Source organism: Oceaniserpentilla sp. 4NH20-0058 (genome assembly GCF_040371755.1).
Classification (GTDB): Bacteria; Pseudomonadota; Gammaproteobacteria; order Pseudomonadales; family Oceanobacteraceae; genus Bermanella.
The window spans coordinates 1-115,343 of the sequence record NZ_BAABWE010000004.1 but is presented as its reverse complement, the minus strand read 5'-3'; the positions used below and the strand labels follow the sequence as shown (position 1 = coordinate 115,343).

At 42.4% G+C, this 115,343-nt stretch carries 112 protein-coding genes, 1 tRNA gene and 1 pseudogene (1 of these 114 running past the window's edge); 65 read left to right on the top strand and 49 right to left on the bottom strand.

Going from position 1 to position 115,343, the window contains the following annotated elements; translation table 11 throughout:
* The 7 genes from hemC to ABWV45_RS07160 all read left to right on the top strand — a co-directional run.
* Window positions 1–290 carry the 3' end of a hydroxymethylbilane synthase gene (gene hemC, locus ABWV45_RS07190; protein ID WP_353350134.1) on the top strand. 649 nt of this gene lie to the left of the window's left edge, so the window shows 290 of its 939 coding nt (coding positions 650–939); its start codon lies beyond the left edge, outside the window; its stop codon occupies window positions 288–290.
* A gap of 3 nt (window positions 291–293) precedes the next feature.
* Window positions 294–1,055 carry a uroporphyrinogen-III synthase gene (locus tag ABWV45_RS07185; RefSeq protein ID WP_353350132.1) on the top strand — a complete coding sequence of 254 codons (762 nt, stop codon included), beginning with the start codon at window positions 294–296 and terminating at the stop codon, window positions 1,053–1,055.
* A 57-nt stretch (window positions 1,056–1,112) separates the two neighbouring features.
* Window positions 1,113–2,183 (top strand): uroporphyrinogen-III C-methyltransferase, encoded by a 1,071-nt coding sequence (locus ABWV45_RS07180; RefSeq protein ID WP_353350130.1) that lies wholly within the window; start codon window positions 1,113–1,115, stop codon window positions 2,181–2,183.
* Window positions 2,183–3,406 (top strand): heme biosynthesis HemY N-terminal domain-containing protein, encoded by a 1,224-nt coding sequence (locus ABWV45_RS07175; RefSeq protein ID WP_353350128.1) that lies wholly within the window; start codon window positions 2,183–2,185, stop codon window positions 3,404–3,406. Before ABWV45_RS07180 ends, ABWV45_RS07175 begins: the two co-directional genes overlap by 1 nt.
* A gap of 13 nt (window positions 3,407–3,419) precedes the next feature.
* On the top strand, window positions 3,420–4,139 hold the full coding sequence (locus ABWV45_RS07170) for a BRO-N domain-containing protein (protein WP_353350126.1): 720 nt from the start codon (window positions 3,420–3,422) through the stop codon (window positions 4,137–4,139).
* Between the two features lie 12 nt (window positions 4,140–4,151).
* A complete protein-coding gene (locus ABWV45_RS07165) occupies window positions 4,152–5,012 on the top strand; it encodes a TraB/GumN family protein (protein WP_353350124.1) in 861 nt (286 codons plus the stop codon).
* Between the two features lie 134 nt (window positions 5,013–5,146).
* Window positions 5,147–5,599: an REP-associated tyrosine transposase gene (locus tag ABWV45_RS07160; protein WP_353350122.1), complete on the top strand. Its 453-nt coding sequence runs from the start codon at window positions 5,147–5,149 to the stop codon at window positions 5,597–5,599.
* Window positions 5,600–5,826: 227 nt separating this feature from the next.
* On the opposite strand, the gene ABWV45_RS07155 is transcribed toward ABWV45_RS07160, so the two are convergent.
* Window positions 5,827–5,997, bottom strand: coding sequence for a hypothetical protein (locus ABWV45_RS07155; protein WP_353350120.1), 171 nt, complete (start codon window positions 5,995–5,997; stop codon window positions 5,827–5,829).
* A gap of 177 nt (window positions 5,998–6,174) precedes the next feature.
* Here ABWV45_RS07155 and ABWV45_RS07150 point away from each other — a divergent pair, with 177 nt between their 5' ends.
* Entirely contained in the window at window positions 6,175–6,684 is a 510-nt protein-coding gene (locus tag ABWV45_RS07150; protein ID WP_353350118.1) for a VF530 family protein, read from the top strand.
* Window positions 6,672–7,079: a hypothetical protein gene (locus ABWV45_RS07145; RefSeq protein WP_353350116.1), complete on the top strand. Its 408-nt coding sequence runs from the start codon at window positions 6,672–6,674 to the stop codon at window positions 7,077–7,079. The genes ABWV45_RS07150 and ABWV45_RS07145 overlap by 13 nt, the downstream gene beginning before the upstream one ends.
* Here the strand turns inward: ABWV45_RS07145 and ABWV45_RS07140 are convergent.
* Window positions 7,076–7,537 (bottom strand): thioesterase family protein, encoded by a 462-nt coding sequence (locus ABWV45_RS07140; RefSeq protein WP_353350114.1) that lies wholly within the window; start codon window positions 7,535–7,537, stop codon window positions 7,076–7,078. The two genes, ABWV45_RS07145 and ABWV45_RS07140, sit on opposite strands and share 4 nt — an antisense overlap.
* Window positions 7,538–7,803: 266 nt before the next feature.
* Window positions 7,804–9,930 carry a dihydrolipoyl dehydrogenase family protein gene (locus ABWV45_RS07135; RefSeq protein ID WP_353350112.1) on the bottom strand — a complete coding sequence of 709 codons (2,127 nt, stop codon included), beginning with the start codon at window positions 9,928–9,930 and terminating at the stop codon, window positions 7,804–7,806.
* A 217-nt stretch (window positions 9,931–10,147) separates the two neighbouring features.
* Here ABWV45_RS07135 and hemB point away from each other — a divergent pair, with 217 nt between their 5' ends.
* The 3 genes from hemB to ABWV45_RS07120 all read left to right on the top strand — a co-directional run bounded on the left by hemB (window position 10,148) and on the right by ABWV45_RS07120 (window position 14,246).
* A complete protein-coding gene (gene hemB / locus ABWV45_RS07130; RefSeq protein ID WP_353350110.1) occupies window positions 10,148–11,158 on the top strand; it encodes a porphobilinogen synthase in 1,011 nt (336 codons plus the stop codon).
* 23 nt (window positions 11,159–11,181) lie between these two features.
* Window positions 11,182–13,269: a polyphosphate kinase 1 gene (gene ppk1 / locus ABWV45_RS07125; protein ID WP_353350108.1), complete on the top strand. Its 2,088-nt coding sequence runs from the start codon at window positions 11,182–11,184 to the stop codon at window positions 13,267–13,269.
* Between the two features lie 215 nt (window positions 13,270–13,484).
* On the top strand, window positions 13,485–14,246 hold the full coding sequence (locus tag ABWV45_RS07120) for an ATP-grasp domain-containing protein (RefSeq protein WP_353350106.1): 762 nt from the start codon (window positions 13,485–13,487) through the stop codon (window positions 14,244–14,246).
* Window positions 14,247–14,249: 3 nt separating this feature from the next.
* On the opposite strand, the gene ABWV45_RS07115 is transcribed toward ABWV45_RS07120, so the two are convergent.
* Window positions 14,250–15,752, bottom strand: a complete 1,503-nt coding sequence (locus ABWV45_RS07115) for a Ppx/GppA phosphatase family protein (RefSeq protein ID WP_353350104.1) — start codon at window positions 15,750–15,752, stop codon at window positions 14,250–14,252.
* 259 nt (window positions 15,753–16,011) lie between these two features.
* Between ABWV45_RS07115 and trxA the strand changes: the two genes are divergently transcribed.
* The 4 genes from trxA (at window position 16,012) to ABWV45_RS07095 (ending at window position 20,691) form a co-directional block, all read left to right on the top strand.
* On the top strand, window positions 16,012–16,338 hold the full coding sequence (gene trxA, locus ABWV45_RS07110; protein WP_353350102.1) for a thioredoxin TrxA: 327 nt from the start codon (window positions 16,012–16,014) through the stop codon (window positions 16,336–16,338).
* A gap of 184 nt (window positions 16,339–16,522) precedes the next feature.
* Complete coding sequence (gene rho / locus ABWV45_RS07105; RefSeq protein WP_353350100.1) at window positions 16,523–17,779, top strand: transcription termination factor Rho; 1,257 nt, start codon at window positions 16,523–16,525, stop codon at window positions 17,777–17,779.
* 259 nt (window positions 17,780–18,038) lie between these two features.
* The gene (gene ubiD, locus ABWV45_RS07100) at window positions 18,039–19,517 is read left to right on the top strand and encodes a 4-hydroxy-3-polyprenylbenzoate decarboxylase (protein ID WP_353350098.1); all 1,479 of its coding nucleotides are present in this window, start codon (window positions 18,039–18,041) and stop codon (window positions 19,515–19,517) included.
* Between the two features lie 196 nt (window positions 19,518–19,713).
* Window positions 19,714–20,691 carry a 2Fe-2S iron-sulfur cluster-binding protein gene (locus ABWV45_RS07095; protein WP_353350096.1) on the top strand — a complete coding sequence of 326 codons (978 nt, stop codon included), beginning with the start codon at window positions 19,714–19,716 and terminating at the stop codon, window positions 20,689–20,691.
* 58 nt (window positions 20,692–20,749) lie between these two features.
* Here ABWV45_RS07095 and ABWV45_RS07090 read toward each other — a convergent pair whose 3' ends face one another.
* Window positions 20,750–21,535 carry an SDR family oxidoreductase gene (locus ABWV45_RS07090; protein WP_353350094.1) on the bottom strand — a complete coding sequence of 262 codons (786 nt, stop codon included), beginning with the start codon at window positions 21,533–21,535 and terminating at the stop codon, window positions 20,750–20,752.
* Between the two features lie 280 nt (window positions 21,536–21,815).
* Between ABWV45_RS07090 and ABWV45_RS07085 the strand changes: the two genes are divergently transcribed.
* Window positions 21,816–21,962: a hypothetical protein gene (locus ABWV45_RS07085; RefSeq protein WP_353350092.1), complete on the top strand. Its 147-nt coding sequence runs from the start codon at window positions 21,816–21,818 to the stop codon at window positions 21,960–21,962.
* A 357-nt stretch (window positions 21,963–22,319) separates the two neighbouring features.
* Here ABWV45_RS07085 and ABWV45_RS07080 read toward each other — a convergent pair.
* From ABWV45_RS07080 to ABWV45_RS07050, 7 genes are all read right to left on the bottom strand, one after another.
* Window positions 22,320–22,395 (bottom strand) — tRNA-Phe (locus tag ABWV45_RS07080).
* Window positions 22,396–22,499: 104 nt separating this feature from the next.
* Window positions 22,500–22,775: an oxidative damage protection protein gene (locus tag ABWV45_RS07075; protein ID WP_353350090.1), complete on the bottom strand. Its 276-nt coding sequence runs from the start codon at window positions 22,773–22,775 to the stop codon at window positions 22,500–22,502.
* Window positions 22,772–23,806: an A/G-specific adenine glycosylase gene (gene mutY / locus ABWV45_RS07070; protein ID WP_353350088.1), complete on the bottom strand. Its 1,035-nt coding sequence runs from the start codon at window positions 23,804–23,806 to the stop codon at window positions 22,772–22,774. Before mutY ends, ABWV45_RS07075 begins: the two co-directional genes overlap by 4 nt.
* A gap of 15 nt (window positions 23,807–23,821) precedes the next feature.
* Window positions 23,822–26,227, bottom strand: a complete 2,406-nt coding sequence (locus tag ABWV45_RS07065; RefSeq protein WP_353350086.1) for an EAL domain-containing protein — start codon at window positions 26,225–26,227, stop codon at window positions 23,822–23,824.
* Entirely contained in the window at window positions 26,224–26,769 is a 546-nt protein-coding gene (locus tag ABWV45_RS07060; RefSeq protein ID WP_353350084.1) for a YfiR family protein, read from the bottom strand. The genes ABWV45_RS07065 and ABWV45_RS07060 overlap by 4 nt, the downstream gene beginning before the upstream one ends.
* Window positions 26,770–26,905: 136 nt before the next feature.
* Entirely contained in the window at window positions 26,906–27,502 is a 597-nt protein-coding gene (locus ABWV45_RS07055) for an MlaC/ttg2D family ABC transporter substrate-binding protein (RefSeq protein ID WP_353350082.1), read from the bottom strand.
* A 97-nt stretch (window positions 27,503–27,599) separates the two neighbouring features.
* A complete protein-coding gene (locus ABWV45_RS07050; protein ID WP_353350080.1) occupies window positions 27,600–28,037 on the bottom strand; it encodes an acetyl-CoA sensor PanZ family protein in 438 nt (145 codons plus the stop codon).
* 159 nt (window positions 28,038–28,196) lie between these two features.
* Here ABWV45_RS07050 and hisB point away from each other — a divergent pair, with 159 nt between their 5' ends.
* The 3 genes from hisB to hisF all read left to right on the top strand — a co-directional run bounded on the left by hisB (window position 28,197) and on the right by hisF (window position 30,937).
* Entirely contained in the window at window positions 28,197–28,790 is a 594-nt protein-coding gene (hisB, locus tag ABWV45_RS07045; RefSeq protein WP_353350078.1) for an imidazoleglycerol-phosphate dehydratase HisB, read from the top strand.
* Between the two features lie 356 nt (window positions 28,791–29,146).
* Window positions 29,147–29,806, top strand: a complete 660-nt coding sequence (hisH, locus tag ABWV45_RS07040; protein WP_353350076.1) for an imidazole glycerol phosphate synthase subunit HisH — start codon at window positions 29,147–29,149, stop codon at window positions 29,804–29,806.
* Between the two features lie 357 nt (window positions 29,807–30,163).
* Window positions 30,164–30,937, top strand: a complete 774-nt coding sequence (gene hisF, locus ABWV45_RS07035; RefSeq protein WP_353350074.1) for an imidazole glycerol phosphate synthase subunit HisF — start codon at window positions 30,164–30,166, stop codon at window positions 30,935–30,937.
* Between the two features lie 273 nt (window positions 30,938–31,210).
* Here the strand turns inward: hisF and ABWV45_RS07030 are convergent, their stop codons facing one another.
* Together ABWV45_RS07030 and ABWV45_RS07025 are read right to left on the bottom strand one after the other, a co-directional pair.
* Window positions 31,211–31,933: a LytR/AlgR family response regulator transcription factor gene (locus ABWV45_RS07030; protein WP_353350072.1), complete on the bottom strand. Its 723-nt coding sequence runs from the start codon at window positions 31,931–31,933 to the stop codon at window positions 31,211–31,213.
* Window positions 31,930–32,982 carry a sensor histidine kinase gene (locus tag ABWV45_RS07025; protein WP_353350070.1) on the bottom strand — a complete coding sequence of 351 codons (1,053 nt, stop codon included), beginning with the start codon at window positions 32,980–32,982 and terminating at the stop codon, window positions 31,930–31,932. The genes ABWV45_RS07030 and ABWV45_RS07025 overlap by 4 nt, the downstream gene beginning before the upstream one ends.
* Before the next feature lie 197 nt (window positions 32,983–33,179).
* Between ABWV45_RS07025 and argH the strand changes: the two genes are divergently transcribed.
* A complete protein-coding gene (argH, locus tag ABWV45_RS07020) occupies window positions 33,180–34,571 on the top strand; it encodes an argininosuccinate lyase (protein ID WP_353350068.1) in 1,392 nt (463 codons plus the stop codon).
* Between the two features lie 144 nt (window positions 34,572–34,715).
* A complete protein-coding gene (locus tag ABWV45_RS07015; protein ID WP_353350066.1) occupies window positions 34,716–35,249 on the top strand; it encodes an NMCC_0638 family (lipo)protein in 534 nt (177 codons plus the stop codon).
* A gap of 139 nt (window positions 35,250–35,388) precedes the next feature.
* Here ABWV45_RS07015 and ridA read toward each other — a convergent pair whose 3' ends face one another.
* From ridA to ABWV45_RS06990, 5 genes are all read right to left on the bottom strand, one after another.
* Complete coding sequence (gene ridA, locus ABWV45_RS07010; protein ID WP_353350064.1) at window positions 35,389–35,769, bottom strand: deaminase RidA; 381 nt, start codon at window positions 35,767–35,769, stop codon at window positions 35,389–35,391.
* A gap of 171 nt (window positions 35,770–35,940) precedes the next feature.
* The gene (locus tag ABWV45_RS07005) at window positions 35,941–38,070 is read right to left on the bottom strand and encodes a RelA/SpoT family protein (protein WP_353350062.1); all 2,130 of its coding nucleotides are present in this window, start codon (window positions 38,068–38,070) and stop codon (window positions 35,941–35,943) included.
* A gap of 46 nt (window positions 38,071–38,116) precedes the next feature.
* Window positions 38,117–38,350, bottom strand: a complete 234-nt coding sequence (gene rpoZ, locus ABWV45_RS07000) for a DNA-directed RNA polymerase subunit omega (RefSeq protein ID WP_353350060.1) — start codon at window positions 38,348–38,350, stop codon at window positions 38,117–38,119.
* 157 nt (window positions 38,351–38,507) lie between these two features.
* Window positions 38,508–39,122 carry a guanylate kinase gene (gene gmk / locus ABWV45_RS06995; RefSeq protein ID WP_502914668.1) on the bottom strand — a complete coding sequence of 205 codons (615 nt, stop codon included), beginning with the start codon at window positions 39,120–39,122 and terminating at the stop codon, window positions 38,508–38,510.
* A gap of 166 nt (window positions 39,123–39,288) precedes the next feature.
* Window positions 39,289–40,149 (bottom strand): YicC/YloC family endoribonuclease, encoded by an 861-nt coding sequence (locus ABWV45_RS06990; RefSeq protein ID WP_353350058.1) that lies wholly within the window; start codon window positions 40,147–40,149, stop codon window positions 39,289–39,291.
* A 191-nt stretch (window positions 40,150–40,340) separates the two neighbouring features.
* Here ABWV45_RS06990 and rph point away from each other — a divergent pair, with 191 nt between their 5' ends.
* From rph to hemW, 7 genes are all read left to right on the top strand, one after another.
* On the top strand, window positions 40,341–41,057 hold the full coding sequence (gene rph / locus ABWV45_RS06985) for a ribonuclease PH (protein WP_353350438.1): 717 nt from the start codon (window positions 40,341–40,343) through the stop codon (window positions 41,055–41,057).
* A gap of 36 nt (window positions 41,058–41,093) precedes the next feature.
* Complete coding sequence (locus tag ABWV45_RS06980; protein ID WP_353350056.1) at window positions 41,094–41,678, top strand: YggT family protein; 585 nt, start codon at window positions 41,094–41,096, stop codon at window positions 41,676–41,678.
* A 74-nt stretch (window positions 41,679–41,752) separates the two neighbouring features.
* Window positions 41,753–42,901, top strand: a complete 1,149-nt coding sequence (gene metX, locus ABWV45_RS06975) for a homoserine O-succinyltransferase MetX (protein ID WP_353350054.1) — start codon at window positions 41,753–41,755, stop codon at window positions 42,899–42,901.
* On the top strand, window positions 42,898–43,506 hold the full coding sequence (gene metW / locus ABWV45_RS06970; RefSeq protein WP_353350052.1) for a methionine biosynthesis protein MetW: 609 nt from the start codon (window positions 42,898–42,900) through the stop codon (window positions 43,504–43,506). Before metX ends, metW begins: the two co-directional genes overlap by 4 nt.
* 10 nt (window positions 43,507–43,516) lie before the next feature.
* Window positions 43,517–43,951, top strand: coding sequence for a DUF4426 domain-containing protein (locus tag ABWV45_RS06965; RefSeq protein ID WP_353350050.1), 435 nt, complete (start codon window positions 43,517–43,519; stop codon window positions 43,949–43,951).
* Window positions 43,952–44,049: 98 nt separating this feature from the next.
* Window positions 44,050–44,661, top strand: a complete 612-nt coding sequence (gene rdgB / locus ABWV45_RS06960) for an RdgB/HAM1 family non-canonical purine NTP pyrophosphatase (RefSeq protein WP_353350048.1) — start codon at window positions 44,050–44,052, stop codon at window positions 44,659–44,661.
* Window positions 44,661–45,854, top strand: coding sequence for a radical SAM family heme chaperone HemW (hemW, locus tag ABWV45_RS06955; protein ID WP_353350046.1), 1,194 nt, complete (start codon window positions 44,661–44,663; stop codon window positions 45,852–45,854). The genes rdgB and hemW overlap by 1 nt, the downstream gene beginning before the upstream one ends.
* Before the next feature lie 50 nt (window positions 45,855–45,904).
* Here hemW and ABWV45_RS06950 read toward each other — a convergent pair whose 3' ends face one another.
* The 7 genes from ABWV45_RS06950 to ftsY all read right to left on the bottom strand — a co-directional run bounded on the left by ABWV45_RS06950 (window position 45,905) and on the right by ftsY (window position 51,371).
* On the bottom strand, window positions 45,905–46,201 hold the full coding sequence (locus ABWV45_RS06950) for a PA4642 family protein (protein ID WP_353350044.1): 297 nt from the start codon (window positions 46,199–46,201) through the stop codon (window positions 45,905–45,907).
* Window positions 46,202–46,235: 34 nt separating this feature from the next.
* Complete coding sequence (gene trmB, locus ABWV45_RS06945; RefSeq protein WP_353350042.1) at window positions 46,236–46,988, bottom strand: tRNA (guanosine(46)-N7)-methyltransferase TrmB; 753 nt, start codon at window positions 46,986–46,988, stop codon at window positions 46,236–46,238.
* Between the two features lie 7 nt (window positions 46,989–46,995).
* Window positions 46,996–47,391 carry a DUF423 domain-containing protein gene (locus ABWV45_RS06940; RefSeq protein ID WP_353350040.1) on the bottom strand — a complete coding sequence of 132 codons (396 nt, stop codon included), beginning with the start codon at window positions 47,389–47,391 and terminating at the stop codon, window positions 46,996–46,998.
* A gap of 95 nt (window positions 47,392–47,486) precedes the next feature.
* Window positions 47,487–48,350: an RNA polymerase sigma factor RpoH gene (gene rpoH / locus ABWV45_RS06935; protein WP_353350038.1), complete on the bottom strand. Its 864-nt coding sequence runs from the start codon at window positions 48,348–48,350 to the stop codon at window positions 47,487–47,489.
* A 173-nt stretch (window positions 48,351–48,523) separates the two neighbouring features.
* Window positions 48,524–49,495 carry a permease-like cell division protein FtsX gene (ftsX, locus tag ABWV45_RS06930; RefSeq protein ID WP_353350036.1) on the bottom strand — a complete coding sequence of 324 codons (972 nt, stop codon included), beginning with the start codon at window positions 49,493–49,495 and terminating at the stop codon, window positions 48,524–48,526.
* Window positions 49,488–50,180, bottom strand: a complete 693-nt coding sequence (ftsE, locus tag ABWV45_RS06925) for a cell division ATP-binding protein FtsE (protein ID WP_353350034.1) — start codon at window positions 50,178–50,180, stop codon at window positions 49,488–49,490. The genes ftsX and ftsE overlap by 8 nt, the downstream gene beginning before the upstream one ends.
* A 24-nt stretch (window positions 50,181–50,204) precedes the next feature.
* Window positions 50,205–51,371, bottom strand: a complete 1,167-nt coding sequence (ftsY, locus tag ABWV45_RS06920; RefSeq protein WP_353350032.1) for a signal recognition particle-docking protein FtsY — start codon at window positions 51,369–51,371, stop codon at window positions 50,205–50,207.
* Between the two features lie 136 nt (window positions 51,372–51,507).
* On the opposite strand from ftsY, the gene ABWV45_RS06915 reads away from it, so the two are divergent.
* The 8 genes from ABWV45_RS06915 to ABWV45_RS06880 all read left to right on the top strand — a co-directional run bounded on the left by ABWV45_RS06915 (window position 51,508) and on the right by ABWV45_RS06880 (window position 61,979).
* On the top strand, window positions 51,508–52,668 hold the full coding sequence (locus tag ABWV45_RS06915; RefSeq protein ID WP_353350030.1) for a peptidase M16 family protein: 1,161 nt from the start codon (window positions 51,508–51,510) through the stop codon (window positions 52,666–52,668).
* Window positions 52,669–52,688: 20 nt separating this feature from the next.
* Window positions 52,689–53,264, top strand: coding sequence for a 16S rRNA (guanine(966)-N(2))-methyltransferase RsmD (gene rsmD / locus ABWV45_RS06910; RefSeq protein WP_353350028.1), 576 nt, complete (start codon window positions 52,689–52,691; stop codon window positions 53,262–53,264).
* Between the two features lie 18 nt (window positions 53,265–53,282).
* Complete coding sequence (locus ABWV45_RS06905; RefSeq protein WP_353350026.1) at window positions 53,283–54,611, top strand: SLC13 family permease; 1,329 nt, start codon at window positions 53,283–53,285, stop codon at window positions 54,609–54,611.
* Window positions 54,612–54,676: 65 nt separating this feature from the next.
* Complete coding sequence (locus ABWV45_RS06900) at window positions 54,677–57,451, top strand: LuxR C-terminal-related transcriptional regulator (protein ID WP_353350024.1); 2,775 nt, start codon at window positions 54,677–54,679, stop codon at window positions 57,449–57,451.
* 193 nt (window positions 57,452–57,644) lie between these two features.
* Complete coding sequence (locus ABWV45_RS06895) at window positions 57,645–59,408, top strand: CotH kinase family protein (RefSeq protein WP_353350022.1); 1,764 nt, start codon at window positions 57,645–57,647, stop codon at window positions 59,406–59,408.
* On the top strand, window positions 59,408–60,217 hold the full coding sequence (locus ABWV45_RS06890) for a polyphosphate polymerase domain-containing protein (RefSeq protein WP_353350020.1): 810 nt from the start codon (window positions 59,408–59,410) through the stop codon (window positions 60,215–60,217). Before ABWV45_RS06895 ends, ABWV45_RS06890 begins: the two co-directional genes overlap by 1 nt.
* Window positions 60,218–60,226: 9 nt before the next feature.
* Window positions 60,227–60,847 (top strand): DUF4956 domain-containing protein, encoded by a 621-nt coding sequence (locus ABWV45_RS06885; protein ID WP_353350018.1) that lies wholly within the window; start codon window positions 60,227–60,229, stop codon window positions 60,845–60,847.
* A gap of 4 nt (window positions 60,848–60,851) precedes the next feature.
* Window positions 60,852–61,979: a porin gene (locus ABWV45_RS06880; RefSeq protein ID WP_353350016.1), complete on the top strand. Its 1,128-nt coding sequence runs from the start codon at window positions 60,852–60,854 to the stop codon at window positions 61,977–61,979.
* 3 nt (window positions 61,980–61,982) lie between these two features.
* On the opposite strand, the gene ABWV45_RS06875 is transcribed toward ABWV45_RS06880, so the two are convergent.
* Window positions 61,983–63,599 (bottom strand): methyl-accepting chemotaxis protein, encoded by a 1,617-nt coding sequence (locus ABWV45_RS06875; RefSeq protein ID WP_353350014.1) that lies wholly within the window; start codon window positions 63,597–63,599, stop codon window positions 61,983–61,985.
* Between the two features lie 755 nt (window positions 63,600–64,354).
* Here ABWV45_RS06875 and ABWV45_RS06870 point away from each other — a divergent pair.
* Together ABWV45_RS06870 and ABWV45_RS06865 are read left to right on the top strand one after the other, a co-directional pair.
* Complete coding sequence (locus ABWV45_RS06870; protein ID WP_353350012.1) at window positions 64,355–67,378, top strand: CRTAC1 family protein; 3,024 nt, start codon at window positions 64,355–64,357, stop codon at window positions 67,376–67,378.
* On the top strand, window positions 67,375–69,390 hold the full coding sequence (locus ABWV45_RS06865; RefSeq protein ID WP_353350010.1) for a thioredoxin domain-containing protein: 2,016 nt from the start codon (window positions 67,375–67,377) through the stop codon (window positions 69,388–69,390). Before ABWV45_RS06870 ends, ABWV45_RS06865 begins: the two co-directional genes overlap by 4 nt.
* Before the next feature lie 371 nt (window positions 69,391–69,761).
* On the opposite strand, the gene ABWV45_RS06860 is transcribed toward ABWV45_RS06865, so the two are convergent.
* The gene (locus ABWV45_RS06860; RefSeq protein ID WP_353350008.1) at window positions 69,762–70,427 is read right to left on the bottom strand and encodes a TetR/AcrR family transcriptional regulator; all 666 of its coding nucleotides are present in this window, start codon (window positions 70,425–70,427) and stop codon (window positions 69,762–69,764) included.
* A gap of 225 nt (window positions 70,428–70,652) precedes the next feature.
* Here ABWV45_RS06860 and ABWV45_RS06855 point away from each other — a divergent pair, with 225 nt between their 5' ends.
* From ABWV45_RS06855 to ABWV45_RS06835, 5 genes are all read left to right on the top strand, one after another.
* Window positions 70,653–72,095, top strand: coding sequence for a coniferyl aldehyde dehydrogenase (locus tag ABWV45_RS06855; protein WP_353350006.1), 1,443 nt, complete (start codon window positions 70,653–70,655; stop codon window positions 72,093–72,095).
* A gap of 23 nt (window positions 72,096–72,118) precedes the next feature.
* Window positions 72,119–72,676, top strand: a complete 558-nt coding sequence (locus ABWV45_RS06850; protein ID WP_353350004.1) for a twin-arginine translocation signal domain-containing protein — start codon at window positions 72,119–72,121, stop codon at window positions 72,674–72,676.
* Between the two features lies 1 nt (window position 72,677).
* Window positions 72,678–74,270, top strand: a complete 1,593-nt coding sequence (locus tag ABWV45_RS06845) for a GMC family oxidoreductase (protein WP_353350002.1) — start codon at window positions 72,678–72,680, stop codon at window positions 74,268–74,270.
* Window positions 74,271–74,358: 88 nt separating this feature from the next.
* A complete protein-coding gene (coaD, locus tag ABWV45_RS06840) occupies window positions 74,359–74,838 on the top strand; it encodes a pantetheine-phosphate adenylyltransferase (protein ID WP_353350000.1) in 480 nt (159 codons plus the stop codon).
* Between the two features lie 43 nt (window positions 74,839–74,881).
* Window positions 74,882–75,127 (top strand): YfhL family 4Fe-4S dicluster ferredoxin, encoded by a 246-nt coding sequence (locus tag ABWV45_RS06835; protein WP_353349998.1) that lies wholly within the window; start codon window positions 74,882–74,884, stop codon window positions 75,125–75,127.
* Between the two features lie 756 nt (window positions 75,128–75,883).
* Here ABWV45_RS06835 and ABWV45_RS06830 read toward each other — a convergent pair.
* On the bottom strand, window positions 75,884–76,861 hold the full coding sequence (locus ABWV45_RS06830; RefSeq protein WP_353349996.1) for a hypothetical protein: 978 nt from the start codon (window positions 76,859–76,861) through the stop codon (window positions 75,884–75,886).
* Window positions 76,862–77,093: 232 nt separating this feature from the next.
* Between ABWV45_RS06830 and ABWV45_RS06825 the strand changes: the two genes are divergently transcribed.
* Entirely contained in the window at window positions 77,094–78,089 is a 996-nt protein-coding gene (locus ABWV45_RS06825; protein ID WP_353349994.1) for an alpha-amylase family glycosyl hydrolase, read from the top strand.
* A 184-nt stretch (window positions 78,090–78,273) separates the two neighbouring features.
* Here the strand turns inward: ABWV45_RS06825 and ABWV45_RS06820 are convergent.
* Window positions 78,274–79,359 (bottom strand): annotated as a pseudogene (locus tag ABWV45_RS06820) (transposase); the annotation flags it as partial.
* 180 nt (window positions 79,360–79,539) lie between these two features.
* Window positions 79,540–79,968 (bottom strand): hypothetical protein, encoded by a 429-nt coding sequence (locus ABWV45_RS06815; RefSeq protein WP_353349990.1) that lies wholly within the window; start codon window positions 79,966–79,968, stop codon window positions 79,540–79,542.
* A 414-nt stretch (window positions 79,969–80,382) separates the two neighbouring features.
* Between ABWV45_RS06815 and ABWV45_RS15520 the strand changes: the two genes are divergently transcribed.
* The 4 genes from ABWV45_RS15520 (at window position 80,383) to elyC (ending at window position 83,830) form a co-directional block, all read left to right on the top strand.
* The gene (locus ABWV45_RS15520; protein WP_502914667.1) at window positions 80,383–80,631 is read left to right on the top strand and encodes a hypothetical protein; all 249 of its coding nucleotides are present in this window, start codon (window positions 80,383–80,385) and stop codon (window positions 80,629–80,631) included.
* 236 nt (window positions 80,632–80,867) lie between these two features.
* Window positions 80,868–81,233: an MmcQ/YjbR family DNA-binding protein gene (locus tag ABWV45_RS06805; protein ID WP_353349988.1), complete on the top strand. Its 366-nt coding sequence runs from the start codon at window positions 80,868–80,870 to the stop codon at window positions 81,231–81,233.
* A gap of 146 nt (window positions 81,234–81,379) precedes the next feature.
* On the top strand, window positions 81,380–83,077 hold the full coding sequence (ggt, locus tag ABWV45_RS06800; RefSeq protein ID WP_353349986.1) for a gamma-glutamyltransferase: 1,698 nt from the start codon (window positions 81,380–81,382) through the stop codon (window positions 83,075–83,077).
* A 3-nt stretch (window positions 83,078–83,080) separates the two neighbouring features.
* Complete coding sequence (gene elyC, locus ABWV45_RS06795) at window positions 83,081–83,830, top strand: envelope biogenesis factor ElyC (protein WP_353349984.1); 750 nt, start codon at window positions 83,081–83,083, stop codon at window positions 83,828–83,830.
* On the opposite strand, the gene ABWV45_RS06790 is transcribed toward elyC, so the two are convergent.
* Window positions 83,819–85,171, bottom strand: coding sequence for a sensor histidine kinase (locus ABWV45_RS06790; protein ID WP_353349982.1), 1,353 nt, complete (start codon window positions 85,169–85,171; stop codon window positions 83,819–83,821). The genes elyC and ABWV45_RS06790 overlap by 12 nt on opposite strands.
* Window positions 85,172–85,382: 211 nt before the next feature.
* Here ABWV45_RS06790 and ABWV45_RS06785 point away from each other — a divergent pair, with 211 nt between their 5' ends.
* Window positions 85,383–85,547 carry a hypothetical protein gene (locus ABWV45_RS06785; protein ID WP_353349980.1) on the top strand — a complete coding sequence of 55 codons (165 nt, stop codon included), beginning with the start codon at window positions 85,383–85,385 and terminating at the stop codon, window positions 85,545–85,547.
* Here ABWV45_RS06785 and ABWV45_RS06780 read toward each other — a convergent pair.
* The 6 genes from ABWV45_RS06780 to ABWV45_RS06755 all read right to left on the bottom strand — a co-directional run bounded on the left by ABWV45_RS06780 (window position 85,544) and on the right by ABWV45_RS06755 (window position 92,323).
* Window positions 85,544–86,209, bottom strand: coding sequence for an HAD family hydrolase (locus ABWV45_RS06780; RefSeq protein WP_353349978.1), 666 nt, complete (start codon window positions 86,207–86,209; stop codon window positions 85,544–85,546). The genes ABWV45_RS06785 and ABWV45_RS06780 overlap by 4 nt on opposite strands.
* Window positions 86,210–86,245: 36 nt before the next feature.
* Entirely contained in the window at window positions 86,246–86,905 is a 660-nt protein-coding gene (locus ABWV45_RS06775; protein WP_353349976.1) for a DUF484 family protein, read from the bottom strand.
* Between the two features lie 235 nt (window positions 86,906–87,140).
* Window positions 87,141–87,980 (bottom strand): diaminopimelate epimerase, encoded by an 840-nt coding sequence (dapF, locus tag ABWV45_RS06770; RefSeq protein ID WP_353349974.1) that lies wholly within the window; start codon window positions 87,978–87,980, stop codon window positions 87,141–87,143.
* A gap of 10 nt (window positions 87,981–87,990) precedes the next feature.
* Window positions 87,991–89,244 (bottom strand): diaminopimelate decarboxylase, encoded by a 1,254-nt coding sequence (lysA, locus tag ABWV45_RS06765; RefSeq protein ID WP_353349972.1) that lies wholly within the window; start codon window positions 89,242–89,244, stop codon window positions 87,991–87,993.
* Window positions 89,245–89,252: 8 nt separating this feature from the next.
* Window positions 89,253–89,390, bottom strand: coding sequence for an LPS translocon maturation chaperone LptM (lptM, locus tag ABWV45_RS06760; protein ID WP_353349970.1), 138 nt, complete (start codon window positions 89,388–89,390; stop codon window positions 89,253–89,255).
* Between the two features lie 68 nt (window positions 89,391–89,458).
* Window positions 89,459–92,323, bottom strand: a complete 2,865-nt coding sequence (locus tag ABWV45_RS06755) for a class I adenylate cyclase domain-containing protein (RefSeq protein ID WP_353349969.1) — start codon at window positions 92,321–92,323, stop codon at window positions 89,459–89,461.
* A gap of 330 nt (window positions 92,324–92,653) precedes the next feature.
* On the opposite strand from ABWV45_RS06755, the gene rpmB reads away from it, so the two are divergent.
* The 7 genes from rpmB (at window position 92,654) to ABWV45_RS06720 (ending at window position 97,215) form a co-directional block, all read left to right on the top strand.
* Window positions 92,654–92,890, top strand: coding sequence for a 50S ribosomal protein L28 (gene rpmB / locus ABWV45_RS06750; RefSeq protein ID WP_353349967.1), 237 nt, complete (start codon window positions 92,654–92,656; stop codon window positions 92,888–92,890).
* 11 nt (window positions 92,891–92,901) lie between these two features.
* Window positions 92,902–93,066, top strand: a complete 165-nt coding sequence (gene rpmG / locus ABWV45_RS06745) for a 50S ribosomal protein L33 (RefSeq protein ID WP_283788709.1) — start codon at window positions 92,902–92,904, stop codon at window positions 93,064–93,066.
* 724 nt (window positions 93,067–93,790) lie between these two features.
* Entirely contained in the window at window positions 93,791–94,921 is a 1,131-nt protein-coding gene (locus tag ABWV45_RS06740; protein WP_353349965.1) for an acyltransferase family protein, read from the top strand.
* Window positions 94,922–94,955: 34 nt separating this feature from the next.
* The gene (locus ABWV45_RS06735) at window positions 94,956–95,531 is read left to right on the top strand and encodes a YdeI/OmpD-associated family protein (protein WP_353349963.1); all 576 of its coding nucleotides are present in this window, start codon (window positions 94,956–94,958) and stop codon (window positions 95,529–95,531) included.
* A gap of 156 nt (window positions 95,532–95,687) precedes the next feature.
* On the top strand, window positions 95,688–95,891 hold the full coding sequence (locus ABWV45_RS06730) for a hypothetical protein (RefSeq protein ID WP_353349961.1): 204 nt from the start codon (window positions 95,688–95,690) through the stop codon (window positions 95,889–95,891).
* A gap of 80 nt (window positions 95,892–95,971) precedes the next feature.
* Entirely contained in the window at window positions 95,972–96,802 is an 831-nt protein-coding gene (gene mutM / locus ABWV45_RS06725; RefSeq protein ID WP_353349959.1) for a bifunctional DNA-formamidopyrimidine glycosylase/DNA-(apurinic or apyrimidinic site) lyase, read from the top strand.
* Window positions 96,803–96,882: 80 nt separating this feature from the next.
* Window positions 96,883–97,215 carry a hypothetical protein gene (locus ABWV45_RS06720; protein ID WP_353349958.1) on the top strand — a complete coding sequence of 111 codons (333 nt, stop codon included), beginning with the start codon at window positions 96,883–96,885 and terminating at the stop codon, window positions 97,213–97,215.
* Window positions 97,216–97,274: 59 nt separating this feature from the next.
* Here ABWV45_RS06720 and ABWV45_RS06715 read toward each other — a convergent pair whose 3' ends face one another.
* Complete coding sequence (locus ABWV45_RS06715; protein ID WP_353349956.1) at window positions 97,275–98,132, bottom strand: SDR family oxidoreductase; 858 nt, start codon at window positions 98,130–98,132, stop codon at window positions 97,275–97,277.
* A gap of 95 nt (window positions 98,133–98,227) precedes the next feature.
* Between ABWV45_RS06715 and ABWV45_RS06710 the strand changes: the two genes are divergently transcribed.
* From ABWV45_RS06710 to ABWV45_RS06700, 3 genes are all read left to right on the top strand, one after another.
* A complete protein-coding gene (locus ABWV45_RS06710; RefSeq protein WP_353349954.1) occupies window positions 98,228–99,130 on the top strand; it encodes a hydrogen peroxide-inducible genes activator in 903 nt (300 codons plus the stop codon).
* A complete protein-coding gene (gene recG / locus ABWV45_RS06705; RefSeq protein WP_353349952.1) occupies window positions 99,115–101,205 on the top strand; it encodes an ATP-dependent DNA helicase RecG in 2,091 nt (696 codons plus the stop codon). Before ABWV45_RS06710 ends, recG begins: the two co-directional genes overlap by 16 nt.
* Window positions 101,206–101,310: 105 nt before the next feature.
* Entirely contained in the window at window positions 101,311–102,705 is a 1,395-nt protein-coding gene (locus tag ABWV45_RS06700) for an aminoacyl-tRNA deacylase and HDOD domain-containing protein (protein WP_353349950.1), read from the top strand.
* On the opposite strand, the gene ABWV45_RS06695 is transcribed toward ABWV45_RS06700, so the two are convergent.
* The 6 genes from ABWV45_RS06695 to ABWV45_RS06670 form a co-directional block, all read right to left on the bottom strand.
* Entirely contained in the window at window positions 102,623–103,432 is an 810-nt protein-coding gene (locus ABWV45_RS06695) for a hypothetical protein (RefSeq protein ID WP_353349948.1), read from the bottom strand. The genes ABWV45_RS06700 and ABWV45_RS06695 overlap by 83 nt on opposite strands.
* A gap of 1 nt (window position 103,433) precedes the next feature.
* Window positions 103,434–104,741 (bottom strand): dicarboxylate/amino acid:cation symporter, encoded by a 1,308-nt coding sequence (locus ABWV45_RS06690; RefSeq protein ID WP_353349946.1) that lies wholly within the window; start codon window positions 104,739–104,741, stop codon window positions 103,434–103,436.
* A 4-nt stretch (window positions 104,742–104,745) separates the two neighbouring features.
* Window positions 104,746–105,114, bottom strand: a complete 369-nt coding sequence (locus tag ABWV45_RS06685) for a helicase (RefSeq protein WP_353349944.1) — start codon at window positions 105,112–105,114, stop codon at window positions 104,746–104,748.
* A 142-nt stretch (window positions 105,115–105,256) separates the two neighbouring features.
* Window positions 105,257–105,532 carry an HU family DNA-binding protein gene (locus tag ABWV45_RS06680; protein ID WP_353349942.1) on the bottom strand — a complete coding sequence of 92 codons (276 nt, stop codon included), beginning with the start codon at window positions 105,530–105,532 and terminating at the stop codon, window positions 105,257–105,259.
* Between the two features lie 29 nt (window positions 105,533–105,561).
* The gene (locus ABWV45_RS06675) at window positions 105,562–106,704 is read right to left on the bottom strand and encodes an FAD-dependent oxidoreductase (RefSeq protein ID WP_353349940.1); all 1,143 of its coding nucleotides are present in this window, start codon (window positions 106,702–106,704) and stop codon (window positions 105,562–105,564) included.
* 232 nt (window positions 106,705–106,936) lie between these two features.
* A complete protein-coding gene (locus tag ABWV45_RS06670) occupies window positions 106,937–107,113 on the bottom strand; it encodes a rubredoxin (protein ID WP_353349938.1) in 177 nt (58 codons plus the stop codon).
* 163 nt (window positions 107,114–107,276) lie between these two features.
* On the opposite strand from ABWV45_RS06670, the gene ABWV45_RS06665 reads away from it, so the two are divergent.
* The 4 genes from ABWV45_RS06665 (at window position 107,277) to phoR (ending at window position 110,861) form a co-directional block, all read left to right on the top strand.
* Window positions 107,277–107,810, top strand: coding sequence for a chorismate--pyruvate lyase family protein (locus ABWV45_RS06665; protein ID WP_353349936.1), 534 nt, complete (start codon window positions 107,277–107,279; stop codon window positions 107,808–107,810).
* A 36-nt stretch (window positions 107,811–107,846) separates the two neighbouring features.
* Window positions 107,847–108,716, top strand: a complete 870-nt coding sequence (gene ubiA, locus ABWV45_RS06660; RefSeq protein ID WP_353349934.1) for a 4-hydroxybenzoate octaprenyltransferase — start codon at window positions 107,847–107,849, stop codon at window positions 108,714–108,716.
* A gap of 105 nt (window positions 108,717–108,821) precedes the next feature.
* A complete protein-coding gene (gene phoB / locus ABWV45_RS06655) occupies window positions 108,822–109,520 on the top strand; it encodes a phosphate regulon transcriptional regulator PhoB (protein WP_353349932.1) in 699 nt (232 codons plus the stop codon).
* Window positions 109,521–109,553: 33 nt separating this feature from the next.
* A complete protein-coding gene (gene phoR / locus ABWV45_RS06650; RefSeq protein ID WP_353349930.1) occupies window positions 109,554–110,861 on the top strand; it encodes a phosphate regulon sensor histidine kinase PhoR in 1,308 nt (435 codons plus the stop codon).
* Here the strand turns inward: phoR and ABWV45_RS06645 are convergent.
* The 4 genes from ABWV45_RS06645 to ABWV45_RS06630 all read right to left on the bottom strand — a co-directional run bounded on the left by ABWV45_RS06645 (window position 110,858) and on the right by ABWV45_RS06630 (window position 114,485).
* Window positions 110,858–111,742 carry a response regulator gene (locus ABWV45_RS06645; protein ID WP_353349928.1) on the bottom strand — a complete coding sequence of 295 codons (885 nt, stop codon included), beginning with the start codon at window positions 111,740–111,742 and terminating at the stop codon, window positions 110,858–110,860. The two genes, phoR and ABWV45_RS06645, sit on opposite strands and share 4 nt — an antisense overlap.
* Before the next feature lie 66 nt (window positions 111,743–111,808).
* On the bottom strand, window positions 111,809–112,621 hold the full coding sequence (locus tag ABWV45_RS06640) for a hypothetical protein (protein WP_353349926.1): 813 nt from the start codon (window positions 112,619–112,621) through the stop codon (window positions 111,809–111,811).
* 709 nt (window positions 112,622–113,330) lie between these two features.
* Entirely contained in the window at window positions 113,331–114,086 is a 756-nt protein-coding gene (locus ABWV45_RS06635; protein WP_353349924.1) for a S1/P1 nuclease, read from the bottom strand.
* 183 nt (window positions 114,087–114,269) lie between these two features.
* Window positions 114,270–114,485 carry a DUF3392 family protein gene (locus tag ABWV45_RS06630; protein ID WP_353349922.1) on the bottom strand — a complete coding sequence of 72 codons (216 nt, stop codon included), beginning with the start codon at window positions 114,483–114,485 and terminating at the stop codon, window positions 114,270–114,272.
* 303 nt (window positions 114,486–114,788) lie between these two features.
* Here ABWV45_RS06630 and ABWV45_RS06625 point away from each other — a divergent pair, with 303 nt between their 5' ends.
* Window positions 114,789–115,295, top strand: coding sequence for a cyclic di-GMP-binding domain-containing protein, MshE-related (locus tag ABWV45_RS06625; RefSeq protein WP_353349920.1), 507 nt, complete (start codon window positions 114,789–114,791; stop codon window positions 115,293–115,295).
* The last annotated feature ends 48 nt before the right edge of the window (window positions 115,296–115,343 follow it).

The window sequence follows — 115,343 nt, the reverse complement described above, 5'->3', positions numbered from 1 at the left end:
CACCATTACACCATCAAGCCACAGCGTATCGTGTGTATGCCGAACGTGCCTTAAACCGTCGTCTTGAAGGGGGCTGCCAAGTACCCATCGCGTGTTACGCCACTCTCGATCAAGATCAGTTATTTCTTCGTGGCTTAGTAGGCAGTGAAGACGGTCAAACCATCATTCGCGCTGAAATTTCAGGCCATGTAAACGATGCCGAACAATTAGGCATTCAAGCTGCTGAAGACTTACTGGCCAAGGGCGCTGGTAAAATCCTTACCGACATTTACGGGCACGAGGTTAAGTAAACCGTGGAAGGTGCCCTATTAATTACCCGCCCACAAGGACAAGGCTTAGATCTCATTAACGATTTAAGCCAAGCGGGTTGGCATTGTGTGCATCAGCCGTTATTACGCATTGAGCCATTCACTCAAGATCACGGCAAACCATTTCACACCATGAAACAACACATTATGGATTTAGATATTTATGATGTGGTGATCAGTGTCAGTGGCAATGCCTCGAGCTTAGCGGTGAATTGGATTGATCAATACTGGCCACAACCCCCTGTAGGCATTGATTGGTACGCAGTAGGGCCAAGTTCAGCCAAGGCATTTCAATCCCTGCACATAGATATGCGCGTGCCTACCCATAACCATAGTGAAGGCCTGCTTGAACTGGATGGTTTACAAGACCTAACTCACAAAAAAGTATTGATTTTCCGTGGCGTAGGAGGCCGTGAGCATCTTGCCGACACCCTCGCCGCCCGTGGTGCTCAAGTTCACTATTGCGAGCTTTACCGCCGTGCCCCCATTACCTTTAATAAAGGGGAATTGGCAACACTGCTTAGCCAAGAACACATACACTACGCCCTGCTGACCAGTGGCGAGATGCTGCAACAACTTGCTAACGAACTCGACTATGAAGAATTAAACTCGTTGCATATTATCGTTCCAAGTCAACGAATTGCCCTTATGGCAGCAAAACTGAATATCCAACACATATATGTATGTGACAAAATAAATAGCCAAGGCATACTAGAGTGCTTAAAACGCATCAAGCACTCCCATTAACCTTGGCATCGGCCAAACATCCGCCGACCCGTATCGCTTTATGAAAGGATCGATCTAGTGAGTGATCAAAAGCCAACACAAGACACACCAAAACTTGCTAATACTAAACATCAAAAAGACAAATCATTCTCGCAAGTTTGGTTTTTTTTGGTGGCGTTATTAATCATAGCTGCACTCGTGTTTGGCCAGTATCGAATCGAAACCCTACTACTCAAGCAAAGCGCCCTTGAACAACAGCTGCAAAGCTTAGCTAGTCAAAGCCAACAACACTCTATTGAGCGCGGCAAACAAGCTACTCACCTAGAGCAAAGCCAGCAAGCGTTAAAAGAAATGCAAGGGCGACTGGCATTCATGCAACAAACCCTCGATCAAATTCCTGGGGCTCGCGTTGATGATTGGAAATTAGCCGAAATTGAATATCTATTACGTCTAGCGAACCAGCGTGTATATTTGCAACATGAACTCACTGCAGCCCATGGTTTATTTGATGCTGCCAATCAAATACTAGCCAACCTAGATAACCCTGCGTTACTGGTTGTACGCGAACAAATTGCCAAGGAAATGCTGCTACTAGGCCAACACTCACAACTGGACCGTCAGGGGATTTACACCCAGCTCCAAGCAATCAAGCAATTAATACACGATGGCATTCAGCCTCCTCAAACATTTAAACAAACAAAAACAGAAGTCATGCCATCCGCAGATGAAAAAACCTTATGGCAGCAACTGATAGCCCTTGTCAGTATTCGTCATCGCGACGACGCTTTTAACGCCCCTTTAACCAACAGCCAATATCAATTACTTGAACACAACCTGAATCTAATGTTGGAGCAAGCACAGTGGGCGTTATTAAAAGCCGACAGCCGCTTATATCAAGACAGCCTAAATCATGCACAACAATGGCTGACAGATAACCTAAGGCATTCTGGGGCGCAAACCATTGCAGCAAAACTGCAAGCGTTAGCCGCCATTGATGTACAACAAACCACGCCTAATGTTAGTGAATCGTTACGCCTGTTACGTCAAATTCTGCAAGAGCGCACGTTTAATCCTAGTGACGTAAAACCAAAACAAAATAAAACACCTTCAACAAACAAAAAAATAAATAACCAACAGGAGCAAGCTTAATGAGCAAACGCTTGATTCTGATTGTTCTTCTATTACTGGCGGGTAGCCTCATTGGCCACTACATGTTGCAAGGCAGCGGCTATGTTCTAATCAGCTTTCAACAATGGGTAGTAGAAACCAGCTTATGGGTCTTTTTGATTTTACTTATTAGCGGTGTACTTAGCGTATATGCCGCTATCCACTTAATCACGACCTTATTAACTACGCACCATCTTTTCAGTAGCTGGCGCGAAAAACGCGGCATGAACTCAGCCGTAAGTAAAACCGTAAAAGGTTTAATTTATTTGGCGGAGGGTAATTTCAAACAAAGTGAAAAACTGCTTATGGCGGGTGCCCATGGCAAAGGTAAAATCATTAACTACTTAGCCGCTGCTCGCGCAGCACAACTAGCAGGTAAATTTGAGCGTAGTGACGAACTCATGGCTCAAGCCGCTAGTAGCACAAAAGGCGCCGATTTAGCAGTGGGCTTACAGCAAGCACAACTTCAATTAGAACGTCAACAATACGAACAATGTCTAGCCACTTGTTTGCGTCTGAAAAAACAGTTCCCAAAGCATCAATACGTCAACAAGATGCTTTTAAAAGCCCACACAGAATTAGAAGACTGGCAAACGGTTATTGAATTGTTACCCAGTTTAAACAAACACAAACTATTGCCAAACAAACATGTTCAAAAGCTAGAAATTGAGGCTTACGGTAAACTAATCGAGCACATTATTCGCTCACGTAATACTGCCAGCAAAAACCCTCAAGCATTATTGAAAGTATGGAAAAGCATTCCATCAAGCACCATTAAACAATTAGACTTTTTACCTCTATCACAAAGTTTCATTGAACATTTAATATCGTTAGATGCAAACGAAGAAGCAGAAGCCCAATTACGCTATTTGTTAGCTCACCAATTTAGTGATGAACTAATGGCCTTGTATGGTCGAGTGATAGGGAAAAACGTACAAAAACAATACTTATTTGCAAAAGATCTACTCAAGCAGCGCCCTAATGATGCAAGCGTATTGTTGAGCCTTGGTCGCATTGCTTTAATGAACCAACTGTTTACAGAAGCTCAGGAGTATTTTGAAGCAAGCTTATCCATTGAAAACACCCCAGAAGTACGTAGCGAATTAAGCCGCTTGTACTTAGCGCAAAATAAAGAAGACAAAGCCGTTGCTATGTTAAGGCAAGGTTTAGGGTTGGATCTACCAAATTTACCATTGCCTCGATAAAAAGGATTTCATCATGAATAAAAATCAAATTTTATTATCTTATCCCGATGGTGGCAATGAAGTAAGGACTATATTCAAAGATGAAATATATTTCTGCCTCCATGATGTCATTTCTTTACTCGCACATCAAAATACAACTCTTTCTACTTCCAAAAAGCCAGACGGCCTTTTTGGGCTGATCAAAGCTCAATCAGAAGTTTTGGAAGACGATGAAAAAGTGAAATTTGAAAATGAGTTATATATAACTCAACCTGGGCTTTTTAGAATTATCCTAAGAGACAACAGCCAAGCATGTAAAAACTTTCAAAGATGGGTACTCCATGAAGTTCTTCCATGCATACAAAAACATGGAACCTATCCAGCACCTCTTGTGGAGACAGATTCAGATGTAAAACGCATAGTTCAATCGCTATTACTTGAAATAGAGCAACGCGAACGATTAGAAAAAGAAACAAAAGAAAAATTTGAAATACATGAAAAGGTTTTAAATAACTTGAGCGAGCGGATAGAGTCAATATCGTCAAACAAGGATAATATTAGTTTTATCGATCCAATTGATTTCTGCAAAATTAATAATATTGATGACTCAAAAATACATAGTATAAAAGGTTGGTGTATAAAGCTTTGTGCTGAAAATGGATATCCATCATTCAAACGATTTGTGAATGGAGTTGAAAATTTAGAATTCACGGAGCAAACTTTATTTAAAGCCATTAGTGAAATCGAAAAATAAGGAAGCCATATAATGAAATTGATTTACGCCATATTTTTCGCCCTAGCCATTTCTCATACTCATGCAAATACACCTGTGTGGAAGGTAAGTAAAGGCAATGATTATTTTTATATTGGCGGCACCATTCATTTACTTAACCAAGAAGATTACCCGCTTCCAAAAGCGTTTAACCAAGCCTATCAGGATTCTGATACGCTTATTTTTGAAACTGATATAGACGCAAGTAACCAACCAGAACAACAAGCAAAAATGATGACATCTATGATGTATACAGATGCGCGCACTCTGTCATCTGAGCTTTCTCCTGAAGTCTATACTGAACTTAAGGCTTTTTTGGCAGCCCGCCAAATCCCCATTAGTCATTTTGAAAAATACCAGCCTTGGGGGTTATCTATTATCCTTACCGTCATGGAATATCAACGCCTTGGAATGGTCAGTGAATTAGGGGTCGATCAGCACTTTAATGTCCAAGGCAAAGCAGATAAGAAAACCATTGGCAGCTTAGAAACCATTGATGAACAACTTGGTTTTCTACAATCTCTTGCTGACATTAACCCTGACGTGATTATTCGCTATACCATCGAAGACATGAAAAGCCTACCGAAATGGATACTGATCATGAAACAGGCATGGCGTGATGGGGATATTCACGCGTTTACGGACATGCAACCGGTTATTGAAATGCAAACACAGTTTCCTAAGGTGTATGACACCTTAATCACTAACCGAAATAATAACTGGATGAAGCAAATTCCAAGCTTAATAAACAATAAACAAAAAGAGTTTGTTTTAGTTGGAACATTGCACCTTAACGATGAGATCGGCTTGCTTAATCAATTGAGAAATAAAGGTTTTAAAATAGAGCAGCTTTAATTCTGTGTGTCGAGATAAATCCCGACCTACAATTCTAAGCGTTGTATTATAATTTGCATCGTCCTTTAGGGCGACAATTTATATTCAAATCAATCTGTAGGTTGGGCTTTAGCCCAACAAAAGGAAGTATAAGTATGTCATGGAATGACTTACGAAAAGGCCGCGTTTCAGAGCCAAACAGAGAATATTTTATTACCTTCACCTGTAACGATAGAAAACCTCTTTTTAGCAATCATCAATTAGCTCATGCTTTTTGTAAAATGATCAACCTCAATGAATTACAGTGTGATTGCTTATGGGCTACATGGGTACTAATGCCTAATCATTTTCACGGCTTATTACAACTTCAAAAGAATAATTTAGCTCAAGTTGTTGGCAAGTTAAAAGGAGCCAGTGCTAGAAAAATCAATCAGCACTTACAAATTTCTGGTCCTGTATGGCAACCCTCTTTTTACGACCGCGCATTAAGAACCGAAGATAACCGAAAAGATATTGCTCGTTATATTATTGCTAACCCATTACGAGCGAATTTAGTGGCCAGTATTAAAGATTATCCTTATTGGAACTCTATATATTTGCCGGCATGAACCTCGATCTACATGCCACTCTTAAACCTAATTGTAGGTTGGGCTTTAGCCCAACAAGAAGTGGCTCCTTACAATTGCATATTTATTACATTGTGAAAACTCAATCAGACTGTAGATCATTCTTGAGTCAAAATTTATTTGATAACGCGCTCGTTCTGTCGGGATAAATCCCGACCTACATAGGTCTTCACGTTAAAATGTAGGTCGTCCTTTAGGGCAACAATCTATTAATCTTTTTTGCTAATGATCACTTCTAGATTTTTGGCACTACCCGCATACCATTTTTGAACATATAAAGAGCCTATAATGGGAGGCTGCCCTTCTTCTGGTACTTCTTTATAGCGCACACTGTTTTTAGTTTCTTTTTCGATTTCGAATTTTACGACTTTATCGGACATGTAATTTCTCTAGTAGATCTGTAAATGGTCATTAATGTTTTGGCATTATACGATAATCACGGCCTTAATTGAGGGTATAACCTATAATGTGGCCTCACTAGACACAGCTGCTATATTTATAAAGACCCTTACGGGTATAATAGGCCAAATCGAAGTATTTCTTTATTAGGTGCCACCATGATCGAAGACGTCAATTACAAGAATAACCCCTTACATGGCGTCAGCTTAAAAAACCTATTAATCGAAATGGTGGATCACTACAGTTTCGAAATTCTATTTGCCTACTTAAACATCAACTGCTTTAAAACCAACCCAAGTATTGAATCCAGTGTGAAGTTTTTAAAGAAAACCGATTGGGCACGGGAAAAAGTAGAGGCGTTTTATATGTACGAATACAAGAACCTACCAAAACCGTCTTCCACTCAGTTTAATACGCCCCCCCGTGACCGTATTGTGCCCGAACACCATGAAGTAGGAGAACCTGCAGAGCTATCATTAGAAGATGCCGAACAGCTAAGAGAAAAACGCGCAAAAAAAGCCGCAGAATTTAACAAAGGAGGGTTTGGCAAACGCTCTGGTTCAAGTAAAAACTATACACCCCGTAGCCATAGTGAAACCCCTCGACCTAAAAGCCCAAAAAACAATGCCTCCAGCAGTGATAACCCTTGGGGAAATTGGCAGAAGTAACGACCACTATTATGCTTAAAGATTACTTCATTGTTTACGTGTATATCAAAATTAAGAAAAATCGCTTAGAGGTTAAAAATTTAACCTCTAATAGTGAGTGGTTACACGAAAATGCCAACTCGGCATTTAGCACAGCCAGATTATTAGTGGGTGAGTTTTCAATTGCAGAAGCTTTACTTAAAAAGTTATTCCAGCAAATTATGAAATCCCATTGGCTGATTAAAAAGCCGTGTGTATTAGTCCAACCATTAGAGCAAGTAGACGGCGGATTAAGCGAAGTGGAAGATAAACTCTTTAAAGAACTAGCACTTGGTGCTGGGGCCATCAACGTCATGCTATATACAGGCAAAGAATTATCGGATGCTGACGCCCTAAAGCAACTTAAATCACACTAACCACACATATAGGTCCCTGTACCCACCGCCAGTAGTTCATCCTTTTCGTTTTTAAACTCCATCCTTGTTACCGCCACTTTAGAACCAATACGCAAAATAGTGGCACTGGCATAAAATTCTTCACCGCGTCCGGGGCGCAGGTAATCCACTCGTAAGTCAATGGTTCCTAATTTTGCTAGGCTTTTGTTACGCTCTTCTACGGGTAAATCTAAACGCTGTTGATAAGCGGCCGCTAATGCGGCGGTGCCGCCAGCTACATCTAATGCGCTGGAAATCACACCACCATGAAGAATACCTTGTAGCCAGTTGCCCACTAGTTCTGGGCGCATGGCTAATTTAAATATGGCGACATCGGCATCAAAACTATGAACTTTTAAACCTAAGTATTGGTTAAAAGGAATCTGATCCATAAAATTTAGGGCTAAATTTAATTCGGTTTCTGTAAATTTATCTTTCATGCAAGTCCCTAATTCTAATAATGATTGCTCTACTATCTTCAATAAGCGTGAAGCTTTTCTACTACTTTATAACAAACATTGCAGGGCGTTGTTACATTTCCATTCGCCAGCTACCCAAACTATATTAGCGTTTGCCTCTATCATGGGTTTATTTACGTCTCCAAGCATGGAATTTTTCTACCCATGACAATAGTTTTTCTGGGGCGTGGTTTCGTTTCCGTTCGCCTGCTACCCAAACTATATTAGTGTTTGCCTCCATCATGGGTTTATTTACGTCTCCAAGCATGGAATTTTTCTACCCATGACAATAGTTTTTCTGGGGCGTGGTTTCGTTTCCATTCACCAGCAACATACTTATTTGCCTCCATCATGGTTGGGTACGCATGTATGGTGCCTAGTATTTTATTTAAGCCTAGTCCATGACGCATGGCTAAAACAAACTCGGCCATGAGTTCTCCTGCCATGGCACCTACAATGGTAGCACCTAAGATTTTATCTTTGCCCGGCACAGTTAAAACTTTTACAAAGCCACGGGCTTGACCATCTACTATGGCACGATCCAACTCTTTTAATTCGTATTTAGTCACTTCAAACGGTATGCCTTTAGCTTTGGCATCGGTTTCGTTCAAACCCACTCGGCCCACTTGTGGGTCGGTATAAGTAGCCCAAGGGATGACAGAATAGTCTGCTTTGAATTTTTTTAAATGACCAAAAAGGGCATTTACACTGGCATACCACGCCTCATGGGCAGAAACATGGGTAAATTGATAACCTCCAATCACATCACCCACAGCATATACACCGGGCATACTGGTTTCTAGATATTCATCTACTTGTATATTGCCCCGTTCATCCAATTGAATATTCAGGTTATCCAAGCCATAGCCTTTCACATTGGCCTCTCGACCAACCGCCATGATCATGGCATCAAACTCAATGGTTTGCTCTCCGCTTGGAGTTTCAATCAGCGCCTGCTTCACTTGCCCTACCATTTGGAATAATTTTGGTTTGCAGTTTGTCATTAAGGAAATACCGTCCTGCGCAAATTGCTGAGTGACCTGCGCGACTACGTCGTCATCTTCTCGACCTAAAATATGAGTGGCCGGATCCACTATGATCACGTTAGACCCTAAACGCTGAAAGCTTTGCGCTAATTCACAACCAATTGGGCCTCCGCCAATCACCAGTAGGGTTTTAGGTTGCTCTTGAATTTCCCATAAAGTATCTGAGGTGTAATAACCAACATCTTCAATACCGGGAATAGGTAAAACCCTAGGACGCCCCCCAGCAGCAATAATGATATTACGGGCGGTTCGGGTTTGCGTACCTTGTTCGGTGTCTATTTTCACAGTCCAAGGGTTTAAAATGGTGGCACTGCCCGTCATGCAATGCACGCCCAAGCCTTCATAACGCTCGATACTGTCGTGGGGTTCAATATCGTTGATACTGGTGTGTACGGATTGCATCACTTGTTTGAAGTCCACTTCCACTTTGCCCACATTCACACCCACACTTTTTGCTTCTCGTGCTTCATGAGCCAAGCTTGCCGCATGAATAATAGCCTTAGAGGGCACACAACCTGTGTTTAAGCAGTCTCCACCCATTTTGTGCTTTTCGATTAGTGTCACCTTTGCCTTGGTCGCGGCGGCAATATAGCTACTCACTAAGCCACCAGCTCCAGCACCAATTACTAATAGGTTGTCATCAAAAGATTTTGGTTTGCTATAACTTTTAAAAGCACTGCGTTTTTTAAGCTGAGCAATTAATGTTCGGGCCAACCACGGAAATATAGCCAGTAATACAAAACTGCCTAATAACCCTGGGGTCATAATGCCAGCTAACGAGATTTCATTTAATTGACCAAGCTGAGCACCCGCATTCACATACACAGCGGTACCAGCCAACATGCCTAACTGGCTAACCCAATAAAATGTCCATGTCTTTATCGGCATTAGGCCCATTACTAGATTGATCACAAAAAACGGCACAACGGGAATCAGCCGCAAGGTGAATAAGTAAAACGCGCCGTCTTTTTCCATGCCTTGATTAATTTTGCTTAAATAACTTCCAAACTTGGCTTGTACCCAGTCTTTTAATAAAAGCCGCGTCATTAAAAAGGCTAACGTAGCGCCAATGGTGCTAGCAAAACTGATCAACAATAATCCCCAGCCTAAACCAAAAATAGCGCCTCCAATTAATGTTAATGCAGCTGCACCGGGAATGGATAAAGCTGTGGCAATTACGTACACCACAAAAAAGATGGCCGCTGTCAGTAGCGGCTGCTCAATAAACAGGTTTTGATAAAAATCCGGCGATAAATATTGCTGGGCATCCAATGCCACCAGAGCAGCCACGATACTTGCCAAAAGCGCCAAAACGATGATCTTTTTCATAATTATTCCATTGAATGGTGTTTCACTTGGAGAGAACCTAGGTAACTTGGTTCCAAATTTCTAGCAAGTGGGTGTTTTTCACCACTTATACTATCAACTAAAGAATATTTTAATACGATGTTCATAGAGTTTAGGTTTACTTGCGCTCTATCATAAGCAAAAGTGGATAGCTTGCAGTACAATAAGCCCCATTTGAATGTATTAGCTGGAGTGCACCATGGCATTTTCCGATGGACAACGACTTTTTCCTGAAACCCGTATGCGCCGTATGCGTGCAAGCGACTTTAGCCGTCGTTTAATGCGTGAAAATGAACTCACTCCCAACGATCTAATTTATCCAATGTTCATTTTAGATGGCAAAAACCAGCGTGAAGCCATCATTTCTATGCCAGGGATTGAGCGTCTATCCATTGATTTAGCGGTAGAAGAATGTAAATTACTCAGCTCCCTTGGTGTGCCGGCGGTTGCGTTATTTCCAGTAACCCCTTTAAACCACAAATCTGAATTCGCCGAAGAAGCCTATAATCCAAACGGTATTGCCCAGCGTGCCGTAAAAGCCATTAAAGATGCCTGCCCAGAGCTAGGCGTGATCACGGACGTGGCTCTTGATCCTTTTACCACTCATGGACAAGACGGCATCATTGATGCCAGTGGCTACGTATTAAATGATCGCACCATCGATACGCTTGTGATGCAGGCTATTAGTCATGCAGAAGCCGGCGCAGATGTTGTGGCTCCTAGCGACATGATGGACGGACGCATTGGTATCATCCGTGAAGCATTTGAAGAAAGTCAGCATGTGAATACTCGCATTATGGCCTACAGTGCCAAATATGCATCCGCATACTATGGCCCATTTCGCGATGCGGTAGGCAGCGCAGGCAATCTTGGTAAAAGTAATAAATCCACCTACCAAATGGACCCAGCCAATGCTAACGAAGCCTTACATGAGGTGGGTTTAGATTTATCAGAAGGCGCCGACATGGTGATGGTTAAACCCGGCATGCCTTATTTAGACATATTACGTTTAATCAAAGACGAATTTAAAGCACCCACTTTTGTTTACCAAGTCAGCGGCGAATACGCCATGCACATGGCGGCCATTCAAAACGGCTGGCTTGATGAAAAGGCCGTCATGATGGAAAGTCTGATGTGCTTTAAACGGGCCGGTGCGGATGGCATTCTCACTTATTTTGCCAAAGCCTGCGCATTAGAACTCAATAAATAATTCATTCAAGATTAAGGAACAACATGAGCACAGAGGAATTAGAAAACGGCATTGATCTTAGTTCGCCTGAGTTTTATTTTAACCGTGAACTTAGCCACATGCAGTTTAATATTCGCGTGCTAGCGCAAGCCTTGGACGACACTCATCCACTGCTTAATCGCTTGATGTTCCTATGCATTTTTTCTAGCAACTTAGATGAATTTTTTGAAGTACGCGTGGCGGACTTAAAAAAACAACTGGCCTTTAGCCGCGAAATCCCCGGCCCAGATGGCTCGCCTCCTGCGGATGTTCTTGAACAAATTTACCACCTTGTAAGCGACACCGTTGATCGCCAATACAAGGTGTTAAATGATCAACTATTCCCTCAGCTAGAACAAGAAAACATCCGTTTTATACGCCGTGGGGATTGGTCAACTAAGCAAAAAAATTGGGTGAAAAAATACTTCAACGAAGAGATACAGCCCGTTATTAGCCCTATTGGTTTAGACCCTGCCCACCCGTTCCCACGTTTAGTGAATAAGTCCCTTAACTTTATCGTAGAGTTAGACGGCAAAGATGCGTTTGGTCGTAATACGGGGTTGGCTTTGATTCCTGCACCACGCTCATTACCGCGTATTTCTCGCTTACCGGACGAGCTATGCGAGGGCGGTGACAATTACGTGTTTTTATCCAGCATGATTCATGAATTTGCCGATGAACTATTCCCCGGCATGAAAGTAAAAGGCTGTTATCAATTTCGTTTAACCCGCAACGCAGATTTAACCTTCGACAAAGAAGACGTAGCCGATTTAGCCAGTGCGCTAGAGGGTGAACTACATGCCAGACACTACGGCGATGCGGTTCGCTTAGAAGTGGCCGACAATTGCCCAGAGCCTTTGTGGCAATTTTTATTAGCCAAATTTAACTTAACCGAACAAGATTTATATCGTGTAAACGGCTTAGTGAATGTCCACCGTTTAATGGCTGTTGCCGCGGGCGCTGACCGCCCAGAACTGCGTTACCCATCATTTACGCCTAGTATTCCCAAGGGCCTGCAGGGTAAAAAAGACTATTTTGAAGCCATTCGCAAAAGCGACCAGTTAATTCTGCATCCATTTCAAAGCTTTACACCAGTTGTGGATTTAGTGCGCATGGCCGCCAAAGACCCAGACGTATTAGCCATCAAACAAACCCTTTACCGAACCGGTGCTACTTCTGAAATTGTAGATGCTCTGGTAGACGCAGCCCGTAAAGGTAAAGAAGTCACCGTAGTAATTGAGTTACGTGCACGCTTTGATGAAGAAGAAAACCTACACCTAGCAAACCGCTTACAAGAAGCAGGCGCCGTGGTAGTTTATGGCGTGGTTGGGTATAAAACCCACGCCAAAATGCTAATGATTGTACGCCGTGAAAACAAAAAGCTACGCCGCTATGTTCACTTAGGTACAGGAAATTACCATGCGGGTAATGCTCGTTTATATACCGACTACAGCTTAATCACCTGCAGCAAAGACATCACTGAAGATGTACACAAAGTATTCCAACAACTTACAGGGATGGGGAAAGCACTAAGCATCAAGAAAATATACCACGCACCGTTTACTCTGCATAAAAGCTTACTAGCCCTAATTGGCAAAGAAGCAGACAATGCAAAACATGGTAAGCCGGCTCGTATTATTGTTAAGGTTAATTCATTAACCGAACCGAAAATCATTCAAGCACTGTATCAGGCAAGCCAAGCTGGAGTACAAATTGACTGTATCGTACGCGGTATGTGCCGCTTAGTACCGGGCATCCCTGAAGTATCCGAAAACATTCGTGTACGCAGTATTATTGGGCGTTTTTTAGAGCATACTCGGGTGTATTACTTTGAAAATAACGACGCACCTAAAATCTTTGGGGCCAGTGCTGATTGGATGGAACGCAACTTATTAAACCGCGTTGAAACTTGCTTTCCCATTGATAATGAAAAATGGGCTAAACGCATGAAAAACGACTTAGAGTCGTATCTGGCAGACAATTGCCAAAGCTGGATCTTACAACGGGATGGCACTTACATTAAATCGGAACCTAAAGAAGGGGAAGAAAAAATCAGTGCTCAGCAAATGCTGCTAGAAACTCTGGCGGTATAATTCAAATCACATAGCTGAAATTGTCGAGGACAATTTCAGCTCATTCAAATACGTCTACTTATATCTTCAAGCTAACTATACTTCGTTGAAGTATATGCTAAAAAAGTATTTTACTTTAAATACTCAAGGCGTACTAATAAGAATCACTTAGATTACCATTTTCAGGATCTCATCTTTATCACGTCTATATCTAGACCATACGAAAAGTACAAAATATGAATATTCTTTTCACAAAGAGAGATGATTGGCAAGCAACCTTGCTTAAAGCATGTAAACACTTGAATGCTAATGGGATATTTGACGATTTCAATTCTAAAAGCATGGGGCAAGTGAATTATGTATTCCCTATCGGCACTAAGGATGTCATCAAGGCCAGTGACTTTTTCGAGGATAAACATAAATACCCCTCAATTGATCTAATTCGCATCTGTGAGAATAAGCTCCAGTTTGACTTATTATTAAACAATAATGAGCTTGCGCACGTTTCGCCTTTAATCAAAAAATCGCAACGAACATTTCCCTATGTACTAAAGGAGAAAACAGGAGAGTTTGGTAATAATGTTTTTATTATTCAAAACCCTGATGAAGAGGCTCTACACCAAGATAAACTTTCGGATGATTCCTTTTTTTTACAAAAGTATATAAAAGGGGAAGATGAATATGCCCTGCATTTTTTGTTTGATGGAGAAAAATTTCGATACTTTAAAGAGGTTAAGTACGAATACGGATATGAATTTGCTATTAAAAGCCCAAAGCATGTACCAGTTCGACAGTTATGGGCTGACAACTCCCAATGGAAGGATGAAATAACCAATATTCTTAAATCCATCAAATATCGCGGGATAGGCTGTTTGAATTATAAAATAGAAGCTAATCAACTATTTATATTAGAACTGAATCCACGTATTGGCGGCAGCATGATGCCAGTTGTAAGCGAAATGATCTCAGAATTCATTCGCTTTTTTAATGAACCATAAAAATCATGTAAAACTCAAATCAAACATGCCTTCTTCAAGCAGTGCTTTTTCTCGCTCCAAATCAGAAACTGTCATAGGGTTGTTTCCTAAATGCCCTTCAGGGAAGGTCAGTTTAATCGAGTACTTAAATGCTTCAATTTTAGGTTCAACCACTTCTTCGCCACCACGACCAAAGTGCAATAATGTGGCTAGACGTAACAAAATGCACAATCTCAAAACGGTTTTGGCCCCTCGTTTACTCATTCCCTCAACATCATGAATGGGTAATTTTTTTCTGTGGCCTCGTAGGATTATTGCTAAGGTTTCTTGATTCTGTTTGGTAAAGCCCGACATGTCACAATATTGGACTAAATAACCACTGTGTTTATTATAAGACGAGTGAGCGATGGCCAAACCCACTTCGTGTAATTCAGCGGCCCAGCGCAAGTTATCGGCATTGGTCGGCTCATCAATTTTCCAACGCTTAGCCACTTGCTCATACAAACCCATGGCGGAATTTTTAACATTTTGAGCATGAGCCATATCCACCACAAAACGCGACTGCATGGCAGCGACGGTTTTTTCACGCACATCCTCATGATTTACACGACCAATTAAATCATTCAATGCACCTTCTCTTAGTGCACCATCACTGTATGTTAAATGGTCAATCCCCAGCACTTCAAATAAACCAATCAAAATAGCCAGACCCGCAGGGAATACTTGTAAACGTTGATCTTTCACACCCTGCAATTCTAATTTACTAATATGCTTATGCTGAACCAGTAACTTTTTTAAACCATGTAGCGCTTTTAAATCAATACCGTCTTCGATCAATCCGTAATTAACTAATACCCTCGCGGTTGCTCGCATGGTGCCTGAACTGCCCACAGCATTTTGCCAGCCAATACGTTTATAGGTAGTTTTAATGCTATAAACTTCACGACGAGCTGCCGCTATTGCTTGAGAAAAGTTCCATTCAGATAATTCACCATCATTAAAAAAGCGATCCGTATAAGTGACACAACCCATACCCAAACTTTCCATTTTTAAAGGGGCGAATCGTTCACCAATAATAAATTCCGTACTGCCGCCACCTATATCGATTACTAAACGTTTACCGTCATCATCGGCCAAGGTGTGGGCAACGCCTAAATACACTAAACGGGCTTCTTCGATGCCGGAAATCACTTCAATTGGAAAGCCCAACACTCCCTTGGCTTTCAGCATAAAGCCTGCACTATTAGGGGCTTGCCTTAAAGTATTAGTACCCAAGATTGTAACAAGATGAGGGTCAAGTCCTCTGAGATGCTGACCAAATCGCTCCAAACAAGCTAACGCTCTTTCTTGGGCATCTTCGGCAATACCCGTAATAGGATGAAGTCCGGCGGCTAATTGAACTTTCTCACCTCTTTGATCAATAATTTGTAACTGACCATTAATTAATCTAGCCATCACCATATGAAAGCTATTGGAGCCAAGATCCACGGCGGCAAGCACTTGCTGAGGTTGAACACTCTGTTCCATATATCATTGCGTCTTATTGAACGGGCACATGGGTATTTTCCACGCTTAGAGTGAAGATACCAGCGAAACTGAGGGAAAGCCCTTGATAATCATCATTCAAACCCCAATATACTTTGAATCATTGGCTTACGAACCCCGTTCATAGCACGAAACTGACTATTGCTTAGGCAGTATTCACTTGATCAAAGAGGTTGAAATGCTATGATTAGCTGCAATTCAACCTGCGCATTTCTGTGACATTTAACGAGTACCTATTCCCATGAGCGAAAATATTATTAGCTTAACTGACGATTCTTTCGAAACGGACGTATTACAATCAGATACCCCTGTTCTTGTTGATTACTGGGCTGAGTGGTGTGGGCCTTGTAAGATGATCGCGCCAGTATTAGAAGAAATCGCTGAAGAGTATCAAGGCAAATTGAAAGTGGCGAAGTTAAATATTGACCAAAACGAAGCAACGCCGCCTAAATTCGGTATTCGTGGTATTCCAACTCTTATGATCTTTAAAGGTGGCAACATCGAAGGTACTAAAGTTGGTGCACTATCTAAATCCCAACTAACTGCCTTCATCGACAGCACTATCTAATACCAAAATTAAGACCCAGCCATAACTGGGTCTTTTTTATTGTATGTTTTTTGTCTGGTTTCTGGACTCAAAAAATAAAAGCGACTATAGTTAGTTCAAAGCAAGTATCGAGCACCCCGCTCATCTAAATTCAAATAACGATATTTCCCTCTTTTTAATCTTCAATCAGAACTCTTAGATCTATATGAATCTTACCGAATTAAAGAAAAAGTCCGTTTCTCAACTGCTTGAAATTGCAGAAAGCATGGGTATGGAAAACGTGAGCCGCTCACGTAAACAAGACCTAATCTTCTCTATTCTTAAAACTCACGCTAAAAGTGGCGAAGACATATATGGCGATGGCGTACTAGAAATATTACAAGATGGCTTTGGTTTCCTTCGTTCAGCGGACAGCTCATACCTAGCGGGCCCTGATGATATCTACGTGAGCCCAAGCCAAATACGCCGCTTTAACATGCGTAAAGGTGATTTTCTTGCAGGTAAAATCCGCCCACCTAAAGACGGTGAACGCTACTTCGCATTATTGAAAGTGAACGAAGTAAACGGTGAGGCTCCAGAGAGATCTAAAAGTAAAATTTTATTTGAAAACTTAACGCCGCTTTTCCCAAATGAACGTTTTGTTTTAGAACAAGGTAACGGCAGTACTGAAGATTTATCTTGCCGAGTCATCGATCTAATCGCGCCAATTGGTAAAGGCCAACGTGGTTTGATTGTAGCACCGCCAAAAGCGGGTAAAACCATGCTACTGCAAACCATTGCCCAAGCCATTACCCACAACAACCCAGAGTGCGAAATGATCGTACTGTTGATTGATGAGCGCCCAGAAGAAGTAACCGAAATGCAGCGTAGTGTGCGCGGTGAAGTGGTCGCCTCTACATTTGATGAGCCGCCAGCACGTCACGTACAAGTTGCCGAAATGGTTCTAGAAAAAGCCAAGCGTTTAGTTGAACACAAACGTGATGTAGTGATTTTACTTGATTCCATCACTCGTCTTGCTCGTGCATACAACACCGTTATCCCTTCATCCGGTAAAGTATTAACTGGTGGTGTGGATGCCCACGCCCTAGAAAAACCAAAGCGTTTCTTTGGTGCTGCACGTAACGTTGAAGAAGGCGGTTCATTAACCATCATCGCCACGGCACTTGTGGATACTGGCTCTAAAATGGACGAAGTTATCTACGAAGAATTTAAAGGAACTGGTAACCAAGAGTTACACCTTGATCGTAAAGCCGCAGAGAAGCGTATTTATCCGGCCATGAATATTCGCAAGTCAGGTACTCGTCGTGAAGACCACATGATGCCTGAAGCTGAATTGCAGCGTCTATGGATTCTGCGCCGCATCATTGCAGAAATGGAAGATCTTTCTGCGATTGAGTTTATGATTGATCGCTTAAAAGGGACTAAGACGAACGAAGAGTTCTTCCTCACCATGAAAGGGTAACAACGAAAGCTAGCTGAGTTGTTATTGCTTTAAATAATCTTTTAGGTTTTACCCTAAGTAAGTCCTAAAAAAAATGTGAACGAGCAGCTACGGCTGCTTTTTCTTTTTCAGCTAAATTAAAGTAAACTGCACATCTTGCAATTATAACGTGGAAAGTGTCTTTCCCCCTTTATTTATAAGGCTTTAGTGACGTAAGCGAAGAAAAGTACAGGCATAAATTAGCGTCTTACGTCTCCCGTCTTACATCTCACATACATATATGAAATACAAAGACCTACGCGACTTCATCTCTCAACTGGAAAAACAAGGCGAACTAAAACGCATTAGCATGCCCATTGATCCAAAGTTAGAGATGACCGAAATTTGCGACCGCACATTGCGTGCTGGTGGCCCTGCCCTATTGTTTGAAAACCCAATCGGCTCAGATGTTCCCGTACTGGCTAATTTATTTGGCACCCCTAAGCGGGTTGCCATGGGCATGGGTGAATCCAGCGTAGAAGCGTTGCGTGAAGTGGGTAAACTATTAGCATTTTTAAAAGAACCCGAGCCACCAAAAGGGTTAAAAGATGCATGGTCTAAACTACCTATCTTAAAAAAAGTATTAAGCCTGAATGCCAAAGTCGTAAAAAAAGCCCCCTGCCAAGAAATCATATTGGAAGGTGACGACGTAGATTTATCTCAATTACCCATACAGCATTGCTGGCCAGGTGATGCGGCGCCTTTAGTGACTTGGCCGCTGGTGATTACCAAAGGCCCAAACAAAGATCGCCACAACCTTGGTATTTATCGCCAGCAAGTGATCGGCAAAAACAAACTGATTATGCGCTGGTTAAGTCACCGCGGAGGCGCCTTAGATTTCCGCGAATTCCAAGAACAAAATCCGGGTGAACCTTATCCAGTTTCCGTGGCATTAGGGGCTGACCCTGCCACCATTTTAGGGGCTGTTACACCCGTACCCGATACCCTATCGGAATACGCCTTTGCCGGTTTATTGCGCGATAGTCGCACCGAGGTAATCAAATCCATTGGTAATGACTTAATGGTACCTGCCAGCGCTGAATACATTTTAGAAGGGTTCATCTACCCTGATGACATGGCTGACGAAGGGCCGTTTGGGGATCACACGGGTTATTACAACGAGGTGGACCAATTCCCAGTATTTACCGTTGAGCGTATTACCCACAGAAAAGACCCAATCTACCACAGCACGTATACAGGCCGCCCACCTGATGAACCGGCTATTTTAGGGGTGGCATTAAACGAAGTTTTTGTACCTATTTTGCAAAAGCAATTTCCTGAAATTACCGACTTCTACTTACCTCCTGAAGGCTGTAGTTATCGCATGGCAATTGTAACCATTAAGAAACAATATCCGGGCCACGCTAAACGCGTCATGCTAGGGGTTTGGTCGTTTTTGCGCCAGTTTATGTACACCAAATTTGTGATTGTCACTGATGACGATGTAAACGCCCGAGATTGGAATGATGTAATTTGGGCCATCACCACCCGCATGGACCCAACTCGCGATACCACATTGATTGATAATACCCCCATCGATTATTTGGACTTTGCCTCGCCAGTTTCTGGCCTTGGCAGCAAAATGGGCCTAGATGCCACCAATAAGTGGGAAGGGGAAACCGACCGTGAATGGGGCGTGCCCATTGTCATGGACAAAGCAGTGATTGAAAAAGTCGACAGTATTTGGGATGAACTCAACATTTTGGATAATCCATCCTAAACTTAAGGGCTCCGCTGGCCAATACGGAATAAACTCTGGCCTTAATAGATGGCCTTAATAAACATTCAAGTTCAAGGCGAATTTTTAAAGATCTAATGGATTAAATCAAAAAAAATCAACACAGAAAGTGGGTTTCTAGTAAGGCCCCAGCGGGCGCGGAATGTGCAGAGTCATGCCGTATTGGCCAGAGGAGCCCATGACACACCAAATACTGATTCAACCAAAAGGGCTGGTATTTACCGCCCAAGAAAACGAAAGCATTTTGGATGCCGCCACAAAGGCGGGCATCACCATTCGTAAAAGTTGCGATAATGGCGTGTGCGAAATTTGCCGCGCTCATTTGATTGCAGGGGTTGTCAACACACCTCAAGGCAAACGCAACGCGGATCATCCCGATGCAAACCCATTACTTTGCTGCGTATCAAAACCCTGCAGCGACCTAATATTGGAGCTAGACAAGGTGCTAGGACCTGGCGAAATTGCCCTGCAACACGTTGCATTTCAAATAAAAGACATCACCCCATTAAACGAAGAGGTTTATCAGGTGGACTTATTAGCCCCAGCAGGCAAGCCTATTAGCTACCATGCCGGGCAATATCTTGAACTCTTAATCGACGGCGGCGAATACCCTTTCACCATCGCCAGTGCGCCTAATGATCGCCACATAGAGCTTCACATTGGTGTCAGCAGTGACAACCAATCTAGCCAAACCATCATCGAGCATTTAAAAAACGAACCCACTGTGCGCGCACGTTTGCCTAAAGGGGATGTATGGTTAAAAACAGAAGCCGACCAATTCAATCTTCATGATCCATTGGTATTTATAGTGGCGGGCACAGGCTTCGCTCAAGCCAAAGCCATGATTGAAGAACAGCTCAAACATCAACACAGTGCTATTTATTTATACTGGATCAACAAAGAAGAGTCTGGGTTTTACTCAACATTGGCACACACTTGGGCCGAACAAGGTTTGATCCATTACCAAGCCATTTGCCAAGACGAAGCCGTTGAAGACGCCATCACTAATGAACTCACTACGTTAAAAAACATAAAAGCAGTGGCCTGCGGCGGCCCTAATTTTGTGTACAGCGTATTAACGGGTTTAGAGAAACACGGTTTTAAGCAGACTCAAATGCTAAGTGATGTATTTGCTTATGCTCCAAGGCCGGAATAGTCGCTATTAACCGCAGGTGAACCCATAGTTGCCGCCAATATGAATCTAATTAAAATCGTTATGCTTTGGCGGCCAGTTTGAACGCCAAATTGGGGAAAAACCGCTTAATCTTCAAAGCCAACATGGATTTGCCTTCGCCCACCGCTATTTCCTTTCTGCCTTTATTCATTTGACGAACAATAATCCCAGCGCATTTGTTCACATCCATGCCGTTGGCGATGTCATCATCGTCAATACCAAAACTCTTGCCACTGCCTGTCACCGCATTTTTAGATACATCGGTTTTAATGAACCCTGGGGTAATGGTGCTCACCTGTATTCCGTACTGAGCCACCTCAACACGCAAGGCATCAAAAAAGCCCATCACCGCATGTTTAGCCGCACAATAACCGGTACGCAGTTTAACACCCACTTTACCTGCCACGCTGGAAGTCACTGCAATGTGGCCAGAACCCTGCTTCACCATAATCGGCAGTACCTGTTTAGTCAGGGCAATTTGCCCTAGCACATCCACATCTAATAAGGTTTTATAAACAGAAAGATCGGTATCCAAACATAAAGAACGCTGAGAAATACCCGCGTTATTGATCAATACATCAATGGTTTTGAAATGAGCCGTCACCGCAAATACTTTTTCCGCCATTGAGTCATGCTCTGTCACATCCATCGGCAGTACAAGCACATCCGCATCGGATAAACCCAACTTTAAGCAAACCCCTTTTACACGCTGTAACTCCGCTTCACGACGAGCAGAAAGCACTAACTGATGACCTTGTTTTGAGTATTCTTTAGCGAGAGCTTCGCCAATACCGGAGGAGGCTCCGGTGATCCAGACAACTGACATAGAGAACCTGTTTGATTTTATTATTTTTAGTACGCCCAGAGTGCCACGATAGCCACATTCAAAGCAAGGCTGTAAATAGTAACCGCATACCCTGAATTCAGTCTTATGAAAGTTTTCACCTATGATTAATACCTGTTTGATTTTATTATTTTTAGTACGCCCAGAGTGCCACGATAGCCACATTCAAAGCAAGGCTGTAAATAGTAACCGCATACCCTGAATTCAGTCTTATGAAAGTTTTCACCTATGATTAATAGATGTTGAGTTAAGTTAGCCCAGTATGATTACTAGTAACATATCCAAAGCAATCGCACGCTATTATGTACGCCTCAAACTTGAAGAAATGGCGCGTCTTGCTTACAAGAAAGGCGATATGGAAAGCTATAAGAAATATCAGGTGCTGCTGAAAAAACTAACTGAAAAATAAATGAACAACTGGCAAGAAAAAACCATCTCATGTAACTGCTTTTGAGAAGTTCTGGATGGTTCCTTACTGGAGTGAAAGCCGGAATCTATTTCGTTAAAAGCTTACCAGAGTGATAGGTTACGGCCTCGCTTCGCTCGACCTAACACCATCCTACAGTTGAAGATCACGTCGAACCTTTAAGAACAAAAGACAAAACGGATACTTCAGACGCGTCTTACGTCTCCCATTTTACATCTCACGTATTAGAAAGATTGTGTCGAAGCGCGGTGGTTCTCATCCGTCCACTGGGCAAAGAATTTAATTTAAGGTGTTCTAAAACGAAAAATCCCCGCTAGAAGCGAGGATTTAAAATTAGGATGGTGCCCAGAGGCGGAATCGAACCACCGACACGAGGATTTTCAATCCTCTGCTCTACCGACTGAGCTATCTGGGCATATCAACTAAAGGCCTTGGCCTCGTTGAGGTGGCGTATTAAACCTGTATTCAGGATAAGTGTCAACCCTATAAACTATAAAAATTCGCTTAGTTTTCAGCCACTTAATCTTTGTCTTCCTCTTTATAGCCTTCTGCTTGGTCCACTTCTTCGCCAGCAAAGAACTTGGCCATTTGCCCTTGTAAGTATTTGCGGCTGGTCATGTCCATCATATTTAGGTGTTGCTCGTTGATTATGCGTGTTTGGTGCTCTAACCAGTCAAGCCATGCTTGTTTGCTGACATGATCGTATACATCCTGCCCTTTTGGGCCGGGAAACGGCGGCTTTTCTAATCCTTCGAGTTCTTTGTTAAAACGACGGCAATAAACGGTGCGACTCATAAACTTTCCAATAATTTTTTCACGGGGGCAGCTAAACCCACACTGGCTGGCTGCGCAAGGTTATACCAAAGCGTAGGAGATTGGGCTACCTGATCAATTTTTGCGTTTAGCTTCACCTTTATAGGGTGAATATCCAAATGATAGTGACTAAAAGTATGGCGGAATACGTCACTATGCTCCACTCCATTAATGTCTTGCTGTATTAGTAGTGGATGATCAAATAGTTCGTCATCAAGAGACTGCTGCGGAAATATCCACAACCCTCCCCAAATACCACTACTGGGTTGCTGTTGCAGTAGTACATCTTGTTCATGTTGTAACATTAACAGCCTGACGCTTTTAATAGGCTTTTCTTTTTTAGGTTTGCTGTGAGGAAAGTCTTTTACTCGACCTAAAGCATAGGCTTCACATTGAGTCACTAAAGGACAGATTTGGCATTTAGGTTTACTGCGCGTACATAAAGTAGCCCCTAAATCCATCATGGCTTGGGTGTAGTCCCCGGTTCGCTTTGCAGGTGTATACCGTTCTGCAATCTCCCACATACTGTCGGCCACTTTTTTGTTTCCAGGCCAGCCTTCAATGGCATGAAAGCGGCTCAAAACTCGCTTTACGTTGCCGTCTAAAATGGCGGCATGTTTTCCCATACTAATGCTGGCAATGGCTCCTGCCGTGCTGCGGCCAATTCCTGATAGGCTTTCTAGTGCTTCAACGGTTTGAGGAAATTCACCGCCATATTGCTCTACCACTGTTTGCGCACATTTGTGTAAATTGCGTGCACGGGCGTAGTAGCCTAACCCTGTCCAGTGATGCAACACTTCGTCTGTACTGGCATTTGCTAAGTCTTGAACCGTAGGAAACGACGCCATAAAGCGCTGGTAGTAAGGAATCACAGTAACCACTTGGGTTTGCTGCAACATGATTTCAGACACCCACACACGGTAAGGGGTTTTGGTGCTTTGCCAAGGTAAATCGTGACGACCGTGCTGGTCAAACCAACTTAATACGGCTTTGGAAAAATCCGATGAGCTCATGAAAAGGCTTACTAACTACAAAGACAGCAAGCCTACCTCAATAGGTCTTTGGATGTAAGACTCTAACTCGGCTGATGGCATTGGGCGGGCAATCAAATAACCTTGTCCATATTCACAGCGGTTAGCACGCAGAAAGTCGATTTGTTCTTTGGTTTCGATGCCTTCTGCAACGACTCGCAGATTCAATTTATGCGCCATGGCGATAACCGCTGCGGTAATTTCCATATCACTCACATCGTTTGGAATGTCCATTACAAATGAACGGTCTACTTTTAATACATCAATAGGGAAACGTTTCAAATAACTTAATGAAGAATAGCCTGTACCAAAGTCATCAATGGCAATTGATATGCCCATTTCTTTTACTTTACGCATGGTGAAAATAGCGTTTTCCACATGATCCATTAAAGTACTTTCAGTTATTTCTAGCTCAATGTTCTCCACCGGAAACCCTGTCATTTCAATGGTATCAACAAGGTCGTTAATTAAGTTTGGATCACTAAACTGCCTTGCTGATAAATTCACCGCCACTTTTGCGTTCTCTGGCCAAATGCCAATATCCATCAAATGTTTAACTTGCAGTAAACTCTTACGGAAAACAAATTTACCAATTGGAATAATCAGTCCGCTTTCTTCTGCCACAGGAATAAACCGATCAGGCGGGATCATGTCTTTGCCTTTAGGCTTCCAGCGTAGCAGTGCCTCCACGCCAATAAACTTGTAACTGAGTAAGTCTATTTTAGGCTGATAATAGACTACAAATTCTTCATCATTATTGACCGCATGACGTAAATCTTTTTCGATTTCTAAGTAGCCCATCATTTCATTATTCATATCTTCAGAGAAGAATTGGAAATTATTACGGCCCATGGCTTTTGCTCTATACATGGCCATATCCGCGTTACGCATGAGCTTATTAGCATCACTAGCATCGGTAGGGGCCATGGTAATACCAATACTCACTGTATTAATAATTGGTTGGTTTTTAAGGGTGATAGGCTGGCTCAAGGCTTTGAGGACCTTATCTGCTATATGGCGTACGCCATGAGTGGAGTCCACATCGCTTAATAATACGGTGAACTCATCTCCACCGATGCGACTGACCGTATCGGTTTCACGTACATTTTCACGTAGACGATTGGCTGTTTCTACCAACAGTTGATCACCTGCATCATGCCCCAAGCTATCATTAATTCGTTTAAACTGATCAAGGTCTAAAAATAGTAACGCTACAAAAGTACGCCTGCGCTTACTTTCAGCAACGGCTTTAATTAAACGGTCTTGAAATAATCGACGATTAGAAAGGCCCGTTAGCGGGTCATAGAATGCAAGGTTTTCCATTTGAAGCTGTGCATTTTTTAAGTCTGTAATGTCGCTGATTGCCCCCATGTAACCATAAACATCTCCCTTGCCATCGTGTAATACGCTGGCTTCTATAATGGTCCATGTTATTTCCCCGTGTTTTTCAAAGCCGACCTCTACAACAAACTCTTGATGGCTTTGAATCAATGCACTCCAAGCTTTTAAGGTACGGCGGCGATCTTCCGAACGAATGCGGCTCAACCAATATTCTAAACTGGTCAGCGACTCGTTAATCCCAGTGATTTCAATCCAACGGCTATTTACATAGGTAATTTGATGCTTTAAATCTATTTGGAAAATCCCCACTGGGGATAGGGTAGCTAGCTGCCTAAATTTCTCTTCGCTTGAATAGAGTCGGGCGGTTTCGGTTTCAATTTTATTCAACATGCCATTAAATACATCAGCCATGTCACCTATTTCGTCTTTTACTTCTTTTTCAGCGCGCAGACTATAGTCTTGCTGTTCAGTGATGTCCCGTGCTGTTTTAGTGATCTTTTGAATGGGTTTAAGCAACAAGTACTGTAAATATTTAGCCAGTATCATAGACAGCAACACCACGCCCATAATTACCAAGGCGATAAATACGAGTTGTTGCTGCCAGCGTTTATTCAGGCTTTCTAAACTTAGGCTCATATAGAGTGTGCCCACAGACAACCCATCTAATTCAATTGGCTCAAATATTTCGACCGTTTCTCCCAAATTTAACGCTGATTCCATAGGATTTTCAGGGCATGGCTTTTGATCCAAATGAGTAAAATGATGTACAGCAAACACTTGCTGACCGCTGTCATAAATACAAGCCATTAATACATTGGAGTTTTCCCCTAAGGCTTTGAGGTTTGACTGGGCTTGCCTAGCATCACCAAAAATTAGCGCCGCCGTACTACGGTTAGCGATAATACCTGCAAGGATACTCATGTCTTCAGTGATGCCTTTGATTTCTTGCACTCGATCGTAGCGCACTAAGGCAAAACTGCTGACCAATATTGCTAATACGGCGGTAATCACAATACTGCCAATAAGCTTGGTTTTTAAGTGTAAGGAGGGAAACCATTTCATTGCTGGTCTCCTGTTTTCACTTTACTCGCAACTTCAAGTAAGTTTGCCGCAAAAGACAAGCCCGATTGCTTTGCTAAACCAATATTTATATGCAATCGCACCCTTTGGTTTTCCAGTACAAACGCCACCATGGCTTTATCAATATGCTCGGCATCATCGGCAACCGTAAGCACAGCATGCTTACTCAACCACTGTTGAAATGCACTGGAATTTATTTTAGAAGGATTGGTAAGGATCAATAAATGACAATCAGCAGATTTCTCATAACTTGAGACAGATAACAAGCGAATGGGCTTATTAAATACGGTTCGCGCCTCCATTTTCTGTAAATTACCGCCATAAGTATTCTCGCCCAATATGCATAAGTTGAAATAATCACTTTGCTTTTTTTGCTCGGGCCAAAATACAAATTTACTTATTTGGTATAAATAAGCGGATTTGATTTGATATGTATTAAGCTCGCTGAACGCGTTACTGGATCCAAAAGTGAGACATCCAGTCGCCACAATAGCCAAGCATATATGACGCCAATACTTGGCCATATAAGATATGTTCCAAAAGCCTGTAAACAACAAAGGTAAAAGCCCTCTTATCCTTTGAGATTAGGCTGTAATCTATTTCAAATCAAACTACAGGCCTTATATAACCTGTAGTTATGAGAATCGAATAGTAAAAGGGTTAAAGCTCCACTGCGTTCAATTGAGCGATGGTGGCATCAATGCCATCACGAGCAATTTGATCGTTAAATTGGGCGCGATAAGTACGAATTAAACCCAAACCTGCGATGGTGGCATCATATACTAACCACTGGGTAGGGGATTTTTGATATAAACGATACTGTAAATTCACAGGAGAACCACCTGCCACATGAATATATGAAGTAACAATGGCTTTGTCTTTCGTTTTATTAAAACGAGTATCGCCGTATGTCACATCTTGGCCCGTATACGCTTTAAATGCGCCAGCATAAGTTTTAACTAATAAACGCTTAAAACCTTCTGTAAACTTCACTTTTTGTTCGTCGTTAATGCTACTCCAGTGCTGCCCCAATGCCAATTTAGACATACGCTCTTGATCAATAATCGGCAACATGTGGCTTTCTACTAAGTTAAGTAAAAACTCAGGACCTTGCTCTAACTTGGGTTTATTCTCAAGAATTTCAGACAGAACCACATCCGATACCGATTTAACCACCGATTTTGGATTAGTATCTTGTGCTTGAGCAGGTAAAACCAACGCAAGTAATAAACTCATTGTACTTAAAAAACGAAACATCTTGTTCTCCGTAAACTTTTGCTTTTCATTCTAGACCCCTACACTAACGGCACACAGTATTAGGTAATCAAATTATTGTTGCATATTTAAGACAATACTAATGGGCAATATAGCGCCAACCCTGTTCATATTGTACAAATCCCAGCTCATATAACCCCGATAAGCCATTATCAGGGTCTTTCACATATAGATCATATGCATTCTCTTTAGCCCACTGACACAAACGAACCATCAATTGCTTCGCGACTCCGCGCTCTCGGGTAATACTGCGTACACACAACTTATCAACTCTATATAAATATGTGTGTGCTGAGCCCTCCGGTTGCTTTATTAACCACGCAGCACACACCACTTTGTCATTAAAGCGCCCCATAGCCAGTTTACAATCTTGGCTAAGACAGTTTAAAGCCCACTGCGCATTTAATGGCTGGCCAATTTCATCCTGCCAGCCCTTAGGAGCATCATGGTAAAGTTTATCTAAGTCGATTATGTCTTGTTCACTTGGCTGAGCCAGCCAATCTAAATAAATAGGCAAGGTATTGAAATATCCGTATTCGAGTGAATTTGGGCGCCATTTTAGCCATGATTTACCTATTAGGCTACGTTAATCCTCTGGCTTTGGCATATTGAAACCCTAACCACACCCAATGGTTTAAGGTATACTGTATTTTTTTTTCACCATTGGATTTTGACCATGGCTCAGCGTACGGCGTCGGTAGAGCGCAATACCTCAGAAACCAAAATTAAAGTGTCCATCAACTTAGATGGCACAGGTAAAGCGCAATTTGATACTGGTATGTCGTTCCTAGAACACATGCTTGACCAAATTGCCCGTCACGGCATGATCGACCTAGACATCCTATGTAAAGGCGACAACCACATTGACGATCACCACAGCGCAGAAGATACAGGCATCACTTTAGGCCAAGCCTTCGCCCAAGCAGTTGGGGACAAAAAAGGCATTCGCCGTTATGGTCATGCTTATGTGCCATTAGATGAAGCTCTTAGCCGTGTGGTTATCGACTTTTCTGGCCGCCCCGGATTGGAATACAAAATTCCATTTACTCGTGGCAGTATTGGTGGCTTTGATACCGAACTGTTTTACGAGTTTTTCCAAGGATTTGTAAATCATGCCGGTGTAACGCTACACATCGACAACCTAAAAGGCCATAACGCGCATCACCAAGCCGAAACCGTATTTAAAGCGTTTGGTCGTGCATTACGCATGGCTTTAGAAGTAGACCCAAGAATGGAAGGTATTATTCCTTCTACTAAAGGTTCGCTTTAACGGGAGACGGGAGACGGGAGACGGGAGACGCAGCTAAAGTTTTCGTTTCGTTTTAGTCAACAGCGTAACCTTAATTTTGTCATTCCGGTTTCGAAGTACGAGCAAACCGGAATCCATTTTTAACTCCTAACACAATACATATTTCCGTAGGATGGGTTAGATTGAGCGAAGCGAAATCGTAACCCATCAAAAAACTTCGAATTAAATCAGCTTTTAATTTTAACTCAAACACAAAAGCTGAACTGAACGTCGCTAAGGCAAAAAAATAGAGCAACTACCAAGTGCTTAAGCACATGAAAGTTGTGAGAAATTTTATAATGCCGTATTAGCAAGACTCAGAAAGCGAGATATCTAATATGAGTAGAATATGTGCCGTCATTGACTACGGCATGGGTAACCTACACAGTGCCTCAAAAGCGCTAGAACACGTAAGCGACCACAACACCCAAGTACTTGTTACCTCTGATCCCGATCAAATTCGCCGTGCCGACCATGTGGTATTGCCCGGTGTTGGAGCCATGCGTGACTGCATGAGCGAAATTCTACGATTAGGAGTCGATCAAGTGGTCGCCGAAGTGGCAAAAACTAAGCCACTGCTCGGTATTTGTGTTGGTATGCAAGCCATGATGCATCACAGTGAAGAGAACGGCGGCGTAGAATGTTTAAAATACTTCCCCGGCAACGTGCAATTCTTTGGCGACAACTTGATTGAAACCCAAGGCACTCAACAGGGCGAAAAGTTAAAAGTTCCACACATGGGCTGGAATCAAGTATCCCAAGTTGCTCACCCAATGTGGCATAACATTGAAGACAACAGTCGTTTTTATTTTGTACACAGCTATTTTGTCACCGCAGAAAGCGAAGCGCATATCAAAGGCCGCGGTCACTATGGCAAAGATTTTGTCGCCGCTATTGGCCAAGACAATGTGTTTGCAGTGCAGTTTCACCCAGAAAAAAGCCATACCGCTGGTTTGCAGTTATTAGAGAATTTTTTGAACTGGGATGGGCAAGCGTAAACGGGAGACGGGAGACGGGAGACGGGAGACGGGAGACGCAGCTAAAGATTTCGCTTCGTTCAAGTCAAAACCTTTTCTTTGGTCATTCCGTCTTCGAAATGAAATTTCCCGTAGGATGGGTTAGGTTGAGCGAAGCGAAATCGTAACCCATCAAACATGAATAATTTAAGATGAGTTAGGCTCGCGCTAACCCATCCTACACAATTAAATAATCAGAACCATAAGCTGAACTGACCGCAGCTAAGACAAGGCAAAAAATTTAGAACAACCGCAGTGTGCTCGAGCACATGAGGATTGTGATAAATTTTTTAACGCCGTATTAGCAAGGCTCAGAAAGCGAGATACGAGCAAAACCTCATGGGATTAGCAAAAAGAATCATACCCTGCCTAGACGTCGAAGACGGCCGCGTGGTTAAAGGGGTGCAATTTGTCGACATTCGCGACGCTGGCGACCCTGTTGAAGTGGCCAAACGCTACGACGAACAAGGTGCCGATGAAATCACCTTCTTGGATATTACCGCCTCTCATGAAGGCCGTGACACCACCATTCATATGGTACAGGCCATTGCCGAACAGGTCTTTATTCCCCTTACTGTGGGCGGAGGTATTCGCGCCATTGAAGACATTCGCAACATGCTTAATGCCGGAGCCGATAAAGTCTCCATTAACAGTGCTGCAATTACCAACCCAGACTTTGTGCGCGAAGCCGCTGAGAAGTTTGGTAGCCAATGCATTGTTATTGCCATAGACGCAAAAAAAGTCAGCAGCGAAGGTGAGCCAAATAAATGGGAAATATTCACCCACGGCGGGCGCAAACCCACTGGCATCGACGCCATTGAGTGGGCAGTAAAAATGACTGACCACGGCGCTGGTGAAGTCCTTTTAACATCCATGGATAAAGACGGCGTTAAAACCGGTTTTGACATTGAATTAACACGGGCTATTTCAGAAGCGGTAAATGTGCCTGTCATTGCTTCAGGTGGTGTGGGTAACTTGCAACATTTAGCTGATGGCGTGACCCAAGGCAAAGCGGATGCTGTTTTAGCGGCTAGTATTTTTCACTTTGGTGAACATACTGTGCAAGAAGCGAAAGAGCATATGCAGGATCAAGGAATTGAGGTCAGGCTTTAACGGGAGACGGGAGACGGGAGACGGGAGACGGGAGACGGGAGACGGGAGACGGGAGACGGGAGACGCAGCTAGCGTTCTCGCGACATCAAAGTCAAAATGCTTTTCAACTCGATAAGCCAAATTTCTGTCAAACATCCTGCAAACTCAAAGCTGTACTGAGTGAAGTTTAGGCAAGGCACTTTTTTATTTTTCTGAGGCGCATAGCTCGCCTATGTAACGAAGAAAAATAAAAAATTAACGCAGCATAAACGAACCTCAGTAAGCGCCCCCTATCTACAAAGCTTTGACTAACTTACGCACCGGCGCCACATGTCGCCGCGAAATCGGCACCAGTTCATCATATCCAGTTAAACGTAGGGAAAAACTAGCGTCATCGTTTTTTTCAAATCCACTGATTGCTGTCTTGCGCACAAGTGAATTACGATGCACTCGTATAAAGTCGTCCGCAAACTCTTCTTCTAAGTCCTTCAATGGCTCGTCTATTAGTAATTCACCATCTTTGTGAATCACCGATATATACTTCTGTTCGGCTTTAAATAATAAAATGTGCTCTATAGGAATTAACTGTAATCCTTGATGGGTTTTAGCACTAATATGTGTACGACGTTCACTGGTATTTAAGGCAACCGCTTGTACTTTGTTTATTTTTTTAAGCTTAGAAAACACTGTTACTAAATCGTCTTGCCTGACTGGCTTTAGCAAGTAACCACCTGCCTGAACATTAAATGCTTCAAGCGCATATTCGTCATAGGCTGTACAAAATATAATGGCTGGAGGTGTTTCAATTTGTGAAATATGCCGAGCCGCTTCTAAACCATCCATAACCGGCATTTGAATATCTAAAAGCACCACATCGGGCAAGTATTTTTCAACGGCTTCAATGGCTTGTACTCCATTACTCACCGAGGCAATCACCTCACCTAATTGTGCTTTTTCGATAAACCGCGCTAGGCGACTGCGAGCAAGGTCTTCATCATCGACGATCAAAATTTTCATGATTCACTTGGCACTGTTTGTTGATAACTAAGGTGAATTGTAAAGCGTTCTTCCGTTTGTTCCGTATCCACCCTCGCGTCATGACCATATAAAGCCTGTAAGCGGTGGGTGATATTATCTAAGGCCATTTGATTACCCTTTTCATTGAGCTGGTGTGTATTCAAACAAACTGGATTACTCACATAAATATGTAATCTATTTTGTAGCGCCTTAATTTCAATACTCACTTCTCCCCCATGCTCGCTAGGGGCTATACCATGATAAATAGCGTTTTCAATAACCGGTTGCAGTGTTAATAATGGAATACTGGCCTGTAGGCTTGTATGCACTTGCCAATCCACTGAAAGTCGCTGACCTAAACGTAATTGCTCTATATTGATGTACTTTTTACACAGCTCAATTTCTTGGTGTAGTGAGGTTTCAGTGCCGGCCATTTTTAAACTAGCTCGAAATAATTCACTTAAATCCTCAACCGCTTGTTCAGCCTTGTCTGGGTTCGCATGAATTAAGCTAGCAATAATATTCATACTATTAAATAAAAAATGTGGGCGAATTCGGCTTTGCAGAGCCTGAACTCTAGATTGCAACTCGCTACGGGCATGCAATCGGTTTTGCATTTGCACATAAAAGTAATGTAGCAGTAACGCACCTAAAATGGCACTGACTAGCTGATTACGAATAATCCAATCCCAACCATAGTCCTCTAACATGACATAATTCAACACATATAGAGTTAATGTGCTCATCAAAAAATTTACGAGCTGTATCAGTACAAAACTCAAAAATGTGAGCTGATTTAAGGTCAACGGTGGTAATAACAAACGTAAGCGACATAAGCTAGCAGCGGATAACAACCCCACCCACTGCACATAAAACGACAATAAACCAAAGCTATCCCAACTGAAGTACTGCACCCCGCTGGTCAGCAAAATCAGTACAATCACTAATGCTTCACTAAATAGCACCAACCAAAGCAGTGAGCGTACCTGACACAGATCAGGTATCAGCTCCTTCGCATCAATCGCTTGCATTGTGGGGTTAAACGCCATGAATGAATCCTTTTATAATGGTCAAAGTCTTACCCATTCTGGCCCTAGGCTCAAGGCAAATTCGTCAAGTGGCCACATTTATAGATAAGTGGTGATTTGTCTCTGTGCGCAGTGAAGAAATTACGCATATCCTGTATAATACGCGCAATTTTTATCCGATTAGTGATCAGCCTAAGCTGAAATAAAGTGAGAGCACTATGAGCCAACCAACCAACTCCGCATGGGGTGGCCGTTTTTCTGAAGCCACCGACGCCTTTGTTCAACGTTTCACCGCGTCTGTTGAATTTGATCAACGCATGTACGCCCAAGACATCCAAGGCTCCATTGCTCATGCCACCATGTTGGCTAAAGTAGGCGTATTAACCGATGCCGAGCGTGACGACATCATCAAAGGTTTAGGTGAAATCAAAGCCGACATCGAAGCAGGTAACTTTGAATGGAGCATCGCTCTTGAAGATGTTCACATGAACATCGAAGCTGCATTAACCGCCAAAATTGGCATTACAGGTAAAAAACTACACACCGGTCGCTCACGTAATGACCAAGTGGCCACTGATATTCGTCTTTACCTACGTGATGAAATTGACCACATGAGCGCTGAAATCACGCGCTTACAAACTGGCCTAATTGAATTGGCCACTAAAGAAGCCGATACCATCATGCCGGGTTTCACTCACTTACAGACCGCGCAACCTGTTACCTTTGGCCATCACCTACTGGCTTGGAACGAAATGCTAGAACGCGACTTTGCGCGCCTGCAAGACTGTCGTAAACGCACTAACGTCATGCCATTAGGTGCCGCCGCACTTGCAGGTACCACTTACCCAATCGACCGCGCTATGACAGCCGAACTATTAGGTTTTGATGCACCAACCGAAAACAGTTTGGATAGTGTTTCCGACCGAGATTTCGCCATCGAATTCACTGCCGCTTGTGCCACCATCATGATGCACCTAAGCCGCTTTAGTGAAGAATTAGTACTTTGGGCCAGCGCCCAGTTTAACTTCATTGATTTACCAGACCGTTTTTGTACTGGCTCGTCCATCATGCCGCAGAAGAAAAACCCTGACGTACCTGAATTAGTACGTGGTAAAGCAGGCCGTATTTTTGGCCATTTGATTGGTTTATTAACCTTAATGAAGTCCCAGCCTTTGGCTTATAACAAAGACAATCAAGAAGACAAAGAACCATTATTCGATACCATCGACAACGTGGGCGGCAGCTTACGTGCTTTTGCTGACATGATGCCGTTTGTAGTTTCTAAAAAAGAAGTCATGCGCGAAGCGGCACTACGTGGTTTCTCAACGGCCACCGATTTAGCCGACTACCTAGTGCGTAAAGGGGTTGCCTTCCGTGATTCCCACGAGATTGTAGGCAGCGCTGTGGGTTATGGCGTAAAAACTGGAAAAGATTTAGGTGAGATGTCACTTGAAGAATTACAACAGTTTGGCGACATGATTACCGACGACGTATTTGAAGTACTGACTCTTGAAGGTTCTGTTTCTGCCCGTGATCATTTAGGGGGGACAGCACCGAATCAAGTACGTGCAGCGGCGAAGCGTGCGGCGGAGAAGATTGCGAAGCGCTAGATGCTAGATGCTAGATGCTAGATGCTAGATGCTAGAATAGAAAACCGCTTTGTCTTGAAAGAGAAAGCGGTTTTTTATTAGTGATTTATAAAAATCTTGTTAACCTGATAAACAATATGATTAATAATCCATTCAAGGAAGACAATGAAATCAATTAACATATTCCTACTTCTTGTATTATTTTCTACTTCAAGCTATTCAGCAGAAAATACGAATTCTAACAAGCAAGCAGAACATGCAAGTAAACTTTTCTTTTCCGTTTGCGTTCCATCAAAAGGTAATGCTCAAAATATCCCAACAGCAGTAAAGCCTTTCAACATGCAATTTATGAACGCAAGAGCGACCCAACATTTTGTCGGTTCTTCGACAGCTTCAGCTTGGCTTCAGCATAAATATGATGGCAGTTATATAGTTAGTTCGGACAAGGGTGTTTGTACCGTAATGTCTCGGTTTAATGATAAAGAACATCTATTATCACTTGTGAATGATTTTTTACCTAATGGCGAAGGTGGTTACACCACAAAAAAAGTAGATACAAAAAATAGTGGTTACCTAACAACTGTATCATATTTAATTACTGCTAAAGACGGCACAAACTATCGAGTTGTAGTTAGTTCATCAGACCAGCCAAAAATTAAATTGCAGGGCATGATCTCATATCAGCGTGTGAATCATTAACAACAAACTAACGCGTAGAGAGTAGACCTATTTACTAATGATTACCCCACTAAAAAGCCCCTATAATTGCTAAATCATAGGGGCTTTTTAAGAAGAGTTACGATAACTTTAGTGCGTCTTACGTCTCACATCTTCCGTCCTACGGCAGCTCTAACACGCCATCCATTTCCACTTCCGCAGCTTTGGGTAATGCTGAAATTTGCACCGCCGCGCGAGCGGGATAAGGCTGCTCAAAATATTCAGCCATGATGGCATTTACTTTAGCGAAGTTACCTAAATCAGTTAGGAAGATGTTTAACTTAGCGATGTCTTGTAGCGAACCGCCAGCGGCTTCACATACTGCTGTTAAGTTATCAAATACACGACGTACGTTGTCTTCAAAGGTGCCGCCAACCATTTCCATGGTTTCAGGTACTAATGGGATTTGCCCAGAAAGATAAACGGTTTTGCCCACTTTTACAGCTTGCGAATAAGTACCAATAGCTTGCGGGGCTTTATCTGTGTTGATGATTTCTTTCATGATTTTCTCTGTTTTTTAAAATTATAAGGTGTACTAAAGAAGTTACGAGAGCGTTATGAGCAAAACTTAGACAAGGCAAAAATTATTTTTTATAAGGCGCATAGATAAACTATGTAACGAATAAAAAATAATTTTTAACGACGTATAAGTGAGCGCAATAGCTCTTATTAATTAAGCGGAATTTTTAAGACGAGTAATCTTACTCACCCCAGTATTCTTACGCAATTTACGGATAACCTGCGCTAAATGAACCCTGTCGTGAACACCTATACGCAACGTCACCACACTGAGTTTTGCGTCTTTATCGTCAACCGTAATTTGTTCCAGATTACCATCCGCCCATGACACAGCAGACGCCAATTGCGCAACCAAACCGCGAGTGTTTTCTACCCAAGCACGCAAGGTAACGGAGAAGTCTTCTTTAATTCCGTCATCCCAGTTAAGCGGTATGCACTTGTCAGTTTGATCAATCAACTCCAGCATGTTTTTACAAGTATTGGTATGTACCACCAGCCCACGACCAGAGGTGGAGAAACCAACGATTTGATCACCTGGAATTGGGCTACAGCATTTTGCGTAACTGACCACTCCCCCTTCTTTGCCATTGATACTAAATACACCTTGGCTATTGATGGAGCTTACGCCGTCTTCTTTGCCTAATACAAATACCGCCAAGCGACGGGCAATGGCTTGTGGTGCTCTGGCACCTAAACCAATATCTTCAAATAGGCTATCGAGCTGCTTAACGTTAAACTCTTTTGTTAAATGCTCTAAATGAATGGCATCAATCTCATCTAAATTCAGATGGAACATGCTTAACGCACTTGATAGTAAGCGACGACCAAGACTCACCGACTCATCTTGTTTTTGGTTTTTCAAATAGTGCCTTATATTACTGCGCGCTTTTGACGTCACCACGAAGTTTAACCACGATGGGTTAGGGGATGCCCCCGGTGCGGTAATGATTTCAACACTTTGACCACTGGAAAGTTTGGTACTTAGAGGCGCAAGTTGATGATCAATACGACACCCCACACAAGAGTTGCCCACATCGGTATGCACGCTGTAAGCAAAATCTACCACAGTACTGTCTTTGGGCATTTCGACAATGCGGCCTTTTGGCGTGAAGATATAAATATCATCTGGGAATAAATCCACTTTCACGCTTTCAATAAATTCTTGTGGGTTACCTGCACGTTGTTGCAGCTCTAATAAACCTTGTACCCACTGACGTGCGCGCTGACTGCCTTTTAGTTGATTATCCCCTTCGTCATCTTTGTAAAGCCAATGGGCTGCGATGCCGTTATGGGCCATGGCTTCCATTTCTTCGGTGCGAATTTGAATTTCAATGTGCACCCCGCCTAACCCAACAACCGCTGTATGCAGAGATTGATATCCGTTGGCTTTGGGAATGGCGATGTAATCTTTAAATCGGCCCGGTACGGGTTTGTATTGGTTATGGATAAAACCCAGTGCCCGATAGCAGCTGTCAACGTTATCCACAATGATGCGGAAACCGTAAACATCCATAATTTGTTTGAAGGATTTTTTTTGTTCCTTCATTTTGCGATAAATACTGTATAGGTGTTTTTCACGTCCTATCACGCGGGCTTTTAGGCCTTCTTCTTTTAAACGCTTTTTAATGGACTGACTGATTTTATCCACTAACTCGCTGCGATTCCCACGAGCTGCTTTTACCGCTTTGCGAATCATGTTGCTGCGCATAGGGTGTTTAGCGTTAAAGCATAAGTCTTCTAACTCAATACGAATGTTACTGATGCCCAGACGATTGGCGATAGGGGCATAGATTTCGAGGGTTTCGCGGGCGATACGGCGTTTTTTCTCTGGGGGCATGGAATCCAGAGTGCGCATATTGTGCAGACGGTCGGCAAGTTTAACCAGAATAACTCGAATATCACGGGCCATGGCCATGGCCATTTTTTGAAAGTTACCCGCTTGTTTTTCTTCTTGGCTTTCAAACTTAATGTGAGTCAGTTTACTCACACCATCAACCAACTCCGAAACGGTTTCGCCGAACTGTTGCTCAAGGGCTTCTTTAGGTACGGCGGTATCTTCAATCACGTCGTGCAGCATGGCAGCCATCAGGCTTTGTGGGTCCATGTGCATTTCAGAAAGGATATTGGCCACTGCCAGTGGATGGACAATATATGGATCACCACTACGACGATACTGGCCCTCATGGGCTTGTTCGGCATAATAGTAAGCGCGGCAAACCTGATTGATTTGCTCGGGCTCAAGATAGCTGCTTAGGCGCTCGGCCAATGCATCTACTGTAGGCACCCTTTACCTCCTAATACTGGCTGGCAAAGTAAGGATGCTGTCATTCTTACTCTTGCTCAGCGGCTAGTGCAGCGGCTTCTGCGGCTGCCATAGATGCTTGTGTGATTTTGCCTTCAGCAATTTCACGCAACGCAATAACGGTTGGCTTGTCGTTTTCAGGGGCAACCAATGGTTCAGCACCTTGAATCACTAATTGACGGGCACGCTTACTGGCCAGCATCACTAATTCAAAACGGTTATCTACGCTATTTAGGCAATCTTCTACGGTTACGCGAGCCATGATTTAATCTCTATCTATGGGGCAGCGAACTGCCAATTACAAAGTTCAGTGGGTTAGTTTACAAAATGCCACTGGTTTACGCCAATTGTTTAAGCCTATTGGGCCATTTTCATTTGTCTATAACCCAGCTATTTGCGTTCATCTACACAAAAATACGCTAGCTGAGTAAATCAGTAATCATGTTTTGATAGCGAGAGCTTTGGCAATCCATGCGTAACCGCTCAGTTTGAAAGATGGATTTAAGCTCCCCAAGGGCCACTTCAAAGTTATCATTAACCACAATGTAGTCGTATTCATGATAATGGCTCATTTCGCTAATGGCCTCGTTCATACGGCCCATGATTACTTCTTCACTGTCTTGGCCGCGGCCGGTCAAACGGTCTAACAAAGCCTGACGTGATGGCGGCAGAATAAAGATACTAATGGCTTGAGGCATTAACTTGCGCACTTGTTGCGCACCTTGCCAATCAATTTCAAGGATCACGTCCACACCTGTTTCAAGTTGCTTTTGTACCGCACTCTGGCTAGTACCGTAGTAATTACCGAATACCTTGGCGTGTTCTAGAAAGTCGGCCTTTTCGATAAGCGCTTCAAATTGATCAGGGTTCACAAAGTGATAATGCTTGCCTTCTTCCTCCCCTTCTCGTTTGGGGCGAGTTGTATGGCTAACTGATACCGCCACATTTTCAGTTTGTTGAAGCATGACATTTAACAAGCTGGTTTTACCTGTGCCTGATGCGGCACTGACAATGTATAAGTTTCCGACGGTCATGTTGATTCTCTACAGCTTGAAAGTGGGGTTAATCTATTAATAATAGCAAGCTTTGCTTAGGGCAAAAACCATTTAAGCGGTTAACCACTCACCTGATTTAAGCCTCAAGGATATGAAATACTTTGAGCACCCTCTCAAATACATGACCACAACAAAAAACCGCCGTTTATTCGATGTTTTGCACTTGCTCGCGCATTTGCTCAATCAATACTTTTAGCTCTACGGTGATCTGCGTAGTCAGATGGCTAATAGATTTACTACTTAGGGTGTTCGCTTCACGATTAAGCTCTTGCATCATAAAATCTAAACGTCGACCTACAGCGCCGTTTTGCTTGAGGATTCGGCTTACTTCTTTCAGGTGCGCACCTAGCCTGTCTAGTTCTTCATCTACATCGGCTTTATTTAGTACTAATATCATCTCTTGCTCAATGCGATCAGGATCCACCTGCAATTGCAACTCAGCAAGTTTGTCTTTTAAGTTTTGCCGCTGACTAGCAAGAATCTCTGGCAGTATGTGTTTTACATTGTCGAGTTGTTCGCTGATACCGGTTAATCGCTGTTCAATAAAGGCTCTTAACTCCGTACCTTCACGCTGGCGCATGGCAATCAAACTCAACAAGGCTTGCTCAAAGCTGCTCAAGGCATCTTGCTCTATGATGTTTTGATCAAAGCTGGGTTGAATCAATACCCCCGGCCATTTTAATATCTCCAAGGCATCAAGCGCATTTCCAGGGCCTATGATGCTGTGCACATGGTCAGCCGCTGCGTTTAACTGTGCAACTAAGGACTCGTTTACTGCCATGGTTTGATCTTTTATCGCGGGTACAAACTTCAAGCTGCATTCGACTTTTCCACGACTCAATTGTTTTCTAAAGCGTTCGCGCACAAGGCCCTCTAGAGATTTAAGTGCATCAGGTAAACGAAAATGTAATTCCAAATAACGGGAATTTACTGAACGAATTTCCCAAGTATAAGTACCCGATGTAGCTGCAAAATCAATACGAGCAAAAGCAGTCATGCTGTGCATGGTGTGTTCCTAAATCAATAACTAGGGCTAATTTTACCTGCCAAAATGCTTTTGAGCGAATCCGTCATTTTAGATCACTCATGACTTTGCCTGACATACCTTTGATTAGTGAAAAAGAACACTAAATGCGCCTTGGACTTAACGCTAAGGCCAGTATAATGCACGGACATTTTTTAGATTATGAGAATACCATGAGACCAAGCGGACGCTCTTTAGACCAACTGCGCGATGTGAAAATTACCCGTAACTTCACCAAGCATGCAGAAGGCTCGGTACTGGTAGAATTCGGCGACACAAAAGTCATCTGTACCGCCAGTGTTGAAACCCGTGTACCGGGTTTCTTGCGCGGCCAAGGCCAAGGTTGGGTCACCGCCGAATACGGCATGCTGCCTCGCTCTACGGGTTCTCGCATGATGCGTGAAGCAGCAAAAGGCAAACAACAAGGCCGTACCGTTGAAATCAGCCGTTTAATTGGCCGTTCACTGCGTGCCGCTATTGACTTAGAAGCTCTTGGTGAAAACAGCATTACTATTGATTGTGATGTCATCCAAGCAGATGGCGGTACTCGTACTGCTTCTATCACTGGTGCTTGTGTTGCATTGGTTGATGCCATTAATCATATGATTGAAAATGGTCAATTAAAAACCAGTCCACTAAAACATATGATTGGTGCCGTGTCTGTGGGTGTTTATAACGGCGAAGCCGTATTAGACTTAGACTATGCTGAAGACAGTAACGCCGAAACCGACTTAAATGTGATTATGGCGGACAACGGCGGTTTCATTGAGATTCAAGGCACCGCTGAAGGCGAGCCATTCCAGCCTGAAGAATTAAGCACTATGCTGGAACTGGCAAAAAAAGGCATTGCCGAAATCACTGAAATTCAGCAAGCTGCACTAAATAACTAAAGCTAAACAACTCAAGTTTAGATAAAGGAGCAATGAATGGGTTCTGCCTCTGTACAAATTGGTTTGCTATTGGTTAATGCCCTTGCTGGCTTTTTCTTGTTTGCAGTACTGCTGCGCTTTGTCCTGCAAGCTGCACGGGCAGATTTTTATAACCCCATCAGCCAGTTTGTGGTGAAAGCCACCAACCCATTGGTTGTGCCTTTGCGTAAGATCATCCCTGGCATTGGCGGCCTAGATTGGGCTGCCATTGTGTTAATGATTTTAGTGCAGATACTTGCTATTTCGTTAAGCCTAATCATTGCAGGATACGACCTGCCATTGGCCAGCATTGCCACTTGGGCACTGTTGGGCACCTCTGGCATGTTTTTAAAACTGTATTTCTGGGGGCTGTTAATCATGATCATTGCCAGCTGGCTTGCACCACAAAGCTATAATCCGGCTTTACTGCTGTTAAGACAAATCATGGAGCCGGTTATGGCCCCAATTCGCAAAGTATTACCCGATATGGGCGGCTTAGATTTAAGTCCTATCGTATTATTTTTGGTGATTAACGTGTTTGAGATTGTGCTAATCAGTATGGCTCGTGAAACCGGCGCACCCGGCTTTATTATTGGATTATAAAACCAGATTTTTTTTGCGCAGTGGCGTACACTGCGCACCTTCGAATATTTCTCTTTTATGTCAGGACCCATTGAATGCCGCAAGCAATCCCTGCCAATTCAGTTGGCGTAGTCACGCCTCAAATTGCCAGCTTTAATGAGCCTTTAGAATTACGCAGCGGAAAAGTACTTGAACGCTACGAACTTGTTTATGAGACCTATGGTCAACTCAACGCAGAAAAGTCTAACGCCATATTAATTTGCCATGCATTAAGTGGCCATCACCATGCCGCGGGTTACCACAGTATGGAAGATAAAAAACCTGGCTGGTGGGACAGCTGTATTGGCCCGGGCAAGGCCATTGATACCAATAAATTTTTTGTTATTTGCTTAAATAATCTAGGTGGCTGCCACGGCAGTACTGGGCCGACCAGCATTAACCCTGAAACCAACGAACCTTATGGCAGCGACTTTCCCATGGTACGGGTACGTGATTGGGTTGAAAGCCAAGCCCGTTTGGCTGACTACTTAGGCATTGAAAAATTTGCCGCTGTGGTTGGCGGAAGCCTTGGGGGTATGCAAGCCATGCGTTGGGCCATTCAGTACCCAGAGCGTTTGCATTACAGTGTGGTGATTGCCAGTGCGCCTAAATTGAGCGCGCAAAATATCGCATTTAATGAAGTGGCCCGTAACGTCATTATGAAAGACCCTGAGTTTCATAATGGTCACTACCTAAAACATAGCACCCTACCTAAAACCGGTTTAATGCAAGCGCGTATGTTGGCCCACCTCACTTATTTAAGTGACGATGCCATGGGCGAAAAATTCGGCCGCCATATGACCAGCGAAAACGTCAATTACGATTACACCCCAGAATTTGAGGTAGAAAGCTACCTGCATTACCAAGGCAACAAATTCTCCACCACATTTGATGCAAATACTTATTTGTTAATGACTAAAGCATTAGATTATTTTGACCCTGCACAATATTACGAAGATGACTTAGCCAAATGCTTAGGCCATGCGCAATGTAAGTTTTTAGTGGTCAGCTTCACCACAGACTGGCGTTTTCCTCCAGAGCGTAGTGAGGAAATCGTTGATGCATTAATCGAAGCAGACAAAAACGTGGTGTATGCCAAAGTCGAATCTGAAAAAGGCCACGATGCATTTTTAATTCCGATTCCAAGGTACGTTAAATTATTCAGCGCCTATATGAATCGCGTGGCTGAGGAGTTATCCCTGTGAGTCATCCATCAACTTTACGCAGTGATTTACGAATCATTCAAAATTGGATTCAACCAAGCAGCCAAGTGTTAGACTTAGGTTGCGGCCAAGGTGAATTACTAGCCTTTTTAAAGCAAGACAAACACTGCAAAGTATATGGCTTAGAGATTAACCCAGATAGCATTGTTAGCTGCATTGAAAAAGGTCTAAATGTCATCGAACACGATTTAAACCATGGTCTTAGACACTTTAAAAATGGCAGTGTCGATACGGTTGTCATGACACAAGCCTTACAAGCGGTGCGTCGCCCTGATTTACTACTAGACGACATGCTGCGCGTGGGTAAAGAAGCCATTATCACCTTTCCTAACTTTGGTTATTGGCGCACCCGTTTTTATCTTATGGGTAAGGGAGCTATGCCCATGTCAAAAACCTTACCCTATAACTGGTACGACACACCCAACATTCACATGTGTACGTTCCACGATTTTGAGAAACTGTGCCGCGATAAAAGTCTAACCATTTTAGATCGCACCGTGGTAAACAGTGACCATCAGGAATCCCTATCGACCAAAATCTGGCCTAATCTATTAGGTGAGATAGCCATGTACCGCGTTACCCGCTAGGAGCATAATTATGCGTTTAATGATTGCCGGATGTTTATTGTTAATTTCCGCGTTTACATTTGCTGAACAAAAACAGGTGTTCGGCGATTACGAAGTACATTACATCGGCCTAACCAGTAGCGAATTAGATAAAGACGTGGCAAAACTGTACGGCATTCCCCGTAGTCGTAACATCGGTTTTCTAAACTTAAGTGTATTAAAAACTGGGATTGGCGAGTTACCCGTTGCATGGAACGCCAAACTAGAAGGCACCATGTCTAATCTTATTGGACAAAGCAAAGAACTGTCTTTTACCCGAGTGCAAGAAACCAGCGCCTTATATTTTTATAGCACTTTCGATTTTTATTCTGAGGATATGTACCGCTTCCACATTAAAGTGACCCCAGAGGGTAGCAAACGCAGTTTTGATGTGAAGTTTTCTCAGCGATTTTATCGCGGGGAGTAACACACGGGAGACGGGGTAGATTAAGCATAAGCGAAATCATAACCCATCACATAATCAGCCTGAGCAACTCAGGCATGACACACTTTCAAAGAATAATCATGTCAAAACAAAAAATCGTATTAGCCAGTGGCAATAAAGGCAAACTAGCTGAACTGCAAAACGCCCTTGATGGCTTCGACGTAGAATTAGTGCCACAAAGCGAATTCAATGTCAGTGATGCCGATGAAACGGGCTTGAGCTTTATTGAAAACGCCATATTAAAAGCACGTCATGCAAGCCTAGCCACCGGCTTACCCGCCCTTGCTGATGACAGTGGCCTAGCAGTGGATGCGTTAAATGGCGCGCCGGGTATTTACAGTGCCCGCTATTGCACTATGGATGGTGAAGCAGGCTCCGCCAGCGACGAAAAAAATAACTTAAAATTATTAAACGCGCTAAAAAATGTACACGCAGAAAACCGCACAGCGCGTTTTCATTGTGTACTGGCTTATGTGCGTCATGCCAAAGACCCTAATCCATTAATTTGCCAAGGATCGTGGGAAGGCTCCATCCAAGAATCCCTAGATGGCCAAGGTGGCTTTGGTTACGACCCGCTGTTCTTTATCGAAGAATTAAACTGCACTTCAGCACAACTTAGCAAACAAGAGAAAAACCAAATCAGCCATCGAGGACAAGCCATCGCTCAACTTAAAACGGTTTTTCGTTTGTAATGACTGACTCTTCTGCGCCCACACATTCAGCCATGGTACTGCCGCCGTTATCGCTATATATCCATGTGCCTTGGTGTGTGCGTAAATGTCCTTATTGTGACTTTAACAGCCACAAGGCGGATGCTACGCTGCCTGAGCATGAATACATCGCAGCGCTTTTGGATGACTTAGATAAAGACCTCGCGTGGCTTAAAAGTGAAGAAGTTAAAGATCGCCCGATCCACAGTATTTTTATCGGTGGCGGTACACCATCGTTATTAAGTGTTGATGCATATGAAACATTATTTGCGGGTTTAAAGCTGCGTTTAAGCTTTACGGATAATATTGAAATCACCATGGAAGCCAACCCCGGCACCTTTGAAGCAGAAAAGTTTAAAGGCTATCGCACATTAGGCATTAACCGTTTATCCATTGGTATTCAAAGTTTTCAAGACCATCAGCTGAAACACCTTGGGCGCATTCACTCAGGACAAGAAGCCATTAACGCGGTGACCATGGCGAAAACCGCTGGCTTTGATAATTTCAATTTAGATTTTATGCATGGCTTGCCGGATCAAACCTTAGAGCACGCACTAGCGGATTTACAGCAAGGTATTGATCTTGGCCCTACCCATTTAAGCTGGTATCAACTGACCATTGAACCCAATACCGAATTCTTTAAACGTCCACCTGTACTGCCGCAAGATGAAACCTTATGGGCCATACAAGAGGCTGGACAAAAATTATTAGCCGATAATGGTTACGATCAATACGAGATTTCAGCCTATGCTAAAGCGGGAAAACAAGCCAAGCACAACTTAAATTATTGGGAATTTGGCGATTACCTCGGCATTGGTGCAGGTGCCCATGGCAAACTCACCATCCCCCATATTGATCTTGCCCAGAGCAAAATTTATCGCACGGCCAAAACCCGCTTACCCAAAGACTATTTAAATCTAGCTAAACGCTTTTTAGTACAACAAGACAATATTGAAATAGACGATCGTGATTTAGAATTTTTAATGAATGGTCTACGTTTATTTCACGGCGTGGATAAAACGCTGTTCAGCGAACGCACTGGTTTGGCTTATGATCAAATTGAAAGCAAAGTCGAAAGTTTAATAAAACAAGGTTTGCTGGAGAAAGGTGATAAACTGAAAACCACAGCCCAAGGGCAGTTGTTTTTGAATGAGTTGTTGGAGCAATTTTTATAATAATTTATAAATGAGGGAGACGCATCTTACGTCCCCCATCTAGCGTACAGCTACACCGCACCCGCCGCTTTTAACGCTTCTGCATACGGTTTGCCCGGTGCATGTGATGCAATCACCGCCAACGCACTTTCACCTTCTAGGTTTTGTGCATTCACGTTGTGGCCTTCTTCTTTAAAAAACTCAACAAATTGTGCAAAAATTTCTGGGGTCATGTGCTGGTAAGCTTTTAATATATTGATGTAATCCACATCGGTTCCATCATAGCTTTTACTTTCTAGAAAAAAGCGCATGCTGTCTTCTGTGAAATCACCACCAAATACTTTTTGTTTGTCTTTTTTTAATGACATGTTTGATTCCTACTTAAATTCAATAATTAAATGCTTAAACCGTGCGAGCGTAGATTAAGTCCCATACGCCGTGGCCAAGTTTTTCGCCACGGTTTTCAAATTTGGTTAATGGCCGAAAATCAGGGCGCGGGTGGTAATTTCCCTTGCCTGCTGTGTTTTCATACCCTTCGGCCACTTCCATTACTTCAAGCATGTGCTCGGCATAAGGCTCCCAGTCGGTAGCCATGTGGAACGTGCCACCGATTTTCAATTTTTGACGAATGTCTTGGGCAAACTGGGGTTGTACAATTCGGCGCTTATTATGACGTTTTTTATGCCATGGGTCCGGGAAATACAATTGCATGGTTTGTAATGAACCATCTGGAATACACTGCTCTAGCACCTCAATGGCGTCCCATTCGAACACGCGCAGATTTTCAACACCAAACTCTTCAGCGTCCCTTAATAACTTGGCAACACCGGGAGTATGTACCTCAATACCTATGTAATTAAGGTTTGGATTGGCTTGACACATTTCTACCAAGCTTTTGCCCATGCCAAAACCAATTTCTAATACCACTGGATTATCGTTACCGAATATCGCTTGATAATCCAACATGCCCATGTCTAGGTTTAAGCCTTTTTCAGCCATATGACGGGCATAGGTTTCCCGTTGCAATTCCGTCATGCGCCCTGCGCGCACCACAAAGCTTTTAATGCGCTTTGCAAACGTCACATCTTTTGGCGTGCCGTGTTCGTCTTTCTCAACACCTAAAGCCTGTGTTGAAGGGGTTTGTTCGTCTGTCATAGCTCTCTCATTCGGGCTGTTTTAAAGCGCCAAGCAATAAACACAGCCAGCCAACTAACATGGCAAGACCACCGATTGGGGTGATCATACCTAGGGCTTTTATTTGGGTGGCGGCCATTATATATAAACTACCGCTAAACAGTAGGATTCCCACAAGAAAACTCAGCGCAGCCCACTGAATCAGCTTCCAATTAGGCCATTGTTTTAGCGCAAAACCCAAAATCAGCATAATCCCTCCGTGAAACATCTGGTATTTGACCCCTGTGTCCACCCATAACAAAGCCTGATGATTCAATACATGTTTTAAACTGTGGGCTGCAAATGCACCAATAGCCACACTTAAAAAACCCAAAGTGGCGGCAATAACAATCACATTTTGAGAGGTTACAATTCGGCTGATCATAATTAATAGTCGATGTATGAAGATAGATAATTGAGCCCATTTCACTGGGCATAAAAAAAGGCCCGACAAGCGGACCTTATTGAATATACCAGAGGTTAAACGGCTTCGATTAAGCCTTTCACCTTGTTCATGGCGTTTTTCTCTAGCTGGCGAATCCGCTCAGCAGATACACCATATTCAGCAGCCAATTCATGCAACGTGGCTTTTTGTTCGTGCAACCAGCGACGCATTAAGATGTCTTTGCTGCGATCATCTAGTTCGAGCATGGCATTTTGCAAGCGAGCCGTGCTGTCTTGCTCGTAGTCTGCGTTTTCAATGGCAATGGCTGGATCAAAGCTGTGGTCTTCAATGTAGTTGACCGGTGCTTGGTAAGCCGCGTCGTCATCGTCCGCTACTGGGCTATCAAAAGCAGTGTCATGGGAGGTCAAACGGCCTTCCATCTCTTTTACTTCTTTAAGTGCTACACCAAGATCGTCAGCAATGGTTTGCGCTTCCGATTCATTCAACCAGCCCATTTTCTTCTTCGCACTGCGTAGGTTGAAGAACAATTTACGCTGGGCTTTGGTGGTCGCCACTTTAACGATACGCCAGTTTTTCAGAATAAATTCGTGAATTTCCGCTTTTATCCAGTGAACCGCAAAGCTCACTAGGCGAACACCCACTTCAGGGTTAAAACGTTTTACGGCTTTCATTAAGCCTACGTTCCCTTCTTGGATAAGGTCTGATTGATTAAGACCATAACCACTGTACGATTTGGCAATATGCACCACAAAACGCAGGTGCGATACAACCAAGTGACGAGCGGCATCGAGATCTTCTTCGTAATATAGGCGCTCCGCTAATTCTTTCTCTTCGTCAGCGGTTAACACAGCAATGCTGCCGATCGCGTTTAGATAGCCATCGAGGTCACGACCAGGAGTAAGACTAGCGATTGTTTGGGCCATCAAGCTTGTGTTCATTGTTTAGGTGCTCTCCTATTCATTAACATTCAGCACATTTGACGCGTAGCAGTGTAGCATCGGTATTTTTGAGCGCCAAGTACCTGTTTAGTTCCATTTAGTTATACACACTGTGCTATTAGGTTAGCAACGATTTGTTTCTCTATTGAGACAATCTTCGCCAATTAGCCTCTTTACGGCTCGATCCTGTTTAAATGTCGAGCAACCGCCAGCCAAGCCCCTAGCCAGCCTAAAACCACACCATCTAAAATCAGTAATAAGCTATCGCTAAAGCCTAACCCTTGCAGGGTAAATTCACTGCCGTACAGACTAATAAGTTTCTCCACAGGGCCTGATAACCAAAACAAGCCTATGTTCAGTAGCAGCCAAGCAATTAGCCCTCCTCCTAACCCAAACCATATCCCTGTGTATAAAAACGGGCGACGTACAAAAGCGTCAGTACCGCCTACTAGTTTAACCACGCGGATTTCATCTTTGCGCCCTTCGATGGCCAAGCGAATGGTGTTGCCAATAATTAATAGTACAGCCAAACCCAATAACGCCGCCAAAGCCCATACTAAGCGCTGGCCTAGTTCCATAAATTGATACAGGCGTTTCACCCACATCAAATCTAGCTGAACGGAATCCACATGTTTTTGATCTTGTAGCTTTTGTTGTAGGGCTTCTAACGCTGTTTCGTCTTGATTGTTCAAAACCGGCACCACACTGATCACACCCGGCAGTGGGTTGGTATCTAGACCAAAAATCACATCACTTAAACCGGTACTGGCACTGAATTCTTTTAGGGCTTGTTCTGGGCTGATGTATACCGCGCTATTCACTTCAGGCCAACTATTCAGGTCTGCTGTCATGTCTTCGGCAAATCGAGGCAGCACCCCTTTTTTAAGGTACACGCTGATTTGGCTGGTTTGATCCCACGAACGGCTCAACTGTTTGACGTTTTCGAGTGCCACATACAACGTCATAGGTAAGGCCAATGCAATGGCCAGTACCACCCATGTCATCAGACTGGACGCTGGTGTCGCTAATAAACGCTGTAGGCTATCTGCCGCCATCAATTTATGGTGTTGTATATAAGCCGAGCCTTGGCTTCGCACTGTAATGCGGCTTTGCTGGTTATTGCTATGTTTGACTGCCTTAGACATGAGGCGCTCCCACTTTGGAAGCACGCTCTCCAGCAAAACGCCCCTTGTTTAGGCCTATCACCCGATGACCCAAGCGATCAATCAAAGCCAAGTCATGGCTGGCTATTAATACACTAACACCCACACCATTAAACTGCTGAAATAGCTTCATGATCTCACTCGAAAGCTTAGGATCAAGGTTACCTGTGGGTTCATCAGCAAGGATTAAGCTAGGTTTATTCACCACTGCGCGGGCAATACCCACACGCTGCTGCTCACCACCACTTAACTCGATGGGGTTTTGTTTTTCTTTATCTAATAAGCCCACTTTATCAAGTGCGGCACGCACGCGGCGCTCAAGGTCTCGGGAGGTGTAACCACTGATGCGCAGCGGTAAAGCGACGTTTTCAAATACGCTGCGATCAAATAAAAGTTGGTGGTTTTGAAACACCACTCCTACTTTGCGACGATGATAAGGGATTTGGCTTTTGGATATACGAGCAAGGTTGGCTCCATCCACCAGCACATTTCCTTGGCTGGCTTTTTCCATAAGCATAATAAGCTTTAACAAGGTGGACTTACCCGCACCGGAATGGCCGGTTAAAAAGGCCATTTCCCCTTGGGCGAGTTCAAAACTTAAATCGGTTAGAGCTTGGTGCCCACCGGGATAACTTTTACTCACATGATCAAACTGAACGTGTGCCACGAGTCACCTTGTTATTATTGTGATTTATTCGTCCGCAAATAACGCGTTGATGAACTGTTCACGATCAAACGGACGCAGGTCATCGATTTGCTCCCCCACGCCTATAAAGCGTACAGGTAAGGCTAATTCTTTAGCAATGGCAAAGATAACACCACCTTTAGCGGTGCCATCTAGCTTACTCAAACTGATACTGGTAACACCAACGGCTTGTTGGAACAGCTTAGCTTGGCTCAGTGCATTTTGACCAGTACCCGCATCAAGTACCAGCATCACTTCATGGGGCGCGTTTTCATCAATCTTTTTCATGACGCGTACGACTTTTTCAAGCTCTTGCATCAAGTGTGCTTTATTCTGCAGGCGACCCGCTGTATCAGCGATAAGAACATCCACCCCTTTAGCTTTGGCGCTTTGTACTGCATCAAAGATCACCGAAGCACTGTCTGCCCCAGTATGCTGTGCCACTACTTGTACTTTATTGCGCTCACCCCAGGTTTGTAGCTGTTCCACCGCAGCAGCGCGGAAAGTATCTCCAGCGGCCAACATGACTGACTTGCCTTGGGCTTGAAAACGCTTAGCCATTTTACCTATGGTGGTGGTTTTACCCACACCGTTAACCCCCACCATTAATATTACAAATGGGCCATCAGACTTGGGGATTTCAAGAGGCGCATGACAGGGCGCTAGTAGCTCTGTCAGGCTGACTTTTAACGCCTCATATAAGGCACCGCTATCTTTTAACTCTTTGCGCGATGAACGCTCAGTTAAATCTTTAATGATATCAGCCGTTGCTGCCACGCCGATGTCAGCCATCAGTAATTGAGTTTCGATTTCTTCTAGTAAATCGTCATCAATTTCTTTTTTGCCTAACAATAACGAGCCAAGGCCATCGGCCAAACCTGAACGAGTACGAGATAGACCTGCTTTGATGCGAGCAAAAAAGCCGGCCTTTTTAGCAGGTTCATCCGCTTCTATTGGCGTGCTTTGCTGCGCTTGAGGCTCTGGTTCAACCACTGCGACAGAAACCGAAACATCTTCTTGGGCAACAGGTTGCTCGGATTCAACCTGAGCTTCAATTACCGGCCCGTCAGACTCAAGAGGTTGTACATCGTTTTGTAATTCTTGATCTAACTGCTGCGATTCAGCTTGGGCGGCTTTTTCCGCCTTTTTTTTGGATTTTCCCCAACCAAACATGGGCCTAATTCCACCTAATGCTATAAAACGGCTATCCTAACATTATGTGCCTTTAAATGCCGCTATGACTTAGCGTTGAAGATAATAAAAACTCGGCAAGCAGTTAGACCGCGTCCCAAAACAGGACTTCTTAAACATGGCCGTTGATCACCAGCCAACTTTTAGCCGTACCAGTTTGAATTTACTCATTTTGGTATGCGTCATATTAATTGTCATCTTTGGCCAAACCACACAAGACCAAGGCAACATTGAGATGCCACCAGTTCCTCAGCTGGATACTCGCATTTGGCAAACGGACAGTGGCGCGAATGTTTGGTTTAGCCCTAAGCTCGATGAAAAAATATACATCCAACTGCACTATCTTGCGGGCTTTGCTTACAATCAGCCTCCGTTTGCCGCTGGCACCAGTGAGCTATTAATTCGATTATTAAACCATCAGGCACAACTAAAAGAATTACCCATACGCTTCACCCTTTCTCCAGATTTTATTGAAGCTGAAATCACATTAAGCACCGACCCAATTACTATGAAAGCCGACCTTGATCGCATCCGGCAATTACTCTATCGCCCAGCTTTAAGTAAGAAACACCTAAACCAAGCAAAGCAGATCATTCCTTCTGCATTGGATGCCCTTTGGCTTAACACCTATCAATCTCAGCCTTACGCGGGGCCGAAACAAGGCACCCAGCAAAGTGTCAACTCAATTCACCGCGCCAGCTTACAAAAATATCACCAAGCTTTTATGCATCCTTCTAGGCTGTTTGCCAGCATTAGCGGGGATATTAATGAGCAAGCCGCACAGGTAATGATGGAGTCATTACTGCCAAAACGTCGATTTGAAGCTGAATCATTCCGGCTCACAAACCCCATACCTGTACCAATGCAGATACATGCCAATATGGCGCTGGTCCCCCTGACGGGTAGTAAGAACAATCCTAAGAGCTTTGCCAATCAAACCATGACACGTTGTGTGATAGAGACATTACATTCAAATCGAGTGATTTTTATCCACGGACAATGGAGCAATAGCTTAATTATTGAACAATGGGCAACTTTTGTTGATGCAATAAAAGAAGAAATTGACCCCAGTATTGTGCGCAAAGCTAAACGTCTATGCGTTAAAAACGCCTCAAGTCATACACAAACCGCCCAATCCATAAGCCAATTACTGATAAAATTAAATCGTTACCACCTACCCAGTAACTTTCTACACACACAATTTGATACTATTAAGCAATGGCATTCAGCGCAGTGGGAAGAAACAAAAGTACGCTGGTTTACCACGCCAACACATTAATCAGTATCACAAGGTATTTCATGGCCAAACACAACGGCAATCGTTTAAGAATTATTGGTGGCCAATGGCGATCTCGTCAATTACCCTTTCCTGATGTGGAAGGGCTGCGTCCCACCACCGACCGAGTACGCGAAACATTATTTAATTGGCTACAACCGTATTTACCCGGTGCCAATGTATTGGATGTATTTGCAGGCTCGGGGGCACTGGGTTTAGAGGCGCTCTCCCGAGAGGCTGGCCAAGTTACTTTGATTGAAAAAAATCAAAAAGCCACCAAGCAGCTACAAGATAATATTCGCACACTTAATGCTCAAAACAGCAGCATACACATGGGTGATGCATTACAAATACTGCCCACACTCGCTAAAGCGTTTGACGTAATTTTTCTTGACCCTCCATTTGGTAAAGGTTTATTGCCCAACTGTATAAACACTATTGAGCAACACAACTTAATTAGCCCTAATGGCTGGATATACATTGAAAGCGAGCAAGCCTTAACCGAACTGGATATTCCAAAACACTGGCGTTTACATCGTGAGAAAAAAGCAGGCCAAGTCATGCTACGTTTATTCCAGATTATGAAAGACACGGCTTAACCAATAAAAGGTACTCACATGAAGTGGCTCGTTTCTTTGATCATACAAATGGTCGCTTTTAGTTTGATATTCGGCAGTAATATCCCCCACAGCACCCAGTTGGGTTTGGTTATTTTATCCCTTGTTGCCAATTTTTGGATGGCAGAGCTGCTACCTTTAAGTGTCACCGCACTACTAGTACCTGTACTAGCCGCAGGCTTGGGAGTCATGGACTTCAAAACCGCATTACTCAGCTTTGCTCACCCTATTATCTTTTTATTCTTAGGGGGGTTTGCCTTGGCAGCTGCTTTGCACGAACACAAGATTGATCACTATTTAGCTCACTGGATCATACAACGGGCAAAGAATGGGTTGGTGATGTGTCTTGTGTTATTCAGCTTAACTGGGTTTATGTCTATGTGGATAAGCAATACCGCCACCGCGGTGATGATGCTGCCTATCGCACTGGGGCTAGTTGGGAAAATCAATTATGAACAACACAAAAATATCTACGCATTTTTATTATTGGGTGTCGCGTATTCGGCTAACATTGGTGGCATGGCAACCGTTGTAGGCAGTCCACCTAATGCCATTGCCGCCAGCGCACTAAATTTAAGTTTCAATGACTGGCTTAGTATTGCTATGCCAATCAGTCTTTTGCTATTGCCCATCATGTGGGGGATTTTATATGGCCTGTGCAAGCCTGATCTTTCATTATTTAATCAATCAACAAGTTCATTAGACTTTCACTGGACACGTCAGAAAGTACAAGTCATCAGCATTTTCTTGATAACCGCCTGCGCTTGGATATTTGGTGGCTTTATTCAAAAGCACACAGGGAAGATTGCTAGTTATGATAGCTGGGTCGCTGTCATTGCGATTATTGTATTACACGGCAGTAAAAGCTTATCGTGGAAGACTTTTGAAAAACAAACCCAGTGGGGAATCTTACTATTGTTTGGTGGTGGTTTGGCCCTCAGCGCCATTTTAAGTGAGACGCAAGCCAACTTATTTTTAGCCAATAAAATTGCGTATTTAGCCGATGGCATAGGTCTTTTTTGGCTGCTTTTATTGATTTTAATGTTTGTGATTTTCATGACCGAAATTTCCAGTAATACCGCTCTTGCTGCACTCATGATTCCTACTTTTATGGGATTAGCCGATGTACTGGGATTCAATCAAACCCTGATTGTTTGTGCCATCGCAATAGGGGCTTCTTGTGCGTTTATGCTACCTGTGGCTACACCGCCCAATGCCGTGGTGTATTCGAGTGGCTATATACCTCAAAACCGCATGATGAAGATTGGTTTTACGCTAAACGTTTGCTTTGCTGTGTTAATCGTTTTATGGCTCACTTGGTTAATATAGAGGTTTGCTAATCAAGCCCGATACGTTAAGGTAACTTAAACGGAATTAACCAAGCATTACCCAAAATGAACGCTGCCATTCTCACCAATAAACTTGCAGTCCCTGTCGCCCATGATTTAATTCATCGCCCAACTCTGTGCGCACAGCTGCAATCCAAACAAGACTTACCATTAATTGTTTTGCAAGCCGCTGCCGGTTTTGGTAAAACCAGTTTGATATGCGATTGGCTACAATATTCAAATCAAGCGGTCGCTTGGTACTCCTTAGATAATGGAGATAATATCCCCACTACCTTTTGGCAGTATATATGTGAAGCCCTCTCGAATATTCACCCGAGTATCACGGAAGAAGCTAAGCTTTTTTTAACCAACCAATCAATCGATGATGTATTGCCAATATGCGATAGCGTGATTAGCGGGCTTAATCAATTTACCCGTCATCGATTGCGTCCAAATCAATGTGTATTAGTACTAGATGACTTTCACCTTATTCACGATGAACGCATCATTGAATCTATCTCACGATTTATTGACTATAAACCCTATTGGTTACAACTCATTATCACCACTCGTACGCTACCTGAACTTCGAATACCCAATCGAATTAGCAAGCAACAAGCGATACTAATTACCAATCATGATTTAGCCTTTGATAAAGCAACCTGCGCTGAAATACTTAACCATCAATTTGATACCCCCCCATCAGAGGACGTATTAAATTATATATTTGAACAAAGCAAGGGCTGGCCTGCCGCTGTTCAATTATTGATTCGCGTGAATGATATTGGTGAACGAAATCAAGGGGCACCCGCTGTTCACCAAGACTTGATAGCTGACTACTTGATGGAAGAAGTTTTTTTAAACCTAGATGATAATACAAAAAACATTCTAAACGTAATATGCATACTACCTAGGTTTAATCTTTCTACTATTAATATGATTTTAGATTCCCCAATATCAAAACCGGAATTTGAAAAATTCATTCACTCAGGGATATTAATTAGCTCCACTCAGAATCAATCAAATGAAGTGCTTTTTAAAATTCATGATTTATTCCGAGAGTGGCTAGAGTCAAATATTAATACAAACAACCCTGATCAAGCTAAAACCATCCGCTCAAATGCAATTCAACATTTAATCCAGATTGAATCACTAACGGATGCCTTGGTATTAGCCCAAAAAAATGAAGACTGGCCATTGGCATCAAATATTCTTGGTCAAATTCTTTATAGTGACTACAAAAATTCTCATCTCGATTTCACACAATTTCATTTAAACCAGTTTCCTAAAGAACAATTTGATGTTCTCCCAACCCTATCGGTTCTTAAAGTCAATTTTGCATTTCAGAAAAAAAATATAGATGAAATGCATTTTTATTTAGAAAAAGGCAAAAAGATCTTTAAAGAGATAGAAGCTATTATCAATAACAACCTTAACTTTTTAGATATCCTCTCTCAATATGGCTTTCATAGTATAGAAGAATATGAAACCACAAAAAGTACGCTCGCTTTACTAGAAGATATGAGCTATTTAACAGATGGACAATTTACAAAACTAAAAACCCTAAAAGGTGAATTTACATTTACCGAACAACATCCTTTATATTGTTGGCTTAACTTCATTCATTTCATCCATGCATTCGCGCAAGAAAATTTTATCGAAGCCATTGAGCTTGGTTACAGAATACTCGAACTAGCAAAAGAAAATAAAAACATCAACTGCGTTGTCATAACAACTTCAACTTTAAGTCAAGCACTCTATTTTAATGGACACGTTAAAACCGCCAAAAAAAAACTTGAAGAAACGATAAATTGGTTGACCCAAATAAATGCCTTAAATACCCCTAATATACCCTGGTTGTATTCCTCACTAGGTTACATACACATAGAAAACTTAGACTTTTCGAAAGCCTATGAAATATATGATTTAGTTGAACGTAATATTTCTGAATTCACAGACCCAAGGGGCACCTTATTTAACCAGTACCATTTTAAATTACGTTTACTCGTGAGTACCCATCAATATGAAGAAGCCGATAAATGGTTAAAAGTCATTTATGACTATGAAGAAAAGAATTTACGAAACGATCTTAATAAAAGTAACTTTCAATTCTCACCAGACACCATACTAATGGACATGCTATACCAATTAAAATTAGGGAATACCATGCCCATCATTCAGTGGGCCACAAACTATGAAGCAGCAGAAAATAACCCACCCATAAAGCAAAGCTTAGAGTCTTGGCTCCAAGCAATTGGGCTCATGTTTTGTGGCCAAGATAAGATGGATGTTTTCGAAGAATTACTGCAAGACGCCATCACAAACAAGTATTTAGCTCGTCAAGTGAACCTAAGTTTGCTCATAGCCACGCTTTTGTTTAACCGAGCACAAGCCGAAAAAGCCAGTGACCTGCTTATTAGCACATTAAAAGTCGCTAGAGATTGTGGTTATAAACAGATTATATTGGATGCTAACCCCTTTGTGCTCAGTAAGCTTAATGAATTACAAAGCCATGAAGAAGTCGGTAATTATTGCCAGTATTTATTACAAGCTAATAAAGAGAAGTCCTCTTTAAATTTTAACACTAAGGCTGAATCAGCTGATATTCAATCACCCATCAGCATTAACCATCAATCAACCAAACAATTAGAGCAGCTAACAAGGCGCGAAGAAGAGATATTACGGCTACTCGCTAAGAGTATGCGCAATCAGGATATTGCAGATCAGCTGGGTATTTCTCTGCCAACGGTGAAACGGCACATTCAAAATATATACTCTAAACTGAAAATTAATTCACGAACTGAGGCGGCTCTTATCTATACACAAGCGCAGCATTCATAAATTTGTCACAATCTCAGCAACCCATAAGTGCTTATTTTAATTGGCTTTTTTTGTCTTAGGGGGCAATCTACATCCACATTTATGTGACGCGTGTCACATAAATGTGGCCATATCTACACCCTTCGTAGGCTAATACCCCGCCGAGTATCTTGCTAATCTAAGAATAACGACGCCATATCTGCAAGGAATCTTAATGAAGCACCTACTTTTAATTACCCTGCTCGCCATGCTTAACGCATGCGGCTCAGGTTCAACAGAGCCTTCCGATAAGGCCGACTTTTTTGTACCTGACGACCTAGATTCAGTAACGGGTGACCCTTTTGATACAAACCGACTGATGGTCGTTCAAATACAATTGCCCGAAAACGACTTTAAAACTCTTGCAGACGAAGGCCGCTCTTTAGCAGACATGTATCGTTCTTGCCCAAGGGAAGACTTTGAATATACTGACTTTAGCGCCACTGTGAGTATTGATGGTGAAGAATTAGAGGATGTCACTGTTCGTAAGAAGGGCTTTTTGGGATCACTCAGCGTGAGTAAGCCATCATTCAAATTTAATTTTGATGACGGTGTTGAAGGACGACGCTTTAAGGGTCTAAAACGCATGACTCTTAATAACAACCGACAAGATGCCACCAATGTACGCCAATGCCTTGCCTATAAGATGTATAATCAAGCCGGTATCAAAGCACCTAGATGCAGCCTAGCTCGTGTTTATGTTAACGGTGAAGACCTAGGGGTTTATACCCATGTCGAAAGCATTAAAAAACCATTTTTAGAGCGTGTATTTGGTAATGACGAAGGCAACCTATACGAAGCCCAAAGTGCAGACTTTGGAACCCACCTCAACCAAAGATTTCAACTTAAAACCAATAAAACAGAAAACGACCGCAGCGACCTAGATGCCGTTGCCAACGCCCTAGATTTAGCAGACGATGAAAATTTTCTGGCTACCCTAGACACATTAGTGGATATGGATGCTTTTTATACCCACTGGGCCATGGACGCGGTTCTCGGCCACTGGGATTCTGCCATGGGTAATAACAACAATTTTTATATTTATAACAATCCAGATAATAATAAGTTCTATTACATCCCTTGGGGCACCGATGCTGCATTTACTGGTGGCGACGACGAGTTCCTAGCCAATATAGGGCCCCTTTATCACAATTCTCGTATCACAAAACGCTTATTTAGCATTGAGACAAAACGCGCAGAATATTATGCGCGCATTAATGAATTACTCGCTGAGCCGTGGGCAGAGCAAGATATTCTAGACTACATTGATGACATTCAAACACTGACCGATGCCCCCGATGATGCCGTCACCGCATTAAAAGCCTTTGTATCGGGCAGTGATCCAGAGTATGCGGAAAAGCTATCCACAAACTTAGATGAAGACCTGCCCACACGCTTAGCCTCTGCCATGGCCAATGACGCAGCAGATCATGCGGACTACACATTAAATGATGTAGCACGTAATTGTGAGAACTTTGAAGTGAGCACAACTGAAATTACGGCTAATTTTACTGCCGATGAAGGACAAGATAGCGGGACCTTCTCTTTTGATTTGTTAAATGGCGACTCTGTAACGGCTAATATTACCGTTATACCCGACGACAGCATTCTGTATGATTTGAATACTTTCGGCGGGCCTACGGCTACCCATGCCATTTCCTTAGTGGGTGTTGATCAAGCCCAAGCCTTTGCAGGTGTACCTGCAGATGATATTGATGTGTATGTATTACATATAGTTGTGGATTCTGAGAACTTCAAAGAAGGTGACACTGACTTTCATGGCTTTTCAACCTTCGCCTTCCTATTTAAATTTTCAGCAGGCAGTTTAATTTTAATGGCCACGTCTGCGGATGGCGGCATTACTCTAGACAATGCCGGTGATGGTACAAACTCACTGTTAAGTGGTTCGGTATCCGGTACTCTAGGACACCTTAAATAATGACACATGTTGCTAACACGCTTGAACAAACTCAAACGCTTAGCCTAGTGCCTGCTCCGATTGAGCTTTCTATTGCTCAATTGGATGCGCATACGCTGCTCGATCAAGATCGAGCAGCGCTAATGACTCGAGTGGATGACAAATTTGTCATCCACAAGCACAACCTTGAGTCTCTGCTACATAGCATGGTTTCTGATTATTCGGTTTTAGAAGATAGAGACATCAGAAAATTTGATTATAAAACCATTTATTACGATACAGGCGACTACGAACTGTATCATCAACACCACTCTGGTAAAGCTAATCGGCTAAAGGTTAGAACCCGAGAATATGTACAATCAAAAATATGTTTTCTCGAAATTAAAGAAAAAAACAATAAAGGTATTACACATAAATATCGACATAATATAGGTAATACCAACCATCATTTACATGTAAACAAAATCTGGGAACAGAAAGATAAAAACAAGCCTCTAATAGCTTGTCTAGAAGTGAATTATCAGCGTATTACTCTTTTACATAAAACGTTGAACCAAAGAGTTACCATTGATATTAATTTGAGTTTTCATGACCTAATCAATAATGGCAATAAATTACTGGATGACATCGCCATAATAGAAGTAAAACGTGACAAGGCTGACCATGCCTTAAAGAACTCAAAATTACATAAGTTATTAAAAGAATTTGGTTACTTTCCTAAAACATTTAGTAAATACTGCATGGGCTGCGTTCTTACTAAAGTACCTAATATAAAAACCAATCGATTTAAATTTAATTACCTTTCACTAAAAAAACTATTATCAAATTAAGGTTTTAATATGCCAGATTTTCACCCAGATTTTATTGCCGGTTTCATCATCAATATGGCATCTATATTGATTCTCGTTTTATTTTGTTATTACCAATTCAGTCGGAATAGGGCCCATAGTGCCTCATTCATTTTATTTGGAATGGGCGTATTTATTATTACCGCTTTACTACATAAAACCGATATCTCAATGGGCTTTGCATTTGGTCTATTTGCTGTGTTTTCTATGCTACGTTATAGGACTGAATCTATTTCTGTTAAAGAAATGACATATTTATTTTTAGTGATTGCCATTTCATTGCTAAATGCAGTATCAGGCTTAGGGCCGGTTGAATTAATCGTTATTGATGCAATCATTATCGCTTTAGCATTTTTATTGGAAACCAATATTTTCATGGAAAAATTAAATGAGCGCGTCATTCAGTATGAAATAATCGAAAATATTCGACCTGAAAACATTCAGAATCTTAAGAATGATATAAAAGATAGAACCGGATGGGATATAAAAAGAGTAGACATTCTTCATGTTGATTTTTTAAAAGACTGCGCAACCATAAAGGTTAAATTTAAACCTAGCTTGAATGGCTACGAAGAAACCTCCCCAATTACACCTGAGTCATATACAAGATAACATCATGAAGTTAATTTTAAATATTTTTTTATGTTTTCTATTCGTATCGTCTACTCAAGCTGGAGACTTTAAAATTAAAAGTCGGCTCTATATAGATGCTGATGCTATTGGGCCGTATTATCAAAAAAACTCTGATGAACAAACAAGTATAAAAAATAACATTGAAATTGGATCAATAAAAAGCTCTATTAAGTATAAATTTACGAGTAATATCAGCTCAAAAGTCCAAGTAGAATTTAAGAAAGAGGAAAAAGATGATTACAAAAATGAGTTTTCTTTAAAAGATATTTTTATAAAATTGAAAACCGGAAAATCATCGCTAATACTTGGTAGATTTAAAGAAGCCATGGGCCATGAAGAGCTAATGGGATCGAGCGATCTTCCAACTATTGAACGCTCACTGGTGAGTTCGATATTCTCGCCCGGTAGAAATACAGGCATTATGTTTAATACAGATTTTAAACACTCTACTTTTCATATTGGTGCATTCCAATTAAAAGACGATGATATCGAGAGTGGCTCTTCAGTAACCTCACGACTAACCCATGGGCTCTCCTTACTAAACCATGAAAATATTTTTCACTTAGGGGCTTCTTATTCTTATCGAGATTTAGATGATAGCTTGTTTCAAATTAAAAATAGAGGAGAAGTAAACTCAGCGGACAACATTATTCGAAGTTCCAGATTTTATGCTAAAGATCAAAATATTATTCAAGCTGAAATAGGAACCATTTATAAAAACATTTGGTTTATGGCTGAGCTGTATTCGACACAGATAGAACAAACCAACGGTAGGTCATGGCAGTATCAAGGTTTTTATCTTCAAACTTCAGGGTTACTGAGTAAAAACCCATTCGATTCAGCCTCTTCTTATAAATATAAAAATGGTGAATTCAAACCGACAAACCGTGAAGCCGGTAACATAGAATGGGTGATTCGCTATTCAGGGGTTTCCGTGCGCGACTATGCAATAGGGAGTGAGGCATCCAGCCTACTGCTAGGTATTAATTATTATTTAAACCAAGATACAAGTTTCATGTTTGATTACTTAAAGCCAAGTATTTCTGGCAATGTTGTCAACACAAATCAAACAGGGCAGGCTATTTCTATGCGTTTTAAATACTTATTTTAATCTCTAGACCTCTATGCCTAGGGTTTGAGGCAACAGCCCTAACCCTAGTGACCCCCAGCGCCGCCCATCGATATTTATAGGAATAAATAAACTCATCACAACCTGTCCACCGGGAATAACAAAACTGCCCATACCTATATACTTACAACTATTAACATTATCTAAATCAAATTTACTATCCACAGAGAAGAACATGTGACGACTATACTGCATATCAATCCGCAAATCCCCAGTCTCCGGTTTAGATGTAGCAGATTGATTAGTCGGCAGGTAGCCCTTATCATCTGTTGCCAGCCAATATAACACCCCTTCAATAGCTTCCTCATTATGCCAGCGGTCAATAGTGGATTGAGCTTTACGCTTAAAATCTTCACGCCAGCTTATATCGTACTTATTCATTTTTGACCCTTCAAGTGGCACATAGTTACGATCAAAAATATCAACACCTTCTTTTTCCAATTCCACTAAAAAGTTTTTAATTATTATTGTACGTTTAAATAATTCATCGACATAAGGTTCTAACTTACCATCTTGTATTCTAAATTGAGACAGTTGTTTTAATGATTCATTGTTATCATTTTTCATTGTATCTGAATGTTTAAAAAACTCATCCATACTAACTAAAATTTTATCGCCAAGATCTCGTATTTCTGCAGTCCTTTTGAGACCTTCTTTATTTGTTAGCGCTAATTCTTCTGCTGTGGAGCTCACCATTAATAGGCTTTCATGTGTGCTTTCAAACTTGGCAACCATATTTGAAAATTGCGTCATTGTATTACTAATCGATTCTTGAGCAGAGTGCGTACTTTCATTAGCAGAACGATTACTTTTAGATGTTTGAGAAACGATATTCCCCATTTCACTTATCAACTCATTTATTTGATCTGCCGATGTGCCGACTTTAGAAGCTAACGTTCTCACTTCATCTGCAACTACCGCAAATCCTCGACCATGTTCACCAGCTCGAGCAGCTTCAATAGCGGCATTAAGTGCCAGCATATTTGTTTGATCTGCAAAACCTTGTACTGTTTCTAAAATAGTACCTATGCTCTCTGAATTTTTTACTAAGCGATCGACGGTTACAGAAAAGTCATCCAAGACAGTTGCTGATTTTTGAATATCCTTCAATACTGACTCAAGCTCAATATGAGCTTTACTGGCTATTTCTAGGTTATGTGAGTTTGAATCCGCGATATCGGATGTGCGCTGAGTAAGCTCATTCAGTGCATTACTTGTCTCATCACTGGTTTGAAAAATCTCATCAGCCAATATAGCTTGTTGTTTTGCACTGGCATGTGATGTTTCGCCTAATTGGCGTCCTTTGGCTGATATCACCGCAGAATGAATGTTATGGCTTAAAAGAAAAGATAATATTTCACTAGTACGGGTAATTGATCTATTAATTTGTTTGGATAATTCGTCATCTTTTGCAATGTCTTCAGGAATTAACTCTCTTAAGTCTGCATGCTCTTGATTACTTGAATACAGTGCATTTATGTATAGAGCGCAATATTTAATCTGCTTAATTTTCAATAAGATAGGAATAATCGTTATTAGCCCAGCAGCCGACAACCCCTCCATCAACATTGCGTTTTCATTCAAGCCAAGAACTGATAACACTAAAATTAACACTAAACATGTAGTACACAGTACTGCACTCCCCACCAGAACAAGTGGGCTATCGACACTGAATTGAAATTTAGATTTAGTCCGCAAAATACATCGCCCTTGTATTCCATATCTATTAAATATAGCGTTTAGTAATAAAAGTTCTAATCGTATCCTTATAATTATTTGATGTAAGCACGCTATTTCATTCAGCTTTTTATAAATCTACCAAGGAAATCTAATGTGATTAATTCTCATTACCTTCCTTTTCTGTAAACTAATCAGTCGTTATTAAATATATAAATTGCCGCAGTTATCCCTGCCAACCAGAGATAGTGAGTCACTGCCATCCAATCTCTCAGTAAATCCATTATCTTAAGAGGCCTTATATGGGCCTTCGCCTGTGTTCACATTTAGACTCAGCTAGATTTGCCCCACACTGATGATCATTTGTCGGTGCTGATGGGTAATCCTGATAACACATAAAGTGATAAACATAGGGAGCCCCAGCCAATGGTTGCAAGCAATCGTTGAAAGATTCTCGATTTTTGTTGCTTCCATGAATCAAATGAAGCATTACCTCCCTAGCAGTTAATTAACCCAATACAAGATTACCTAAATTAGAATTAACATCGGTTAATTCAATTACTAGTAAAAAATAAACCAAGTGATCAATTTAATGGCAAGGCTTGTCTAAGCTAACAATTAAACATTAGATACTGCATAATTGAGGTTTTAGTATTAGTTAAGAATCATAGGAATTTCACATGAACTTCTGGGTACTCTCCTTAGTCATATTGTCACCTTTTGTGATAGCACAAGATGCCAGCACGCTCATTAAAGAAATCCAAGCATTTGAATCAAAAAAAGACCCAAAGTGCTATGCAACAGCCAGCAGACTAGAAGATTTCATGTTTGGCACCCCTTTATCTCCTGATGCACGATTTGAGAAAAACCAGCTGACTCACCAATTAGTCTTAAAAATTTGGGAAGAAGCTGCCCAACTAAACAAAAATCAAGAAATTAACCCCTATGATATTCATAAAATATTCAATAAAATATTTGTAGTGAGTTTAACCAATAAGGGTCATCATCAACTTACTTTCTCAGATAACTTATCTATTGTGATTCATAAAGATGATGCACGACAATATTCCTCAGTTGCCTATTCTTTAAGATCAATTTTAGCTGCTCAACAAACTATGCTAATGGAAGGGGACTTAAATACCCCTATACTTTCTCAAAAGTCCATTTCAGTATTAAAAGATAAATTAGATCTATTAAGTTTAGCTACATTAAAACTAGCTGATACAGATGCGCGAAAAAACAATCAACATCAAATAGCAAAAGCTAAAATCAGCCAGTACTGGCAAGAACTTACACATCTAAAAAGTATAGACTTCACGCTTAAACCAAACAAAGACAAATCATTACTGAATCAAATAATTAAACAAAAATTATCTGCCTATAAAGTTTACAATAATGTATCTAGTAAAATTTTTGTCCGAAATTTACAGGTATTTTATGCTCGTAAAAGCTGGCCAAAAAATCCTGATGAAGCCGAACTTTTTCGACAATATTTCGCCAGCGCTCTAATTGAATTTACTAAAGGCTTATATTTAGGTGCTAGTGCATCGGCTTTAAATAACAAACATGCAGTTATTCAGGAATCTGATGTATACAGCTATAGTAATGAATATATACCTCATCAATTAAATGAGTATGAAGATGTTGTTTATTTCCCAAAATTAGATTACCTAAATCAAGTTTATCTCGAAGCATATGACATGGATTCATTTCGCGACTCTGGTATTCATTGGCGCTATTTACAATTTGCACTTGAAGATAGCTCTCTAAATTCAGCACTAACAGCAGACCCATTCGCCGCTGAACTTATAACTGAGAATATTGCTAACTACGGGATCTTATTACTACGTACAGCTGGGAAAATTTCTAAAGAAAAATCTCCTGAAAACCAACTAGAAGCAAATGATTTAATTTTAGCCGTTAATAAAATAAATAATTTAATTAAACTCAACAATGAATCAAAAAATATTCCGCAAATTGCTGCTATTTATTCAAGTAATTTAATTTCAGACAATTTAGGCAACAATAATAGCTTTAAAAATATTACTAAATCTGTAGGTATTGAATTTGAACATCGCTCGTCAGATTGGTTGAATCGATTATTAAGAAGTTATTTAGAAAAAGAAGAAGGTGTTGGGATAATTAGTATACCTCCTGCTTTTGGTGGTGCAGGAATCGCATCCGAAGACCTCGATGGTGACGGCGATATTGATTTACTTTTATTAAGCGGTAACGGCAATAAAATATTTGATAATCAAGGCTCTAAATTTATAGATATTTCTGCTTCATCAGGATTTATCACTCAAGGAAAACCAGGTGAACCTAGACAACCACTAATTGCAGATCTGGATAACGATGGCGACCAAGATATAATCATCACCTATGCCAATCAAGCACATGAAATTTTTGAAAATATCGGTAATAAAAAATTTATACGTTTACAAAATTCACCATTAGGTGGGGACAATTTAGTTGGTGGCCCAGCAACGGTTTTTGATGCTAATAATGATGGATTACTTGATGTATACATCACCTATTTCGGTAATTATCCGAAAGGGAAATTACCAACATTATCTCGAAGAAACTTCAATGGTTTACCTAATAAATTATGGATAAACCAAGGAGACCTTAAGTTTAAAGAGCATAAAAACTCAGGTTTAGAAAACAGTGGATGGGGTCAAGCTGTTACACATACAGACTTAAATGACGACGGCCTGCAAGATGTTATTGTCGGTAACGATTTTGGTGTAAATGGATATTATATCAATAATGGTAACTTAACCTTTTCAGACCACTCCGCAAAACTTGGAACCGATAAACCATCATATACCATGGGAATTGGTCTCACGGATATCAATCAAGATCTCATTCCTGATGTCTATATTTCTAATATTGTTACCATGAATAAAGATGAAAGCTATGTATTGCCATCTGACGAAACTGAAATGAAATTTGATCCTAATAAATTAGCCACTATGCGCGTGGTAGAAGCTAATGATTTTTTCATATCCAACCAATCAAATTATCAACAATCTAATTTAATTGGCCGAGGCTATAACTCAACAGGATGGTCATGGGGTGCTGATTTCTTTGATTACGATAATGATTCTGATATGGATCTATATGTTACGAATGGAATGAACGAATTTAACATTTATAGTAACTATATTTCTGACTTTACTGATCAATATGGGAATAATAAAGACGCCTATATGCCAGTATCCGAGAAAGAAACCAATGTATTTTTTGAAAATCATAATGGAAAACTGAATAATAAAACGCAAGGCAGTGGTTTAGATTATCTAGGTAACTCCCGTGCAGCTACGTACTTCGATTGGAATTCAGATGGCAAGCTAGATGTTGCCTTAAGTAATTACCATGGTTCAGTTCATATTTATGAAAATAAAACTAAAAACGAAAACAATTGGCTTGCTATAAAACTAACCGGTTCTATTAAAGCTGGTTCAAATCTTGATGCTATTGGTGCCCGCTTAGTTATCACACTTGAAAATGGCAAAAAACTTTGGCGTGAAATACATGGTTCAGTCGCCTATATGACAGTGCATCCAAAACAACAAAATTTTGGATTAGGTAACAGTAAGCGTATCAAGCTAGAAATTCGCTGGCCAAACGGTGAATCAGAGATACACAAAATAGATGACGTGAATAAAATTATTAGCATTGTGCAAAAGGATCCGGCATGAAAAGCCTTGTCTTATTAATAGCTTTAAGCCTATTTACTTGTTTTGCACATACTGCTATTCCACCAATCAGCAGCAATCCTAGTATTGAAGAATGGCGTTTATGGCAAGAAAAGAGACCTAAAGCAGCCCATTATTTAAATGGACTAAGCTTAAGTCATTCTCCCTATTTGCTTCAACACGCTGAAAACCCTATTAACTGGAAAACTTGGCCCAGCTCAGAAACAAATACAAAATTGTTATTCATATCAATTGGCTATGCATCGTGCCATTGGTGTCATCAGATGAATGAACATACTTTCTCAGATGAACTGGTTGCAAAAGTATTAAACGAGCATTATGAATCAATCAAAGTGGATAGAGATGAGCATCCCAACATTGATTACCATTACCTACAAATACAACAAGCTGTCACAGGCGAAGGCGGATGGCCTATTAGCATTATTGCACTACCTGACGGCTCCCCTATTTGGCTAAGTAGCTTTGAAACAGCTAATGACCTGAAAAAGATCGCTTTACGTTTATCTAGAGTTTGGCAGGTCCAGCCTAAGTTATTAATTTCGCAAGCTAATAATATCAAAAAAATATCAAAATCGAATATAACAAAACAAGCTACTATTGATATTTCTCGCCTTATTCTGGACTCACGAGATCACCAGTTTTTTGGAAAAAATGGGGAAGTGAAATTCCCGGATGAAGCTGATCTTATTTTTATGCTAAATCAATATGAACATAACCCAGAATTAAAATCGCCATTAATTAAGCATCTAAATACTTTAGCTCAATCACCTCTGCATGACGGTGTTAATGGTGGCTATTATCGTTATTCAACCAATCGAGACTGGAGCGTTCCTCATTTTGAAAAAATGCTTTATACACAAGCCCAGTTATTATGGGTATACAGTGAAGCGTATATGCAATTCAAAAATCCGCTTTATAAACGTGTCGCCCAGCGCATTTTTAATTTTTTACAAAACAACATGCTTAATGAGTCAGGCCTTTACACAACTTCAATCAATGCTGACTGGAAGAATATTGAAGGTGGATATTACCTATGGCCTAAATCAATACTAGATGAATTAGGCATTACACAAAACATAGCTAAAATTAATCAAGATCAATACCAGTATTTTGGTATAGCACCTCAAAAACAACTTAAAAAATTACAAAATAATCGAGAAAAACCATTAGAGGACACTAGGGGCATTACAGGTTTAAACGGCTTGCTTCTATGGGCTTTCACCCGCGCACATCGTGCTGGTATTCCTAAAAGCGATAACGCTGCAAAATCACTGGCTGAAAGTTTATCTAAACATAGTATTAAACCCACTGGTGTTAATCGCACATGCTACAACCCATCACACTGCTTAGCAGGTAACATCGATGACCTATCGTACTTAACACTAGGTTTTTCTAGTTACTCAGAAATGGACCAATCATATGGCCGTTTAAGTAAAGGGCTTTTCATTCAACTTTTGGTTCAGCTGAATCCACAAGATCCATTCACAATTGAAGACCATGAAACCATCGCACCACTTTCTGCTGCAATAATGTCAGCTGATTTATTAAAACAAGCAATTCCTTTTGAATGGTTAACAACTAAAACCAATAGCTCGTCTTATCATTCTCAAACAAAACATTATTTGAGCAAATATAAAATTGCTGACTTCGCAAAAGGTCATGGCATACTGTTAGGATTTGTAAATGAATCTAAGGCTAAAATTAGTCTTACACTTGAAAAAGGGTGGCATGTGAATTCTCATCAGCCCATTCAAAATTATCTTAAGGCAACCTACATTTCCGGTATTAATAGTGAAACCATTCAGTATCCAGAAGGGACTCTCATTCAGGTAGATTTTGATGACTCCTTTCTATCTTTATATGAAAACATCACCAATATTGAATTTACACCTCAAGATAAGAAATCAAATTTAACTCTAAACACTCAAGCGTGTAGCGATAGCCTATGCTTACCGCCGGAAAGCATTCCTTTAATAGAAGGAACATTTAAATAAGAGTTATTTTCTATTTTAAGCAAAGGTAGCTACTCCAAAAATTATGATCGTCAATTATCTCAAAGTGCTATGGAGCTACTTAGCACCGCTGAATAAAGAAAAGTATTGATTAGTAATCTACGGAAAATGAAAAAGTGTTTAAATCGAAATTAAATATGTGTATTGAACTGGCTTGTTAATTATGGCTTTCAATATAACGCTTCAAACGTTTTGATATCTAACTTTTCGGTTTTCCAGTTGATTTATACCACCTGCGAATATTCTTTCTAAACACATGGGCTACGTTACCGATCAATTCTGAAACGTGTGGCTTTTGTGCCTCTATTTTAAATTTAGGAATCGTCATGTTCTTCCTGAACGAAGGTTACGCTTTATAACGTAACAGAAAGCTGATCAAGTGATTTACCAAGTTGCTTGGCGATGTTTGCTACTGGCTGCACATAATCTGGGGTTAGATAAGGGCGCTCTAAGGCGAATATTTGATAAATACCTGCATTCAATAGTTCGCGACTTTCTTCGAGTGATTCTCCACTGACTAATAAATTAGTATGCATAAAGCCAAACCACGAGGTCACTAAAATCCAAGTATTTAATGCCACTGATCGAATTTCTTCATCTGAGGCAGATATAATATTAGCGGCTCTTAAACCTATATAAATCGCTTCTGTACGATTAAGGCAACGCTTGAAAAAAATATTATATCGCTTATGCAGGTCGGGGTCGTGTTGTAACAAATATTGTAGATCACGATGTAGAAAGCGGTAATCCCACAATCCTTGAAAGATTTTTTGCAAATATTCTAGTTTGTCATTAACGGTTAGCGCTCGCCCGTGGGGTAACTGGAGATTTTCATCTACCTTGGATTCATATTCTAAGTAAATATCAAATATGATTTGCTGCTTATTTTTAAAGTGGTAATACAAATTACCGGGGCTTATTTCTAAGTGAGCAGCAATATGATTGGTAGTGATATTACGCTCGCCCTGTTCATTAAATAACTCTAAACTGGCTTGTATAATTCGATCACGTGTTTTCATACTGCATCCTAGTGATTATGCATTGACTTAGCCAACTGTGGCACTACGCATGCCTTAATCGTAGTCTTTATTTTTGCAAGCCTATCAGGCTTAGGCAATCAAGAATTAAACCAAACCACACTTATTCCACTTTGAGCTGATGTACAACAAATAAACAGTTGACGTTTAGAGTATTAACTCTAATAATGATTTTGTCACTATAAATTATAATGAAAGGACGAAGTAATGGCCGCTACAGCCGCTCACTTAGAAAATGAACAAGCCCAGATAGCCTACTTAAATAGTGTCTTTGCCAAACAAAAAGCGGCTTATGCTTCATCCCCTTACCCTAACCTTGATCAACGCAAACAAGACTTAAGTAAATTAGATAAAGCTCTACGCGCTTATAAAGACGAATTAGCCAACGCCATTAATCAAGATTTTAGCTGCCGCTCTAAAGATGAAACCCTATTAGCTGAAGTCATGATTACCCTTGAGACTATCAAGTATAATCGCAAAAACCTCAAACAATGGATGAAACCTGAGCGTAGGCACGTAAGCGCGTTATTTGCTCCGGCTTCAAACAAGGTTCACTACCAACCAAAAGGGGTAGTCGGCATCATGGTGCCATGGAATTACCCTATTCAATTGGCTTGCGCCCCACTAGCGGCCGCATTGGCTGCTGGCAACCGTGCAGTGATCAAGCTCTCTGAATTCACCCCAGCTACCAATGAAGTCTTGCAGCGTATGCTGGCCTCTATTTTTGAAGAAGAGCAAGTGGCTGTGATATTCGGTGAAGCCCAAGTTGGGGCTGAGTTCTCCAGCCTGCATTGGGATCACTTACTGTTTACTGGCTCTACTGCGGTGGGCCGCCATGTCATGAGCGCTGCCGGTAAAAACCTTGTACCTGTGACCCTTGAATTAGGGGGCAAAAGCCCTTGCATCATTACCGATAACGCGTCGCTAAAAGGCGCAGCCGAAAGCATTATTTTTGGCAAAGCCACCAACGCAGGGCAAACCTGTATCGCCCCCGATTACATCTTTTGCCCAACACACATGCTGGATGAGGTAAAAAAACAGCTTAAAGCAGCATATGCACATTCGTTCCCCACGTTACGAGACAACCCAGACTACACGGCCATCGTAAACGAACGTCAGTTCAATCGCTTACAAGGTTACCTAAACGATGCCGCCGAAAAAGGCGCTACTGTCGAGCCATTAAATACGGCCAATGAAGACTTCTCCGGTACTCGTAAAATTCCACTGACACTGGTCACTAACACCACGGAGGATATGGTCATCATGGAGGATGAGATTTTCGGCCCGCTACTGCCTATTCTCACCTATGACTCCCTTGATCAAGCCCTAAACTACATCAACGCCCACCCTCGCCCATTGGCACTGTATTTATTCAGCCACAACAGCCAAGAACACAATGATGTACTGAATAACACTCACGCAGGTGGTGTCGCCATTAACGACTGCCTTACTCATATCGCCCAAGACGACATGCCATTTGGTGGCGTAGGCGACTCCGGCATTGGGGCTTACCATGGCAAAGAAGGGTTTCTAACCTTTAGTCATGCTAAGTCTGTACACAAAAAAGGTCGCTTCAATAGTGGCAAATTTATCCATGCACCCCATGGACGTTTAGTACACCGCCTGATTTACAAATACGTGCTTCGTTAATTAATAATAAAAAGACGGCTCATATGAATAGACGTGATTTTCTAAAATTAGGTGCCGCCAGCTCAGCGGCCCTAACCGTCACCAGTCTCACGGCTACTTTAAGTGGCTGTAGTGACTCACTTCCAGCAAACAGCAAATGGCTCATTTTGCGAGAAAGTGATCGCACATTACTAACTGCCATTATGCCGGTCATGTTGAAAGGCCACTTTCCAACCACAGTCAACGAACAAGCGGATGCCATACAGCAGGTATTGTTAATCATAGATGGCGGCCTAGCCAAGTTTGGCCCTCATAACATTAAACAGGTTCAAGAGTTATTCACCTTGTTGAATTTTGGTTTAAGCCGCGGTTTAACCACCGGAGTTTGGAGTAAATGGGAAAACGCCAGTGAAGCTGAAATTGAACACTTTCTACAACGCTGGCGTGACAGCTCGGTAAGCTTATTCAATCTTGGATACAACGGCTTAAATAAGCTGATTGCCGCCTCTTGGTATGGCCTACCGGAAGCTTGGCTAAAAACTGGTTACCCCGGGCCACTCTACCCAGACGTGCTAATCACTAAAAATAATTCGGTGAACTAACATGGCCATTCCAGATATTTTTAAGCAGCGCGCCCAAAGCGAAAACTGGGACATTACTGATGCCGCTCAATTACAGCAAAACCAAACCATAGAAGCCGATGTCATCATCATCGGCACAGGGGCTGGCGGTGGTGTCAGTGCAGAAGTATTAAGCCAAGCTGGCCTTAACGTCGTCATGATTGAAGAAGGAGGCCTATTTACCTCTGACAATTTCAACATGGACGAACTACAAGCCTATGGCGACTTATATCAAGAAGGGGCCGGACGAGCCACCAAAGACGGTGCCATAGCCATCTTTCAAGGCCGCGCAGTAGGTGGCACAACCGTTGTAAACTGGACATCCAGCTTTCGCACGCCTAACACCACACTGGAGCATTGGGGTAAGCACCATGCCGTACAGGGTTTTACTCCCGAGGAAATGACCCCGTATTTCGAGCAAATGGAAAAACGCCTCAACGTTGAAAAGTGGGCCATGCCTCCTAACGCCAACAACGATATCTTAAAAAAAGGCTGTGAAGCCAAAAATTGGAGTTGGGCAGTCATACCTCGTAACGTATCTGGTTGCTGGGACTTAGGGTATTGCGGTACAGGCTGCCCAACCAACGCCAAACAAAGCATGCTGGTCACTACTGTGCCTGAAACCTTAAAAAACGGCGCTAGCCTTTATTATCGTTGCAGCGCCGAGCGCATTGTCTTCTCTGAACACAAAGCAGAATCCGTAGAATGCTTAGCCTTAGGCAAAGACGGCAAAACACCAACAGGGGTTCGCTTGCGCTTTAAAGCACCTCATATTGTCTTAGCGGGCGGTGCCATAAATAACCCCGGCTTGCTGTTACGCTCTGACGCACCCGACCCACACCAGCGCATAGGTAAGCGCACCATGATTCACCCTGTGAATGCCACGCTGGCAAACATGCCTGACACCGTTAACCCGTTTCACGGCGCGCCACAGTCCATCTATTCCGATCAGTTCCAATGGAATACCGACGGCGATATGGGCTTTAAGTTAGAAGTACCGCCGTTACAACCTAGCATGGGCGCACAAATTATCGGATTTCATGGCATGCAACTCACCAAAACCATGGAAGACCTACCGCACTCACAAAGCATCATCGCCCTACTAAGAGATGGTTTTCATGAGGAAAGCCAAGGGGGCACCATCGAGCTAGACGGCGGCGGCAAACCCGTACTGGACTACCCCATTACCGATTACATTTGGAAAGGCTTTCGCAAGGCCTACCATGTTATGGCCGAGCTGCAATTCGCCGCAGGGGCAAAAAGCGTCTATCCAATACATCATGACGGTCAGTTTTACTCAAACCTAAAAGACTGCAAAACCGCCATTGATCAACTGCCATATGAGCTGCACCGTCAACGGATTTTGACGGCTCACTTAATGGGTGGCTGCGCCATGGGTGAAGACCCTCAGCAAGCCGTGGTTAACAGCCAAGGGCGCTTCCATCATGCAGATAATCTCTATGTGATTGATGGCTCAGTGTTCCCCACCAGCATTGGCGCAAACCCACAATTATCCATATATGCCATGGCGTTAAAGCAATCATCAAACTTAGCTGCTAACATTAAACAAGCTTAAAAAAGCATCCATAGTGCTCACTTATGTTGAGTGCTATGGCTAAATTGATTAACATGCCGCCTAAGAACCCCGCCCCAAGGCAGACTTCATGATAAAAGTGATCTATCCCGGTACGTTTGACCCCATTACAAATGGACACACCGATCTTGTAGAACGTGCCGCCCGCATGTTTGACCATGTGGTGGTCGCCGTGGCTGAAAGCCCAAATAAAAAGCCATTGTTTGATCTTGAGCAACGTTGCAACTTGGCTCGCGAAGTACTCTCTCACATACCCAATGTAGAAGTGAAAGGCTTTAACACACTATTGGCTCACTTTGTTAAAGAACAAGACGCACAAGTACTGTTACGAGGCTTGCGCGCCGTATCCGACTTTGAATACGAATTTCAATTAGCCAATATGAACCGCTCATTGGCCCCAGACGTAGAAACGGTATTCTTAACACCTGATGAACGTCATTCGTATATTAGCTCGACCCTTATTCGTGAAATCGCACGTTTAAGTGGTGATGTGAAAAAATTTGTACATCCAGAAGTGGAAAAACAACTACTAAAGAAATTCAGCCGCTAAAATAAAGCGATGAATTCGCCTTTAACATTCCAAGGAGTAATGTATGGCATTAATCATTACTGATGATTGCATCAACTGTGACGTTTGTGAGCCAGAGTGCCCAAATGAAGCCATCAGCGAAGGGGAAGAAATCTACGAGATCGACCCAAGTAAATGCACCGAGTGTGTGGGCCACTATGACGAACCTCAGTGTCAGCTAGTATGCCCTGTTGACTGTATCCCGCTGGACCCAGACAACGAAGAGACACAAGAAGAACTGATGGAAAAATACGAAAAACTGACTGCGTGAGATGTGAGATGTCTTTGCATGATGAGAACCGCTTGTGGCAACACCAGCGGTTTTTTATTACATTACATAAATACCAAACATCGGAAGTAGGATGGCGTTAGATTGAGCGCAGCGAAATCGTAACCCATCAGCTTACGAAAACCCATGGGTTACGCTTCGGTGCTAACCCATGCTACGCACCGCAGGCACAACCAGCCCAAATTTCGAGTTCCTGCTCTAGACAAGGTATCGCCCTTTAGCCCCCTACTAAGCAACATACGGAATTGGTGACTCCGAAACTTTTAAAATATAACGCTTACAATAAGCCGCGAACGAAGTCAGTCGGGGACTGAAAGTAACGAACTTAATTATTTTGTTACATATTTTAGCAGCCCTAATCGCCGCCACCATCATGCCCTGAAAAGCCAGTATAATTATCACTGTCTGGCCCACCACTTCCACCTCCGCTACCAAAAATCCAAATATTATACTTATAACTCCAGTACAACATTGGTATAGGGGGAAGGCACCAGACTAGAAGTAATTTAGTTACTTTAATAATGCTCGATTCAATAGTCCAATTTAGAACATGATTAGTGATCATCGCAGATTGGACTAACCAAAAAACGATAAACGCGACAACAAGCAAGCTTATGAATTTATGATTCTCTATATATTCCATATATTTAACGCTTTGCTAAGCGGTAATAAAATAGCTGGCTATAATTAGCGAGGAACGAGCAAAAGCCAGCTGTTTTTGTCCGTTTAAGCAACTTGTTATAACTTTTCTTTAAGGTTCCGTATTTGGGATAGCATCATATCCATTGTATTTTGCAACTCACTAAGAGCCTCATTCGTTGAGTCCCCTTTACTTTCTATTGATTCAATAAAGCTTTTAAACGCATCAATTTTATGAAATACCTTACTATGATTTTCCAATTGTTCTTCTAGCGAATCTAGATACTCTTTATCATCACTATAAAAGTTTTTTTGCGGAATATGCATCTCTTTTTTGCGGCTTTTAAGATAATTAGTAACTTCGTTGTATTCGCGCCAAGATCTGACAAATTCAATTTGTGCAGCATAATCACCTAACTTTTGTTTTATCTCCTTTTCTTCATTTTCAGGACAGCAAATAACCCGAATTGAATCTAAAGGAAACTGCAAACCACCATTAGCATTATTTACATACCTCCATTCACGCTCCCACATAAAACCTTGTGTATGGGTATTTTCTAATAACGGCATAATCAAAGGGTAAGCCGCAGATATCAAGGACGGCAATCGTTCTTTAATTACAGGGTCATCAATTTCTACAGTATCTAATCTTTCTTTCAATACAATTATGTCATTCTTTAATTGCTCTTCAGCATAAATACATGGGCGAGCTCCCAAAGTTGAAAGAGCACTTTTATCAAAGCCAATTCCATAAGATTGATCATCTCGCCACCTTTTGAAACTTCTATGGCGAAAGAAGTCTAATGCAAATGTTGGCGATTCTGAAAAGCAAACGACTTCAGCATTGTAATGACTCTCCTGACTTGTCGCCTCAGGAACACAAGATCTCAGAAAACCATGATTATCTGGAATGTTATTAGAATCTGGATCTAAAATTGATAAGATTTGTTTCTTCCCTGTCATATGAAAGAGAAAAGGAGACATATCTGGTTTTTCAACAGGGCTTAATTGAAACGTAGGCGTATCTATCTGATAGTCTTTCCATCTAATACCTGATGAAGGTGCACCTAAACTCACAGAGTTCTCCTAAAGTTATAACGCCGCGTTAACCTGCGGAAATTTTGGGGTGACTTTTGGGTTAAAGTGGAAATTATTCAGACACCCATGATAAGAAATTCATAAGAAATTCAGACACCCATGATAAGAAATTATACCTAGTTCGTATAGGCCGATATTTGATCATTCGTACAAACTTCGTATTCACAATCATCAACGGCTCCATCATATTTAAAATATCGGAGGAGTGAATATGCCAAAACCAAGGAAGGAACAGGTGAGCCTTGAGGCTACGTCTTATTATCACTGTGTGTCACGCTGTGTGCGTCGGGCATTTTTATGTGGTTATGACAGCCATGATGAAGTGAGCTACGAACACAGGCGAGCTTGGCTTGAAAATGAGTTATTAAACCAAGCACAAGTCTTTGCCATTGATATTGCCGCCTATGCCATCATGTCCAACCACTACCATGTGGTGTTACACGTCAATCAAAAACAAGCTGAGAGCTGGGATATTGATGAGGTTATTGATCGCTGGCATAAGCTGTACAAAGGCAACGCCCTCAGCCAACGTTATTTAAGTGACCCTAATTTTTCAAAAGCGGAATTCGAAAAACTTCAAGAGTTTATAGAAAAATGGCGAGCCCGATTAATGGACATTGGTTGGTTTATTGGTCGTCTTAATGAAAAAATAGCACGGCAAGCCAACTATGAAGATCGATGCACTGGCCGTTTCTGGGAAGGTCGTTTTAAATCTCAAGCCCTGCTTGATGAAAAAGCCCTCGCCGCTTGTATGGCTTATGTCGATTTAAATCCCGTACGAGCAAAAATGGCAAAAACACCTGAAACATCAGAACATACATCGGTAAAAGCTCGAGCTGAAAATGCGAAACTCGCCCATCAACCTAACCACCCTAAACAACAAGTATCTAAACTCATGCCGTTTGCGGGTAACCCCAGAAACAACATGCCTGACGGACTACCCTTTCGGTTAACCGATTATTTAGCCTTAATTGATATAACAGGCCGAGCCATTCGTGAAGATAAACGGGGCCATATTGAGAAGAACCTACCTGATATTCTCAACCGTTTAGGCATTGAACCTGAAAACTGGCTCACCATGACACAAGAGTTTGAACAGAACTTTAAGGATTTGGTGGGCGAACCTAATATCCTTAATAAAGCGACCAAGTTGCTTAATCGAAAACGAAGACCCGCCTTCAAAAACTGCGAAATGCTTTTAACCTAGGTAACCACCTGAGTTTTCACTGCAAATGCCAACTCAAACGGCAACCCCCTGCCTGTCATTAACGGTGATTTCTACTATAAGTCTTGAAATTCAACCTGTTCGCGTTTTTTAGCCATCCAATCTCACTTCAAATAACAATTTAGATATTTACGCGATCCGTAAATATTTAATGTCGCTATAATGGGTGTCTGAATAATTTGTCATTTTGATGGCGCTTACCGTATTTCTTTTTCTGTTCGGAAAATTTAGGGTCACGACTTCTAAACTGATTATCCGGCACGTAAGCATTAACACCCGATTCATACAGGTATTTCATATTCGCTTCGTTCGCAAAGCCAGTGTCTGCTGTAACGATGGTTTTGTCTTTATAGATATTTTCACTGATATTAAGACGTTGATATTTATCTTGAATCTTTTCAATAATCGGTCTTAATGTATGATGTTCTTGCCCTTCTCCGAAGGCTTGGGCATCAATAATAATCTGGTGCTTCTTATCAACCGTCGCTACGCCATTGTAACCTTGGATTGTGCCTTTACTGGTGGTCATCTTGGCAGATTGATTATCAGTGATATTGCTTTTAACTTCCTTGATTCGCTTGCCTTGCCCCATCCTTGGGTTAGACGTCTTTAGAAATTGATCTATTTTATCGTGTGCTTTTGAAAGGGTTTCAATTGCTTGCTCAGCTCGTTTAGTCCGCTCTTCTCCTAGGGATTCATGCTTATCTATTTTTTTATGTTCACTTACATGATGATTAATCAGTCGCTTTATCTTGGCTCGCTTCTCTTCTAATTCTTTGAATGTGCCTGACCATTCTTTTGCAGCATTAGATGACATTTTACAGCCGTCTATGGCAAACAATTCATTCCCCAGCAAACCCTGTTCGTGACAAATCAATAATACTTGTTCAAATAGATGTTCGATTTCTGAAGTATTACCACTGACAAAAGCAGCAATGGTGGTGAAATGCGGTACTGTATCGCAAGATAATGCTTTGAATATGATATTGGTTTCACAGCACCATTGAATTTCACGGCTCGATGTTATGCCTTTGGAGTACGCAAATAAAATAATTTTTAATAGAATGGCCGGATCATAAGCGGGACGACCCCCTTCATTATTATCGTAATTTGGGTAGAAGATAGAAAGATCGAGTTTTTCATTAATTAAATAATGAACCGCATACTCAAACGTACCGGGTTGAAGCTGATCTTTAAAATTAATCACGACCATAGAAGTTTGGTCGTAGTTGTAGGGAATAAATTTAGGCATTTCCACACCTCCGTATGCGAAGGTGCATTTTATCAAAATTCATAAAGGAAATGGGGTTTTTCTACAGTCTCAACGCCGTGCTAAGCCGGCATGGAACGGAGTTTGTGTTTTGTGCGAATATTTTCCTCGCACAAAACCAAACGGAGTGTAATTGGTCGGCTTGAGCACTTTGTTAGCTGCTTACTCTACAACCTGGAATAATATATCTAAGTTGTCTTTAAAGGTGACCCCATTTACCAACCAGCTATCTTCTGGTTTGTAAAATGTGAGCTGCCAATAAATAGCGTGATTTTGAAATTTATGTACATAGTAATAACGAATGAATGAATTTCCAATGCGCTCTTCTTGCACAAATTCATATCCCGTACTTTTTCCAAAACGCTGATCTACAAGAGGCCACTGTGTAGATATTTGATTTGCCAAACCATCAACTTCAACTTGATTTAATGGCCAATAAGGCTTCGCAAGATCTAGACCTTCTTTGAACTCGGTTTTTACAAAAGATTTAACCATCTTGTCAGCCAAAACTCTTGCATCCTTTGGAGCTTTAAGAGTATCCCCAAATGCGAGTGTTGACACCAAACAAAGTAATATTCCAATAGATTTCATTATTCTCTCCGATGTAATAATCGTTGACAGCTAACAGTTTATTCAACGTCGCATGACGCTTTTTATAGATGACGTGTTTGCCGGGACACTTTACGCCACACTTTCTTATATAAGCCAGCAATCATGAGGCAAATGGCGTATCTTCGTCAATTCCAACCCACTTTTTTTACGTCACAGTAGATCAACCACACAATCGTAACCCATTAATTCTCTTATCTTTTTTACAACTAGCACTTTTGACTGATTATCAGCTTAATCATTCCTGATTTCTGATATACGTCGTGTAACTGTTTATCACCAGATACGCGTCGTACGACGTATATCCAAAATAACTATTAAGGCTTTTTATTCATTTATTTTATTTTTTTGAAACAATTTTTCTTTCAATTCCAATACAGCATAAAAAGAAAATCTATGCATATTATTGATACAAGGCGGACAATAGATAGAGCATCCATGAGTTTTAAAAACCGCTATCGCTTATTTATCACTCCAAGGGTTTATCCTATGCCACTGAAAAAACATACTGTCATTGGGTATCTCGATTCATTCGCTATATGGGGTACTATTTATCGTGGCTGTCTTAATTTTTCGGTTAATTTTTCTGTTAACTGTATCCCGCTGGACCCAGACAACGAAGAGACGCAAGAAGAGCTGATGTGAGATGTCTTTGCATGATGAGAACCGCTTGTGGCAACACCAGCGGTTTTTTATTACATTACATAAATACCAAACATCAGAAGTAGGATGGCGTTAGATTGAGCGCAGCGAAATCGTAACCCATCAGCTTACGAAAACCCATGGGTTACACCCTTAATTTGGCTGTATGCTCACGTTTTTTATCGCTACCGCCAATTAAGATGGCGATTTTTAATCTTGAAAAAATACAAAGCTACGCCATGACCTACGATGAATTCAATCATTTTTGCGGCTCACTAAAAGCAACAACTTATATCGTGCAATGGGGTAATTCTCATTTATGGAAAGTCGGCGGCAAAGTATTTGCGATTGGAGGTTGGGAAAAGACCAATGAACCTGCCTTCACGTTCAAAGCCTCTGATTTAGATTATGAAATTTTGCGTGATGCCAATGGGTTTCGTCCGGCCCCCTATATGGCATCACGGGGCATGAAATGGATTCAACAATACGCAACCAGCCACAATACAGACGAACAGCTTAAATATTATATCGAAGCCTCTCATTACTTAGCTTCCTTAGGTTTAACCAAAAAGAAGCAGCGAGAGCTTGGTTTGAATCAAAGCTAGCCGCTAAATATCAGATGCCATGATTAAGCAAACTAAAACCGCCTTAGCACTCCCTTAAGCACAAACAATTAGCATTGTTTAGACTGTTTCATACAAATTTATGCCAGAGTGTGATTAGATATGCCCTCTTTAAAATGGAGGTTCTTATGAAGGGTTTGTTAACAGCCAGCTCGCTTATTTTTGTCACCGCATTATTGTCATTTACCGCCCACGCCTCTGACACTGTTTTACCCAAAAACGGGGCGGTGGCGTCTGCCCATCCGTTAGCCACACAAGCCGGTATCAACATTTTAAACAAGGGCGGCAATGCCTTTGATGCCGCAGTCGCGACGGCTGCCGTATTAGCGGTTGTAGAGCCTTACAGTGCAGGCATGGGCGGTGGCGGCTTTTGGTTGCTACACGATGCTAAGCAAAACAAAAACGTATTTGTCGATGCCCGTGAAAAAGCGCCACTGAAAGCCCACCGCGATATGTACCTAGATAAAGACGGTAATATTATCCCCAAACTTTCCATTAATGGCCCAATGGCCGCTGGCATTCCCGGCCAAGCCGCCGCATTTGCTCATTTAGCAAAAGAGTACGGTGCATTGCCGCTAGAAGAATCATTGGCCAGTGCCATCAAAATTGCCAAGCGCGGTTTTGCCATTGATCACCACTACATCAAGCTTGCCAACTACCGCCAAGATGCCTTAAACCAATACCCAGATGCTGCCGCCACATTTTTAGATAACGGCCAAGTACCAAAGGAAGGCTTCATTATTAAACAGCCTGATCTTGCCAATACATTAACCGCCATTGCTAAACACGGTTTTGATGGGTTTTACAAAGGGGAAGTCGCTAAAAAATTAGTCAACGAGGTGCAAAAAAACGGCGGCATTTGGCAACTGGCCGACTTAGCAAAATACAACATTGTTGAACGTGGCCCTGTGGTTAGCCAATATCAAGAGCAAACCATCATTAGTTCACCGCCACCTAGTTCTGGCGGCATTGCTATTGGTCAAATGCTCAACATGCTTGAAAGCCTACAACCTAAATTAGATTGGAAAACCCTAAGCGAAGCGGATCAAATCCACTTATTGTCAGAAGTCATGCGTCGCGCTTATTTTGACCGCGCTCATTACTTAGGAGATTCAGACTTTGTAAACGTGCCACAAAGACGTTTACTTAATAAAGCCTACAATCAAAAACTGGCCAGCTCGATTAATATGGAAAAAGCCACAGACAGTAAAACCCTTGGCTCACAGGTACAAATTTATGAAGGTTTTCATACCACTCATTTAAGTGTTATCGACAAACAAGGTAACCGCGTGGCCGCAACATTGAGTATCAACCTTCCGTTTGGGAGCGCATACCTAGCCAAAGGCACAGGGGTATTACTCAATAATGAAATGGACGACTTTTCATCAAAACCCGGTGTACCCAATGCTTATGGTTTAGTGGGCAACGAAGCCAATGCCATCGCCCCTGAAAAACGCCCGCTTTCCAGCATGACGCCAAGCTTTGTAGAAAGTGATGGCCAAGTCGCGATTCTAGGCACACCCGGTGGCAGTCGTATCATCACCATGGTTTTTTTAGGCATGTTAGAACACTTACAAGGTAAGCCCGTTGAAGACTGGGTGAACAAAAAACGTTTCCATCATCAATACCTGCCTGATGTGATTCAACACGAGCCGGATACCTTTTCACAAGAGATCAAACAAGCACTACAAGCGAAAGGGCATCAATTAAAAGATGTAGGCCGTACATACGGCAATATGCATGCAATTTTGTTTAATAAACAAAGTGGTCATGTCACTGCGGCGTCTGATCAGCGCGCGGTTGGACAAGCTAAGGTTCAAAAATAACTCATGCTTGAGCTTGGTTTTTTTATTAAAAAAGTCATCGGCTTTTGGCTCATGCCATTAAGTATTTGCGTGGCCTTGTTAACGGTTGCCGTCATATTATTCTGGCTAAATAAATACCAAAAACTGGCTAAGGTTTTTGCCAGTTTGAGCCTTGTTTTGTTGATTGTATTTAGCTGGCAACCAACTAGCCGAACCCTGTTAGCGCCCATTGAAAATGCCTACCCAACTTTTAATGGTAGTGCCGTGGATTACATCGTGGTATTAGGTAACGAAGTAATTGGCGATAAGCGATTAAGTCCCATTGAGCAGCTATCTAGCAGTGCAAGGGCGCGATTAATGGAAGGCCTACGTATTGCCAAAAAACAGCCTAATGCTCATTTAATCGTGAGTGGATACGCAGGGAAAAACAATCAAAGCTGCGCAGAGGTATACGCTGCCGCCGCTATTACCCTTGGCATACAACCAAGCCGTATAACGGTACTGAGCGAACCTAAAGATACTCACGACGAAGCCATTGCAGTCAAACAACTTGTCGACAATGCCCCTGTGGCATTGGTGACCAGTGCTAGTCATATGGCCCGTGCCGCTTATTATTTTCAACAAGCAAGCGTCAATACTATTCCCGCGCCCACATTCTATTTAGCAAAAGATAAACCTTATATGGATTTAAAATTCAACGCAGATGGTTTATATCAATCAGAACGGGCGGTACATGAACTCATTGGGCAATTATGGCAGCGGTTAAAAAATTAGTTCAAACCCTAAACCATTTTTCTCAGAAGGAAGCAGTGAAATTTTTCCATTGAGGTTTTGTGTTACCAAGGTGTAGACAATTGACAAGCCTAGACCCGTCCCCCCTTGTCCACGTTTAGTGGTATAAAATGGATCAAACGCTTTTTGTTTTTGTTCATCACTCATGCCACAGCCATTATCCTTAAAAATAAGCTGAACCTTATCTTTAACTTCATTTATTTGAATAAGAATTTTTGGCTGTTCCGTCATATTAGCAAACCCATGAATACAGCTATTGCTAACAAGATTAGTAATAATTTGAGCAATGGCTCCCGGTAACGTAGTTTTATTTACATCGTCACCTTCTATATCAATTAAAACTTTTTTCTTTTTTGTTATGGGCACTAAGGTGGTCAATGTTTTTTGTATATAAGTTTTTAAGTTGATATCTTCAAATTCAAAATGATTTTGATCTGCACTGGTTCTTTTAAAATTTGAGATGAGCGTGGCTGCACGACTCAAGTTATTCTCTACTAGATTCACTGCATCACCGGATGTACTTAAAAAATTACGCAAGCCATCCTTGGTGATGGCATTTTGTGAAAAATCTTTATCTAATTTATTTAAACCATCTTTTAAATGAGATGACGCCGTTAGCGCAATACCTAACGGCGTATTCACCTCATGGGCAATGCCCGCAACCATGTTACCAAGAGAAGCCATTTTTTCGCTTTCTATTAACTGGGACTGTAATGTCTTCATCTCTTCAATGGTTTGTTCTAAATGCTTCGTTCGCTTAGCCACTTTTTCTTCAAGTGATTTATTGGTCTCAATTAACTTTTGTTCGTAACCAAACTTTTCACTGGCACTAATAGCGCGGCCAAATAAGTCTGACAACACCCCTGCGAAGACCTTCTCATCATCGCTCCATTGTCTTACCTCACCTCTGTGTTCCGAACAAATAATGCCGACTGTGTCGCCACTATGCCTGATGGGAGTATCTAACATGGACGTAATACCTAATACATCTAGGTAGTTTTCTTTAAATTCAAATGTGGCAGGATGCTGTCCAGCATCGTCTGCCGCAATGGTGCGGGCTTCTTCTAGAGCTTCAAAATATTTGGGGTAATCTTTTCGATTTAAAACCAGATCTTCAACGGTGGAACCTGTAAAGGTATCAAATAGCAGGTAACACGATATACCAGATAATGACTCTTGGAATAACCAGATACCGCAACGCTGGACGTTCAGCCCCTGCATAACAGACTCAAGCACCAAGGTAGCAGCCGCTTTTAGATCCCCTTGATCAAGCACTGCAGACTTTGACACTTTATTGAGCAAGGTTTCTAGTGATGGATTCATAAGCTCCCCAATATTACATAAAGTGTAGCTCTTATATGAAGAAGGAATGGCGCTGGTTTAAAAGGACTGATTCTATAAACATTTTCCTTTAAAACGTCAGGTTTTTAAAACCAACCTCTTTGTGGGCTGGCTCTCAGACTGGTTTAATACTTATGGGAATTTCATCGAAAGGGATTATCTTTAAGGCACTGATTAACAAAGGATGCCGTATATGAAAGCCATGGCGATCATAACCCTTTTACTTGGTGCTACTGCCTGTCATCATCAAACTGTACCTCAAGACACCATGCAGGCGTTTGACCCTGAATTGGTTGAACAAAACCAGCTACCCACTCCCGCAAAAAGCCTAATGGCTGAATTTGCTCGTCGCTATTAAACCCTCAAAAGTTCGCGCACATGAGAGATGGTGAGATGAGCATCAAACGGCAGTGTCCACTGACGGCTACCATCATTTAACCAGCACGTCTTCATACCAATTTCATGGGCACCTTGCACATCATGCACAGGGTGATCCCCCACATGTAACACCTCGTGAGGCTCGCACTTTAACTGCTCAAGGGCATGAAGAAAAATATCATCATGGGGTTTAGGCCGCTCAAAGTGCTCCGCCACCAATGATAATTCAAAGGCATTCGCTAGTGGTGTGAGTTGAACATCGGCATTGCCATTGGTAATAGAAATTAAGCGATAGTTTTGCTTGAGTGCATCTAAGGTTGATAGCACATCATCAAATAATGTGACGTTTTGTCGTGCATGATAAAAGGCATGAAAACAATCTTGTGATAGGGTTTCGGCATTTTTGTAACCTAATTCAGAAAATAACTGTTGCAAAAATACCTGCCGAGACAAGCTGATTTTATTTTTAAGCTGCGGATTTTGCTTAATAAACTGAATTTTCTTTTCTAGAAATTGCTCCCCATTAAATTGCGAAAGCACTCTTGGTGTATGTTCAGCCATCCAATTTTGCATGACGGCTTCGGCATGACGAATCACCTGTGGGCCGCTCCAAAGGGTATCATCCAGATCAAAACTGATCACTTTAATTCCCTTGGGCATGATTTTTTGAATCATAAATTACAACAAGATATCTAAACGGCGGCTAATAATTTCACTGACGTAATCTAAAAATAAAGTATCCATATTACTTTTAAAGTAGTCATTGTCTTTATGGCCTAACGCTAAAATACCTAAATCGTTTTTTAGAAGACAAGCAGCCATGGAGCCAACTGAGCTGTTTTCATGGAAAAATAGTTCCATTTGATCATCACTTAACTGACCACAAAATGCTTGTTTACGTCCAAAGTGGCGCACCAGTTGGTCTTGCATTTCCACCTCGGTAACACTTTGCATAGTCACAGCGGGCACAAACAACGTGATACAAGCGTGGTCGACCTCGTATAAAGCCGTCATGGCTTGTTGCAAGGATTGCTCTACTTCTTCAATGGATTGAGCATCTAATAAATCTAAAGTAAGTTGGCGAGTTTGCTCGAACAAGCGATCATTACGACGGGCATTATCCACAAGGCCTTGAAGGCGCTCATGAAGCTCTTTATTTTTTTCACGCAGAATTTTACTTTGATGCTCCACCAAAGAAACCGTGGCACCGGTTTCGTGAGGAATATCTAACTGTGAAACAATTTCAGGATAGTGACGAAAAAAGTCAGGACGCTGCTTCAAATAAGCCGCCACATCGCGCTCATTTAGCTGACCTTTATCCTGTTTCTTTTTTTCCATGTTGTCCTTCTTTGTTGCTTTTTTTGCTTAACGCATTGTCGGGTTTAAACCCGACCTACATTGTTTCGTTACATGAAGTGAAAGTGCCAAAACCCCAATCAAACACTCACTTCAAAGTTTACGCGTTTGTGAGGCAGTCAGAGCAAGGCAAACAGTTTGCGAAAGACCGGAACGTGCTTTAGCACTTGAGGATCTTGAGTAAACTTTTTAACACCGCTCTGACAACGCAACTCGCTTAAACCTGGATGCGGCCTTCGAAGACTCTTTCTGCCGGCCCCTTCATTATCACATCACCCTCACCATCCCAACAGATGGTCAGGGAGCCACCGGGTAGATTCACTTGAACTTCGTCATCCACCAGCCCCCACTTATGGGCAATGACCATAGCAGCGCATGCCCCTGTGCCACAGGCCAGTGTCCAGCCAGCACCGCGCTCATAAACACGCAAATCCATTTCATGACGATTTTTAATCTGCATGAAACCCGCATTAACACGTTTTGGAAATAGTTCATGGCTTTCGATTTTAGGGCCAACTTGGTTGACGATGTCACTGTGAATATCATCCACCAGCATCACACAGTGAGGATTACCCATGGAAACCGCACCCACTAAGGCTTGGTAATTGCCATCGTTAAATGGCACATCCATTGTGTATTGGTCTAATTGTGTTGGGACATCAAACGGTAAATCACTTGGTGTAAAACGAGCTTTGCCCATGTTCACCACCACGTCACCGTCGTTTTCGATGTTCAGTTCAATGATGCCGGAGTTGGTTTCTACTTTAATAGGGTTTTTAGCGGTTAAGCGTGCGTCATGTACAAAGCGTGCAAAACAGCGAGCGCCGTTACCACACTGTTCAACCTCTGAACCATCGGCATTAAAAATACGATAGCGAAAATCCACGTCTGGGTTGCTTGGCGTCTCAACAATCAGCAGTTGATCAAAACCTATCCCAAACTGACGATCACTTAACTGGCGAACCAATTCAGGACGAAATGCAAAATGCTGAGTAACAAGGTCAACCACCATGAAGTCGTTGCCTAGACCGTGCATTTTGCTAAAACGTAAAAGCATGTATTTGGCCTTATTCTGAAATTAATGTTTCTAACATTAACTGATCTGAAATGGTTTCGCGACGACGAATTAAGTGCACCTTATCGCCATCGACCATTAATTCAGCAGGCTTGTTTCGGGTATTGTAGTTAGACGCCATCACAAAACCATAAGCGCCAGAACTCATCACCGCTAATAAATCGCCAGATTGCAATGCAAGCTCGCGGTCTTTACCTAAAAAGTCACCGGTTTCACACACAGGTCCAACCACATCATAAGACTGTTTTTCAGTCTTAGTGCGCGGCTGTACTTCAACAATACGCTGCCATGCACTGTACAAAGACGGGCGAATCAAATCGTTCATGCCGCCATCGATAATGGCAAAATGTTTGTCCCCATTGTTTTTCAAAAACTCAACTTGGGTAACAAAGATACCCGCGTTAGCCGCAATGGAGCGACCCGGCTCTAATACTAATTTTAAATTGCGACCCGCTAGTTTTGGCAATACCGCATCGGCAAAATCTTGTGGTGTTGGTGGCACTTCATCATCGTAAGTCACACCTAAGCCGCCACCAAGGTCGATATGCTCAAGCTCGATACCTTGGGTTTTTAAATCATCAATTAATGCCAATACACGATCAAGGGCATCTAGGTAAGGGGCAATTTGCGTAAGCTGCGAGCCAATGTGGCAATCCACCCCTTTGATCTCAATGCCGGCTAATTCATTGGCACGGGCATACACTTCTTTGGCAGTGTCGATGTCCACACCAAATTTGTTTTCTTTTAAGCCCGTTGATATATACGGGTGAGTTTGCGCATCTACGTCTGGGTTAACACGTAATGACACTGGGGCTTTCACACCCATATCCACCGCTACATCGTTTAAGCGCTCAAGCTCGGCCGCGCTTTCTACATTGAAGCAATGCACACCCACTGCAAGGGCACGACGCATTTCATCGGCGGTTTTTGCCACACCAGAAAACACACATTTAGCGGGCTCGCCTCCTGCTTTCAACACACGCTCAAGTTCGCCCACAGATACAATATCAAAGCCTGCACCCAGCTTGGCCAAAACATTTAACACCGCAATGTTAGAGTTGGCTTTTACCGCATAACACACTAGGGCATCTTGGCCTTTTAGGGCTTCGGCATAGGCTAGATAGTGGTCACTAAACGCTTTGCGTGAATACACATACAAAGGGGTTCCGAACTGGTCGGCTAAGTCACTAACGGCACAGCCTTCAGCAAATAATTCACCGTTTTGGTAATCAAACACATCTGTCATATCAATTCTTAGCCTTGAGGCTGACCCTCGGTTGTGGTTTCCACCTGTGCTTGCGCTGGCTTAGGCGCGTCTTTAGGTAAATATAACGCCCCTTTTTGACCACAACCGCTTAAGGTGATGGCAGCCAATAAAAACAAATAACGCATGTGGATGGCTCATTAAAAATAAAGGGGTCGATTATAGGGCTTTAACTTCACTCTGAATAGGGCGCAGCCTAGGAATCCTGCGGATTTTCTGGGTACAACTCAGCAAGGGCATTGTTCAAACGCTGTTCAAGCTTAAACTTGTAATCAAGGTAACTGCAAGTTTGCAGAACCTGATTACCGTTGCGTTGGTGCAAGCGGTCTGAAATGGCAATATCTGTAATATAAACAGGGTAGGGCTTATGATGCTGACGTAACTTCACCAGATGCCGCACCAAGGCTTTATAAACTTGATCGCCATACTCCATTTGACTGAAATCTTCTTGGTCACATTGAAGGGTAAAACCCAGCTCGTCATTGGCATCAAAGTCGACCTGTGCGAAGACATCAAAGTAGCGCCCTTGACCCAGCCCTTCTTTGGGGCGAATAGGCCTTAAAGATAACCCTTCTTGCTTACTTGGCAATACCACTTCAAAGTATTCAATATCTCTTTGTTGCACGGTTTCGTTTTCACCGTATCGATGGCGGTTTTGCCTGTATTCCACTTGCCGTAAAAAGTGATTCAACGGATTAATCAACGCCGCTTCGTTGTATATGGGCGTGCGCCATTGAATCAACGAACCCCTTTCATCAATCACATAAATATGCGCCTTCTGCTCTTTGCGCAAGTAATACACTTGAAGGACACCTGATTTTAAATTACTGCAAATTTTATCCATCACTGAGCCCTTTAGGGCGTGACTGTCCAATACAATTTGACTGTAATATTTCTGCGGTTTGGATAATTGCCGAAATAACGCAACGGGCTTTTCATGGTGATAAATAACAGGGCGGCCATTATTGAACTGAATCAGGTGGTATTCACTGCCTATCTGCAACACATAACGACGACGGGCATTAAGCTTGCTCCCATAAAAACAACGTTGGACCTCTTTCATTACCAGCTCCACCCGCTCGGCAATGGCTTTAGGGCGAGTAATACAAAAGCAGTGAACATGAACATCAGGAGGGGCTTGTGTGCTAGTGGGAGGGTATGACATCAAATAATCCTCAATCACCCTCAAGAGTGCGTTTTGCCCCTCGTAGCGGGTTACCAAGACCTCTCGCCAGCTGTTGTACACCAACTGGTCGATTGTTAGCACAAGATTTTCTTTAAGGGCGCTATACCCCAATGAATCAGTGCGATTAGAAATTTTATGAATTCCCTTGCGCGTGTAATGACTCATGGGGTCTACAAACACATTGATATACAAACTAATGAGCCGTGGAACTGGAGGCTCTTCAAAGTGTGCTTCGATGCTTTCGACTAACGGGGTTTGATAAAAGCTATTAATGATTTCTTTCAGTTCGTAATCTTGTCCATGCTGACGCCCTTGATACATCACCACATTGGTGCCTCTGGCCATTACTTTATTCACATGACTCCAAGCCAATAGCTCGATCAAGCTGGCAGACTTTTTAATGGGGTTTTGCGCACCACCGAGACGAGCAATGCCAGTAAACAAACTCCAAGCCATTTGCGGAATACGCCTGCGCACATGTTGTCGGTTAAGGTGTAGGCTGAGTTTTTCTTCTTGAATATCTTTACTAATACCCGGATTTATAAGGTCAATTTTGCCGGGTTTGCGATCAAACGTGGCATAAAGTTTATGTCCCAACAAGGTCATATCTTTGGCCGTTAATAGGGTTTCATTTTGATATTGACGCCCAAACTGGGACAAGAATTTGTAACTGTGGATTAATTCATTCACCAAGGATTTACGCTCTTGGTCTACCGTGTGCACCTGCCACTGCGGGCGATTATCTAAGTGCAGCAGCAAGCCGTCCGGCCAGCCCCATTCTTTAATCACTGGGCGTAAAAAGTCACGTTTCCAATGTTTGCGACGATTAGATTGCCCCATGGGGATGTTGGCTTTGAAATAGATACAGCGGCGTACCAACTCTAGGCGTGAAATTTCATCCCGAGTTAGCAAGTAGGCTTCTAATCGATCGTATAGCAGCAAATAAGGGTCTAACTTGTCTAACTCGGTTTGCTCATTAAATATTCGGTTTTTTAAATCCAAACTGAGTGCACGCACTTCCGGATAACCATTGGCATAGGCTTCGGTTAAAAACAACTTCAAGATAGATTTATAAGGGCTGCCAATGGCTTTATATAATTGCCACATGCCCGCCCCCACAAACTCACCAGCAGGTATGCTTCCTATACCGCCAAAATCCACCACTTCGTCCCTATTAACAAACCCTTGGTCTTGCAGCCGATAGGCAAAATCCTCGTAGTTATCTTCGTGCTCCACAGGCACCAGCCACCACAAGGGGTAACAGCCACATAACAAAATACTGGTGCGATAAAATTCATCTAACAACAAGTGATGCTGAGCACTGCCGCAGTCTTCCCCGTCTAGATCGTTGCGTTCACCGTTTACAAACTTTTGCGCATCCATCAAAAAGAAATGCACTTCAAGGCCGATATTATCGGCCCATTTTTCAATAGCCGTGGATTTCTTTTGCAATACAGCCAGCTCAGGCCCCGTCAGACTTGGCTCATGACACAGCCAAATATCCAAATCACTGCCACCACTGTGACCTAGCGAGCCACAACTGCCCATGATAAATAAACTTTTTATGAATGGTTGCCCACGACGGCGCTGACTATATTGAAAGCCAGTGGTAATGCTTGCTGCAGCTCGAAGGGTGTCTTTTGTTGGGGTATAGCGCGCCACACCACACGGGCAATCCTCACCCACAAAACCCGGCAGTTTCTCATGGTTCACGTGATACAAAAGCCCAATTACGTCCAACAGTACACGCTGACGCTCACTTAACGCCTGCTGGGTACGTTCTAATCGATACTGGTTATAGGTTAAGAAGCGCTTCACCACGACCATAGCAAGGTCTCGATCAAACCCTTTCGCACCTTTTGTCAGTTCTGACATACATAACTACTCAAATATCGCCCTTCTCACCATCCTCATAACAAAAGACAATTAGCGTCATGGAAATAGGCTGTTATAATGGCGCTCGCTGCGCCACCTATTGAGTATAGAGGTATTCTTGGCAGGTATGATTTTCACCTTTATTGGTAATCAGCCACGTTCACTTTTTACCCAATTCCCTTGCTATTGGTAAAGGTTTTTGGTATAAAACGCAGCTCTTTTTAGACGGGGTAGCCGCTTGAACAGTCCGAGTGGCTGAAAAGGCGCATAAACACTGGCCCCGAACGAATTTTTTAATAGTCGCATTTTTCGATAAATCGGGGCATAACAATGGCTAAAGTTTGTCAGGTTACGGGTAAACGCCCTGTAACAGGTAACAACGTATCGCACGCTAAGAACAGAACTAAGCGTCGTTTTCTTCCAAACCTTCAAACACACCGTTTTTGGGTTGAAAGCGAAAACCGTTTTGTAAAATTACGCATTACTACTAAAGCAATGCGTATCATCGATAAAAAAGGCATCGACACAGTTCTAGCTGAACTACGTGCTCGTGGCGAAAAAGTTTAAGGGGTCTTACCATGGCTGCAATTCGTGAAAAAATCCGTATGGTTTCTTCTGCTGGTACTGGTCACTTCTACACCACTACTAAGAACAAACGCATCATGCCTGACAAGTTGGAAATGAAGAAATTCGATCCTACGATCCGTCAGCACGTAATGTACAAAGAAGCTAAAATTAAGTAATTAGTTTTAAATTCTAAAAAAACCGACTCTTGAGTCGGTTTTTTTATACTTGCAGTTAGCTAAAGAGGAAATGAAGAAATTCAATTACCCTTTAACTACCCGTCAGCATGTAATGTACATCGAGCTAAAATCAAGTAATTGAGATTAAGCTTAATAAAAGAACCGGCTTATGTCGGTTTTTTTATGCTTGCAGTTAGCTAAAGAGGAAATGAAGAAATTCAACAACCCTTTAACTACCCGTCAGCACGTAATGTACATCAAGCTAAAATCAAGTAATTGAGATTAGGCTTAATAAAAGAACCGGCTTATGTCGGTTTTTTTATGCTTACAGTTAGCTAAAGAGGAAATGAAGAAATTCAATAACCCTTTAACTACCCGTCAGCATGTAATGTACATCGAGCTAATATCAGGTAATTGATATTTGTTTCTATGAAAAAACTATTTTGAAGTGGTATTTTTGTGCCAGAACTTTAAACAGCCTCTTACGTGCATAGCAAACTGTATAATATTTCCATGTACGCTTCTCATAAATCTGATATCTTCGTTGCGCAAATATTTAGAAGTGATTTTTATAGTACTTCTCACTATTCATAGAACAATAAATCAAACAAGTTACTTAGCTTATTTTTATTTCTAACTTTCTTTAAAGTTACACAAACCAGTTGAGTTAGTTTCATAAAAAGGATTTACAATTATGACGACTACAAATGAACGTCTGCACTACATGGATAATCTGCGTGCAATAATAATGATTATCGGTGTTTTCTACCATGCTGCATTAGCCTATAACGCATCATGGAGCTCAATTTGGTTTTCTGCTGATACCGTACAATCATTATCATTGGAACTATTTTCTGATTTTCTACATGTCTGGCGTATGCCGATATTTTTTGTGGTATCTGGCTTTTTTACAGCAATGCTTATTCAACGGCGCGGCATGGGAGGCATGTTTAAGAATCGATTTCTTCGGGTATTTTCGCCGTTTGTTATTTTTTGGCCTTTGTTGCTGGTAGCCTATTACGTAGCCTTTCTTTGGGCCATTGGAAACATTGAAAATAAATCAGCGATTCTAGAATTAATGGCTATGCCGGGCGCGCCCGAAGGAACAATTTCATTGATGCACTTGTGGTTCTTATATTATCTGATGATATTCTATGTATTAACTTGGGTATTTAGGCAATTGCCTCTAACTAAAATTAAAAACGCCATTGTTGAAATGAACCCACTATTAGCAATTATGGTTTTACCACTATTTCTAATCCCTGGTTTGACTTTGTCGGTAATACATATCCGCGGCTTATTAACCTTTACCCCGGAAATTTGGGGGATTTTATTCTTTGGAATGTTCTTTGCCTACGGCTACATATTGTTTTCATCATCACGCTTGCTGGATTATTTTGATCGTTCATGGCCAATATTATTTATTACTGCCCTAGTCATTTCTGCACCAATGCTTTACATGTTCCCAGCAATAAGTTTCGATCCCAACCGCATTCCCTTTGAGTTCATACAACCCGATTGGAACATACGCATCCCCCTAATTCTATGCATTGCTTACGTTGCAACATTGATGTCCGTAGTGGGTTTAGTTGTCGCTAAAAAAATACTCAATGGAAATAACGGCTTTATGCGATATATGTCTGATGCATCCTACTGGATTTACATTGTACATGTGCCAATCCTGTTAATGATTCAATTTTGGTTACTTGATCAAGAAGGTGGTGCCGCCTATAAGTTTCTGTTTTCATCTTTTAGTACGCTGCTTATATGCCTAATAAGTTATGTGCTTTTGGTTCGCTGGTCGCCTATTGGCTGGTTATTAAACGGAAAACGCAAACCATTATTCTCTAATTAAATTGAGCCAAACCATAAAAAGAGCCTTTCATTCCATGCCAGAACCAGACTCAACTAAAATCATGAGCTTTGAAACGGCTAAAGAGCTAAGCCAGTGGCTTAAGTTAAATCATGCGGTTGAGCGTGAACTGTGGGTAAAGATATTCAAAAAAAACTCAGGTATAACCAGCGTGACTTGGGACGATGTGGTGGTTGAAATATTATGCTGGGGCTGGATTGATGGCGTTAAAAAATCACTCGATGCTAACGCCTACCTACAACGCATCACACCAAGAAAGCCCCGCAGTAGCTGGTCAAAAAGAAACCGAGAACATGTGGAACGTTTGATTGAGCAAAAACGTATGACCGAGTCAGGGCTAGTACACGTTCACGCCGCCCAACAAGACGGGCGTTGGGAAAACGCCTATGTAGCAAGTGAATTAACTGTACCAGAAGATTTTCTCGCAGCCCTCGAGCACAACCTAACAGCCAAACAGTTTTATACAACACTCACTAAATCAAACCGCTATGTAATTGCCCATGGTCTGAGCAGTGCCAAAAAAGCAGAAACCCGAACCAAGCGATTTGAAAAATTCATGGACGCCCTTAACCGCGAAGAAAAACCCAAGTAGTTTTCTATTTGGCTCAACCATAACAGGCCTTTTGTTAAAACAATTTCTATCTAAACAATAGTGTCACTTACAAGCCTGTCACCGCTTTGCCACATAATCATCGCCGTTTAGTCATGTTAGTAGTCCATTATCAGCCCGAAATATGAAAAGGTATGCATGATGAAATTAAAACTCACCATATTGGGTTTGGTGTTTGGGCTGATTACCGTAAGTACTATTGCTTCGGTTGAGCCCTTACCTGTTGAGGTATCTCCCATTGAGCTGGAGATACAAAAACTCACCATAAGTCCTGCAGAGCAAATGCTAGCAAAGGTATTAGGAAACCATCCGCTTGCATTACTGGCCGATTGGTTGCTCTAACCAGTTAGACTGTATTGCTCTACCGTCTACCAATGACAGTTATGGTATAGTAGCTCTTTTTTGTAATGGGCTTTATCAATATGCCTGAATTACCCGAAGTCGAAACCACCCGCAGTGGCATCGCGCCACACATCCAAGATCAATCCATATCTAAACTAGTGGTGCGCCAGCCTAAGTTGCGTTGGCCTATTCCGGATGATTTACCTTGGTTAGTGAAAGGCCAAAATGTGTTGGCGGTTAGGCGTCGCGCTAAATATTTGCTGGTTGATATTGGTAACAGTAAATTAAAAGGTACTTTGATTATTCACTTGGGTATGTCTGGCTCGTTACGTGTAATTAAAGGTACACCCCCTGAGCCATTGAAACATGAGCATTTCGATTTAGTGTTTTCTAAAGATTTAATGCTGCGCTTTACCGATCCTAGGCGCTTTGGGGCTTGCCTTTGGCAAGATGCGAACAACCCAGAAAACGCCTTTTTAGATCACCTAGGGCCTGAACCTCTAAGCGACGAATTTAGTGGCGCTTATTTATTTGAAAAAAGCCGCAAACGCACCAGTGCCATCAAAACCTTTATTATGGATCAGCGCATTGTGGTGGGTGTGGGGAATATCTACGCCAGTGAGTCTTTGTTTTTAAGTGGTATCAACCCCAAAAAAGCCGCCGGTAAGCTGAGTAAGGCCAAATATGAAACCCTTGCCGCACAAATCAAGCAGGTCCTAACCCATGCCATTGCTCAGGGGGGCACAACCCTCAAAGACTTCGTAGGCAGCGATGGCAAACCCGGTTACTTTGCACAAAAGTTAAATGTTTATGGTAGAACGGGGGAGCCGTGTCCTAATTGTGCCGATCCAATTAAACAAATCACACAAGGTCAGCGCAGCACTTTTTATTGCAGCCCGTGCCAAAAGTGATGATGTACTCGCTTTACGCTAAGAAAAACTGATATAGTACAAATCATAATAAGTAAGCTCCAGTACAAGGACACATAACCATGCAAACACTTCGTAGCCGCATACAGCAATTTTTTATTATTTTAACCACCATTTGTATGGTTGCTCTTCCTATGCACAGTCAAGCCGAAGAGATTATAGAGTCTCCATCAGGGACTGAAATGGTTTTAGATTTTATAATTGTTCGCCCGCTTTCTATAGCTGCCACCCTTATTGGCAGTGTTATATGGGTAGCAAGCCTGCCCTTTAGTCTATTGGGTGGTAATGCAGGAGAGGCTGCTGATGTTTTAATACTAACACCAGGAAAGGCAGCTTTTTTGAAATGTTTAGGCTGTAATGTTAGCGGTCGTAAAATTGAATACGAAGACGAGTAATTAAATACTCTTCATAAAGAAAGGCGTCCAATGGACGCCTTTTTATTGTCTGTTTATAACTAATAACCCATTTCTGTAAGTATGTCTTCGTAACCCTGTTGATAATTTTGGTACTTAAACACATAACCTGCATCCAGTAAGCGTTTACATGATAACCGCTTATTACCACGGCGAGTGGCCTCGGGTACATCGTGGTCTGGCTCGACATCACCAATGCGATCTTTTAGCCATTCAAGTATTTCAAAGAAGGTGGACGGGGTTGGATCTGTGGCTATATAAATATTATCAAGAGGCTTGCCGGCCATATCTTGCTCAATTAAAAACTCAAGCACGCCGATACAGTCATCACGATGAATTCGGTTGGTCCATAAATCTGGTTCTGGGTCGCAATGACTGCCACCTTTGGCTTGATTAATTAAGCGAATGCGCCCAGGGCCATAAATGCCGCTAAAACGCACCACCACATGAGGAAACCCACTTCCCGCCAGCTTGGTTTCGGCTTCTAACATTTTACGCCCTGCAAAAGCAGTCGGCTCAGGGGTAATGGTTTCATCCACCCATGAGCCATCGTGATGTGGATACACACTGGAACTAGAAACAAAAATTACTTTGCTTGGCTGAATATGCTGTTGTTTTAATAAAGCCAAAATATGCACCAGCCCTTGCACATAATAGGTGTCGTAACCTTCCTCTGAAAACTCAGGACTGGCAATGGAATACACAACATAATCTAAGTCATTTGGGATTTGTCCAATGAGGGTTTCCATTTCTGACACATCCGCACTTAACGTGGTAATGCCATCTCCTATGGGCTGTTCGCTTCGCCGCATACCCCATACCGTATGACCTTTCATAGCTAACGATTTGGCTAAACCACCACCAATATCACCACTGCCTACGATTAGAATTCGTGCCATATCTACTCCTTGTGATAGAAAGCAACTATCATGCTATATAAAGTGCTAAGCTAACGCTTTGTGCACTATAGCGAATATATGAGGCAATCTAAATCATGACGTTATCTGAACTCAAGTACATTGTCGCACTCGCTCAAGAACGCCATTTTGGTCACGCTGCCGAACGCTGCTTTGTGAGCCAACCTACCTTAAGTGTGGCAATAAAGAAGCTAGAAAGCGAATTAGGCATTAGCCTGTTTGAACGCTCTAAAAATGCGGTAACCATTACCCCTCTTGGTGAACAGGTGGTACACCAAGCACAAGTAGTGCTTGAGAACGTGCGCTCTTTGCAAGATATTGCCGCCGGAGGCAAAGACCAATTGAAAGGCTCACTTAAAATCGGCGCTATCTTCACCATTGGGCCGTATTTGTTTCCTCACCTAATTCCACAAGTGCAACAACTGGCACCTGACATGCCTTTGTACATTGAAGAAAGCTACACCAAAGTTTTACGCCAAAAGCTACGCGAGGGGGAGTTAGACATCATCATCGTGGCATTGCCGTTCAACGAGCCAGACGTGCTAACCAAAGCCCTGTATGACGAGCCATTTGAAGTACTATTACCTAAAGACCATGACTGGCTGAAAAAAAAGACGGTCAGCCCAGATCAATTGCCCGATAGCGATTTATTGTTACTAGGTGAAGGCCACTGCTTCCGTGACCAAGTAATGGATATGTGTCCAGCCCTTGGCAAAAATCAAAATACCAAACTTAAATCATCGGCCGAGGGCAGCTCCCTTGAGACTTTACGTCATATGGTAGCCTCTGGTCTGGGTATCACTGTTTTACCCAAAAGTGCCACTGGTGTGGGGTCATACGCCACAGGTTTACTGGAAACGCGCCCATTTATTAAACCAGCACCTTCACGCACTGTGGCCATTGCTTGGCGCGCCAGTTTCCCTAGGCCAAAGGCAGTGGATTTAATCACTCAAGCGGCCAGTTTATGTCGACTATTCTAGAGCAGTCACTTGGTCACGCTCCTGTGACTGAACTGAAAAATGTGGGTGCCAAGTTTGCCGAAAAACTGGCCAAACTTGGTATTCATAATGTTCAAGATTTGTTATTTCACGTGCCTTTGCGCTACCAAGATCGTACCCGTATTACCCCAATTGGTGGCTTAAGACCCAATGTGGATGTGGTGATCGAAGGGGAAATTATGCTGGCAGACGTGGTATTCGGTAAACGGCGTTCGCTAGCGGTGCGCCTTCAAGATGGCACCGGCACCATCACCCTGCGCTTTTATCACTTTAGCGGTGCACAAAAAAACAACCTGCAAAAAGGTGCACGCATTCGCTGTTATGGTGAGGTGCGCCGTGGGCGTGCAGGCCTAGAGCTGTATCACCCTGAATACCAATTTGTAGATGATGTTAGTGCTCTACCAACCGAGAAAACGCTCACCCCTATTTATCCAAGCACCGAGGGAATAACCCAAGCACGCTGGCGTCAACTAATGTCGCAGGTGGTGACCTTGCTTCAAAAAGGTCGTGCCATTGATGACCTAATTCCAAGTAAGTTACTGCTTCCTTACCAGCTACCTAACTTAAGATCAGCCCTGTTATATTTACATCAACCGCCAGTGGGCGCTAACTTACAGGAATTAGAAAACCACCAGCATCCAGCGCAAAAACGTCTTATCATGGAAGAACTGCTGGCCCATAATCTAAGTTTATTAAAAATGCGCGCCTCTATTCAGTTAGATCATGCTCCTGTGCTGCCAGCATCAAACACCTTAAAAACATCGTTTTTAGCTAGCCTACCCTTCACTCCTACTAATGCTCAACAACGGGTGGTGAATGAAATTCAGCAAGACTTAAGCAAGGGTTTTCCCATGTTGCGCTTGGTCCAAGGGGATGTTGGATCAGGTAAAACCTTGGTCGCCGCCTTAGCAGCGTTAAGTGCACTGGAACAAGGTTTCCAAGTGGCTCTTATGGCCCCCACTGAAATCCTAGCCGAGCAACATTTAAAAAACTTTCAAACATGGTTTGAACCACTGGGTATTTCTATGGCGTGGTTGGCTGGTAAAGTAAAAGGCAAAGCCCGCCAAACAACCATGGCCGCCATCGTAAGTGGTGAGGCCCAAATGGTGATTGGCACCCATGCGTTATTTCAAGACGACGTGGCCTTTGCCAACTTAGGCCTAGCCATCATTGATGAACAGCATAGGTTTGGAGTACATCAGCGTTTAGCCCTTAGGCAAAAAGGCAAAGGGCTTAGTCCACACCAGCTCATCATGACAGCCACCCCCATTCCTCGCACACTGGCCATGAGCGCCTACGCCGACTTAGACACCAGTGTGATCGATGAGTTACCACCGGGGCGCACCCCTGTGAACACTGTGGCCCTTGATCAAAGCCGCCGCCAGCAAGTGATTGAGCGCATTCGTCACGCTTGCGTAGAGGGCCGCCAAGCCTATTGGGTGTGTACCCTCATAGAAGAAAGTGAAGCATTAGAAGCTCAAGCAGCAGAGGTCACGGCTCAAGAACTGCAAACCGCCTTACCCGAATTAAATATTGCCCTGATTCATGGGCGATTAAAACCAAAAGAAAAAGCCGACATCATGGCTGCGTTCAAAAGCGGCGAGACGCAACTACTTGTGGCAACCACTGTGATTGAAGTAGGGGTAGACGTACCCAACGCCAGTTTAATGATCATAGAAAACCCTGAACGCCTTGGTCTTGCGCAATTGCATCAACTACGAGGACGAGTAGGCCGAGGCAGTGCCGCCAGCCATTGCCTGCTGATGTATCAATCCCCACTAAGCCAAGCAGGCAAACAGCGCATTCAAGCCATGCGTGATACCACTGATGGCTTTAAAATCGCTGAGATCGATTTAGACATTCGTGGCCCAGGTGAAGTACTGGGTACAAAACAAACAGGGTTGATGCAAATGCGCATCGCCGATTTACAACGGGACAGCCACCTATTAGACGACATCAAACATTGGGCCCAGCTCACGCAAACACATGCCCCTCATATTGTTGAGTTATTGATAGCCCGCTGGTTAGGAGAAAACATTCGCTACGGCCAAGTTTAAGCAAAAAGCCTTAGTACTGGTTCCCAAAATCTTTATTTTCCCCGTCAAAATCCCCCAGCTTGCCTATAGTTAAATGCATACATCTACGAATGATCAGGCAGTCCAATGACCTTACCAAGTCGAGTACAAAAAGTATTAGATGATTGGCACATTAACTACTCTGTTTCTCAAGCGAGCCCTTCTATGTCCAATGAACCCTCAAGCGACTCCCTCAGCAATAATTTAACTCAATTAGCGATTTTAGAAGACGAACTAGGGCAAGTTCAGGTGATTTACCCTGCCCATCGTATTTTGGACTTAAACAAAATGCAGGCGCAAACCACACGATCATTTACAGCTATGGACCATGCAAAGGTTGAGAAAATTCGCCAAGGGCTCAACCTAGAAGCCATACCGGCTTTGCCTCAAGTGACTGGCTTTGAAACCTTTGTTGACGCTTCCTTGTTGCAGCAAGACGATATCGTCATGCTGCTAGGTAAAGAGCATGAACTGCACATAGGCAAAACCGACTTTCAAACCCTTATTGGCAATGCGCGCATTGGTGAGTATTGTGTGGATATCCCCAGCACTCAAATCCCCGGCGCTCAGTGGGCGCAAAAAGATCAGCAAGAAATTCATCATGCCATCAAAAACTTTACTGAACTGCGCATCCATCAACGTCTAGAAGAAACCTTAGACATGCCACCCATGCCTGAAACCGCTCAGCGGATCATTGATTTGCGTATGGATGAAGACGCTGAAACTGAAGAATTAGCCATCTTGGTAGAACGTGACCCCGGATTAAGCGCACAAGTAATTAGTTGGGCTAATAGTCCCTATTATGGTGTCAGCGGTTCCATCACCAATATCCAAGAGGCCGTGATTCGTGTTTTAGGGTTTGATTTAGTCATTAATCTTGCGCTGGGGTTGTCCTTAGGGCGCACTCTTAGTGTGCCTAAAGCGGGCCCACGAGGGTATCTGCCTTATTGGCAGCAAAGTGTTTACTGTGCAGCACTCATGGCCGAACTATGCAAAACATTGCCCAGAGAAAACCGCCCAAGCCAAGGGTTAGCCTATTTAAGCGGTTTACTGCATAACTTTGGTTATTTGATTTTGGGCCATGTATTCCCACCTCATTTTTTGATGGTGAATCGCCATATAGATGCCAACCCCAATGTGAATCGCTACTTTATTGAGCAACACTTATTGGACATTACCCGTGAGCAAATAAGCTCTAGCTTATTGAAGCAATGGCATTTACCTGAAGATGTATGTCGCGCAATTCGCTACCAGAATGAACCGAATTACATAGGAGAGGACCACATATTAAGCGGCCTCTTGTTTGTAACCTCACGGCTTTTACGCCAACAACAAATGAACGACTCACCATTGGAAGCCATACCCCAATCCATAATACATCGACTGGGTTTGGATATGACTATGGCGCAAGAAGCCCTTGAGAGGGTGATGGACGCCAAGGACGACCTTCAAGAAATGGCTCGGCAGCTGGATCAGGGATAAGCACTAACGGTGTATTTACCAGCTGGCTGCGCAACTGGACAAAATACTCAGTAACAGCCGATGACGTATGATTCACCCAAGGTTTCACGTCTTTAGCCAACTTGGCAAAGCCTTTTAGTTGCTCGTTACCCGTTTGACGAAAACTATAAAAATAAAATGCTGATAACTCACGCTTGAGTTGTACCCACACTTTTTTATTTTGAGCTAACCAATGTTGTTCCACCGCTGTTTCCATTTGCTCAACGGGCACTTGACTAAAACCTAACGCATGGCAGGTTTTCCACAGCTCTTTACGTAATGTGAAATTCAAATCCAGCGACATGGCCTGAATATCATTGACCAATTGTGCGCGCTCTTTATTTGGGGTTTGGGCTTGTAACTTAAAAAAGTATTCCCGAAATGGCTCACGGTTTTCAGGGGCTAACGCGTTAGTTTCTAGTACTTTTTGTTGCGCCCACAAGGGAGACTGCCAAGCCACAGAACTGTCTTGAGCATATGGCTGCAGTGTTTGCAGTAGATCACTGGCGATGAGTTTGCCGTCTAAAAAATTTATTCTAGCGCTAAGCTGCGATTGAATGTTTGGCTCAAGCGCCATCATACAGGCGGGTTTTAGGGTTTTCCAAGACGGTGATAACAGTGTCGAAAAAGACTCTAGTTTTTCCATCGCCACGCCAGCCCACAACGAACTGGACAAACAACACAATAAAACCGCACTCAACCCACGCATATTAATGACCTTTTACTGCATCCACATCGTCTTCAACTAACCCTGCGATAGGATCATTAAACACAGACTCATCTAATTGTTTTTCTGATTTCGCTACAATACAAGAAACCGTTGCATCACCAGTAACATTCACCGCTGTACGCATCATATCTAATAAACGATCCACACCGATAATTAACGCAATGCCTTCTACTGGTAAACCCACTTGAGTCAGTACCATGGAGAGCATCACCAAGCCCACACCGGGTACGCCCGCCGTACCAATAGAGGCAAGCGTAGCTGTGGCGATCACAGTAAGGAAATCCATAGCAGATAAATCAATGCCATAGGCCTGTGCAATGAATACAGTCGCCACTCCTTGCATGATGGCAGTACCATCCATGTTTAATGTGGCCCCAAGAGGCAAGCAAAATGATGCTACCTTGTTATCCACACCTAAACGTTGCTCCGCGGTACGCATAGTGACAGGCAAAGTGGCATTACTTGAAGAGGTACTAAACGCAAATAACTGTACATTGCGCATTTTCTTTAAAAACGTAACTGGGCTTAATCGTGAAAGTGAAACTAATAACGAGGGATAAATAATCAAAGCTTGAATCGCCAATACCAATACAACCGTGAAAAAGTACACGGATAATTCAGCAATAGCTCCAATACCTTGCTTCGCAAATAAGGTAAATAACAAGGCAAATACCCCATAAGGGGCAAGCTTCATTAACATGGTAACCAGCTTTAAGATCACCGTGTTCCAATCTTCAAAGTTATGTCTTAGGCGCTGTCCGGCTTCACCACTATGATTAATCGCCATACCTAACAACAATGCAAAAACTATAATTTGCAGCATTTTACCTTCAGCCATGGCGGAAATTGGATTGCTTGGGAAAATATCGATCATCACCTGTGCAAATGAGCTGGCCTGATTCACGTTCACCGAGGTTTGCGCGGTTAGGTTTGCACCCACGCCGGGTTCAAATAGCAAAGCAAATAACATGGCAATGGATATGGCTACCGCCGTGGTAAACAAATATAAACCCACGGTTTTTCCACCTAAGCGTCCAAGCTGTTTTCCTGAACCTAAACTAGCCGCACCACATACCAGAGACACCAGTACCAAAGGCACCACTAACACCTTCAAGGTAGCAACAAATATTTTACCCACTATAAAAAACAGGCCACCCACCAGCCACTCATTAATGACAGTATCAAGCCAAGTTGACAGGCCAGTCATCCACTGAGCAAGCGCCCCTAATATGATTGCAGCCACCATGGCCATGAGAATTTGTTGTGTTAACCCGTGAGCCTGTTTCATAGCATTACTTTTTGCCTGGTTTTAAAAATTTGGTTAACCCTTGGAACCACATCACTTCAGCAAAATTACCACTGATTACTAAGTCTTTATTTTGAATACCCAGCATAAAGGCTTTTTTATCTTTAGCGGTTAAGATGTTCATAGCCACTTGAGGGTCTTTGAACGTTAAAGTAAATGTAGGTTCTTCAGTTAAACCCGAAGAAGATTTCACCTTACCATCTTTTACCGTGTAGTGACGACCACTGCCACTTTGAGTTTGAATCTGAAACACTAAATCCTTACCTTTAATATATTCCGCACAGGCTGGATTTTTTTTCGCTGACTTTTTCAATAACTGGGCAATAACCCAAAGTAAGAATTTAAACTTAAACATGAGAGCCACGTATTAATAATTTATGAGTATAAGAATGTAACGCGCACAAAGGCGCCGCGGCATCATACCATGGTCATCGGAAGCTTCAATCAAGGAAGGATTGCTCGGCCCTACTTGAAGCAAGGCCGGGGCAAGAGGGCGTTTAGCTGTTTACCGCATCTTTAAGAGCTTTACCCGGCTTAAAACCAACTGAGTTACTGGCTTTAATGGTAATTGCTTCACCGGTTTGAGGGTTTTTGCCTTGGCGCTCTGCACGATGTTTTTGCACGAAGCTACCAAAACCCACTAGGCTAACAGGGTCATTCTTACGTAGAGACTCAGTAATTTGGTCAGTAATAATAGTAATGATTTCAGCGGCTTTATCTTTACTGATGTCCGCTTGGTCTGCCACAAAAGCAGCTAATTCAGGTTTACGCATAATACGTTCCGACTTTCTTATTGTTGTTATTACGCCAGCATAGCCGGCAGTTTCTTGTTCATAGCCATCTTTTCAGCAACACAGTCACCGGTCAAGGCATAACCAAGCAAATTACCACTTGTGTCCTTAAAAAGTGCTTTAAAATGTGGCGATTGACCATGAATTTCCCACTCACCTTGGACGTTTTCCGCCGCAGGGCAGGTTACGATTGGCAAGGTTGGGGTTTTCACCATAACAGGCATCACTGGATATACTACTTTAGTGGGTGTACCCGCTAGAGTTTTAGCCAAGGCCCGAGCGCTATTCATCAACGGCAACACATAAAGCAAATTCAAACCATCCACTTCAGCACAGTCACCTAATGCATAAATATTTCCATCGCTAGTTTGCAGGTGTCTATCTACTACGATTGCACGATTCACCTCTAATGCAGCTGACTGAGCTAACGCGACACGGGGCTTTAAACCCACTGCGCTTAAAATAACATCGGCGGTTAATTGAGTGCCATCCGATAAATTAGCAGCATACTGATCCCCTTGCTTTTCGACCGAGGTCACCGCTTTTTCCAGATGTAACGTCACCCCTAGCTGCTCAAGAGCAGGTATTAACGCTTCGCCACATGGCTGAGGCAATAAGCGCGATAACGGTTGAGCATCTGGTGCAACTAAATCCACCTCATAACCTGCACTGCCTAAGTCATGTGCGTATTCGCAGCCCACAAGACCAGCACCGAGAACTAAGACACGATTTTTGCCCTGTACGGCGGCATGAAATTGCTGATAATCCATCAGGTCATTCACGTGATACAAATACTCAGCGCCATCAATTGGCAATTGAAACGGTTCTGCACCTAGGGTCAACACAAGGTCACTGTATTCTAAAGCTTCATTCCCCAGCATTACTTGCTTTTGCGCAGGGTTAATCGCAGTAATGGTTTGATGTGTACGAATCTCACACTTAAGCTGTTCCGCCATGGCGCCCGCATCATTCATGGCTAAACCATCGGCATTTTTGCCCTTACTAAAACCAGTACTTAACATGGGTTTAGAGTACTGACGACCATCATCAGCGGTAATCATCACCACTGCACGCTCGGCATCCGCTTTGCGAAATTCTTTTACCAAGTTATAACCAGCTAAACCGGTTCCGATGATCACAAGAGGAGCTGTCATAAAGATGCCTTTATTATCTCATTACGCAAAATGCTGGATGTGAGACGAAAAACGCTCAAATATTTATCCAGCCATAATACAGTTTATCGAGTTAGAAGTGTCGCTTGAAGCGTGACTGACGATAATCTAGCCCGGCAAAAAGAGTCCAATAGAAGGCGTGTATAACTAATACATAACGACTACAAGACTCTTTTTAACAAAGCTAGGTTAAGTAAAGTAGCTTCTTTGGATTTTAAATTTCGATCATCTCGAAATCATCTTTGCCAACACCGCAATCTGGGCACAACCAATCTTCAGGAATATCATCCCAACGGGTTCCCGCCTCTAGGCCTTCATCTGGGCAACCTTCAGCTTCATCGTAAATCCAACCACATACAATACATTGCCACTTTTTATAATCTTGAGCCATGATAGCCTCCCAACTTTTTAAGGGCCGAACCTTACCCAAAACTGACGAACGACACAATTAATCCAATGCTTATTAAGCTAAATTCACACAGTGCCGTCCCTTGCAACTTGATTTCCAATGGGGTTTGGGCCATTGTGCGGCGGATATTGTTTAAGGCATCAGCATGCAGTTAGCCCTTTCACCTCAATTTGCGTTACAACCTTGGATTGGCCTTTCTCCAATTCCTCATAGCGTGGTAAGTGGCCCTTGGCGTCATTGGTTATTAGATGCAGGTTCTCTTACGCAAAATCTTAAAGAGCTGGCTCCGGGGCGTTTCAGTTTGTCCTTGATTGACCGCCGCTTTGCAAGCCCAACGCTTTCTGAAAGTAATGCCTTGCATATGAATTCAAGACAAGACGCCTATATACGTGAGGTTGCCTTGTTCATTGATCAGCAGCCACAGATTTTTGCCCGTAGCATTATCCCAAGACGCACATTAACCGGCCATGAACGCCAATTACTCACGCTCAAACAAAAACCGTTAGGTGAGTTTTTATTTACCCATAAAAATATGCGCCGCGGCCCCATTGAAATCAAACGGGGCTTTTTAAACGGAAAGCCCGTATGGGCCAGACGCTCCGTATTTTATGTGAACCACAAACCCTTATTGGTTTGTGAGTACTTTCTGCCAAGCCTGCTACAGGTTAAAGCTGTTTAAGGTTAGAATGGCACCACTTCGACACGTGGTACAACAATGAATTGGTTATCTGATCGCTTTCCTAAATTGCCGTTTTATATTCAACTCATGCGCTTGGATAAGCCCATTGGTATTTATTTACTGTTGTGGCCAACCCTATGGGCGTTGTGGATTGCAGCCGAAGGGCGACCAAGCATTAGCAATGTGGTGATTTTTATTTTAGGTGTGATTGTCATGCGCAGTGCAGGTTGCGTTATTAACGACTATGCCGACCGTCACCTAGATGGCCACGTTAAACGCACTCAGCATCGTCCTCTTGCCCAAAAAGTCATTTCAGAAAAACAAGCATTAGGCCTCTTTGCCGGCTTATGCTCCAGTGCTTTCATCTTGGTATTGTTTACCAATGAATTTACCCTGTATCTGTCGTTTGGGGGCTTAGCATTAGCTTTTTGTTATCCCTTTATGAAACGCTACACCCACTTACCACAAGTGGTGCTGGGTGCCGCCTTCGCTTGGGCAGTGCCAATGGCGTTTGCTGCTGAACAGAATGCATTACCCGACGTGGTGTGGCTGATTTATACCGCCACCGTCACTTGGACTGTGGTTTACGACACTCAATATGCCATGGTAGACCGTGATGATGACTTAAAAATTGGAGTGAAAAGTACCGCTATTTTATTCGGCGAAGCCGACAACATGATGATTGGCGTATTGCAGGTATTCACCCTAATTAGCTGGTTAATGATCGCTTCTAAAATTGCCGCCACTTGGCCTTTGTATCTAGCCATTGCCATCAGTGCCGGTATTTTTGTCTACCATCAATTTTTAACTAAAAACCGAGATCGGGATTTGTGTTTTAAAGCGTTTTTACACAATCATTGGGTCGGTGCCACCTTGTTTGCGGGCTTATTTTTACACTATTTATAAAAACTTACGGCCTTAATTGATATGCATCTTATGCTATGTCACATATCTGTCATACTTACGTTGTGTAATATGCTTGTCATTATTTAGAAATTTAGAGCAACCTCTATGAAGCAGCAGGGAAAAAAAATCCTCATCGTAGATGACGAAGCGTCCATCCGCGAAATGATTGCCGTGGCCTTAGAGATGGCCGGTTACGAGTGCCTAGAAGCCAGTAACACGCAAGACGCATACAGTATTATCGTCGATGAAAGTCCAGAAATGGTTCTACTTGATTGGATGCTACCAGGTACCAGCGGCTTAGAATTTGCCCGCCGCCTAAAGCGCGATGATCGCACCAACGAAACCCCTATTATTATGCTAACCGCCAAAGGCGAAGAAGATAATAAAATCTTGGGCCTAGAAGCCGGTGCGGATGATTACATCACCAAGCCGTTTTCACCTCGTGAGTTAGTGGCACGCCTAAAAGCGGTATTGCGTCGCAGTACCCCACAAGGTATGGAAGACCCAATCTCAGTTGAAGGTTTAATTTTAGACCCTGTTTGCCACCGTGTTAGTGCAAACGAGGCACCACTGGACATTGGCCCTACTGAATATCGCCTTTTACAGTTTTTCATGACCCACCAAGAGCGTGCTTATAGCCGAACTCAATTGCTGGACCAAGTCTGGGGTGGTAATGTTTACGTTGAAGAACGCACGGTAGATGTGCATATTCGTCGCTTACGTAAAGCTTTAGGTAACGAATTTGAACATTTAATCCAAACCGTTCGTGGTACAGGCTATCGTTTTTCTACCAAGGCCTCTTAACGTTCATTTGTATTTGTTTGGTGTTGTACTTATATGAAGCATGACTGGCGCTCAGCTATTCGTCGTTTAATTTTCAGCCTAGCCTTGGCGTTTGTCGTTGGCTGGCTTTTCAACAAGCTGACACTTGCCATCATGCTAACCCTTGCTGTGTACCTAACATGGCACTTACACCAGCTGTATAAGCTTCAACAGTGGCTCACTTCTCGCGGCGCAGATGAACCCCCAACCAGTCACGGGTTATGGGGCAGTATTTTTGATGATGTGTATCGTCTACAGCATCGCCATCAAAAGTCTAAAAACAAATTAAAAGCCATGCTTAAACGGGTTCAAGATAGCACATCAGCCTTGAAAGACGGGGTTTTGATGGTAGATAGCCATGGTAATTTAGAGTGGTGGAATCAAGCTGCCAATGCCCTATTAGGTTTGCAAAATAGCAAAGACATAGGCCAACCTATTACCAATTTAGTTCGTAATCCTGATTTCAAAGCGTACTTTGAAAAGGCCCACTATGAATCCCCTTTAGAAATGGCCAGCCCCATTAACCATGACGCAGTACTGCAATTTCACATCACCTTGTTTGGCCGTAAAGATCGCTTGATTGTGTGTCGCGACATTTCTCACCTGCATCAACTTGAGGCCATGCGCCAAGACTTTGTAGCCAATGCCAGCCATGAATTACGCACCCCTTTGACCGTCATATCTGGCTATTTAGAAACCTTTATTGAATACAAAGAGACACTACCCGCCCGCTGGGGCCGAGCACTCACTCAAATGCATGAGCAAAGTCAGCGCATGCAGAATTTAATCAACGATTTATTAGTGCTAAGTCGTTTAGAAACCAGTAATGCACCGGATCAAACTCAGGTAAACATACCTAATTTACTATCAGCATTAGTAGCCGATGCAAAATCCCTAAGCGGCGACAAACAACATAACATTTTGCTCGAATGCGAAGATGTAAGCTTAATCGGTACCGATACTGAGCTATCCAGTGCTTTTGGTAATTTAATATTTAATGCGGTGAAATACACCCCAGCTAGTGGCGAAATAAACGTGAAATGGTGGCAAGACACCACAGGTCTGCACCTTGAAGTAAAAGACAATGGTTTAGGTATCGACCATAAACACATTCCAAGACTAACTGAACGTTTTTATCGCGCTGACCCTAGTCGTCACAGCGATACAGGGGGCACAGGCTTAGGTTTGGCCATTGTGAAACACACCCTGTTAAGACACGATGGCCATCTGCATATCAGTAGTGTATTGGGTAAGGGAAGCTGTTTTACCTGTCACTTTCCTGCCTCTAGAAAAGTGACCAATGCAAAAGTCATTAACGGCTAACGGACTTTTGCTACAAATTTAGACAGTGCCGCGAGTTTTTCCGGGTCCTCATCTTCGTATCGTACCTGCATATTAAACATCTCAGCATCGATACGTTTATCGGGTGAGATGACCGCACACACAAAGCAATTCACTCGCGCTACTATGTCTTCTTCTTTGCTGACAATATCCACCACCACTTGATCAAATAGCCTAGGCACCCCTTGCTCGCGCTTAACCACCAGCAACATTTCATTGAGATTAATGTCTTTAACAATGCACCTTAGCTCTTGGCCATCTGCGGTACGCACATGGGCCAAGGCCATGGTTCTATTGGCGGCTTTTTTCGGTTTTTTTGCACTTGAAACTAACTGAGCCGAAGGCGCAGCGCCTGCTAATAAACTGGCGGTTCCTTCTGCCTTCGGTGCGGCTTTTGGCTTTGGTGTTGCACCGCCAGTTAACAAACTAGCATTATCACTGCCTTGCTGAGCCTGTCTTGCGGTCTGTAATGGGCGAACTTTATAAAACTTGTAGATTAATCTGGCTAATTTAGTACCAAGCTGCTCATTGCTAAATGGTTTGCCAATATAATCACTGACCCCGGCTTCCACCGCCTTAACAATATGACTCTTTTCTGAGCGGCTGGTGATCATTAAAAAGGGGACTTTTTCGTAACGCTCTTCGGTACGCATCCACTGTAAAAGTTCAAGGCCGCTCATATTGGGCATTTCCCAGTCACATAGCAGAACGTGATAGGTGCCAGACTTCATTTTAGCTTGTGCTTTAAGGCCATCTGCCGCTTCATCGACTTGAGCATTTGGAAATTGGGCGCGTACGGCTTTTTTAACCAGATCCCTGATGAAGGTGGCATCATCTACCACTAATATATTCAGCGCCTTCATGGCCACTCCCAATAAAACCCTTAGTATCAGCCTAGCACACGATTAAGCGCTAACATGGCGCTATAGCTATTTGATGGTGGTTGCCACCAGCCTTAAATGGGTCTCGCTGACCCCTAACTGCTTAAGCCCTACGCCTCTAAACTGTAAATCATGGGTTACTAATGAATGCATAGTATCTATCACGCTGGGGGCGCAGCCTAATCCTAGATATATTCCCTTTATGACCCCTTTTGGTAATCGGCTATATACAACCCCTTCTTTGTTTTGATCTAAGGCTGAGACTGGCCGCACAAGGCGCCTTTCTCGTTCATAGGCAAAGTGCTCTGGCCGTCTGAATAACGCAGGGAATGGGTTCTCCTTGCAGGGGGCTGCTGGGCGTGAGTCATCATATTCAAGGGCTTCAAATATCTGCGGCTTTTGATTAAAGCTGGTGTGTGAGAAATATTCATGGCTAGGGTCTAATTTAATAGCGATGCACTGGTGCTGACAGCCAACCGACTCCCACAATCCTTGTTGATGAATATTGTCAAATAAACGAATAAAACCCACTTTTTCATATACGGCTTTTACAGCAACACTTGATTGTACTTGGCTGGCAAGCGCCTGTTGGTTTAATTGCTGCTCGATTTGCGCTCGATTTTGGCTTGCTTGTTCTAAATAATATTCAAACGTCACCATGGATTTAATATGTGGCTCTAGGGATTCATAATTTTTGCCCATGGCCGCACTGAATTCACTATCACTTAGAGGCTGCTGACTAACCGGACGGTGAACTCGCTTGTTTTCAATAAATGGGTCATTAAGATCATCTATTCCATTAAAAACCAACCTAAGTTGTTTTAAAAATGGCACATGATTTGGGTGAATAAATGTATACATAAGGCATCTATTATTTTTCTTTAAGTGTAGTCCTATTCATCCGTTTAACCTTAGTAAGCTTATGCCACCCCTCCTTGTAAGAGATATCCTACAAGACCTGTGAGATATCAAGTGAATATGATAAGGGAAATAACCGTTCACTTTATCTAGGCCTTCTAGAACCCCTATAAAAACTAGGTCTCTCGCTAAATCATGTACTTACGTGCCTTTTTATTACTTTTTAGCATCAGACAAAATTTGTATTTTTGGTAAATTAGATCGTGTTCAGGATGAACATAAAGGATGAAGGTAACGGATTTACCTGTTAACACGGAAGTGTGACAAAGGACTGACAGACCGCTATTGGAAGGTGGACCTAGGGTGCTTTGGCAGGAAATATCTAGGATAGATTATTTCCTGTCACTTTAACTTCACCCTTTTTTAAAAAGAAATACAATCGAACGGATTATCGATTAGCAAACAAATAAAATTCGGGGAAGAATTTTGTTTATGCTACAGCCCCTTCAGGATGAATGGGAATCAAAAATGGATTTTTACTATTTAAATCATGGGCTTTTTGGATAAAGCCCATTTAGGAAAACCAAGGTCGGTTACTGGATCAAGATGATCCGCTAGGAAGCCAATCACGGATGACATTTCAGCAACGCAAGATGCGGACACTACCAAGGATTGGTAATTGCTGAAACCCCTTTTGTTTCACCTCTTACAATTACCACAAACGATTTAACCACATAGCCAAACGCCAAGCGCCTTTAGCCAATTGCATTTGTATCGTGCTATCCGCTTGAGCTAAATACTCTTTTGATAATGGTTGATTCTCTTGGGCTTGATAAACAAAAGTCATGACCAACTCATGGCTCTCTTTTGCCCACCTCTGTGGACTGAGCAGATCAATATCCAATGGGGTTTCTAAAAGCCTATGAGTTGCAGATTCTAAATCTTTATCAAAGCGTTTAACCACTTGGTTATCCCAAAATTTATGTAAGCTCATGGACTTTTTATTGTATTTTATCTTGTACCAGTTACCGCCTCTATCTTCATATAAACCCGCATGTAAAGGTTGATGAATATCCCCAAATAAATGAACCAACATTTTCAAGGCCACAACTTTTTCACTATCGGTTCCGCTTTTAACTTTTTGCGTAAAGCGTTTAATCGCTTCAACAATGCAAGCGTCTTTTTTGCAATCACGCTCACGTTCATAGCTCACTGCATCCTTTGGCATGTTCACATAATGCAGAGGCTTTAGATAATCAAACTCTGAACGACTTTTGATGTGATCCGCCCAAACACTGGCTTGCACAAACGGCACTTTACCCGCACCTAAGATACGCTCTACATTGTGCTTAGCATCAGGCGTTAATTGCTCCCAAGCAGCCAACGCCACTAATTTGTGGCCATAATCTGAAAACGAAAATGCCCACTGAGAAACAGACACACACAGAATAAAAAGAAGTGATTTCATAAGGCCGTTTTTATTTGTACAAATGGGCGTCAGTATAAGCACAGGAAACAACCGTGAAAAGCATTAGCCCTTTTTATGAAACCGTTCAGCCAATATGCCAAGCATCACAAACGCACAAAACATCACAGGAGCAAAAAGCGACCTAGGTAATTGCAGCATCAACATATGCACTTGCGCAGACCCTCACACAGTTAGAGCCCCATAACCAAGAGTACAAAGCACCACAAAAGCAGATATTCGAATTAAAAATGGATAGGGCTTAACGAATACCCTCAACGTTTTATTAATGGCATCACCATAAATCACCAACAACGTTGCCACAAACGCCACCGCCATTTGCATACTGTAAGGCTTAAGCCATGCACCTGCCTGTAATAAAATGTCATTCAACCAAGCCATTTTTCACTCCTTTAAATTTAGTAAACTGAGATTAGATGATTTAAACAATCGAAACCCCTTCCTATGTTTCGTTTTGTAATGAGCATTTATTGACGCTTTATATTAGCGATTAAAACAAAGGCCATAACCCTTTATTCTCAAAGGTATTTTTAATAAATCACCTGAATTTACAAACAGTAATGGATAACCAATTTTTCAAATATTGATGGCTCATATTCCCCATTAATATAGCCTCCCCCTCGCTTACCATGAGAGCTGTGTCACACTTAGACCTATACATAACTTATGAAACGGACTGTTTACATGACGCAGAATTATCGCTTGGGGGAACTACTAGTAAGACGAGGAGTTATCTCTTCGGCTCAGCTTAATGATGCTTTAGCGTTTCAAAAGACCCATCACATAAATTTAGGCCAAGCCTTACAACGCTTACGCATGGCAAACGCCATACAAATTCGCTTTGCATTATTTAAGCAACATTGGTTACGAGCATTTGCTACCAGTGTTTCATTGTTTATTGCCCCGTTTTCACAATGTTATGGTGATAATGAGTCCATCGAACAACTGCCAGAATACAGCTTAACCCAAGTAGCCCAAGTACCTTGCGCCGCAGAATCTAGCAATACATATGGATACAATCAGATTTCAGACACTGACTTTAATGCCGTTGAAATAGCCAGTACGGCTATTTGGTATTTATCTCAAGGTGGGATGGATAGGGAAGCCTTATCTAACTCACCCGTTCAGGTAAGTTTAACCAGCCAAGATCTTGAAGAGGGATTATCAGTGAATGTGAGTATGCGGTTTTAAACCGCCGCATGTAGGTCTGTAGTGGTCAACTAACTTTAGACACAGGTC

Bases quoted from the DNA above. Each gene is read 5' to 3' on its own strand.
- ABWV45_RS07090 (WP_353350094.1), bottom strand. From the start codon at position 21,535: ATGTCAGTTGTCTGGATCACCGGAGCCTCCTCCGGTATTGGCGAAGCT.
- ubiD (WP_353350098.1), top strand. From the start codon at position 18,039: ATGAAATACAAAGACCTACGCGACTTCATCTCTCAACTGGAAAAACAA.
- ABWV45_RS06900 (WP_353350024.1), top strand. From the start codon at position 54,677: ATGAACGCTGCCATTCTCACCAATAAACTTGCAGTCCCTGTCGCCCAT.
- ABWV45_RS06730 (WP_353349961.1), top strand. From the start codon at position 95,688: ATGATGAAATTAAAACTCACCATATTGGGTTTGGTGTTTGGGCTGATT.
- hisB (WP_353350078.1), top strand. From the start codon at position 28,197: ATGGCTCAGCGTACGGCGTCGGTAGAGCGCAATACCTCAGAAACCAAA.
- ubiA (WP_353349934.1), top strand. From the start codon at position 107,847: ATGAATTGGTTATCTGATCGCTTTCCTAAATTGCCGTTTTATATTCAA.
- hisF (WP_353350074.1), top strand. From the start codon at position 30,164: ATGGGATTAGCAAAAAGAATCATACCCTGCCTAGACGTCGAAGACGGC.
- ABWV45_RS06775 (WP_353349976.1), bottom strand. From the start codon at position 86,905: ATGGAAAAAAAGAAACAGGATAAAGGTCAGCTAAATGAGCGCGATGTG.
- ABWV45_RS06785 (WP_353349980.1), top strand. From the start codon at position 85,383: ATGAAAGCCATGGCGATCATAACCCTTTTACTTGGTGCTACTGCCTGT.
- ABWV45_RS06720 (WP_353349958.1), top strand. From the start codon at position 96,883: ATGCAAACACTTCGTAGCCGCATACAGCAATTTTTTATTATTTTAACC.
- ABWV45_RS06890 (WP_353350020.1), top strand. From the start codon at position 59,408: ATGACACATGTTGCTAACACGCTTGAACAAACTCAAACGCTTAGCCTA.
- ABWV45_RS06990 (WP_353350058.1), bottom strand. From the start codon at position 40,149: ATGCACAGCATGACTGCTTTTGCTCGTATTGATTTTGCAGCTACATCG.
- ABWV45_RS06805 (WP_353349988.1), top strand. From the start codon at position 80,868: ATGACCTACGATGAATTCAATCATTTTTGCGGCTCACTAAAAGCAACA.
- ABWV45_RS06675 (WP_353349940.1), bottom strand. From the start codon at position 106,704: ATGACAGCTCCTCTTGTGATCATCGGAACCGGTTTAGCTGGTTATAAC.
- ABWV45_RS06895 (WP_353350022.1), top strand. From the start codon at position 57,645: ATGAAGCACCTACTTTTAATTACCCTGCTCGCCATGCTTAACGCATGC.
- recG (WP_353349952.1), top strand. From the start codon at position 99,115: ATGTCGACTATTCTAGAGCAGTCACTTGGTCACGCTCCTGTGACTGAA.
- ftsX (WP_353350036.1), bottom strand. From the start codon at position 49,495: ATGTCTAAGGCAGTCAAACATAGCAATAACCAGCAAAGCCGCATTACA.
- ABWV45_RS07115 (WP_353350104.1), bottom strand. From the start codon at position 15,752: ATGGAACAGAGTGTTCAACCTCAGCAAGTGCTTGCCGCCGTGGATCTT.
- rpoZ (WP_353350060.1), bottom strand. From the start codon at position 38,350: ATGGCTCGCGTAACCGTAGAAGATTGCCTAAATAGCGTAGATAACCGT.
- ABWV45_RS06980 (WP_353350056.1), top strand. From the start codon at position 41,094: ATGGGTTCTGCCTCTGTACAAATTGGTTTGCTATTGGTTAATGCCCTT.
- ABWV45_RS07150 (WP_353350118.1), top strand. From the start codon at position 6,175: ATGATCGAAGACGTCAATTACAAGAATAACCCCTTACATGGCGTCAGC.
- ABWV45_RS07120 (WP_353350106.1), top strand. From the start codon at position 13,485: ATGAATATTCTTTTCACAAAGAGAGATGATTGGCAAGCAACCTTGCTT.
- ABWV45_RS07140 (WP_353350114.1), bottom strand. From the start codon at position 7,537: ATGAAAGATAAATTTACAGAAACCGAATTAAATTTAGCCCTAAATTTT.
- ABWV45_RS06965 (WP_353350050.1), top strand. From the start codon at position 43,517: ATGCGTTTAATGATTGCCGGATGTTTATTGTTAATTTCCGCGTTTACA.
- ABWV45_RS06690 (WP_353349946.1), bottom strand. From the start codon at position 104,741: ATGAAACAGGCTCACGGGTTAACACAACAAATTCTCATGGCCATGGTG.
- elyC (WP_353349984.1), top strand. From the start codon at position 83,081: ATGCTTGAGCTTGGTTTTTTTATTAAAAAAGTCATCGGCTTTTGGCTC.
- ABWV45_RS07165 (WP_353350124.1), top strand. From the start codon at position 4,152: ATGAAATTGATTTACGCCATATTTTTCGCCCTAGCCATTTCTCATACT.
- rdgB (WP_353350048.1), top strand. From the start codon at position 44,050: ATGTCAAAACAAAAAATCGTATTAGCCAGTGGCAATAAAGGCAAACTA.
- rpmG (WP_283788709.1), top strand. From the start codon at position 92,902: ATGGCTGCAATTCGTGAAAAAATCCGTATGGTTTCTTCTGCTGGTACT.
- ABWV45_RS06630 (WP_353349922.1), bottom strand. From the start codon at position 114,485: ATGGCTTGGTTGAATGACATTTTATTACAGGCAGGTGCATGGCTTAAG.
- phoR (WP_353349930.1), top strand. From the start codon at position 109,554: ATGAAGCATGACTGGCGCTCAGCTATTCGTCGTTTAATTTTCAGCCTA.
- mutY (WP_353350088.1), bottom strand. From the start codon at position 23,806: ATGAGCTCATCGGATTTTTCCAAAGCCGTATTAAGTTGGTTTGACCAG.
- ggt (WP_353349986.1), top strand. From the start codon at position 81,380: ATGAAGGGTTTGTTAACAGCCAGCTCGCTTATTTTTGTCACCGCATTA.
- ABWV45_RS06940 (WP_353350040.1), bottom strand. From the start codon at position 47,391: ATGATCAGCCGAATTGTAACCTCTCAAAATGTGATTGTTATTGCCGCC.
- ppk1 (WP_353350108.1), top strand. From the start codon at position 11,182: ATGAGCACAGAGGAATTAGAAAACGGCATTGATCTTAGTTCGCCTGAG.
- argH (WP_353350068.1), top strand. From the start codon at position 33,180: ATGAGCCAACCAACCAACTCCGCATGGGGTGGCCGTTTTTCTGAAGCC.
- ABWV45_RS06855 (WP_353350006.1), top strand. From the start codon at position 70,653: ATGGCCGCTACAGCCGCTCACTTAGAAAATGAACAAGCCCAGATAGCC.
- rsmD (WP_353350028.1), top strand. From the start codon at position 52,689: ATGGCCAAACACAACGGCAATCGTTTAAGAATTATTGGTGGCCAATGG.
- ABWV45_RS06860 (WP_353350008.1), bottom strand. From the start codon at position 70,427: ATGAAAACACGTGATCGAATTATACAAGCCAGTTTAGAGTTATTTAAT.
- ftsY (WP_353350032.1), bottom strand. From the start codon at position 51,371: ATGTTTGGTTGGGGAAAATCCAAAAAAAAGGCGGAAAAAGCCGCCCAA.
- ABWV45_RS06625 (WP_353349920.1), top strand. From the start codon at position 114,789: ATGACGCAGAATTATCGCTTGGGGGAACTACTAGTAAGACGAGGAGTT.
- ABWV45_RS06680 (WP_353349942.1), bottom strand. From the start codon at position 105,532: ATGCGTAAACCTGAATTAGCTGCTTTTGTGGCAGACCAAGCGGACATC.
- ABWV45_RS06915 (WP_353350030.1), top strand. From the start codon at position 51,508: ATGGCCGTTGATCACCAGCCAACTTTTAGCCGTACCAGTTTGAATTTA.
- trmB (WP_353350042.1), bottom strand. From the start codon at position 46,988: ATGACAGACGAACAAACCCCTTCAACACAGGCTTTAGGTGTTGAGAAA.
- ABWV45_RS07155 (WP_353350120.1), bottom strand. From the start codon at position 5,997: ATGTCCGATAAAGTCGTAAAATTCGAAATCGAAAAAGAAACTAAAAAC.
- gmk (WP_502914668.1), bottom strand. From the start codon at position 39,122: ATGACCGTCGGAAACTTATACATTGTCAGTGCCGCATCAGGCACAGGT.
- ridA (WP_353350064.1), bottom strand. From the start codon at position 35,769: ATGAAAGAAATCATCAACACAGATAAAGCCCCGCAAGCTATTGGTACT.
- ABWV45_RS06815 (WP_353349990.1), bottom strand. From the start codon at position 79,968: ATGAAATCTATTGGAATATTACTTTGTTTGGTGTCAACACTCGCATTT.
- ABWV45_RS06870 (WP_353350012.1), top strand. From the start codon at position 64,355: ATGAACTTCTGGGTACTCTCCTTAGTCATATTGTCACCTTTTGTGATA.
- lysA (WP_353349972.1), bottom strand. From the start codon at position 89,244: ATGACAGATGTGTTTGATTACCAAAACGGTGAATTATTTGCTGAAGGC.
- ABWV45_RS07170 (WP_353350126.1), top strand. From the start codon at position 3,420: ATGAATAAAAATCAAATTTTATTATCTTATCCCGATGGTGGCAATGAA.
- ABWV45_RS07085 (WP_353350092.1), top strand. From the start codon at position 21,816: ATGATTACTAGTAACATATCCAAAGCAATCGCACGCTATTATGTACGC.
- ABWV45_RS06905 (WP_353350026.1), top strand. From the start codon at position 53,283: ATGAAGTGGCTCGTTTCTTTGATCATACAAATGGTCGCTTTTAGTTTG.
- trxA (WP_353350102.1), top strand. From the start codon at position 16,012: ATGAGCGAAAATATTATTAGCTTAACTGACGATTCTTTCGAAACGGAC.
- ABWV45_RS06700 (WP_353349950.1), top strand. From the start codon at position 101,311: ATGACCTTACCAAGTCGAGTACAAAAAGTATTAGATGATTGGCACATT.
- ABWV45_RS06715 (WP_353349956.1), bottom strand. From the start codon at position 98,132: ATGGCACGAATTCTAATCGTAGGCAGTGGTGATATTGGTGGTGGTTTA.
- ABWV45_RS06825 (WP_353349994.1), top strand. From the start codon at position 77,094: ATGCCAAAACCAAGGAAGGAACAGGTGAGCCTTGAGGCTACGTCTTAT.
- ABWV45_RS07095 (WP_353350096.1), top strand. From the start codon at position 19,714: ATGACACACCAAATACTGATTCAACCAAAAGGGCTGGTATTTACCGCC.
- ABWV45_RS06645 (WP_353349928.1), bottom strand. From the start codon at position 111,742: ATGAAGGCGCTGAATATATTAGTGGTAGATGATGCCACCTTCATCAGG.
- ABWV45_RS06880 (WP_353350016.1), top strand. From the start codon at position 60,852: ATGAAGTTAATTTTAAATATTTTTTTATGTTTTCTATTCGTATCGTCT.
- ABWV45_RS07030 (WP_353350072.1), bottom strand. From the start codon at position 31,933: ATGAAAATTTTGATCGTCGATGATGAAGACCTTGCTCGCAGTCGCCTA.
- rph (WP_353350438.1), top strand. From the start codon at position 40,341: ATGAGACCAAGCGGACGCTCTTTAGACCAACTGCGCGATGTGAAAATT.
- ABWV45_RS06665 (WP_353349936.1), top strand. From the start codon at position 107,277: ATGCAGTTAGCCCTTTCACCTCAATTTGCGTTACAACCTTGGATTGGC.
- rpmB (WP_353349967.1), top strand. From the start codon at position 92,654: ATGGCTAAAGTTTGTCAGGTTACGGGTAAACGCCCTGTAACAGGTAAC.
- hemB (WP_353350110.1), top strand. From the start codon at position 10,148: ATGGCATTTTCCGATGGACAACGACTTTTTCCTGAAACCCGTATGCGC.
- phoB (WP_353349932.1), top strand. From the start codon at position 108,822: ATGAAGCAGCAGGGAAAAAAAATCCTCATCGTAGATGACGAAGCGTCC.
- rpoH (WP_353350038.1), bottom strand. From the start codon at position 48,350: ATGAACACAAGCTTGATGGCCCAAACAATCGCTAGTCTTACTCCTGGT.
- lptM (WP_353349970.1), bottom strand. From the start codon at position 89,390: ATGCGTTATTTGTTTTTATTGGCTGCCATCACCTTAAGCGGTTGTGGT.
- ABWV45_RS06635 (WP_353349924.1), bottom strand. From the start codon at position 114,086: ATGAAATCACTTCTTTTTATTCTGTGTGTGTCTGTTTCTCAGTGGGCA.
- ABWV45_RS07055 (WP_353350082.1), bottom strand. From the start codon at position 27,502: ATGTTTCGTTTTTTAAGTACAATGAGTTTATTACTTGCGTTGGTTTTA.
- coaD (WP_353350000.1), top strand. From the start codon at position 74,359: ATGATAAAAGTGATCTATCCCGGTACGTTTGACCCCATTACAAATGGA.
- ABWV45_RS07015 (WP_353350066.1), top strand. From the start codon at position 34,716: ATGAAATCAATTAACATATTCCTACTTCTTGTATTATTTTCTACTTCA.
- ABWV45_RS06950 (WP_353350044.1), bottom strand. From the start codon at position 46,201: ATGTCATTAAAAAAAGACAAACAAAAAGTATTTGGTGGTGATTTCACA.
- ABWV45_RS06695 (WP_353349948.1), bottom strand. From the start codon at position 103,432: ATGCGTGGGTTGAGTGCGGTTTTATTGTGTTGTTTGTCCAGTTCGTTG.
- metX (WP_353350054.1), top strand. From the start codon at position 41,753: ATGCCGCAAGCAATCCCTGCCAATTCAGTTGGCGTAGTCACGCCTCAA.
- ABWV45_RS07075 (WP_353350090.1), bottom strand. From the start codon at position 22,775: ATGAGTCGCACCGTTTATTGCCGTCGTTTTAACAAAGAACTCGAAGGA.
- hemW (WP_353350046.1), top strand. From the start codon at position 44,661: ATGACTGACTCTTCTGCGCCCACACATTCAGCCATGGTACTGCCGCCG.
- rho (WP_353350100.1), top strand. From the start codon at position 16,523: ATGAATCTTACCGAATTAAAGAAAAAGTCCGTTTCTCAACTGCTTGAA.
- ABWV45_RS07025 (WP_353350070.1), bottom strand. From the start codon at position 32,982: ATGGCGTTTAACCCCACAATGCAAGCGATTGATGCGAAGGAGCTGATA.
- ABWV45_RS06845 (WP_353350002.1), top strand. From the start codon at position 72,678: ATGGCCATTCCAGATATTTTTAAGCAGCGCGCCCAAAGCGAAAACTGG.
- ABWV45_RS06710 (WP_353349954.1), top strand. From the start codon at position 98,228: ATGACGTTATCTGAACTCAAGTACATTGTCGCACTCGCTCAAGAACGC.
- hisH (WP_353350076.1), top strand. From the start codon at position 29,147: ATGAGTAGAATATGTGCCGTCATTGACTACGGCATGGGTAACCTACAC.
- ABWV45_RS07065 (WP_353350086.1), bottom strand. From the start codon at position 26,227: ATGAAATGGTTTCCCTCCTTACACTTAAAAACCAAGCTTATTGGCAGT.
- ABWV45_RS06755 (WP_353349969.1), bottom strand. From the start codon at position 92,323: ATGTCAGAACTGACAAAAGGTGCGAAAGGGTTTGATCGAGACCTTGCT.
- ABWV45_RS06685 (WP_353349944.1), bottom strand. From the start codon at position 105,114: ATGTTTAAGTTTAAATTCTTACTTTGGGTTATTGCCCAGTTATTGAAA.
- ABWV45_RS07175 (WP_353350128.1), top strand. From the start codon at position 2,183: ATGAGCAAACGCTTGATTCTGATTGTTCTTCTATTACTGGCGGGTAGC.
- ABWV45_RS06640 (WP_353349926.1), bottom strand. From the start codon at position 112,621: ATGTATACATTTATTCACCCAAATCATGTGCCATTTTTAAAACAACTT.
- ABWV45_RS15520 (WP_502914667.1), top strand. From the start codon at position 80,383: ATGCATATTATTGATACAAGGCGGACAATAGATAGAGCATCCATGAGT.
- ABWV45_RS06670 (WP_353349938.1), bottom strand. From the start codon at position 107,113: ATGGCTCAAGATTATAAAAAGTGGCAATGTATTGTATGTGGTTGGATT.
- ABWV45_RS06740 (WP_353349965.1), top strand. From the start codon at position 93,791: ATGGATAATCTGCGTGCAATAATAATGATTATCGGTGTTTTCTACCAT.
- dapF (WP_353349974.1), bottom strand. From the start codon at position 87,980: ATGCTTTTACGTTTTAGCAAAATGCACGGTCTAGGCAACGACTTCATG.
- ABWV45_RS07060 (WP_353350084.1), bottom strand. From the start codon at position 26,769: ATGGCCAAGTATTGGCGTCATATATGCTTGGCTATTGTGGCGACTGGA.
- ABWV45_RS06790 (WP_353349982.1), bottom strand. From the start codon at position 85,171: ATGAATCCATCACTAGAAACCTTGCTCAATAAAGTGTCAAAGTCTGCA.
- ABWV45_RS06865 (WP_353350010.1), top strand. From the start codon at position 67,375: ATGAAAAGCCTTGTCTTATTAATAGCTTTAAGCCTATTTACTTGTTTT.
- ABWV45_RS06835 (WP_353349998.1), top strand. From the start codon at position 74,882: ATGGCATTAATCATTACTGATGATTGCATCAACTGTGACGTTTGTGAG.
- mutM (WP_353349959.1), top strand. From the start codon at position 95,972: ATGCCTGAATTACCCGAAGTCGAAACCACCCGCAGTGGCATCGCGCCA.
- ABWV45_RS06850 (WP_353350004.1), top strand. From the start codon at position 72,119: ATGAATAGACGTGATTTTCTAAAATTAGGTGCCGCCAGCTCAGCGGCC.
- ABWV45_RS07160 (WP_353350122.1), top strand. From the start codon at position 5,147: ATGTCATGGAATGACTTACGAAAAGGCCGCGTTTCAGAGCCAAACAGA.
- ABWV45_RS07135 (WP_353350112.1), bottom strand. From the start codon at position 9,930: ATGAAAAAGATCATCGTTTTGGCGCTTTTGGCAAGTATCGTGGCTGCT.
- ABWV45_RS06885 (WP_353350018.1), top strand. From the start codon at position 60,227: ATGCCAGATTTTCACCCAGATTTTATTGCCGGTTTCATCATCAATATG.
- ABWV45_RS06735 (WP_353349963.1), top strand. From the start codon at position 94,956: ATGCCAGAACCAGACTCAACTAAAATCATGAGCTTTGAAACGGCTAAA.